Here is a 111,217-nt window from a genome sequence, read left to right as displayed (position 1 = left end):
TCCCTGTGGGAGCGAGCCTGCTCGCGAAAGCATTCTGTCAGGCGCCGCTGGCAACCGAAGCCTGCGCCGTGCGCAACTCATGCCGATTGCCACGGAACAACACCAGCGTGGCAACAAGGCCCAATACCGCCGCGCCGCTGAGCCAGATGCCCGGTGCTGCCTTGTTGTCCAGCACATGAATCAGGTAGGTGCACGCCGCCGGAGTGAACCCGCCGAACGTCGCCGTCGCCAGGCTGTAGGCCAGTGAAAACCCGGTCGTGCGCACTTCCACCGGCATGATCTCGGTCAGCGCCACCACCATCGCGCCGTTGTAGGAGCCATAGAGGAACGACAGCCACAGTTCGACAATCAGCAAATGGCTGAAGCTCGGATTCGCCACCAGCCACGACAGCGCCGGATACGCAGTCAGGATCGCCAGAATCGTTGCCGCCAGCAGTAAGGGTTTTCGCCCGATCTTGTCGGACACTGCGCCCATCACCGGCAGCCAGAAGAAGTTCGACAAACCAATGCACACGGTCACCAGCAAGGCATCGAGGTCCGACAGGTGCAGTTCGGCTTTGCCGAACGTCGGGGTGTAGGCGGTGATCAGGTAGAACGACACCGTGGTCATCACCACCAGTGCCATGCCGGCGATGACGATGCCGAAGTTCTGGCCGATCGAACGGACGATTTCGCCGAGGGTAGGGCGGTGGGTGCGCGCCTGGAATTCCGGGGTTTCCTCCAGCGAGCGACGGATGAAGAAAATCACCGGCACGATCATGCAGCCAATCAGAAACGGTACGCGCCAGCCCCATTCGCCCATTTGCTCCGGACTCAGCCAGTGATTCAGAGCAACGCCGAGCAGGCCGGCGAACACCACCGCAGCTTGTTGGCTGGCGGACTGCCAACTGACGAAAAAGCCTTTACGCCCCGGCGTGGAGATTTCCGCCAGATACACCGACACACCGCCCAGTTCCACGCCCGCCGAGAAGCCTTGCAACAGACGGCCGAACAACACCAGCAGCGGCGCGGCGACACCGAGCGTCGCGTAGCCGGGCACGCAGGCAATCAGCACTGTACCGGCGGCCATCATCGCCAGAGTGATGATCAGCCCTTTGCGCCGTCCGTGACGGTCGATATAGGCGCCGAGAAAAATCGCCCCGAGCGGGCGCATCAGGAAGCCCGCACCGAAGGTTGCCAGCGACAGCATCAGCGAAGCGAACGCGCTGTCGGTGGGGAAGAAGGTTTTGGCGATGGCCGTGGCATAGAAGCCGTAGACCATGAAGTCGAACATTTCGAGGAAGTTGCCGCTGACAACGCGAAAGATCGCTTTGCCTTTGCCCGTGGTCGAGGACATGGGAGGTACTCACTGTTCAATTTTGTATAAAGGCGTTGCTGCCATGGGGAAGCGAGCGGGCGCTTGTAGTTCATAATGGCCGCCGTGGTTTTGCGGGGAGATGAAGAATTGTTAACTGGACGCTGGTTGGGGCTTGTGGTCTTGGCGGGGGCAATCGGCGGCTGCGGCAACGGCGATTCCCTGGAACAGGTCGGCGGCTCGACCATGGGCAGCACCTGGTCGGTCAAGTACGTGCGCCACGCCGGGGTTGCCGATCCTGCACAGGTGCGCGGCGAAGTGGAGACCATCCTCGGTGAAGTCGATCAACAGATGTCGACTTACCGAAGTGACTCAGCCATCGAGCGTTTCAACTCGTTGCCTGCCGACAGTTGCCAATCGATGCCGGCAGCGGTGCTTGAGTTGATCCGCGTCGGTGAACAGCTTTCGACGCAAAGCGAAGGTTCCTACGATCTGACCGTGGAACCACTGATGAATCTCTGGGGATTCGGTCCGCAAGGACGCGAAGAGATCATCCCCGATGAGATTGCCCTGGCCGAGGTCATGCAGCGGGTCGGCCATCAGCATCTGCGTATCGACGGCAACCGTTTGTGCAAGGACGCCGCTGTCGAAGTCGACTTCAACAGCATCGCCGCCGGTTATGCCGTGGATGCCATCGCCGCCAGATTGCAGGGCATGGGCATCGCCAATTACCTGGTCGAAGCCACGGGCGAACTCAAAGCCAAGGGCAGCAAGCCAGATGGCTCAGCGTGGCGCATCGCCGTCGAAGAGCCCCGGGATGACCAGCAAGTGGCCGAGCGGATTATCGATGTCGATGGTTACGGCGTATCCACCTCCGGCGACTACCGCAACTATTTTCTGCAGGACGGCCGGCGTTATTCCCACACTATCGATGCACGCAGTGGGCGACCGGTCCTACATGAGCTGGCGTCAGTCACGGTGATTCATCCTTCAGCGTTGATGGCCGATGGACTATCGACGCTGTTGCTGATTCTCGGGCCGGAAAGGGCGCAGGACTATGCCCAAAAGCATGACATTGCTGCATTCTTTGTCCTGCGTGCCGATACAGGTTTCGTCACCCGCAGCAGTCAGGCATTTGCGCAGCTTGTCGACGAAAAAAACTGACTGAAGACAAGACGAAAGCTGGCGTTGTAGTGCAGGCAAAAGTAGCCTACGACGCGACCAAGGGTTAATGTGCGCGGCGTTGACGCTTCTATAGACTGTGTCCGGGTTCTTCACTGGCCCCCAATTGTTCCTTCGCGCCGCCGTTCGGCGTGATTTAGCCGCCGGTGCTGCTGGCATCGCGGCCTGTTCTGAGGAGTACGCATGGCTGTCTACAACTACGACGTGGTGGTACTGGGTTCCGGCCCGGCGGGAGAAGGCGCGGCAATGAACGCCGCCAAAGCGGGGCGCAAGGTCGCGATGGTCGACAGCCGTCGCCAGGTCGGCGGCAACTGCACCCACCTCGGCACCATCCCGTCCAAGGCACTGCGTCACTCGGTGCGGCAGATCATGCAGTTCAACACCAACCCGATGTTCCGCGCGATCGGCGAGCCACGCTGGTTCTCCTTCCCGGACGTGTTGAAAAGCGCCGAGAAAGTCATTTCCAAGCAAGTCGCTTCGCGCACCGGCTACTACGCCCGTAACCGCGTTGACGTGTTCTTCGGCACCGGCAGCTTTGCCGACGAGCAAACCATCGAAGTGGTCTGCGGCAACGGCGTGGTCGAAAAACTGGTCGCCAAGCACATCATCATCGCCACCGGTTCGCGTCCGTATCGCCCGGCGGACATCGATTTCCACCACCCGCGTATCTACGATAGCGACACCATCCTCAGCCTCGGCCACACCCCGCGCAAACTTATCGTTTACGGCGCTGGTGTGATCGGTTGCGAATACGCGTCGATCTTCAGTGGTCTGGGTGTGCTGGTCGAACTGGTCGACAACCGGGGCCAGTTGCTGAGCTTCCTCGACTCGGAAATTTCCCAGGCGCTGAGCTACCACTTCAGCAACAACAACATCACCGTGCGCCACAACGAAGAGTACGACCGCGTCGAAGGCGTGGACAACGGTGTGATCCTGCACCTCAAGTCCGGCAAGAAGATCAAGGCCGACGCCTTGCTCTGGTGCAACGGCCGTACCGGCAATACCGACACGCTGGGTCTGGAAAACATCGGGGTCAAGGTCAACAGCCGTGGCCAGATCGAAGTCGACCAGAACTACCGCACCTGCGTGGAGAACATCTACGGCGCCGGTGACGTGATCGGCTGGCCAAGCCTTGCGAGTGCCGCCCACGACCAGGGTCGTTCGGCCGCTGGCAGCATCGTCGACAATGGCAGCTGGCGCTTCGTCAATGACGTGCCGACCGGCATCTACACCATTCCGGAGATCAGCTCGATCGGCAAGAACGAGCAGGAGCTGACCCAGGCCAAAGTGCCCTACGAAGTCGGCAAGGCCTTCTTCAAGAGCATGGCGCGGGCGCAGATTGCCGGCGAGCCGCAAGGCATGCTGAAAATCCTCTTCCACCGCGAGACGCTGGAAGTGCTCGGTGTGCACTGCTTCGGTTATCAGGCGTCGGAGATCGTTCACATCGGTCAGGCGATCATGAACCAGCCGGGCGAGCTGAACACCCTGAAGTATTTCGTCAACACTACGTTCAACTACCCGACCATGGCCGAAGCCTATCGGGTAGCAGCGTACGACGGCCTCAACCGGCTTTTTTGACGGGCTCCGGCCGGTGGCCTGAGCCGGCCGGGGAGACCGATTTCAGCAATTCTCAAGGGTGGCAGTGGCCAAACCGGGAAAGTCTGTAATCAGGCTGTCAACGCCGAAGTCGGCGAGTCTGCGCATCAGTGCAGGCTCGTTGACGGTCCACACCGACACATGCAGGCCCTGACGCTGCGCCTTCTGCAGGCGTTCCGGCGTACACAGCGTCCAGTTCAAGGCGAGAATCTCGCAGCCGTAGCTGGCGGCGACCTTCAACGGATCGAGCCAGGCGTATTCGGCCACCAGGCCGCGCGACACGTCCGGTACCAGATCCAGCGCTGCCTTCAAGACTTCCCGCGAACTCGAGGTGATCGTCACCTTGTCGAGCAGTCCGTGGCGCTGAGCCATTTCCCGAATCGCCAGCACGGTAGTCGCCGCGCGGGTGCGCGAAGCGCTTTTGACTTCCAGCTGCCAGTGCTCGAAATCACACTTCTCGAACAACTCTTCCAGCGTCGGAATCGGGCACGGCTTGATCCAGCCCGGGCCACCCTTGCGCGCGTCATAGGTCACCAGTTCGGCAGCGGTGTGCTCGACGACTTTGCCGCGGCGTTCGGTGGTGCGCTTGAGCGTCGGGTCATGGATGACCATCAGCTCGCCGTCCTTGGACAGGTGCAGATCCAGTTCGCAGCGGCGCACGCCGTGCTTGAGGCATTCCTGAAAGCTGCTCAGGGTGTTTTCCGGTGCTTCGCCCTTGGCGCCGCGGTGGCCGTAGATGAGGGTCACGGTGCTTCCTTAAGTTAAATGCCAGATTCGTTCTGTTCGCGGGCCAGACGGCGTTCCTGAGCCTGCTTTTGCAAGATGTAGCGCGCAAGCAGCTGGCGCTGCGCATCGGTCGGGCGTTCGAACTCGGTGCCGACGTCATAGCCATCGCCCTTGGGATCGCAATGCGTGACCCGGGCGCGCAGCAGCAGGCCCAGCGCCTGCGGCATCAGCACCAGTTTCACCGACAGATGCGCGCCGGTGGCGATCGGGGTCGGGTACTGAAAGTCGATCCCGCCTTCGGAGATGATCACCGGCTGCGGCTCGCCGATGTGGCCGAGCGCGGTCAGGGCGATCACCTGGCTGAGCAGGTCGATGCGTTTGTTCTGCGATTTGAGAAATGCAGCGATGGCGCGGTCACGCTCGCTGATCTGCCGCAGCAGGTGCTGCGACTCGAATTCGCTCAGGTGCAATTCGCTGAGCAGGTTGAACAGTGGGGAAGCATCCTGCAACACTTCCTGGCCTGCGGCTTCGGGAGCGGACAGGGGCCGAATTTCCAGTGCGATCGTGTCCTCGATACGGTAGTATTCGCGGCGATCTTCTTCATCTAATGTCGACATGGCGAACCCATGGTAGCGGCGGTGGTCTGGGGGTAAAGCTGGTTTTCGCCCCCCGCCACAAGGACGTTCCTTTTCCCTCCGAACAAGCCCCGACATGTTCAGACCTCTCTTCGTATTTATCGGCACGCGTTATACCCGTGCAAAGCGTCGCAATCATTTTGTGTCATTCATTTCCCTGACTTCGATGATCGGGCTCGCCCTTGGCGTGGTCGTGATGATCGTCGTGCTGTCGGTGATGAACGGCTTCGACCATGAGATGCGCACCCGCGTGCTGGGCATGGTGCCCCACGCTACTCTCGAGACCGGCGAGCCGATCAATGACTGGCAGAGCCTGGCCGACAAGGTCAAGCAGAACCGGCAGGTCACGGCAGTAGCGCCGTTCACCCAGATGCAGGGCCTGCTGACCAATAACGGTCAGGTCTCCAAAGTGTTGCTCAATGCCATTGATCCTGCGCTCGAGCGCAATGTGTCGATCATCGACAACTTCATGAAGCAGGGCAAACTCGACGACCTGACACCGGGCAGCTTCGGCATCGTCATCGGCGACAAGGCCGCGACCAAGCTCGGCGTCGGCATCGGCGACAAGGTTACTTTTGTCGCGCCGGAGGTCAGCGTGACCCCGGCCGGGATGTTCCCGCGCATGAAGCGCTTCACCGTGGTCGGGATTTTCCATGTCGGCGCCGGTGAGCTCGATGGCTACCTCGGCGTGACCAATCTGCAGGATCTGGCGAAAATGCACCGCTGGAAAGCCGATCAGGTGCAGGGCCTGCGTCTGAAGTTCGACGACCTGTTCCAGGCCCCGCGCGAGGCGTGGAACATCGCCCAGCAGCTCGGCGAGGACCGTTACTACGCCCGCGACTGGACCCGCACCCACGGCAACCTGTATCAGGCGATCCGCATGGAAAAAGCCATGATCGGTCTGCTGTTGCTGCTGATTGTCGCCGTCGCCGCGTTCAACATCATTTCCACGCTGGTGATGGTGGTGAACGACAAGAAGGGCGACATCGCCATTCTGCGCACCCTCGGCGCCACACCGGGCACGATCATGCGCACGTTCATGGTTCAGGGCACGGTAATCGGCGTGGTCGGCACGGCCATCGGCGCGGTGGTCGGGATTCTCGCGGCGCTGAATGTCAGTGCGGCGATTTCGGCGCTTGAAGGGCTGATCGGCCACAAGTTCCTTAATGCTGACGTGTATTTCATTGATTATCTTCCTTCGCAGGTACAGAGCCAGGACGTCGTCATGGTCTGCGCCGCTGCGTTGGTCCTGAGTTTCCTCGCCACCCTGTATCCCGCCTGGCGTGCCGCGCGCACCCAGCCGGCGGAGGCGTTACGTTATGAGTGAGTCGGGCATGAGTGAACAAGCAATTCTGAGCTGCCGTAACCTGGGCAAATCCTACGAGGAAGGCCCTGAGTCGGTACAAGTGCTGGCCGGCCTGCAACTGGAGTTGCACCCGGGCGAGCGCGTGGCGATCGTGGGTAAATCCGGTTCCGGCAAAAGTACCTTGCTCAACCTGCTCGGCGGTCTCGATACGCCGAGCAAGGGCAGCGTCTGGCTCGATGGCGAAGAGCTGTCGGCATTGAGCGAGAAGAAGCGCGGCCTGCTGCGCAACCGCGCGCTCGGCTTCGTTTATCAGTTTCACCACTTGCTGCCGGAATTCACCGCGCTGGAAAACGTCTGCATGCCGCTGTTGATCGGCAAGACCGCCATCCCGGAGGCGCGCCAGCGTGCCACGGCGTTGCTGGAGCGGGTCGGTCTGGGCCATCGCCTCGAGCACAAGCCGGCGGAACTGTCCGGCGGCGAACGTCAGCGCGTGGCCATCGCTCGTGCTCTGGTCAACAACCCGGGGCTGGTGATGCTCGATGAGCCAACCGGCAACCTCGACCTGCACACCGCCGAAGGCATTCAGGATCTGATGCTCGAGCTGAGCACGTCGATGCGCACGGCGTTCCTGGTGGTGACGCACGACCTGAACCTGGCTCGCCAGATGGATCGCGTTCTGCAGCTGCAGGAAGGCTGCCTCACCCCCATCTGACTGGCTGAAACCCGGCGCTCGTAACGGCGCCGGGTCTTTTATTTCTACACGGTGCCCCAGCGAATGTTCAGACCGTTATCGATCTTTATCGGCACGCGCTATACCCGCGCCAAGCGCCGCAATCGCTTTGTTTCATTCATTTCGATGACCTCGATGATCGGCCTCGCCCTCGGCGTGCTGGCGATGATCGTGGTGCTGTCGGTGATGAACGGTTTTCAGCGCGAAATGAGCTCGCGCATCCTCGGCATGGTGCCCCACGCGACCATCGTCGGCGTCAAGCCGATCGACGACTGGCAACCGGTGGCCGCCGCCGCGATGAAAAATCCCGAAGTGACCGCCGCCGTGCCGTTCACCGAAATGGAAGGCATGCTTTCGTACAAGGGTTCGATGCAGCCGATCCAGATCAGCGGCGTCGACCCGGCCCAGGAAGGCAAGGTGTCGATCGTTGCTCAGCACATCGTCCAAGGGCGTCTTGATGCTCTGAAACCGGGCGAATTTGGCGTGGTGATCGGTGAAATCACCGCGCGGCGTTTCCGCCTGAACGTCGGTGACAAGATCACCCTGATCGTTCCGGAAGTCAGCACCGCGCCGGGAGGCATTACTCCGCGCATGCAGCGCCTGAATGTGGTTGGCGTGTTCAAGGTCGGTGCCGAGCTGGACGGTTCGATGGGCCTGATCCATGTCGCCGATGCGGCGACCATGCAGCATTGGCAGCCGAATCAGGTGCAGAGCGTGCGCCTTGCAGTCAAGGATCTGTACGCCGCGCCGAAGGTGTCTGCGGACATTGCCGGTGGCCTTGGCGCCGACTTCAAGGCTGACGACTGGACCCACACCCAGGGCAGCCTGTTCAGCGCGATGAAAATGGAAAAAACCATGATCGGCCTGCTGTTGCTGATGATCGTCGCGGTGGCAGCGTTCAACATCATCGCGACGCTGATCATGGTGGTGAACGACAAGGGCGCCGACATCGCGATCCTGCGCACCATCGGCGCCACACCGCGGCAGATCATGGCGATCTTCATGGTGCAGGGCACGGTGATCGGCATTGTCGGCACCATCATCGGTGGCGTGCTGGGCGTTATCGCCGCGCTCAATGTCAGCGAACTGGTCGGCTGGGTCGAGCGCGTGACCGGGCAGCACATCTTCAGTTCGGACGTGTATTTCGTCAGCAACCTGCCTTCGGAACTGCAGGGCGGCGACGTGCTGTTGATCTGCTCGGCGGGCTTCGTTCTGAGCTTTCTGGCGACGGTGTATCCGGCGTGGCGGGCGGCGAAGATCGAACCGGCGCATGCGCTGAGATATTCGTAACCTTTAGACCGCTTTCGCGAGCAGGCTCACTCCTACAATTGGAATGCGTTCCCTCTGTAGGAGTGAGCCTGCTCGCGATAGGGCCGGTACTGCTGGCCTCATTCTTCCGTTGGCAATTCGATCACAAACCGCGTCCAGCCCGCTTCAGATTCGCAATGAATCGTCCCGCCATGCGCACGGACGATCGACTGGGTAATTGCCAGCCCCAACCCCGCATGCTCACTGCTGCCTTCCTGCCGCGCCGGATCCGCTCTATAGAACCGGTCAAACAGACGTGGCAACACCTGCGCTGAAATCCCCTCACCACTGTTCTCGACGCAAACGCGTACAGCCTGCGGCTGCTCGACAATGCTCAGCCGAACATCACCTTCAGCCGGGGTAAAGCGCAGCGCGTTATCCAGCAGATTCGACAAGGCCCGGCGCAACATGCCGCGATCACCCTCGATACGCGCCGCCCCCTCACGACTCAGGTTAACGCGAGCGTCTTCGGCCAATGGCGCAAAAAACTCCAGCAACATGTCAGCCTCGTCCGCCAGTTCCAGCGGTTCGCGCTTGGGCATCAGCAGGCCGTGATCGGCCTTCGCGAGGTAGAGCATGTCGTTGACCAGTTGCGCCATCCATTGCAGCTCTTCGAGGTTGCTGTGCAGCGCTTCGCGGTAATCCTCCAGTGCCCGCGGACGGGTGAGGGTGACCTGGGTGTGGGTGAGCAGGTTCGACAGTGGCGTGCGCAGTTCATGGGCGATGTCGGCGGAGAACGCCGAGAGGCGCTGAAACGAGTCGTCGAGGCGTGCGAGCATGGCGTTGAAGCTGTGGGCCATTTCCGCAAGCTCTGGCGGCATTTTCTCTTCAGGCAGTCGGGCATTCAGCGATTGCGCAGAAATCCCACGGGCCACCGCGCTTATCCGCCGCAACGGGCGCAGTCCGCTGCGCGCGGCCCAGGCACCGAGCAACGCCGTGGCTAGCGCTGAGAGGCCGACGGTCAGCCAGATCAGATGCTGCATGCGCGCAAGGAAATGCTGGTGATGGGTGATGTCCAGCAGCAGCGTCAGTTGCGGCGAATCCGTTGAGTCCGGGTAGAGCGGGGCGCGGAGTACACGGTAGTCGGTGCCGTCATGGCTGATGGTCGACAGGCCAGTTTGCAGCGGCAGATTCTTGGGGATCTGCACCGAGCTGTCGTACCAGTGCTGACCGTCGCCGCTGGTGATGCGCAACGACAGATCGGCCTGGCGGCTCAACTCATCGGCCAGCCGCGCTTCGCGCTGGGCAGGCTGGAGATCCTGCAAGGCGCGGCGCAGGCCGATCAGCTTAGCCTCCAGTTGTTGCTGATCGAGCTCGATGAAGTGCGCCTCGCTGGCGCGGTCGAACAGTACCCCGGCGAACAGCGAGACCACCGCGGTGCAGGCGGCAAACAACAGGGCGAGGCGCGTGCTCAGGGATAAGTGACGCATCACAGCGCACGCTCTTCGAGCACGTAACCCATGCCGCGCACGGTGTGGATCAGTTTGTTGGGGAAGTCGTCGTCGATCTTCAGGCGCAAGCGGCGGATCGCCACTTCGATGACGTTGGTGTCGCTGTCAAAATTCATGTCCCAGACCTGTGAAGCGATCAGCGACTTCGGCAGGACCTCACCCTGGCGGCGCAGGAGCATTTCCAGCAGGGCGAATTCCTTGGCGGTCAGGTCGATGCGTTGGCCGCTGCGTTCGACCCGGCGGCGGATCAGATCCAGGCGCAGATCGGCCAGTTGCAGGCTGGTTTCCTGGGCGATCGCGCTGCCGCGCCGCAACAGGCTGCGCACCCGGGCGAGCAGTTCGGAGAAGGCGAATGGCTTGACCAGATAATCGTCAGCACCCAGTTCGAGGCCGTGAACCCTGTCGTCCACGGCGTCCTTGGCCGTCAGAAAAAGTACCGGCGTGTCGAGGCCGGCGCTGCGCACCGCTTGCAGAATCTGCCAGCCATTGCGTCCGGGCAGCATCACATCGAGGATCAGCAGCGCGTACTCGCCGCTCAAGGCCAATTGCTGGCCGCTGATGCCGTCTGCCACCAGCTCGGTATTGAACCCGGCCTCGGTCAGGCCTTGGCGCAGGTATTGCCCGGTTTTGGCTTGGTCTTCAACGATCAACAGTTTCATGGGCGACTCGGACGGGATGGTATTTAGAAGGGCGAGGGCGTTATACCGTGAGATCCGGCGATAAGCGCCAAGCTGACAAAGTTGTAATCTGTCTGTCAGGTCGGTGCCAGCCCAGGGTGGTTAGAGTTTCCCACAGGCTGAACCTTCTCTTGCTGGAGCGTGACCATGTTTTTTCGCACACCTCTTACAGTAGCGGCTTGTCTGCTGGCATTGACTTCGTCAGCCTGGGCGACACCGGCGCACACCTACGCTTTCGGCCAGCCGGCAGCGGTCAGCCAGGCCACGCGCAGTATCGAAATCGTCATGGGCGACATGAACTTCGATCCGAAAACCATACAGGTCAAGGCGGGTGAGACGGTTCGCTTTGTGCTGGTGAATAAAGGCCAGTTGCTGCACGAATTCAACTTGGGTGACGCGGCGATGCATGCCAGTCACCAGCAGGAAATGTTACAGATGCAGCAGAGCGGCATGCTCACGCCGACGGGGATAAAAGAAATGTCCCACGACATGGCGGGCATGGATCACGCGGCGATGGGCCACGGAATGAAACACGACGACCCCAACAGTGTATTGGTCGAACCGGGTAAATCCGCGGAGTTGACCTGGACCTTCAGCAAGGCCACGGCGCTTGAGTTCGCCTGCAATATTCCGGGGCATTACCAGGCGGGCATGGTCGGCAACCTGACAGTCAGTCAGTAAGCACTCAAAGGCGCGGGCAAAGGCTGGTAGAATCCGCTGATTCTTCAGTCAGGTTTCCGCCATGCATCCCGCAGCCGAACATTCGCCGCTGGGCAAATCCAGCGAATACATCGCCACCTACACGCCGTCCCTGCTGTTCCCGATTCCGCGCACCGCGAAATGGGCAGAGCTGGGCCTGAGCGCCGAAACCCTGCCGTATAGAGGCGTAGATTTCTGGAACTGCTTCGAGCTGTCGTGGCTGCTGCCGTCGGGCAAACCGGTGGTGGCGATCGCTGAATTCAGCATCCCGGCGGACTCGCCGAACATCATCGAATCGAAGTCGTTCAAGCTGTACCTCAACTCGCTGAACCAGACGCCGTTCGCCGACGTCGCCACGCTGGAGGCGACGCTGGTCAAGGATCTGTCCGCCGCCGCCGGCAAACCGGTGGGCGTGCGGGTTCGCAGTTTGAAGGACGTTGAGGCTGAAGGCGTCGTGGCACTGCCGGGCGTGTGCATCGACGATCTGGATATCCGTGTCAGCAACTACGAACATCCGCGCCCGGAATTGCTGCGTTGCGACGATTCGCGAATCGTTGAAGAGAGCGTGCACAGCCATCTGCTCAAATCCAACTGCCCGGTGACCAGCCAGCCGGACTGGGGCAGCGTGGTGGTGGAATATCGCGGCGCGGCGCTGGATCACGCCAGCCTGCTGGAATACATCGTCAGCTTCCGCCAGCACTCGGATTTCCATGAACAGTGTGTGGAGCGGATTTTTCTTGATCTGCAGCGGTTGCTGAAGCCGCAGAAGCTCACTGTATTCGCGCGATATGTTCGGCGCGGCGGGTTGGATATCAACCCGTATCGCAGCACTGAAGAGGTGCAACTGCCGAACCATCGTCTGGTGCGTCAGTAACTGCAGGAGTGAGCCTGCTCGCGATAGCTGACTGACATTCAACGTTGATCTCGAATGGTCCACCGCTATCGCGAGCAGGCTCACTCCTACAGGAGATTGCGTTTCAAATTGTGGAAATGAAAAAGCCCTGCCATCGCTGGCAGGGCTTTTTTGTGCGGCGTGGCGTCAGATGCCCATGCTGCCCAGCGCGTTGACGATGTTGCGCAGGGTGCCGGCGATAGCTGGATGTTCAAGCTCGAAGCGATCCACTGCCAGGTTCACACCATCGGCAATGCTCGCGTCCTGGGTGGCAGTTTCCAGCTGGATTTCCGATTCGATCTGCACCATTAACGCACGCAGATCTTCACGCTCGACTTCCGACAGCGGTGGATTCTGTTCCAGCTGCTCGCGCAGGGTATCGAGCTGTTTTTGCAGTTCTTGGGCGGGCATGGTGGTTTCCTTTTATCAATAGGCACTGGCATTGACCGCAGCCGCGCGCCAAAGGTCTATGGCTGACCTTTAGATTAATCCACCCTCGGTGAACCTGCATGACGTTCGTCAGGGCTTTTCGCCTTTGGCGCGGCGCGAGCAGATGTCGGCAAGACAGGCATCCAGTTCGCCGAGATGATCGATCACTGAGTGCACGCCAAGGCTGAACAACTGCACGGTCGCCTTGCCGCGCAACTGTTCGCGTTCCGCTTGCGAGAGCGCCTGCCATTCGCTCGGGCTCAGGCCGCACAACGAGCCGCAGGACGCCAGGCCAATTGTCCACAGTCCGGCATTCAGGCCGGCCTGCAAAAGGCGCGGCTCACCGCTGACCAGCAGGCAGCCATCGAGGCGGTCGATGTTCAGATCCATCAATGCTTGCCAACACGCATTGGGTGCCGGCCATGGATTCATTGTTGCTGAATGTTGCGTCGGCTTGATCCAGGTTGGCAGCGAAGCGGCCAGTGAATGAGCGAGGGCGGGGGGCAATTCGTCGAGCCAGGCACAGGGTATCCGCTGACGCTGCAAGCTTCTCAGGCTTTCGAGCGCGCCCGGGGTGGCTTCGGCGTGTTCCGGCCCGGGGGTGAGCTGTTGCGCGGCGCGGGAACCGAAATCCACCAGGCAACCGCTCAGGCCGAACAGTACGGCAGTCAGACTGGGCGCGGCGACGGGCAAGGTTTCGGCGTGAGTCATGGCAACGTCCCTGAAATAACGCTCAAGGCTATGGCGCGCGGGTGACAGTTGCATGACAGCCCTGTGAAAGACGACGTAGGAAACTTCCTGCATATCCTTGCCTGCCAGACTGCCCAAATCGCCGTTTACGCTTATACTAGCGGCCTTAATGCCTGGGCCCCGAGGTCCGCGCCAGTATCAAATCCAAGGAGTTTTTCTATGCGCTGGAGCCCTTCGCTCGCTCAGCTAAGTGTATGTGCCAGCCTGTTGCTGGCGCCGTTCGCCACTCAGGCGGCCACGGAAGAAGACCCTTGGGAAAGCGTCAACCGGCCGATATTCCGGTTCAACGACTTCGTTGACACCTACGCGCTGAAGCCATTGGCGCAGGGTTATGAGTTCGTCACCCCGCAGTTCGTTGAAGACGGCATCCACAACATGTTCCGCAACGTCGGTGACGTCACCAACCTGGCGAACAATATTCTCCAGGCCAAACCGGCTGCAGCGGGCGTTGATACCGCCCGACTGATTTTCAACACCACCTTCGGTCTGCTCGGCTTCTTCGACGTCGGCACCCAGATGGGCCTGAACCGCAGCGACGAAGACTTCGGTCAGACCCTCGGTTACTGGGGCGTGGGCAGCGGCCCGTACGTGATGCTGCCGCTGATGGGCCCGAGCACCCTGCGTGACGCACCGTCGAAATACGTCGACAGCTACACCGGGATGTACCGCTACATCGATCATGTGCCGACGCGTAACTCGATCTTCGGCCTCAACATCGTCGACACCCGTGCCAGCCTGCTGTCGAGTGAGAAGCTGATCAGCGGCGACAAGTACACCTTCATCCGCAACGCTTACCTGCAGAACCGCGAGTTCAAGGTGAAGGACGGACAAGTCGAAGACGATTTCTGATTCGACCGATGCCTAAAAGGCGACCCTCGGGTCGCCTTTTTTGTCTGCGCCAGAGCATCGCCATCGACTGCCGCTACCTTCCATCGGGTTACGGTTGGAGCGGTTCTTATAACTCCCGGTGATTTGACAAACAAAGTCGTCAAGCGACAATCGGCGCATGCTTGAAACGCTCTGCGGATGGGAGTACCGTCTGCGCCTTAGAAGGGCACCTCTGTTTAAAACCGCGCGCCAGGCGAATGCTTGAAAGCGCTGCAGCAGAGAGGCTAGAAAGCGAATCCAGTAGTCTGCGCAGGGCCGTTGCCCCGCTCACTACGCCAACCTAATTCTGGCGCCGTTTGCCCACATGCCAAAAACCAGTGCCACGCTGCTGATAATCGATGATGACGAGGTAGTGCGCGCGAGCCTCGCGGCCTATCTGGAAGACAGTGGTTTCAGCGTCCTGCAGGCCGGCAACGGTCAACAGGGTCTTCAGGTATTCGAGCAAGACGAGCCCGATCTGGTGATCTGCGATCTGCGCATGCCGCAGATGGGCGGTCTCGAACTGATTCGTCAGGTCACCGAGCGCTCGCCGCAAACGCCGGTGATCGTGGTCTCGGGTGCCGGGGTGATGAACGACGCGGTCGAGGCCCTGCGCCTCGGCGCGGCAGATTACCTGATCAAGCCTCTCGAAGATCTGGCTGTGCTCGAGCACTCTGTGCGCCGGGCCCTGGATCGTGCGCGGCTGCTACTGGAAAACCAGCGTTACCGCGAGAAGCTGGAAAAGGCCAACCGCGAGCTCGAAGCCAGCCTGAACCTGCTCCAGGAAGACCAGAATGCCGGTCGCCAGGTGCAGATGAACATGCTGCCGGACAGCCCGTGGAGCATCGACGAATTCAACTTTGCCCACCAGATCATCCCGTCGTTGTACCTGTCGGGTGATTTTGTCGACTATTTCCGCGTCGACGAGCGTCGGGTCGCGTTCTACCTGGCGGATGTTTCCGGGCATGGCGCGTCATCAGCCTTCGTCACTGTGCTGTTGAAGTTCATGACCACGCGTCTGCTCTTCGAATCGAAACGCAGCGGTACCTTGCCGGAGTTCAAGCCTTCGGAAGTGCTCGGTCATATCAACCGGGGGCTGATCAGTTGTAAGCTGGGTAAACACGTCACAATGGTCGGTGGAGTCATCGACGAGGAGACCGGTTTGTTGACCTATAGCATCGGCGGCCATCTGCCGTTGCCTGTGTTGTACACGCCTGACAGTGTTCGTTATCTCGAAGGTCGTGGTCTGCCGGTGGGGCTGTTCAATGAAGCCACCTACGAAGACCACGTGCTTGAGCTGCCGCCGACGTTCAGCCTGACGCTGATGTCTGATGGCATTCTGGACCTTTTGCCGGAAGCAACGCTCAAAGAAAAAGAGGCTGCTTTGCCCGAACGGGTGAAGTCAGCGGGCGGCAGCCTGGATGGTCTGCGGCAAGTGTTTGGTTTGGCCACGCTAGGGGAGATGCCGGATGATATCGCCCTGTTGGTGTTGAGCAGGAATCTTCAATGAGTACCGGTAGAATCCAGTTCGCCGAGCAGGACGGCACCTTCGTCCTGAAGTTCGTCGGTGAAGTTCGCCTGACCCTGTGTTCGGCGTTGGATGCGACTATTGAGAAAATCTTCACCGCGCTGAACTTCAACGCGATCGTGATCGATTTGACCGAAACCCGCAGCATCGACAGCACCACCCTCGGCCTGCTGGCCAAACTGTCGATCCTGTCGCGGCAGAAGGTCGGTCTGTTGCCGACGGTTGTCACCACCCACGAAGACATCACCCGGCTATTGCAGTCGATGGGCTTCGAGCAGGTGTTCAACATCGTCAACCACCCGGTGCCGTGCCCGGAGTGCCTGGACGACCTGCCGGATCAGGATCAGTCGGAAGAGGTGGTGCGCATCAAAGTGCTGGAAGCGCACAAGATTCTCATGGGCCTGAACGATTCCAATCGTGAGGCGTTTCATGATCTGGTGAATGCCCTCGAAAGACACTGATGGCCTGTGGCGAGGGAGCAAGCTCCCTCGCCACAGGTGACGGGCTGACAGCGAATTGCGTGTACACAAAAAAGGGCGAACCCTCTCAGGTTCGCCCTTTTTGCATTCTACAAACTCAAATCACAGCTTGGCCTGCAGCAACGCTTCCAGCTTCTCCTGGTCGCGTGCGAACTGACGGATGCCTTCAGCCAGTTTCTCGGTGGCCATCGCGTCTTCGTTGGACAACCAGCGGAATTGCGCTTCGTTGAGGCTCAGACGCGCTTCCCCGGCGTTGCCCGGTGCCAGTTTGCGTTCCAGCTTGCCGGTGTCGGCGGCGAGTTTTTCCAGCAGTTCCGGGCTGATGGTCAGGCGATCGCAGCCGGCCAGTTGCTCGATCTGGTTGATGTTGCGGAAGCTCGCGCCCATGACCACGGTCTTGTAATCATTGGCCTTGTAGTAGTTGTAGATGCGCGTCACCGACTGCACGCCCGGATCATCGGCACCGGTGTAGTCGTTACCGTTGGCCTTCTTGTACCAGTCGTAGATGCGGCCCACGAACGGCGAAATCAGGAAGACACCGGCGTCGGCGCACGCGGCGGCCTGGGCGAAGGAGAACAGCAGGGTCAGGTTGGTCTGGATGCCTTCTTTCTCGAGGATCTCGGCGGCGCGGATACCTTCCCAGGTCGAGGCGATCTTGATCAGCACGCGGTCGCGGCCGACGCCAGCCTTGTCGTACAGCTCGATCAGGCGGTGTGCACGCTTGAGGATCGCGTCCTGGTCGAAGGACAGGCGTGCATCCACTTCAGTGGAAATGCGGCCCGGAACCACGTTGAGGATTTCCTTGCCCACTGCGACGCCGAAACGGTCGCTGGCCAGGCCGACATCGCCCTTGCAGTCGCGGACGCAATCGTTCAGCAGTTCGGCGTAACCGTGAATCGCCGAGGCCTTGAGCAGCAGGGAAGGGTTGGTGGTGGCGTCGACCGGTTTGACCCGGGCGATCGCTTCGAAGTCGCCGGTGTCGGCAACCACGGTGGTGAACTGTTTGAGTTGTTCCAGCTTGGAAGTCATGGGCGTGCTCTATCCTATGGGTCTGAAGACATTACCCGAGCGCTGACGGGCACTCAAGGGTGCATTCGTGGATCGATGGCCCCTGCGGCAACAACCTGAAAACGATTGTTTGAAAGGCGGGGCGCGGTGTCGATGAATACGATGCCAAAACAGCCCACAGGTTCAAAGCAACCGACCTGTGAACAGACCGGTTGCCCAAGCCCTACTCAGCGTTCAACAAACCTTCCACGGACAAGCGTGCCGGTTTTGGCTGACCGTCGGAAGTGAGAAAGCCGAAGTTCTTCTCGCGATCATTGCTGCCTGAATCACTGTTGCGCCATTCATAGATAGATGTCAGCGGGATATTCAGACGTTTAACGTCAGCGATAAACGCGTTGATCCTGGTCGCCTGCCCCTCAGGCCCGCCGTTGGAGGCGAGGGCGGAAACTCCCCACTCACTGATGACCCCCGGCAGATTGAAGTTCTGCTGGATAAACGTCTGCGCGTTGCTGATCTGCGTAGCGGTCATTCCGTAAGGGTGATAGGACACCGCGTTGAGGCATTTGGGGTAATCGCTGACGATGCTTTTCAGCGCCACCGTTGAGGCAGAACCGGCGCTTGGCGGCCGGGCGAAGCCGAAACCGACGCGCGGTGTCGTCTGCGGCTGGCCTTCGAAGGCCTTGCACATACCTGCCATGAACGGCACGAACGTGGTGTCGAAATTGCGGGTTGGCCAGTAGGTTTCCAGATCCGGCTCGTTCCATATTTCGATCGCGACCAATTGCGAACTCCAGGATTTTTCCAGCCCGGTCACGGCGGTGGCAAACGTAGCACCGGCTGCGTTCAGTTCAGCGGGCGAAGTCGCGGGCAAAGCCTTGATTGCGCGCACGGTCAGCAACACCGGCAGCCCGGCGGAAGCAGCGGCGGCGAAGGCGTCGCTGACCTGTTTCTGATAAGCCTTGGCGGTGAGGCTGTCGCTCCACACGCCGAAGCGCACAAAGCTGAAACCTGCTGCTTTGATCTGCGCGGCATCGGCAGCGGTAAAACTCTGGATCTTCACCTGAACGCCGATGGTTTTCGCTGGAAGGTTGGGGAACAGCTCACTGGCATGAACCTGACTCGTGGCACCGATTGCCATCAGGACGAGGGCGGCGAGTTTATTGCGCTGTGCTGATTTCATGTCTGCTCTCCTGAAGAGAATGACAACTACGAATATTTATCCCGTTACTCAATTTCCGATAACGATGATGGCACTAAGTGCGTGAATGTTATTTTTTGTCAGGAAAACAGCAACTGAAAATCACAGTTATTTTTAGTCCGCTAATTGTGGTTGGGGCGGCTTAAAACGCTGTGGTACTTAATGTTCCTGTACTAACAGGGCGAAGCTATTTCTGAGTGCAGGAAAGTCGTGGGGGTTCATTAACTTTCACGGCATGTTGGCTGTTTGATATTACACAGGAAAGCAAGACTTGTTCAAAAAGATCCTCGTTGTCTGCGTGGGCAATATATGCCGAAGTCCGACGGCTGAACTGCTGCTGCGCAACGCGCTGGGCCCGTCCGCCATCACGGTGTCCTCCGCCGGCCTGTCCGCCCGCGTGGGCGAGGGCGTCGAAGCCTCGGCGCGGCAGGTTCTCGAAGAACACGGGCACTGCGCCGAGGCTTTCAAGGCGCGGCAACTGACTTCGGACATCGTCAATGACTCGGATCTGATCCTGGTCATGGAAAAGGCCCACGTCAATCAAGTGCTGAAGATTGCCTCGCACGCCAGAGGCAAAGTGTTTCTGCTCGGCAAATGGCAGAGCGAGCGCGAAATACATGACCCGTATCGTCAAGGCAAAGCCGCTTTTATTCATGCCCACGCATTGATTGAAGATGCTGTTAGTTCATGGGCAAAGCGTCTCGGGCATTGATGAATATTCTTCAGAACAGTGAATGGTAAGAACAGACTTATGCAGTTACCGTCCGTAATCGGCTCCCGCGACAATGATCAAGACAGTATTGATCTGCTCGGCATCTTTGGCAGCCTGATCGACCAGAAGTGGCTGATCGGCGCGCTGACCGGTGCCTTCATGGTCACTGGCGTCGCCTATGCGGTGCTGGCGACGCCGGTGTATCTGGCGAACGCGCTGGTGCAGGTCGAACCGAAAAAGAACGACATGCTCGGTTTCTCCGACCTCAACAGCATGCTCGGTGGGCAATCGCCATCGGTGACCGAAATCGGCATCATCAAATCCCGCGCGGTGATCGGCAAAACCGTTGATGACCTGCGCCTGGATATCGACGTCACTCCCAACACGTTTCCGTTGATCGGCGGCTTTCTTTCGCGGCGCTATCGCGGCGAAAGCGAGACCAGCGTCGCGCCGCCGCGCTTCGGTCTGAGCAGTTATGCCTGGGGCGGTGAGCGTCTGGAGTTCACACGACTGGAATTGCCGAAAGACCTGCTCGGCAAGAAACTCACCCTGATCGCCGGCGAGCAACAGCGCTTCCAGTTGTTCGATGAGAACGACAATCTGCTCGCCGAAGGTGTGGCCGGTGAAGCGTTTGCCAACGACGGTGTAGAAGGGCAGATCGCGCAACTGGCGGCCAACCCCGGTACGCGTTTTCAAGTGGTGCGCAATCCACGGATCGTGACCATTCAGGGCTATCAGGACGCACTGGATATTTCCGAGCAAGGCAAGGAGTCGGGGATCATTCGTCTGGCGCTGGCCAGCTCCGACGCTGGCGAAGCGGTGAAGATTCTCAACAAGATCGCCTCGCTCTACGTCGAGCAAAACGTGCGCCGCACCTCGGCGGAGGCCGCGCAAAGCCTGGCGTTCCTGCAGAGTCAGTTGCCGCAGGTCAAACGCGATCTGGCCAAGGCCAGCGACGCCTTGAATGCCTATCAGACCCATGGCAAGACCGTGAATATCTCGCTGGAAACCCAGTCGGTGCTGGGCCAGTCGGTGGCGCTGGAAACGCGCATTTCCGAACTGAAAATGCAGCAGGCCGAGCTCGATCGCAAGTTCACCAAACAGCACCCGGCCTACCGCGCTTTGATGACGCAGATCGGCGAGCTGACCCAGCAGCAGAAATCCCTCGAAGGCAAGGTTCAGGACCTGCCCGCCACCCAGCAGGAATTGCTCAACCTGACCCGCGACGTTGAAGTGGCCTCGCAGATCTACACGCAGTTGCTGAACAAATCCCAGGAACTGGACATCGTCCGCGCCGGGGCCGTTGGCAATGTGCGTTTGATCGACACCGCTGACGTCGACCTGACCAGCCCGATCAAACCGAAGAAACCGCTGATCGTGCTGATCGCGACGTTGCTCGGTGCGTTCGTCGGCGTGGCCCTGGTGTTGCTGCGCAAATCCCTCAGTCGAGGCCTCGAAGGCCCGGAGGGCATCGAGCAGTTGGGCCTGCCGGTTTATGCGTCGATTCCCTACAGTGCCTTGCAGGAGGAAGAGGACAGTAAAAAGGGCCGCGCCCGCGATGGCGTTGATAAACCGGCCTACTTGCTGGCGCTGCGCAATCCGACCGATCTGTCGATCGAATCGATCCGCAGCCTGCGCACGTGCCTGCACTTTGCCGGGCTCGACTCGACCAACAACCGGATCATGATTTCCGGGCCGAGCCCGCAGGTCGGCAAGACTTTTGTCTCGTCCAACCTCGCGGCGGTCATGGCCCTGAGCGGCCAGCGCGTGGTGCTGATCGACGCCGACATGCGCAAAGGGCATCTGCACAAAACCCTCAACACACCGATCAGCAACGGTCTGTCCGACCTGCTGGTCAAGCGCTGCACCCTCGAGCAAGCGATCAACACTGTCGAGATCGACAACCTGCATTTCATCAGCCGGGGACAGGTGCCGCCCAATCCTTCCGAGTTGCTGATGCACGCCAACTTCCGTGAGCTGCTGGCGCAACTCAGCGAGCGCTATGACCTGGTGATCATCGACACGCCGCCCCTGCTGGCGGTGACCGATGCCGCCATCGTCGGTCGTGAGGCCGGCATCAGCCTGATCGTCACCCGCTTCGGCGTGAACCCGGCCAAAGAGATCGAACTGACCATTCGCCGCTTCGCCCAGAACGGCATCGAGTTGAAAGGCGCGGTGTTCAACGGCGTCGAGAAGCGTGCAGCCAGCTATTACGGCGGCACTGGCTATTACAACTACGAATACGCGTCCGACAAATCCTGATGGTTGCCGATTGTTCTTTCCTGTTTGAAGTGGGTGAGCTGTGAAAAAAATACTGCACGTGGCAGAGACGATCAAAGGTGGCGTGGCGACGGTGATCCGCACGATCTCGGCATCGCCCGAAGACGACGCGGCGAATTATCAACTGGTCTATCTGGTCCCCGAGGATCAGGCCAAAGAACTGCACGGCATCGCGCCCCGGCAGGTGCGCACCTTTCCGCGCAGTGGCCGCAACGTGACTTCGCTGCTGCGTTTCGCCTGGCGCTTGAGCCAGGTGCTGCTCAAGGAAAAACCCGACATCGTGCACCTGCACAGCACTTTTTCCGGGGTGATTGGCCGTTGTGTCTGCGTGCTGTTGCGGCCGTGGCGCAAGCCGAAAATCGTCTACTGCCCGCACGCGTTTTCGTTTCTGATGGAAAGCTCGCCGACCAAGCAGAAGATCTACGCGTGGATCGAACGGGTGCTGCAGAAAGTCACCGACGTGATCATCTGCGTCAGCCAGTACGAACTCGACAAAGCTGCGCGCTTCGGCATCGAGCGCAAGCGCATGAAGCTGATCTACAACGGCATTCACCACAAGGACGAGGCGCCGAAGCGTGCTGGCGCCGAGCCGATTCATCTGCTGTTTGTCGGACGCCTGGACTATCAGAAAGGCTTCGACGTGCTGCTCAAGGCCTACGCCAAGGTCAATCGCAACGACCTGAAACTCACCGTGGTCGGCAGTGCGGTCAACGAGGATTCGGTGGAGTGCCCGCCGATGGATTCCGTCGAGTACCTGCCCTGGGTGACCCCGAGCGAAGTGCAGGCGCTGTATCAGAAGGCCGATGCGCTGATCGTGCCGAGTCGCTGGGAAGGCTTCGCCATGGTGCCGCTGGAAGGCATGGCCATGGGGCTGCCGGTGATTGCCAGCAACTGCACCTCGCTGCCGGAACTGGTCACCAATGAAGTGTCCGGCTACGTCTTTCCGTCCGGCGACCACCAGGCGCTGGCCGACGTGTTGACGATCATCCAGAAACCGCGCCTGCTCGACCTCGGCAACGAAGGCCGGAGCATTGTCCGCGAACGCTTCAGCGCCGCATTGATGATCCGCCAGACCTACGACCTGTATCACGCTCCCACTTATTAAGTAGAACTCAAGCTTATGAACGTAACGATTTTGCATGGCTACAGTGCGTCCAACTCCGGTGACGGTCTGCTTGTCGATCTGGCCATTGCTCTGGTGCAGCGTAACTTCGGTGACGACACCGCGATCAATGTCGTGGCGTCCGATCCCGAGTCGTTCAGCTACCTGCCGCACCCGCGTTTCGATGCGCCGGTGATGGCGGCCAAAGGCCTGGGCCGGGTCAAGCAAGCGGTGTTTCTCAATCAGTCCTACGCCGGGCTCGCCGAGCTGCTGAAGAAGACCGATCTGATCGTCGGTGTCGGCGGTGGTTACATGCGTTCGAAGAGCGCGTTCGAGCACATCAAGCTGAAGCTCGGCCACGCCAAGCAACTGGAAACGGCGATCCTCAGCAAGGTGCCGTCGGTGTACCTGCCGCAGAGCATTGGCCCGTTCCATGGCGAGAGCAACAAGATTGTTGAGCATTACGCCAGCGCCGATGCGGTGTTCGTGCGCGACAACCGCTCCTCGGCGATTTTCGACGCTTGCGAAAACGTCTATCGCGCGCCGGACCTAGCGGTGCAATCGCTGGCAGGCAAGATTCTTCAGCAACCGAAATTCACCCGCTGCGCCGCCTCGCCGACGACAGTGTGCGTGGTGCTGCGCAAGCCGCCGGAGTGGAGCAAAGAAAAGAAGGTCGCCTACGTGGCCAACCTGAAACTGCTGCTGCAGCGTCTGAAGAACAAAAGCAAAGTGGTCTGCGCCGTGCAAAGCGCGGTGCGTGGCAACGATGACGGCGCGTTCTACCGCGAGCTGGGCATCAACGAAGACCTGCTCTCGCTGAAGGCAACCATCGCCAAATATCAACCGGACCTGGTGATCTCGGTGCGTCTGCACGGCGCCATCGAATCGCTGCTCTCCGGCGTGCCGGCGTACCACATCAGCTACGAGCGCAAAGGCTTTGGCGCCTATCAGGACATGGGCGTCGAGGACTGGGTGATCAATGGCGGCGACATCGACGTCGATACCATCATCAACACCGTTTACGCACCGAATGCGCTGGCGGATTTCGGCAAGCGTCTGACCGACACCTGCCGCGAGATCGAGGCGAAAACCGTGGCCATGGACGAGATCATCAAGGGTGTCGTTCGATGATATTTCGGCTGTTGCTTCGCGGCGGAGCCTTGGGCGCGAAGTTCTTGCTGGTGTTGGCCATCACCCATTACCTCGGGTACGAGGCGCTGGGTTTTTACGGCGTGGTGGTCGCGGCGTCGCTGATCGCTTCGAAGTTCTACAGCGTCGGCTTCAGTTCCGAGATCAATCGGCTGATCAGCGTCGGCGGCAGTTCGCGGCGGGTGGTCGATAAAGTCCTGCTGCTGTACCTGGCAGTGGGGCTGTTGTTGTCGGTGCTGACCGTGCTGATCTATTCGCTGTTTCAGTCGGTCGAAGCAACCGCCACGTTGGTCCTTTGCGTGACCCTGGTGCTGCTCACCGAGCACCTGTCGTTCGAAATCAATTCCTTTGTGTTCTCCGCACAGAAAGCCACCGTCGGTGCCTTGCTGTTCTTCATCAAGACCGGCCTTTGGGCCATGTTGGCGGTCGGCGGCATGATGCTTGGCTGGGTCGCGGGCATCGCCAGCGTCTTGTGGCTGTGGGTCGCCGCCAACGTGCTGGTGATCATCGCCGGATACCTGATCGTGGTGAACGTGCACAAGGGTCGCGAGGCAGCGGTGCTGGACACCGCGACGGTGTGGAAGGCCGGGTTGCCGTTCTATCTCGGCACCGGTCTGATCGCCCTGAGTCAGTACGCCGAACGCTTTCTGATCATCGATCTGGAACCCTACGCCAGCCTCGGAAAATATGTCTACGCGTGGTCGGCGGCCAACACGTTGCAGGCGTTGTCGTATGCGGTGGTGGCGGTGGTCGGCATCCCGGTGCTGGCCAAGCGTTTTCAGGCGGATCAGCAGGCGTTCACGGTCAGGCAACTGTTCGTGAATAAATGGGTCATGCGCTCGCTGGTGGTCTCCGCGGTTGTGGCCGTGGCGATCTATGTGTTTTTCAACCTGGTGCTCGATTACGTCGCCAGCAGCGTGCCGCGTCCGGATAACGCTCTCCTCGCGGTGCTGATTTTTTCCTTCGCCTTGCGTGCAATCGGCGACATCGTCTGGGGCGGTTTGATTGCCTCGAAGAACAGTCGGGTGTCGCTGGCCAGCGCGGCCCTCTGTCTGCTGATTTCGGTGCCGGTCAGTTATGTGCTGATCAAGCATTACTCAATTTATGGCGCGGCGTGGGGCAACGTCTTTGCCATCGTCGTGCAGCTTGGCGTGATCGCGTTATTGACCCGCGTCACCGGCGCGAAAAAGGCTGCGCTGTCATGGGCCTGAAACTGCCGCGCATCGAATTTCGCGGGCGCAAATTCGATTCGTCGATTTCCTTCCTGATTCTGTTCACCGGGCTGTTCCTGTCAGTGGCGATGCCGCTGCTGGTGCCACGCGACCCGGGGCCGGATGCGATGACCTTGTGGTCGTCCTATGCGCGCGCGGACAACTGCAATTTCTGGAACCCGTTCTCGCCGGATCGTTCGTCCTACGAGTGTTCGGCGTTCCTGCTACGGCCCACCGGGATCAACCTGACCAATGCCTGGGCCTACGGCATGTTCTGCAATTTCTTCCTCACTGCAATTCCGGTGGTGGTGTTTCGACGCATGCCGCTGACCATCTTCGGCACCCTGTGTCTGTGGGGCATCGTGCGTTCGTTCTTCCTCGAGAACCTGACCAAGGAAATCATCGTCTCGGTGGCGGTGTTGAGCATTCTGCTCAGCGCATTGACGCGCAAGTATCGCGGCGGGTTTTTTCTCTCGGCGGTGATTTATGGCGTGCTGATCCGGCCGTACTGGATTCTGTTTTCGCTGTCGTGGGTCGGCGTCTGTGTGATGAAAAAGTACGTGTCGCGCTTCACCTTCTTTCTGATGCTGTTCCTGTTTTATCTGGCGGTGGCCATGGCCATTCAGCTGGCGCTGGGCTTTCCCGTGTCGTCGATTCGCGCGAGCAACAACGAACTGCGCACGGCAGGCGAGGAGGGTTCGAAGTCGCTGATCGTCTCGTGGCTCAGCGGCAGCGACTTCGTCTCCCAGGCGCTGGACTCGATGATCATTTTCTTCCGCCTGTCGTTCCCTGTGGAGCTGATTCTGCTGTCCGGGCCGGGGCAGGTGATCTTCGTCGCGCTGATGATCATGACCGCGCTGCTGCTGTTCAAAGTCATCACGTCGACCGACTACAAGGGCGCGCCGATCCAGACCAAACCCAAGGAGCTGATCGCGATTCCGCTGGCATTTCTGTTGGTGCAAGGCTTGTTCGAGCCGGACTTCGGCTCCTTCGCCCGCCACTTCTCGATGGTCGTGCCGGTGTTGTTCGTCGGCCTGGGCTTGATGCTGCGCGCGAACAAGCCGGCGCAGGTTGAATCACGCATTCTCACTTAAGGCAGGTGCTCTATGTCGAGCAAGAAAAAATCCCTGGAGATCGAAACTTTGCGCGGCCTGGCGTGCCTGCTGCTGGTGCTCTATCACGTCATCGGCCCGCTGGGCGGCGGCTTGAAGATCGACATCGGCTCGCCGTTCCGGGTCATCGCCGACTCGATGGTGTACGTGCGCATGCCGTTGTTCACCTTTATCTCCGGCTACATCTATGCGATCTACAAGATTCGCGGCAATGACTTTTCCGCGTTCTTTACCGGCAAGGTGCGTCGGTTGATCGTGCCGCTGCTGTGCGTCGGCGTGCCGTTCTCGGTGCTGCAAGCGGTGGGGCCGGGGGTGAACAAGGACGTCGGCGTGATCGATGCGCTGTTGTCGTTCTGGGTGCCGATCAACCACTTCTGGTTCCTGCAGGCGGTGTTCATCATTTTCATCTTCGTCGGCTTGCTGGAATGGCGCGGCCTGCTGCGTTCAGCGACGCGGTTGTATGGGTTGTTTGTGTTTGCCGCGGTGTTGTTCCTGCTGCCGCCGTTGCCGCTGGATGCGTTCGGCATCAACGGTGCGATATACCTGCTACCGTTTTTCGTCGCGGGGATGATTGGCCAGGAAAATGTCGATGTTTTAAAGCAGCGTTTCAAGGTGCTCGGGCCGCTGCTGTTTGTGCTGATTTCGCTGACGTTGCTGTATGTCGCGGCGATCGATCGTGAGCTGATTGTCGATCGTCGCAGTGTGATCGGTCTGACGGTGGGGTGTGTGTCTTGCATCGCCTTGCTGTCCAGTGACATGCGCTCGAAAGCGCTGACCTGGCTGGGCGGATATTCCTATGCGATTTTCCTGTTTCATGTGCTGTTCGCGGCGACCTCGCGGTTTGTGCTGGGACGCATGGGCGTGAAAGATGAAAGCTTGCTGGTGCTCGGTGGTTTGAGCAGCGGTTTGCTCGGGCCGGTGTTGTTGGCGATGGTGTTCAGTCGCTTCAACTTCACTTCGGTGTTGTTCCTTGGCGAGCGCGCGGCGAGTAAGAAACCGTTGGCGCCCGTCACCCCCGTGGTACACACGCAATCATCCCTGTAGGAGCTGACGAGTGAAACGAGGCTGCGATCTTTTGATCTTTTGCCGTGGCTTGCGAAGATCAAAAGATCGCAGCCTCGTTGCACTCGTCAGCTCCTACAGTGGATCCGTGCAAGTCACACATCCTTGTGGGAGCGAGCCTGCTCGCGAAAGGGCCATCCCGGACAAAGGAAATATTGAATGATGCCAGTAGACGCCCCTCAACCAGTCGCCACCTCGGCCATCACTGTAGAGGATGCCCGCCAGCGTTTTACGCAATGGCGCGAGGGCAAGGCCGGCAAGGTGTTGTCCGTTTCGGTGATCGGCGACAGCTACACCGCCGGGCAGGATTTTTACCTGAACAAACTGGTGCAGCGAGTGGCCGCCGAGGTGGGTTTCGCCGGCCCCGGTTACGTCGGGTTCAATCACGGCGCGGCGCTGGGCGGCACGCATTTCAAATACACCCGCAGCAGCGACAAATACTTCGGTGGCGACTGGACGGTTTCCGATCTGGGCCAGGCCAGCCCGGACAGTCGCACGATCAGCGGCAAACCTGGCGCCTGGTTGCAGGTGGATGCCAACCCTTCGCCGCGCATCGATACCGCGGTGACTCAGGCGAAACTGTTGTATCTGGGTAACGGCGGATCCGACGAACTGCGCTATCGCTGGTCGCCCACGCAAGACTGGCAACCGTTGCAGCTCGCAGGCTCGGGCGTTCAGGAGGTCGCGCTACCCGGCGCTCCATCAGCCGCAGACTGGTCATTCAAACTGGAAGTGGTGAAAGGCGCGCCGACGCTGTTCGGCCTGTGGCTGGGCAACGAGCAGAAGGGTGTGCGGGTGTCGAAACTGGCGGCGTCAGGTGCGGCATCGGCCGACTTCTATCACGCCGATCCGCAGTGGCAGACGCAATGGAAAGCCGTGGTGTCGAAGATTCCGGCCGACGTTTACCTGATCATGCTCGGCGGCAACGATCAGGGCTTTGGTGTCAAGCCTGCGCAGTATCTGCAGAACGTTCAGGGTCTGGTGGGTATGCTGCGCGAGATTCAGCCGGCGGCGAGTATCAACCTGATCATGCGCCAGGACACCACGCGTTCCAGCGATTACCCGATGTCGGCCTATGCGCAGGTGCTCGAGCCTTGGGCGCGTGAACAGCATCTCGGATTCGCCAACCTGCAATGCGCATTCGGCCCCGACGTCAAACGCTACGCCAGCGCGATGATCGGCCCGGACAGGATTCATCCATTGCCGGCCACGGGCGGGAAGGTGATTGCCGATTATTTTTATGGCTGGCTCATGGGCGCCAACGACCGTTGCGACAAAACCCCGTTGTAGGAGCTGACGAGTGAAACGAGGCTGCGATCTCTTGATCTTGGTGTTCATTGCGTCCGAAAAGATCGCAGCCTCGTTTCACTCGTCAGCTCCTACGGGTTTCTCAGGCCGACGCGAAGTTGTCGACTTGTTCGAGTAATTCCGCGAGCTTCTGCGGCATCAACCGTGCATCACAACGGGTTTCGACGTTGATGATGATCGCCGGGTCGTTGCAGCAGATGCGTACACGAAAGCGCCAGTCGCTGAAAATCACTTTCAGGCCATCGCGGTCGTCCATCTCCAGCGCTTGTCCACCGTACAGCGCCTTCAGGTGCGCGAGTAGCGGGTAGGGATCGTGCATCGGCCGGCGAATATCGCCGGACGCAGGAAACACGCCGATCCGCTCCACCAGCAGAATCGTGCCCAGCCAGGTTTCGTTGGCGCTGGGCAGCGGTTGATGGCGCGACAACCAGCTCATCACCCCGAGGTTGCCCACCTCACGTTCAATCTCTGTCGAATGTTGTGCAATGTTCATGGTTGCCTGCCTGTGGGGAAGTGGAAAGCCGTCTCAGCGGCCCTTGAGGTACACGTTGTCGTAGCAGAAGTTGGTCGCCTGCAGATAACCCTCGGCGTCGCCGCAATCGAAGCGCAGGCCTTTGAATTTGTACGCCAGCACGCAGCCGTTCTGCGCCTGTTTCATCAAGGCGTCGGTGATCTGGATTTCGCCGCCCTTGCCCGGTTCGGTGTCGGCGATCAGGTCGAAGATATCCGGCGTAAGGATGTAGCGACCAATGATCGCCAGGTTCGACGGCGCATCCTGCGGCGCCGGTTTTTCCACCATGTTGTTGACCCGGTAGATGCCGTCGGAAATCAGCTCGCCGGCGATCACCCCGTACTTGTGAGTCTGATCGGCCGGGACTTCCTGGATGGCGACGATCGAGCAGCGGAATTTCTTGTACAGCTGGATCATCTGCGACAGCACGCCGTCGCCTTCGAGGTTCAGGCACAGGTCGTCGGCCAGTACCACGGCAAACGGCTCGTCGCCGATCAACGGACGGCCGCTGAGAATCGCGTGACCCAGACCTTTCATTTCCACCTGACGGGTGTAAGAGAAGGTGCAGGTGTCGATCAGCTCACGGGTGCCGGCCAGGAATTTCTCTTTCTCCGTGCCGCGAATCTGGTGCTCGAGTTCGTAGCTGATGTCGAAGTGGTCTTCCAGCGCGCGTTTGCCCCGGCCGGTGACGATGGCCATGTGTTGCAGACCGGCGTCCCGTGCTTCTTCAACGGCGTATTCGATCAACGGCTTGTTGACGATCGGCAGCATCTCTTTCGGCATGGCTTTGGTTGCCGGCAAGAAACGTGTGCCATAGCCGGCAGCGGGGAACAAACATTTACGAATCATAAAAGTATCCTGGACAGTCATGGAACACAGGCGACGGTTGCGCACCAGAGAGTGGCGGCAAGTTTCAATGATTATTGAAGGCTTACTTTAATACCCGAGTCAGGCTGTGGGTGGCAATTAGTTGCGCCGTTAAAAGGCGTTAATGTTATGAGATGTCGACTACTGTGTTTTAAGTTATTTTTAGTCGGTATCCGTTGATAGTGATAAGTGCACGGGGAGTGCTAATAAGTACCCGCAGATAGTTTGACCGGCGAAAATATTTATTGCCATTGGTTGAACTAAATTTGTTTGAGGTTGTTGTCGCCTTGTTTGTGTGAATTGCCCCGCATATCCACCAGGCAAGGCTTGACACGCTACCGGGTATTTATTCAATGACGGATCGCGCTATGAAGATTCTGGTAACGGGTGGCGCCGGCTATATCGGCTCGCATACCACACTTGCATTGCTTGAAGCAGGTTATGAAGTTGTCGTTCTGGATAATCTTTGTAACAGCAGCGATGCGGCACTCCACGCCGTTGAAGCCATTTGCGGCAAAAGCCCGTGGATGATTCGCGGCGATGTTTGCGATCGCCCATTGCTGGATCGTATTTTCCGCGAACATCAGATCGACGCCGTGCTGCATTTCGCCGGGCTGAAAGCCGTGGGCGAGAGCGTGCGCAAGCCGCTCGAATACTACGAAACCAACGTCGGCGGCAGCATCACCCTGTGTCAGGCGATGGCGGCGGCGGGGGTGTTCAGACTGGTGTTCAGTTCCTCGGCGACGGTGTACGGCGAGCCTGAGGAGATGCCGATCCGCGAGGATTTTCCAACGGGCAATCCGACCAATCCCTACGGCCAGTCCAAGCTGATCGTCGAGAACGTGCTGCGCGACCTGAGCCTCGCCGAGCCACGCTGGAGCATCGCACTGCTGCGCTACTTCAATCCGATCGGCGCCCATGCCAGCGGGCATATGGGCGAAGACCCGAACGGCATTCCGAACAATCTGGTGCCTTATATCAGCCAGGTCGCGGTCGGCAGCCTGCGTGAGTTGTCGATCTTCGGTAACGATTACCCGACAGCCGATGGCACCGGCGTGCGCGATTACATCCATGTCGTCGATCTGGCGGACGGCCACTTGAAGGCGTTGCAGTCGATCAGTGAACGCACCGGCATCCACACCTGGAACCTCGGCACCGGCGATGGCTACAGCGTGCTGCAAGTGCTGCATGCCTTCGAACAGGCCTGCGGGCGGCCGGTGCCGTACCGGATGATGCCGCGTCGGGCTGGTGACATTGCCGAAAGTTTCGCCGACGCTTCGAAAGCCGCAAAAGAACTCGGCTGGAAGGCCACGCGCAACTTGCAGGACATGGTCGCCGACACTTGGCGCTGGCAATCGAATCACCCCAACGGTTATTCGCGATGATGGCCTTTTAGTTCGATGTTAGTTTCAGTCAGGTTGTTAGATAACGTCGGGAAATTACACTGGCAATGCCTTTTGCAAGTCCGTAGATATAAACCTGCCGTTCGACTTTTATCAGTTGGGTAAGACTGTGAAAGAACAACGGATCGTGTTCGCGCTCTTTGCGGACTCGAACGCTACCAGCTCTGACACAGACCGGTTTTTTAACAGGTCGAATGTTAGAAAGGAGTTGTTATGAAAAAAGTGATGGCAGTTGCCCTGTTGACGATGTTGAGCAACTGGGCTGCCGCAGCTGAAGCGCCGTTGACAGCGGTAACCAATGTAGGTGGCAGTGTGGCGGCTTCGCAAGCGCCCGCCGCCAGTACTGCAATGGTTGCCAGTGCTGTAGCGGCGTCCAACAGCGGTGGCAGTGCCAATGGCGGTACCACCGGTACGACAGGTACCACCGGTACAACCGGCACGCATAACTAACAGGAACATTTGTTAGTGCAGTACAGAGTCGCCCGACGCAAGTCGGGTGACTTTGTTTTTTGGATTCGCCCTTGAATAGCGTAGTGCCATTATGACTCGTAGTGTTTATCTTTTAATGTTGGCAAGTCTCGCTTTGCAAGGTTGCATGTTTTCCCCCGGTCAGTACCTGAGCACCAGCGATATCACCCGCCAGGGCGCCAGCGAAAGCAGTCGGGTCGAGCTGATTCCGATCACCCCGAAGCTGATCGCCATGAACCGCGCCACGCAAAAGCGTGAGTCGCTGCCGGCGGAGCTGCTGGTAACGCCGGCGGAATATCGCATCGGCAACAATGATGTTCTGTACATCACCGTCTGGGATCACCCGGAGCTGACCGCCCCCTCCGGCGCGCAACAACAGATCGATGCCAACGGCCGCCTGGTGCGCTCCGACGGCACGCTGTATTACCCGTTCATCAAGGAAGTCCAGGCCGCTGGCCGGACCATCCAGCAACTGCGCGCGGACATCGAACAACGCTTGTCGGCATTCATCGCCGAGCCCCAGGTCGATGTAGCGGTGTTGCGCTTCGCCAGCCAGAAAGTCGTGGTCACCGGTGCCGTAACGAAGGCCGGCCCGCAGGCGATTTCGACCAACCCGCTGAGCGTGGTCGAGGCCCTCGGTTCCGCCGGCATCGACACCAACAACGCCGACTTGTCGGGCCTGTTGCTGACGCGCAACGGGCGGGTCTATCCGCTCAATCTCGACTCGCTCAATCAGCAGGATTCCGAACTGCAGAACGTCTACCTCAAGGGCGGCGATCAGCTGTCCCTGCCGTACAACGACAACAAGCGCATCTACGTCATGGGCGAGGTCAACCAGCCACGCGCGCTGAGCTTCAAGACTGCGACGATGAACCTTTCCGACGTGCTCGGTTCGGTCGGCGGCCTGAGTCAGACCAGCTCCAACGGCAACGCGGTCTACGTCATTCGCGGGGTAGAAAATCTCGACGTCGAGCCAGCGAAGATCTATCAGCTCGAAGCCGAATCCCCGACCGCCATGGCGCTGGCTTCGCACTTCCAGGTGCGGCCGCAGGATGTCGTCTACGTCGGCCCGGCCAACGTCACTCGCTGGAACCGTTTCATCAGCCAGTTGGTGCCGTCGGCGTCGATTGTCGGCACTGGGGCTTCGGCAGCGAAGAACTGGAGCGAATACAGCAACAACAGCAAATAAGGCCGCCCGACTGTGAACCTATTGAAAGTGGGCGTCTGCCTGATGGCGGCGTCGTTGCTGTGCGGCTGTAACCCGCTGATGAGCGCGTCGCTGAACAACCTCAAGGCCGCCGTCGTCGGCCCCGATGAAGTTGACGTTTCGGCGGCCGAAGTTGCCGGGGTCAACTATCCGCAACTGAAACTGACCACGCCCTCCGGCTCCGGCGTGCTGGCGCTGGTGCGCGAGCGTGAAGACCTGCAGTTCTGGGTCGCCTCCGGCAAGCAGGTATTGCTGCTGCGCGATGGCCTTGCGGTGCGCAGCATTGGCCTGGGACTGGAGGGCGATCTGGATGGCACGCGGCTGGCCGATGACTCGCCGTTCAAGCAAGGCCTGCACCACGTCGCGGATGGTTACACCACGTGGCGCTGGATCGATCTGTACAAGGGCCAGGAAGTCGGCGTGGTGGTCAACAGCCGCTTCTCGCGCCGTTCCACCGAGACCCTGGAGATTCTCGACAAGGCTTACTCGGTACTGCGCGTCGATGAGCAGATTGACGCGCCAGCCATCGGCCTCAGTGCGACCAACCGTTACTGGGTCGACCCACGTGACGGTTTCATTCTGCAGAGCGAGCAACAGCTGACCTCGCAACTGCGCGTCAAGCTGGTGCAGCTGACCCCTGATCGCAGGCACCTGCCGTGAAGCGGTTCAGCCTTATCGCGGTGGGCTTTCTGCTGATCGCCGGGGCGAGTCAGGCCGCTGTCACGGTGTCCGGCGACGTCGCCAATCCCGGGCCGATAGAGTTGCCGCCGGGCGGGCGCTTGCTCGATGTGATCGGCGAAGCCGTGCCCAATGCCGAAGGCTATTGGCTGGCGGGCGGCTTGTTGCGTCAGTCGCTGCTCGAGGAACAGACACGGCTCAAGGTCGGCGTGCTGTTCGACCTCGATGTGCTGCAGCGCATGGCCACGTTGTTCGACCGGCCAGGCCGCGCAGCACTGGCGCAGCGCATTGCCGAAGAAGTCCGGCAGATGCCGGTGACCGGGCGGCAGATCGCTGACCTCGACCCGGTGGCCGTGGAAGTCGGCTTCGCGCGCAACATTCGGCTGGATGACGGCGATCGGCTGATCTACCCGAAACGGGTCGATGAAGTGCAGGTATTGGGCGCAGTCGCCGAGCCGTGCCACCTGCCGTATCAGCCGTTGCAGGAGGCTCGCGAATACCTGGAAGGTTGCTCGATTCTCGACGACGCCGAGGCCGATTACCTGTGGCTGATCCAGCCCAACGGCGTGTCGCGGCGTGTCGGTATCGCGCACTGGAATCGCGAGTCCGGACAGTTTCCGGTGGCCGGCAGCAGGATTCTGGTGCCGATAAAAAATGATGATCTGGATCCGCCTCTTCCTGAACTGAATCAGCAGTTGGCCGAATTCATTGCCACGCAGCTGGCCGAGGTGGTTCGTTGAAGTTACGTTTTGCAGCTGTGTTGTTATTGCCCTGCGGTCTGGCCCACGCCGAGCCGCGCATCACCCAGAATGACTTCGGTGGCACCGGCCTGTTGCAGACGCCGACGGCGCGCATGGCCCCGGCCGGCGAGCTGAGCGTCAACGCCAATCGCACCGACCCTTACAGCCGCTACAGCGTGTCGTTGCAGCCGCTGGACTGGCTCGAAGGTTCGTTTCGCTACACCGCGATCACCAACCGGCCGTACGGCTCGGAGGCCCTCAGCGGCAGTCAAAGCTACAAGGACAAGGCGGTCGACGCCAAAGTGCGCCTGTGGCAGGAAAGCCACTGGGCGCCGGAAGTGGCGCTGGGCTTTCGAGATATCGGTGGTACCGGTTTGTTCTCCAGCGAATTCTTCGTCGCCAACAAGCGTTTCGACAATTTCGATTTCAGTGCGGGCATCGCCTGGGGCTACATCGGTAATCGCGGCGACTTCGACAACCCGTTGGGCTACGTCAGCAATCGCTTCGATACCCGCCCGGCCCTTGAAGGCACCGGTGACGTCAACTCCGGCTCGTACTTTCGTGGCAAACCGTCGCTGTTCGGTGGCGTGAGCTACCAGACGCCTTGGGATCGTCTCAGCCTGAAACTGGAGTTCGAAGGCAACGATTACAAGAACGAGCCGAAGGACAACGAAATCAAACAGGACTCGCCGATCAACCTCGGCGCGGTGTTCAAGGTCACCGATTCAATCGATCTGAGCGCTGCGTGGGAACGGGGCAATACGGCAATGTTCGGCGTGACCTTTCACACCAATTTCGTCAGCCGCAAGGCCCCGGCCAAGACCTACGACCCGACGCCCGAATCGTTGCCGGCGAAGGCCCCGACGACCTCGATGGAGCAGGTCAACTGGGCCGATGTGTCGCGGCGTCTGCAGCAGAATGCCGGGTACAAGGTAGAGCGCATCAGCCAGCGCGATTCCGAGCTGATCGTGTATGGCGAGCAGCAGCGATATTTTCACTCGTCCAAGGCTGTCGGCCGCGCGAGCCGGATTCTCGACAACAGCGTCAACGACGACATCGACTGGTTCACCGTGGTCAACAAGCGCTACGACTTGCCGCTGGAAGAAACCAGCCTGCCGCGCCAGACCTTTCGCGAGGTGATCAACAACGAGGAGCCGTTGCAGTCGCTGCACCGCACCACCGAAATCAACCCGGCGATGCCGCGCAACGAGAAAACCCTCTACACCGAAGCGCCGCAGCATTTCAGCTATGGCGTGGGTCTGGGCTTCAAGCAGAACGTCGGCGGCCCGGACGGTTTGCTCTATCAATTCAGTGCCGACGCGGACGCGGAATATCGCTTCAACCGCAACACCTGGTGGAGCGGTTTGCTCAGTGCCAATCTGGTCAACAACTTCGACAAATTCGTCTACGACGCGCCGAGCGGATTGCCGCGCGTGCGCACGGATTTGCGCCAGTACCTGACCACCTCCAACACCACCATGCCGTTGTTCCAGCTCAGCCATGCCGAGCAGTTGGACAAGGATCTCTACGGCATGGTTTATGGCGGTTATCTGGAATCAATGTTTGCCGGCGTCGGTGCCGAAGTGCTGTTCCGCCCGACAGGCGAGCGCTGGTCGGTAGGAGCGGATTTGAACTGGGTGCGCCAGCGCGATTTCGATCAAGGCTTCGCGTTGCGCGATTACTCCGTGGTGACCGGGCATATCACTGGCTATACCGATCTGCCTTTCGACACGCTGGCCGCGGTCAGTGTCGGTCGTTATCTGGCCGGGGACTGGGGCACGACCGTGGACATCTCCCGCGAGTTCTTCAACGGCGTGCGCGTCGGTGCCTGGGCGACCATTACCACGGCCAGCAGCGCCGAATACGGCGAAGGTAGTTTCGACAAGGGCCTGTACCTGTCGATCCCGTTCGACGAAATGATGAGCATGTCGACCATGCGCCGCGCCAACCTGGTCTGGGCGCCGCTGACCCGAGATGGCGGCGCCCGACTGAGCCGCAGCTATCAACTGCACTCAATGACGGATAGCCGGGAAGGGGACATGTTCTATCGCAACTTCGAGAAGATTACCGAGTAAGCGCCGACCTCCCAAGCCCCACACAAAACCCTTGTAGGAGTGAGCCTGCTCGCGATAGCGTCATGTCAGCCGACATCATCATTGACTGACACAGCGCCATCGCGAGCGGGCTCACTCCTGCATTTGATCGTCATCCAACTACAGAGCCCGGCCATAACCCAACCCCCACAGGGGCGCACCTGTGTTCGATACCGGTGTGCCAAATCCCGCCCACAAAAAAGGGGACTTTCGTCCCCTTGCGATCTGAAGCTCTGAACCTCAGTAAATGTCTTTCGATAACAACGTAAACGGCGTTTTTACCAGGATCTTCAGGTCCAGCCACAACGACCAGCTGTTGATGTACTGCAGGTCGATCTCGACACGCTTCTGCATCTTGTCGATGGTGTCGGTCTCACCCCGGCAGCCACTGATCTGTGCAAGCCCGGTGATCCCAGGTTTGATTCGGTGACGCGCCATGTAGGCGAGGATCTTGCCCGAATAATAGTTATTGTGCGCAACAGCATGTGGACGCGGACCCACCAGAGCCATATGCCCCTGCAAGACGTTGAACAGTTGCGGCAACTCATCCAGCGACGTGCGGCGGATAAAGCGACCCACAGCGGTGATACGCGAGTCATTACGACTGGCCTGTTTCACTTCGCGATCATCGTGGACACGCATCGAGCGAAATTTCCAGACCTTGATCACCTTGCCGTTCCAGCCATGACGATCCTGCTTGAAAAACACCGGGCCGGGCGAGTTGAGTTTAACCGCCAGCGCGATGATCAACAGCAGCGGACTGAGGGCAATGATCGCCAGGAACGCCACGGTCTTCTCAACCAGACTTTTGCTCAGGGCAGCGGTCGGGCGGCTGGTCAGGGGGCTTTCGTTCAGGTAGATCGCCGGCAGGCCGTCCACGACTTTCACCGAGTGGTTGAGCAGGGTCAGGCTGTTGAGGTCCGGCACCCACACCACATCGACGTTGGCCCCGAGCAGATCGACATACATCGCCTCGATTTTGGCGGCTTCGCACAGCGGCAGGGTGATGTACAAGCGGCGGATGTCGTGAGCCTCAATCAGTTCGAGCAACTCATCCTGAGCGCCGACGACGCGTGGTGCGTCTGCGGCGAGGACTGGTTTGTCGCCGTTGCTGACCAGACCGATCAGCGGCAGGTTTTCCAGTTGGCTGAGTTTCTTCGCCAGGCCGAGCGCCAGTTCGCCAGTGCCGACGATCAGCGTCCGGTGCTCGCTTTTACGCGAACGCTGGTAGTACTTGGAAAACGCATGCAGCGGCGCGTAGAGGAAGGCCTGACCGAGGAAGCCGTACACCGCCCAGCTCAGGATCACCTGACGGGAAAACAGCTCATCGGCCTGACAGACAAACGCGATGCACGCCAGCGCGGCCATGGTCATCGACCAACCCATGAACAGACGGCCGAGGCCAGTCAGGTAGTTGTCGCGTTTGCGATAAACGCCGCTGAATGTGTAAGCCGGCACCGAGGCCAGGACGGCGAGGGTAGCGCACATTCGGTAGTAGAACGCGACGGTGCCGGTGTGCTGTTCAGCGAGGATGAACAACAGCGTCACAACGAAAGCCTGTGCCAGCGCCCATTGGCCCCAAAAGGTCAGTCCCTTGAGGCCCGTGCTTCGATTAATACTGAGAGAAAGATCCATACGATATCCCCAAAAGACGTCCATTCAGGTTTCAACAGTTGAAAGCCGAGTTGTTATGCAGACTTATTGTTTTTGTTTTAGCGAGTGTCTTGAGGTAACAACATCGAGAGCCGAACTGTCGTCAGCCAATAGACTAAGTTATTGTTGGGAATGGTGTCTGACGAGTTCTAACAAGATGGCACAATGCCAACTTTCTAATATTTAAATACCAGTCTGTTAGAAAAGGTCGTAGAGAGGGGGATGAAAAGGCGGGGATGTATTTGTTACTGTTGGCGGGGTGGAGGCAGGGAAGCTTTTATTGAATCAGGGAGGAAAAACCAAACAGAGTGCTCTTCTTGTTGTTGTAGTCGCACTTTATATCTGTTTGTCTTGGTTAGAATGTCGCCTGTGATTACGCGACGACTTCCTGGATCAAGCAATATCCGCGATTTCTTACGGCTCGAAACAATCGCTCGCCATTACTCGCGCTCTTGAATTTATCCTGCAAGCGGCTCAGGCACATCTCCAGACCACGGTATTGCTCCGGTTCCCGGCCAATACTGATGATCAAGTCATCGCGACTGACCACCCGTTCTTCATGGGTCAGCATTTTCCGGACCAGGGCGGTTTCCAGGCCAGTCAGGCTGATTGCGATGTTGTCCTTGAGCAGTACGCCTTGATCATCGTCGAGATGCCAGGTGTCGCTGCAGGCCTCAGGACTCTCGCTGACATTCGAGATATGTGCTCGTTCTGCACTAACTGCCGGAAAGCTCTGGAACGGATTGTCTGTTTGCGCGGCTCGCCATTCATTTTCAAGGGTGGCCAGTATGCGTTGAGTATCATGCTCGATACTGCGCGCGACGTTCTTTCGGCTAAGGCTTGGGTAACTGAACTCCATGACCATCGGGGCGGAAGAGGGCGAAGCAACACCTTCAACAAACATTTGCGCCTGCGACGTGCCAAACGAATTGAAACGCTCACTGGACAAGATGCTTTCCAGTTCACGCTGCGACGTTGTGCTGTGCGTCACAACTACAAAATATTTTCTGGGGAGGGTTGTACTCGTTTCCATGTCTCTCTCCTAAATACACACCAAAATTGGCTAAAAGATAAATCGGCAGGCGAGCAATGACTTCCTCGGAAGTAATCGTAGGCAGGGTTCGGGCCGAAAATGGCCGTCGATAAATTCCACTCGATCTGCTGCTATGTTATGGAGTTTTATTGTTATGTGGCGTGTTGCCGCGCTCATTCAAGTGCTTGAGTTTTAATAAATATGAAGCAGAACTGAAACGATATGGCTGCATCAGACGATCCTTCGTACGTATGCAAAAGGGAAGACTGCCCGAGACTCAGGCAGTCGATATCAGGCCCCGCATCAGGCGATAGCCGTAGCCGCGGATGCTCTGAATCGCGTTTGTACCATACATGTCCTTGATTTTTCCACGCAAGCGGCTGATTGATTTCTCCAGTGCCCGAGGATCGTAGAAATTGGCGTTGAGGCCCATGATGCTGGCGATTTCATCATGGCTCAGAATGTGATTGGCGGTCTGCGCAAAGGCCTCGAGGATCTTCATCTCGGCGAAAGAAATATCGAGTTTGCGCCGACTGTCCAGCAGGCAGATCCGCGTCGGATCAAGCGTCAGAGTGATATCCCGCTGCCAGTCTTCGCTGTTGAAGAACTCCGTGAGCAAGTCGTCGCTGTCATCGCTCAGTGTGTTGAGCTTGATACAGGCATCGGCGCCGGCGAGATAATACTTGATCTTGTTGACCGCCCCGCGGCCGGTGATGACTGCGCAAATAAGCGGTTTCAAGTTCGCATCGCGCAGATTCTGTATCAGCGCCAAATTGTCTTCGAGGGCCTGTGGGCTATCGATGATGAGGAAGATGGCGCGATAGGAATCGATGTAACGCTGCTGTTTATATGAACTAGTGAAAGCACCTGTTTCCAGGATCATATCGGGCTGCACGTGCTTTGCGATCAGCGTCGTAAAATGATCGGCCACACCCAAGGTACGACCCAGAGCAAGAACACCGGATTCATCATTTGTCGGGCGCGGACTTCTAGTCGCCAAGTTCCCTGAGAGCATCATGCGTTGACTCGAATTAGGTGCTGACATCGGGATGTTAAAGCACCGGTTCTCATCTGTGACTGACAATTGGTAACATTTACGCGGATTTTAGACGTGTCTCCCGAGTTTTCTAACAATAAGTAAGCTTTTCAAGCTTTTAGTTGATTTTTCGGGGGTTGTGAACTAATGCGTGGGTGATGGCTATATGCAATGGTGCCACTATTTTGAGCTTATAGCGATGGCTTTGTCTATGTCCTTTTGCCATGGGTTGGCCATGTCCTGATTGTGTGAAGTTGATCACATTTCATATCTGAACTGAAATGATTGTTGTAATAGATGTAAATTTTTCCAGTTAAGTTCGTCGACCGACGATTACTAACATGACTTGAGTGTGGCAATCCGTTAGACCTATTCTTCAAGACCAAAAGATCGCAGCCTTCGGCAGCTCCTACGCTTGAAATGCGTTCCCCTACAGGAGCTGCCGAAGCCTGCGATCTTTTGATATTCATAAAAGCCAATTGTGTAACTTCAGATACTCAACCCCTGAGTGTTATTGACCGGTCGCTCGTCTTGAGTGCTCTGACGGAGGATTAATGGATTTCTGGACCCTTTTCCAAGTGTTGATATTGGGCGCGGTAGAAGGCTTGACCGAGTTCTTGCCGATCTCGAGTACCGGTCACCAGATTATTGTCGCCGACCTGCTCGAATTCGGCGGCGAACGCGCGATGGCGTTCAACATCATTATTCAACTGGGGGCTATTCTTGCGGTGGTGTGGGAATTCCGTCCGAAGATCTTCGAAATCGTCAAAGGCCTGCCCACCGAGCGCAATGCACAGCGTTTTACCCTTAATTTGCTGATCGCGTTTCTCCCCGCCGTTATCCTCGGCGTGTTATTCGCCGACGCGATCCATGAATATCTCTTCAACCCGATCACCGTTGCGGTTGCCCTGGTTGTCGGCGGTATCGTCATGTTATGGGCGGAACAGCGCAGCCATGTGGTCAGCGTCGAACATGTCGACGACATGCGCTGGTCTCACGCGCTAAAAGTCGGTTTCGTACAATGCCTGGCGATGATTCCCGGCACCTCGCGCTCCGGTTCGACCATCATCGGCGGTCTGCTCTTCGGCCTCTCACGCAAAGCCGCGACCGAGTTCTCGTTCTTCCTCGCCATGCCGACCATGGTCGGCGCCGCGGTGTACTCCGGCTATAAATACCGCGACCTGTTTCAGCCCAACGACCTGCCAGTCTTCGCCCTCGGCTTCGTCACCGCATTCATCTTTGCGATGATCGCCGTGCGTGGTTTGCTGAAGTTTATTGCCAACCACAGCTATGCGGCGTTCGCGTGGTATCGGATCGGTTTTGGATTGTTGATTCTGGCGACTTGGGTGTTTGGCTGGGTGAACTGGACGGCGGCTGCGGCAGTTTGATCACTGAGTGCTGATCAGCGCTGCTACTGCAAGGTCGTCCAACATTGATTGCGACGACTCTTGGCGAAAGCGATGCAAGGCCGATGTGAAATATGCGGCTTGCAGCATGCCGTCGCTGGCGAAGAAGTATCGCGCTGCTTCGATTTCAGCGGCCGAGTAAATACGTTTTTTTAGGCCGGATACGTCCGAGGTTCCATCGACCGACACCATCGTCGCGGTGAACACCAGAAAGCCGGACATTTGCGTCGACTCAAAAGGGCTACCGCTCCCTTCACCACACCCTCGCGCAAAATTGCAGTCGGCAAAGATGCTGGAGGAAACCGTCGAGCATAAAGCGAGGAGTATGAAGCGATTGAATAGAGCACGTTTAGACGCGGGCATAACCAAAAGACATCCTGTCAGTCCATCAAAACACCGGGCAACGCTCATGCATTGCCCGCACATTCAAAACATCAATCAACGCCCTTCAAGCAACTGCGCCGCCTGATCGAGCAACGCCAACGGATCCTTGGCCTTGTGAATATCCACCGACAATAACTGACGAAACTTGCGTGCCCCGGGGAAACCAGTGCCCAAACCCAGCACATGCCGCGTGATGTGATGCATCGCACCACCGGCCAGCAGATGTTCGGCAATATAAGGCCGCAACTGCGCCAACGCTTCAGCCCGGCTGATCACCGGCGCGTTACTGCCGAACAACTGCTGATCGACCTCTGCCAGCAAATACGGATTGTGATAAGCCTCACGCCCCAACATCACACCGTCGAAAGTCTGCAGATGCTCATGGCAGGCCTCCATGGTCTTGATCCCGCCGTTCAGCACAATCTCCAGCTCCGGAAAATCCGCCTTCAACTGCGCCGCGACGTCATAACGCAACGGCGGAATGTCGCGATTCTCCTTCGGCGACAACCCTTCGAGAATCGCAATCCGCGCATGCACGGTAAAACTCGTGCACCCGGCATCGCGCACCGTACCGACGAAATCGCACAGCTCGGCATAACTGTCGCGTCCGTTGATGCCGATGCGGTGCTTTACCGTCACCGGAATCGATACCGCATCGCGCATCGCCTTCACACAATCCGCCACAAGCTGCGGATGCCCCATCAGGCACGCGCCGATCATGTTGTTCTGCACACGATCGCTCGGGCAGCCAACGTTCAGGTTCACTTCGTCGTAGCCGTGCTCTTGCGCCATACGCGCGCAGGCCGCGAGATCAAGCGGAACGCTACCGCCCAACTGCAACGCGAGCGGGTGCTCGGCTTCGTGGTGACGGAGGAAACGTTCGTGATCGCCGTTGAGCAACGCGCCAGTGGTGACCATTTCGGTGTAGAGCAGGGCGTGCTTGGACAGCAGGCGCAGGAAGTACCGGCAATGGCGGTCCGTCCAATCCATCATGGGTGCCACACTGAAGCGCCGAGACGGCTCAGGCGTTGGTTTTACTGGGCTAAAGCTCTGATTCTGGACCATTTTACTCAACGTGTTTTCGGAGTGCTCTTGGGCGTTTTCAAGGGTTTTCAGGATCTCGTTGGTACGATGTACCAATTCGAAACCGATGCGTACCACTTTCGATATGGCAGCTATCAGGGCAAGAAAACTGGCGGATGGGTCTGTGAGCTACACCGCTCAGATCCGCCTCAAGCGTGATGGGGTGCAAGTCTACCAAGAGAGCCAGACCTTGGTGCGGAATTCAGTATAGCGAAGTGAGTTAATACGCGACTGGAGCGCTCAAGCTCGACGGTTTCAAAATGCGTCAATGGCCCACTCGGTATTTCGCCGGACTGCGGTCTTGGCTTCATGACTTAATTGGCTTGACAAAAGCCGACGAAATTCTGCGAAGGTGGACGCCCTTCTTACAGCGCTAAAACCGCGCGAAGATCTAAACTTGGTGTCCGATTCGCGAACGGTTAAGTAATTGAGGTGTTGTGAATTGGGGTGAATGTGATGAGTCTTCTTGTGTAGAAGTTTAGCTAACGGGCAGTGTATAGCATTCATACATATTAAAGTTCGATTATAGCTTCAGCTAGTCTAAGAGAAAACCTTGCACTGCCCATCGGATGGCTATTAACAAAGCTTTTAACTTTCCGAGACATAAGCTGACTCCCTGGCGAGGCATAATCGAGGCTATGCGTATCTTAATTGCATAAGCTGAACCGAATTATCTTGATGCACTGTCTAGCGTCGATTTCTCAATGGGTTAAATATAAATTGACATTCTGTTGCGCATAAAAAAGCTCGCTGAGAGCGAGCTTTCACTGAGCTGTATATTGTTCAAGCCAGTACGTCAATATAGCCGTCTAACTCTATTGTCGGTGGAGATAAAAGCGGTCGTATCATCGCAGTGTGGTGCTTGAATGTGAAAGGCTTAAATGTTGCTGCGTAATCATTTAACAGTCCACTTAAACGCTCTGCTATTAACTTAATCCTTTCTACGAATTGCTCATGATCTAAGCATTTTGCGCGCATTTGCAACGGGTCGCATACAAGCCATAAGTTTAGCTTCTCTAGATGGTAGTCTATGTCAACAAAGATATGTTGAAAGTCTGGTGAGAGAAACCTATGGAAAATAGTGTCAAATTTTTCTTGAATGTCTGACTTTTTTATGTTTTTGAATCTTGAGGATTTGAGTTCGACGATGTAAAAGTGGTACTTCCCATTGGTGCCTTTAACTATTGCTATACCGTCTACCGATTTTGGCGGCGCTGTAAAAAAGGGTGTGCAATAATAATCGTCTGGTTTAAGTATTACAATATTGTCGGTGTCAAGGTCTCCATTTGCCAAAAGTAAGCTACTTCCTATCTCAACCTCCATGCCTTGCTCAGCTAGAGTGTATCGGATAAGTTGTTGTGTGCAGGTGTCAGCATATATGTTCGAGATCAATTGCAGTCATCCTTGTCTTCAGAATGGCCACCCATAAGCAGTTCCATTCGCTCATTAATCAGAATTTCTGAGGCATCACCGAAGTTCTCGTCGTTTATACCGAACTCGTCAACCGATTGTGGTATTCCTGTACTACCTTTATCGCTCATTACGAATAGATCGCACTGTACATCTTTGCTAGGTAAGATGCCTTCGATTACTAGATTGCTAGCTTTGTTAAATACATAGTTGCTGTGCGAGGTCATGATCATGGATACGCCTAGCTGAGCTAATTCCGCATAGAACCTGGTCATTTTAATCTGGTTTTCGGGATGTAAATGCGCTTCCGGTTCTTCGACGATGAGTATCTTTTTAAACTCGATTGGTGTTGTTTTGTTGCGTCTTCTAATACGATTTCTGATTGAAGGCTCATCAGTGTTCCATGCTATTACATGCCGGATGTACGCAACAATTGGCGCGGTTTCAGACACCATTGAGGATGTCGAGGAGATGTCGAGTCTTAGCGATGTTCCATTGGGAATATAAAATAGTTTCTTTTCTTCAAAGTCGAATTCGATACGACCGTTGAGAACGTCAGTTTCGATATTTGCAGCAAGTTCTTCGAAATGCTGCACGTTCCTGTCTATCGCTACGATATTCGTGAGGCGAATAAAATAGTCGCTTAGCTGACCTGAAATCCCAGGTAGCTCAATTTTTGATGTAAGGAATGAACGACTTTTAGAAAGCTCAGCGATGATTTGCCCAAAGGCAGACAACGCTTGATATAATCCTGATCGTGATGCAGGCAAATAGTCGATGTCTAGAATGTTTTCTACCGCGTCAATAAGGGACTGTATAACCCTGCGGACACAGACAGACCTAAATTTATTAATTATAGCGTCCGCATCTTCATCGGTAGATACGTAAATTATAAGGTCTTTTCCAATTATCGTTGTGTTTCGGTTTTGTTTTGAATATCTCAGTATAACGCCGTGACTGAAGGTAATGTTGGTTACTTTAAACTCGTCAATATTTCCTTCAAGTGAAAAGCTGACGTTGTCTAGATCTACTGTGACCTTTGCAATATTGGATTCAGAGAAGCTATTGGATATAGAGTTGTGCTCGGAATAAGAGCTTTTAACTTTCTTTGAAAAGTCCTCGCCGACACTTTGCTGTAAGAACTCTTTTGCGAGATGGCGATAAAAATTTGATCCGTTGAGGGACCTAGATTTTTTATCTTTGATCAAATTTTTGAAATCTACAACTTCCTGTTTCGGGGGTTCTTCCTCGTCATCGGCAAATTCGTATAAGAATATTCTTCTGTTGAGGGGGGCCAGGGAGCCGAATTCCAGTAAGCTTTTAACTATGAAGTAGTAAATAGTTAATACATAGGATTTTCCTACGTTGTTATTACCTACAATGAGGTGAAACTTTTTTTGTGTGTCGAAGGTGAATTCTTTAACTGGTCCGAAATTTTCAATTTTTATTTTCATGTCAGTGCCGGGTTTTGATTTGCGTGATCGGGCAGGCATCAAGCGTCGGCTGAGTGTGCTCTTTCATTTTTTTGTATCCTGAAAAAATTAATATGTCCATATATTATATTTCCTGTCAGTAATGTCGCTCAAAATGGAAGGATAAATTGTTGCCAGCATAAATAATCTTGAGGCGCATCCTTCCCAAATCGGTGAGGTAAAAGGTCGTGCAGCGTGTAGCAGTAAATTAAATTTTTGCGCGTAATCTGCTGGTACGTTGGTGTGATCATAGCCATATACGATTGCTTTCTCTAGCTTCCATCGAAAGTAAGGGTAAAACTCTACGAGCAATCCACTGGAATGAGACAACTAATCCAGTGGTAGGGCCCCTCACGCGTGCTAGGCACTGTCTGACATCTTCGTTGAGGACTCGAATCCATGGTGGTCATGCGTGGGGTCCATTCGTGGGCGCCGGGTTCTAGTGCGACCGGTCTACCAACCCGCGTATGGCCGCCACCCTTCGTTTGGTAGCGAGGGTGATGGCTCCTTTTGGTAATCGCGCTAGAGGATTCACCCATGTTCAAACCCACACCCAATCCGCCGGACACCGATCCCGCATCCCCGTACAAATCCCCAGACTCAAAAAAACTCCACGACGCCGCCGAGCGTGCGCTGGATTACTACCTGCCTCCCGCCAGTCACATCAAAGCCTCCACCAACCAGCCCGAACGCATGTTCCTCGCCAACCCTGCGTACGACAGCGAATCCCTGTTGGCCAATGCCAGCGAATCGCTGGGTTCGGCCAGCATCATGCTCAACGACTTCGCCGCGTTACTGGAAAACTCGCAGCGCAAGACGTTATTGGGCATCGCCCAGGTAGTGATGCTGGGAGAGATCGCAGTGAATCAGGCGTTGGACAAAGTCGAAGTGAAGGCTTGAAGCGAACCTCGCGGTGACGGAGCGCTTATCCGTCACCGCGAGGCTATATGGTTAGCTGAACAGTCGCCGTCACCGCTGCACGACGATTAACCGTTATTGAGACGGCACCGCAATCCACTCACTCAACGTCTGCTGATACTTGCCAGTGACCTTGCTCAAATGCAGCCACTGATCGACATACAGTTTCCAGCTGATGTCATCACGCGGCAGCAAGTACGCCTTCTCACCGTATTGCATGTACTGATGCGGATTCACCGCGCACAAACCGGGTTTGAGTTTCTGCTGATACAGCGCTTCCGACGCGTCGGTGATCATCACGTCGGCTTTGTTGTCGAGCAGTTGCTGGAAGATCGTCACGTTGTCGTGCAGTGCCAGTTGCGCTTTGGGCAGGAAGGCGTGGACGAAGCCTTCGTTGGTGCCGCCGGCCGGTTCGACCAGGCGGACGTTGGGCTGGTTGATCTGTTCGATGGTCTGGTATTTGGACTGGTCGGCGCAGCGCACCAGCGGGATCTTGCCGTCGGTGTCGAGGGTGTTGCTGAAGTAGGCTTTTTTCTGCCGTTCGAGGGTGACCGAGATGCCGCCCATGCCGATGTCGCATTTGCCCGCCTGCATGTCGGGCATCAGGGTTTTCCAGGTGGTTTGCACCCATTGCACTTTGACGCCGAGGCTGTCCGCCAGGGAGCGGGCCATGCTGATGTCGATGCCTTCGAAGTCGCCGTCGCTGCGCTTGAACGTGTAGGGCTTGTAGTCGCCGGTGGTGCAGACGCGCAACTGGCCTTGTTGCTGGATGCTGTCGAGGTGGGTTGACGGTTCGGTTGCCTGAGCGGTGAAAGGCAACGCGAGCAATGCACCGAGCAGGAATGTGGTTTTTGTCGTTGGCATCTGTCGGACTTTTCTCTGGAGTGGGCGGGAAGAACGTGTTCGAAGTTAACCACGTTCTCACCGTTGATCCAGTCCGACGTTACCCGTCAGTGGTGATCCGTTAGAGGCCCAGCCCTTGCTGCACTACTTGCAGCAGATTGTTTTCCGTCAACGCAATCGCATCCAGCTCCTGGCCGGTCTCGATAGTCTGCAACCACCAGTGACTTTCGCCATGCTCGTCAACCGTGCGCAGCAACGACTGATCGCGCCCTGGCACCTTGATTTCGACACGCCCGCAACCATCCTCGGTAAACCGCGCAATCGGATCGAACGTCAGGCTGTGATGGTTGGCCTCGATCACCAGTTGGTCGATGGCGTAGTCACGGGCTTCGCCATCCGGCGAAGTTTCGCAAACGTGCGTAGGATTGCGGCGAATCTTCAGTCCTACTTCGGTGACTGGCTGCAGCCAGCCCTCGATGCGGTGGTACAAGTCGTACACCTGAGCAGGCCAGCAATCGATTTCCAGCGCCGCATCAGCCTGGGTATGCCGGGTCTGCTTGAGTCTGGCGGCGAGTTCGTCTGCTTTACTCATGTCGGTTCCCTTGTTGGATGTCTGCCTGTTCAGCGTAGACCTTTGCACGGCGCAGGGCCTTGCCTTGCGTCATGCGCTTGCAATACAAACGTGTCGAAATCAGCGCTGGCCAAGCGTGGCCATCAACGAAAACCACGGACGCAGGCGTCCCAAGGAATGGGTTAATGAAAAAGCTGTTTACAATTCTGGCGCTGATTGCGCTGACGGCCGGTAGCATCGGCATAAGCTCGGCGCGTCAGCCGTCATCGAACAAAGCGCAGGCGGAGTCGGTGGCAGGTGTGTTCGACTACTACCTGCTGGCGCTGTCCTGGTCGCCGACCTTTTGTCTGACGCACAAGGACGACGCGCAATGCACCGGCAAGGGTTATGGGTTTGTCCTGCACGGCTTGTGGCCGCAATATGCCAAGGGTGGCTGGCCAGAATCCTGCCCGCCGCTGACGACGCTGTCGGCGGCAGAAACCGGCAAAGGCCTGACGATGTACCCCACGAAAAAACTCCTCGATCACGAATGGTCCAAGCACGGCACCTGCAGCGGTCTTGGTGCGATGGGCTATCTGGACAAGTCCGATCAGGCCTTGGGCGCGGTGAGGATTCCGCAGGCGTTGCAGCCGTTCGGCTCGACGTCGTACTACTTCGAAGCGCAGGAGATTGTCGATCTGTTTCGCAAGGCCAATCCGGGTATTCCCGAGGATGGAATTGCGGTGGTTTGCAGCGGCCCGCAGCTGTCGGAAGTGCGGGTGTGCATGGGCAAGGATTTGCAATTCGGCGCGTGTGGCAAAGGGGTGAAGACTCAGTGCCGCGCGGGGGATATTCGGGTTCCGCCGGCACGCTGAGCATCCGTAACGGTCCAGGAAAAGAGGCGCTCGCATGAGCGCCTTTTTTTTGGCCTGAAGATTTGTAGCTCCTGGCAAATTCGCGCATGCTGCGCGCCTCAAAGGATCTGCACGACACATTGCAAGGAGCTGTTCATGAGCGGAAAACCCGCTGCCCGCGTCACCGACCCCACCGCCTGTCCATTGCCAGGACACGGCACCAACCCGATCGTCAGCGGCTCGCCGAACGTGAATTTCGACGGTCTGGCGGCTGCACGCATGACCGACAAGTCCGCATGCGGCAGCGCGATCAGTGGCGCTGTATCCGGCACCGTGTTCATCAATGGCCTGAACGCGGCGACGCTGGACAGCACCGGTGGCCACGGTAATGTCGTCATCGGCGGTTCAGGCACGGTGATCATTGGCGACACCGTAGTCTTGGCGCCTTTCAGTGGTCTGCTGCCGATGCCGGTGCACTTCACCGACAAGTTGAAACTGGTCAACCATGTGACCGGTGAACCGATGCCCGATCACCCCTACATGATCCAGCGCGCCGACGGGCGCATGGAGCACGGCGTGTCTGATGCCGCCGGATTTACCCATGAGGTCAGTTCGCACCTGCCTGAAACCATCAAGCTGTTTCTGGAGGAGTGAGGCAATGACGGCTGAGACGGTAACGTGCGCGAAGGGCAACACTTACAAGCTGCATAAGGAACATGTGCTGACCGACAAGAAGGATGTCAGTGCCAAGCCTGTGCCGGTGGAAAGTACCAAGGCGATTGTGCTTTTTATTGGTGGGGCTGGGGATAAGGAGAGTTATTACTTTTCTGGGCCTTATGGAAACATTTTGGCCGCCCGGGCTGCATTTGATAAACGCAATGAGTCGCTGAGCGCCAAAGGTAGATATCGCTCAGAGTGGCTGGGTTATAACGAAGTCAGAGGGAAGCAAGACATCCAGCGATATGTTCTTAGCCTGATTCCGTACAAGAGTTGCCCTATATACATCGTCGGACATAGCCTGGGTGGATGGAACGGTGCGCATCTGACGAAACTCATGTCGGATTGGGGATACAGAATGCAGATGCTGATTACTTTGGATCCGGTTGGCGAAGGTGCTCTTGTCTGGATCGGCTCAGACATATATCGCCAGCGACCTGACCCAGTCGCTGTCGAATGGATCAACATCAAAGCGACACCTACCAATAGAAATTCATCAGATGGTGTAGCTGACTTTGGTGAGAAGTGGATTGTTTCTTGTGGGCCTTCTTTGAACGTAAACGTCGATACCAGTCATGCAAATGCGCTAGAGCTGTTTGACGCGCCTATTTCCGGTGGCAATTCGGCGAGCGATTTGTTGTTGGCTTCGATCATGAAGGAGTTTTCTTGATGTCCAGATTGATCATCTGTGTATTGCTCATTGTTTGCTCCGGATGTGCTAAAGACCATTCAAAGCCTTCAGCGAACTTGAGTTTCGTGTCCGTGAAACGAGAGAGGACGCTTTTATATGACATCCGATACCAATCGGATGTGGATGTCCTGAACCTGTTTGATAAAGGACAGGGAAAAGGGATGATTGCAGGTTTTCTGACGTGTGCGTTGGGGGACGATCATGATTTCTCCATTGAGAAAGCGATGCAGTTTTCCGCGGTAGGTTTGATTGAGTCTGATGGGGAACCGCTAAACGGAGGGAAATTTTCTTATCTCACCAGCGCGTTTCTCGTTGAAACCTCCAGCAGCCGTAGTTCAGAACGTCACCTGTCTACAACGGAGCTAAACAACCTTCTCTCCAACAAAAGCCAGATTCCCTGCAAACTATTTGTCACTGCCTTTGGCTACAAAACCTACTTTTCAAACACCATGAACATCCCCACCGCCGACCTGCTCCGCGAAATCAACAAACCCGAATAAGGATCCCCGGGGGGGTCAGGCAAATCCCCCCGCATTCACCCCCAACTCCCCACGCAAAAACTCCACCAACCCCCGCTGCAACCCGCTCAAAACCCCTTCACGACTAACCAGCGCCAGTTCCGTCGGCGCCAGCTCCGGCAAATCCGCACACACCTCATGCTCCGGCAAAACCGCCGAAACCGGGAGCACCGAAACCCCCAGCCCGGACGCCACCGCCGCTTGAATCCCGGTCAGGCTATGACTGCCGAACGCCACCCGCCACGGTCGTTGCGCCACGTCGAGCAGGCGGATCGCCCGTTGTCGATACAGGCAGCCTTGTGGAAACAGCGCCAGCGGCAGCACGCCCCAGGAGGTATCGACCTCGGCACCTTTGACCCACACCAGTCGCTCCGGCCAGGTCGCCCATGCCGGGCCGCTGTCGGGTTCGCGTTTGATCAGGGCGATGTCGATGTCGCCGGCATCGAGGCGTTGGCGCAGGTCGAGGCTCATGCCACTGATGGTTTCCAGGCGCGCTTGCGGCTGGCTGCGGGTGAAGCCGGCGAGGATCAGCGCCATGCGCCGCGCATCGAAGTCTTCCGGCATGCCGATGCGCAGCACTTCCAGGTCGACATCGCTGGCCAGTGCTTGGCTGGCTTCGGCGGACAGCGCCAGCAATCGACGCGCGTAGTGGATCAGCAATTCGCCGTGCTCGGTGACGGCAACGTTCAATCCGCTGCGGTCACGCAACAGCAGCGGGTGGCCGACCAGATCTTCGAGTTTGCGCACCTGCTGGCTGACCGTTGATTGCGTGCGGTGCACACGCTCGGCGGCGCGGGTGAAGCTGCCTTCGTCGACCACACAGACGAAGGTTTTCAGCAGTTCCAGATCCAGCATGGCAACGATCCTGATAGTGGTTTTGCGAATGACGATCGCGTGTTTATTTAATTTCACACTATCACCGTGCGCTCATAAGCTGAAGTCCTGACTCTGGAGGAATCGACCGATGACCTTGAACAACACGCCACGCCCGCAATGGCTGACCTTCGATTGCTACGGCACGCTGATTCAGTGGGACGAAGGACTGAAAGCCGTTGTCGAAAAAATCCTCGGCGTGAAGGGCGAGCACGCAATCGATGCCGATAAGCTGATTGAAGTCTACGACCGTCACGAGCACCGCCTCGAACAAACCCCGCCGCATCGTTCCTTCCGCGAATTGAGTACCCTCGGTCTGCAACTGGCTCTGGAAGAACTTGGCTTGCCGAGCTTGCCGGAAGACAGTCAACGCTTGGCGGCCGCCATCCCGAACATGCCGCCCTTTGCCGAAGTGCTCGACACCCTCGCGCAACTCAAGGCGATGGGTTTCAAGCTGTGCATTGTGTCCAACACCGACGACGACATCATCGCTGGCAACGTCGCGCAACTCGGTGGTCATATCGACCGGGTGATCACCGCGCAACAGGCCGGTGCCTACAAACCGGCGCCGCGGCTGTTCGACTACGCTCATCAGCAATTGGGCGTGACAAGGGGTGAAGTGGTGCACATCTGCGCCAGCCCCATGCTTGATCACACAGCGGCGCGGGACATGGGTTTTCGTTGCGTGTGGATCGATCGCGGCACGGGCCGCCAGCTGTTGCCGGACTATCGCCCCGACGCGATTCTGCCGAGCCTCGATCAAGTGCTGCCGCTGTTTAAATCTCTCGGCTGGACCTAAGGAGAACTGCCATGGCTCACACCTTGAGCGGCCCTGGCAAAGCCAGACCAACCGCAACGCTGAATCTGCAAACCGAGGCGATCATTACCGCCCGCAACGAACTCGCCGCGTGCTTTCAACTGGCGGCTGTGCATGGCCTGGAGGAGGGCATCTGCAATCACTTTTCGGCGATGCTGCCGGGGCATGATGATCTGTTTCTGGTCAATCCCTATGGCTACGCTTTCTCGGAAGTGACCGCGCAGAATCTGCTGGTCTGCGATTTCGCCGGCAACGTGGTCGCTGGCGAGGGCGAGCCCGAAGCCACGGCGTTCTACATCCACGCGCGCCTGCACAAACAGTTGCCACGGGTAAAAGTTGCGTTCCACACGCACATGCCGCACGCCACGGCGTTGTGCCTGCTGCAAGGCCCGCCGCTGCTGTGGCTGGGGCAGACCGCGCTGAAGTTCTACGGACGCACGGCGGTGGACGAGGATTACCACGGCCTCGCGCTGGACGCATCCGAAGGCGACCGCATCGCCAGCGTCATGGGCGACGCCGATATTCTTTTTCTGAAAAACCACGGTGTGATCGTTGCCGCGCCGACTATCGCCGAAGCCTGGGATGATCTGTATTACCTGGAACGCGCCGCGCAGGTTCAACTGCTGGCCATGGCCACCCAGCGCGAATTGAAACCGGTGCCGCATGCCATAGCGCAGCGCGCCAGCGAGCAAATGCGTGAAGGCGATGCGCAAAGTGCTCGCGCGCACCTGAGCAGCGCGATGCGGCGGCTGGCCCTGCACAACTGATTAACCGGAAAGAAGCAATCGCAAATAAATCGACGAAAAGCGATCATCCAAACTCGCGAGGCGCCGATAACTGGGCGGGAGGCGGGCGTTTGCTCCGTTCATCCCGGTGGGCTACGCTCACGAACACAAGGGTTTCGGGCTCGCGCCCCTGTCGTACCTGCCCAGGACATGCTTTTGCCAATCCCCATTCACGATCCGCATCAAGCCCCCGGCACGCTCAAGCGCCTGCCGCTACGCAAAGCGGCGGTGCTGTTCATCGTTGCGGTGAGCCTGTGCCTGTGCGGCTTGTTGTATCTGCAACTGGAGCAGTCGCGGCGGCAGGATCTGGCGGTGGCGAAGATGGCTTCGGGCAACCTGACCCGGGCCATGGCCCAGCAGGCTGAAGACACCGTGCGGGCAGCGGATCTGGTGATGACCAGCCTGGTCGACTGGATTCAGGATGACGGTTACGGAGCGGTGCAGCGTCCTCGATTACAAAGGATCTTCGCCCGCCGCGCGCAGCAGCTGGATCAGTTGCACGGCATCTTTCTGTTTGATCGCGAGGGGCAGTGGGTCATCACTTCGTTCGCCAATCTGCCCCGTGGCAAGGGCGTGGCCGATCGCGAATATTTCAAGTTCCATCAGCAGAATGCCTCGACCGTGGCGCACATCGGCCCGGCGATTCGCAGCCGTGAAAATGGCGAGTGGATCATCCCTATTTCCAGACGCGTCAACGACCAGGTCGGCAATTTTCAGGGCGTGCTGATGGCCGGCATCCGCATGTCGTACTTCGATCAGTTCTTCAAAAGCTTCAGCCTTGATGACAGCGGCATCATGTTCATGGCGTTGACCGACGGCACCTTGCTGGCGCGACGGCCTTTCGATGAGTCGCTGATCAATACCTCGGTGGCCCACGGCGAGATCTATCAAACCCTGTTGCCTAACGCTAACGCGGGCACGGCGATGCTCAATTCAGTGGTCGATGGCGTGACCCGCTTGTATGGCTATCGACAGCTCGCCTCGTATCCCCTGGTGGTCTCCGCCGCGACTTCGCAAGACACCATTCTGCAGGGCTGGCACGACCGCGCTTTCCAGTCCAGCGTGATTGTCGCGCTGGTGATTCTCGGGGTTGGCCTGTTCGGCTGGGTGTTCATCCATCAGGTGCGCGATGGTGAGCGCATAGAGAAAAACCTGCGCAAGGCGCAACTGGCGCTGGAGCAGATCGCCACCCACGACAGCCTCACCGGACTGGCTAATCGACGCTTGTTCGAGCGTTCGCTGGACATCGAATTTGCCCGTGGCGCGCGCCAGGTGAGTCCGGTCAGTCTGATCATGCTCGATATCGATTTCTTCAAGCGCTACAACGACGCTTACGGCCATGTCGCCGGCGATCAATGCCTCGCGCAAGTGGCGCAAGTGGTGAAGACCTGCTGCCAGCGCAAGTCGGATCTGGCGGTGCGTTACGGTGGTGAAGAGTTCGCGGTGCTGTTGCCGGACACCGATATCAATGGGGCACTGGCAATCGCCGGGCAGATACGCCGCAGCGTGATCGACAAGCACATTATTCACAGTGGCTCGCCGACCGGTCATCTCACCGTGAGCCTGGGCTGTTATTCATTTATTCCCCATGGCAATGACAGCCCGCAGGTGTTTATCCAGCGTGCAGATGCGGCGTTGTATCAGGCGAAAAATGCCGGGCGTAATCGGGCGGCGGTGTTCGCGCCGGAAGAAGGTTTTGCCGAGCTGATGCGTTCGGATCGCTGATTCTTTCAATTTACATAAACAGAAAGTGGGAGCGAGCCTGCTCGCGAAGAGGGCATGTCAGTCACCCTATTTGTTGACTGATACACCACTTTCGCGAGCAGGCTCGCTCCCACAAGGGTCCTGATGTATTCAGGACTATCTGGGATGACTCTTGTTCGTTCAGCCGCCCGTGCCACCGCCCGCGCCACCTGTGCCGCCGCCGGCCGAACCGGTGCCGCCACCCGCGCCGGAACCGGAGCCGCTGGCGCCGCCATTGGTGCCCGTGCCGGTGCCCATGCTCGAACCAGTGCCCGTGCCGGTGCCGTTATTGGTGCCGGAGCCGGTGCTGCCCGATGGCGAGCCCGGGGTGTTGTCTGGCGGCATGGTCGAGCTGGTGGGGCCGCCTGACTTGGTGCCCGTCGCGTCGGTGCTGTCATTGGCGGCGAAGCTGGCGGCAGATGCCGTGGCGAGCAGGCCGGCCAACAACAACGAAGTGAATTTGCGCGTCATCATGGTACGTCTCCTGATAAAGGGGATTACCTGATATTGGTCTCGCGCGCCCAAGCCTTGGTGCCGGTCGAGTGACGAGCGGTCAGTTGCCGCGCCGAGTGGCCTACCGTTCTTCTGCAATATTGGCTATTTGCCGAACCACCCCCGGGGACTAACGTAGCCACACATTCAATCGCTACCCCGGAGCCCACCATGCAACCTCGTGCCGATTTCTACACCGCTTCCCCCGATGCCCTGAAAGCGATGATGGCGCTGGAAAATGCCGTCTCGAAACTGCCGCTGGAAAAGAGCCTGATCGAACTGGTCAAGCTGCGCGCTTCGCAGATCAACGGCTGCGCCTTCTGCATCGACATGCACACCGCCGACGCCATCAAGGATGGCGAAACCCCGCGTCGCCTGTTCGCCGTGACGGCATGGCGCGAAGCGCCGTTCTTCAGCGAGCGCGAACGTGCCGCGCTGCTGTGGACCGAATCCCTGACCCAACTGAGCCTGACCCACGCACCCGACGAAGACTATGACGTGGTGGCTGCGCAATTCTCGCCGAAGGAACTGGTTGACCTGACCGTGGCAATCAACACCATCAACGGCTGGAATCGCCTGGCGGTGGGCTTCCGCAAACTGCCGCAGGCTTAAGTTCAACGCACATCCCCTGTAGGAGTGAGCCTGCTCGCGATAGCAGTATGTCAGTCACCATGTTTGCTACCTGACACACCGCTATCGCGAGCAGGCTCACTCCTACAAGGGAATCTTCAATGTGCTTGTGAAGTCGGCGCCGCCGGTGGTTGCACCTTGCGCATCAAGGGCACCATCGCCGTGGCGATGATGAAGCAGACCATGATCATCAGAAACGTATCGCCATAGGTCTGCGTCTGCGCCTCGCGATACGTCACCAGCCACAACTGGCGCAGGCTGGCAGTGACGCCGACATCGCCGCTCTGGCCGAGATGGGCGAAGTTGCCGCCGACCTGCGACAGCCACTGATTCATCGCCTCATTGCTGCTGTTCAAATGCTCGGCCAACCGGGTGAAATGCAGGTTGGTGCGGTCATTGAGAATCGTCGCGCAGGCCGCGATGCCAATCGCACCGCCGAGGTTGCGCATCAGGTTGAACAACCCTGACGCGTGCTTGAGTCGCGCCGGTGCCAGTCCGCCCAACGTCAACGTCACCGCGGGCGGCACCGCCAGTTGCTGGGCAATCCCGCGCAGCGCTTGCGGGAGCATCAATTCCCCGGCGCCCCAGTCGTGGGTGATCGGGCTGAACTCCCACATCGACAAGGCAAACAGGCCCAGGCCGAGCATCATGATCCAGCGCAGATCGATGCGATTGGCCAGAAAGGCATACAGCGGAATCGCCAGAATCTGGAACACCCCGGTGGAGAAAACCGCCATACCAATGTCCAGCGCGCTGTAGCCGCGCACGCGTCCGAGAAACAGCGGCGTCAGGTAGATCGTCGCGAACAGGCCGATGCCGGTGACGAAGGAAAAGAAGCAGCCGAGGGCGAAATTGCGGTCTTTCAAGGCGCGCAGATCGACGATCGGATTGGCTACATGCAGCGTACGGCCAATGAAGGCCAGCCCGGCCAGGCCGCTGATCCACGCGGTGGTGAGGATCGTCTGGTCGCTGAACCAGTTCCAGCGCGGGCCTTCTTCGAGGGTGTATTCCAGGCAACCGAGGAACAGCGCGAGAAAGACCATGCTCAGGTAGTCCGCACCCTTGAGCAGCGACAGTTCCGGCTGATCGATCCTGACCAGCATCGGCACCGCCACGGCGACGAAAATCCCCGGCACCAGATTGATATAGAACAGCCAGTGCCAAGAAGAAATGTCAGTAATCCAGCCACCGATCACCGGCCCCAGCGTCGGTGCCAGCGAAGCCACCGCGCCGATGGTCGCGGCGGCAATCACCCGTTGCTTGCCGGTGAAGAAAAAGAACGCGGTGGTGAACACCAGCGGAATCATCGAGCCGCCGAGAAAGCCTTGCAATGCGCGGAAGGCGATCATGCTCTGGATGTTCCAGGCCAGGCCGCAGAGCAGACTGGCGAGGGTAAAACCAACTGCCGAGGCGCAGAACAACCAGCGCGTGGAAAACACCCGCGACAACCAGCCCGACAACGGAATCACGATGATTTCGGCGATCAGGTAGCTGGTCTGCACCCACGCAGTTTCGTCGGTGCCGGCGGACAGGCCACCGCCGATATCGCGCAACGACGCCGAAACGATCTGGATATCCAGCAGGGCGATGAACATGCCGATGCACATGGTGGCGAAGGCAAACACCTTGGTCGCAGTGCTCATGTCTGCCGCGTTGAACGGTTGCGCAGGAGCGGCGAGGCGGGTGCTCATGGCGCGACAGCCACGGCGGGGGGGGCCGGCTCGGCGCGGGTGTCGACTTCAGCGGTCACCGACAGCCCCGGGCGCAGGTGACCGAGCACGCCATCGGCCGGATCAAGGACGATTCTGACCGGCACGCGCTGAACGATTTTAGTGAAGTTGCCGGTGGCGTTTTCCGGCGGCAACACGCTGAACAGTGAGCCGGTGGCCGGGGCGAGGCTGTCGAGATGGCCGTGGAATTCCTGGCCGGACAGCACGTCGGCGCGGATGCTCACGCGTTGCCCGGGTTTCATCCGCGCCAGTTGGTCCTCCTTGAAATTGGCATCCACCCACAGACCGCTGGCCGGCACCACCGACAGTTGTTGCGAACCGGCCTGGGCATAGGCGCCGACCCTGGCGCGGCGATTGCCGATCACCCCATCGACCGGCGCGCGCAGTTCGGTGTAACCGAGGTTCAACTCGGCCAGATCACGTTCAGCACGGGCCTGCTGCAGGGCGGCGCGGGCTTGTTGTTTTTGGGTTTCGATCACCACCAGTTGCCGTTGCGCGGCGAGCAGTTCGGCCTGCGCTCGGGCGCTCAGGGCTTGTGCGGTCTTGAACGTGGCGTCAGCGCGCTGCGCACTTTCCACCGACACTGCGTTGCTGCTCACCAGGCGTTTGTAGCGTGTGTTGTCATCCCGTGACCGCGCCGTTTCCGCGCTTGCTGCGTCGATACCGGCGCGGGCCTGACCGATCACCGCGTGCTGCAATTGCTCGGTTGCGTCGAGGTTGGCCAGCAGCGCTTGTTCCGCCGCCACAGCGCCTTCGGCCTTGGCCAGATTGGCGCGATAGTCCCGGGCATCGAGGCGGATCAACACATCGCCGGCCTTCACCGACTGGTTGTCGCCCACCAGCACCTCTTCGATGTAACCGGCCACTTTCGGCCCGATCACTGTGACGTTGCCACCGATGTAGGCATCGTCGGTCTCCTCCAGAAAGCGTCCGGCGCCCCACCAGTGCAAGGCGTACATGCCCGCCAGGATCAACACCAGCAAAACGCTGCCGGCGATCAACAGGCGTTTGAACAGGGGAGGCCGGGTCTTGACCGGAACAGAATCGGGGGAGGGCATGCTGGTCATGGCGTCAGTACCTGAGGAAACGGTTCGTTATTACGGCTGTAATATTACGCGAGTAATATTTCGTGGCAAATTATTTCTGCGGTCGATCGTCAGTTGCTTACTTGAGCCACTGGCCCGGTGTGCTGCCGGTCATTGATTTGAAAAAGGCGATGAACGCGCTGTCGCTGGCAAACCCCAACTGAAAAGCGCAGTAACTCAGGCTTCGCCCGGTGGCAAGCAGTTCGATCGCGCGCATCAAGCGCCACTGCTGACGCCATTGCTGATAACTCATGCCGGTCTCGCGCTGGAAGATCCGCCCGATCGTGCGGCTGCTGGCGCCGATCTGCTGGTCCAGCACATGCAGCGCGGGTGGCAGGCGTTCGGGCATCGCCAGCAGCGGTGCAATTCGTTTGTCCCAAGGCAATGGCAACAGCATCGGTTGCTGCGCCGCGTCATTGATTTCACTCAGGCACAGCCCGAGCAAGTGGGCGAATTTGCCTGTTCGCCAGTCAGTGTCGAACGCCGCCGTCGCCATGGGTTCGAGCACCGCGCGCAGCAAGGGGCTGACTTCAATGACGCAGACCTCATGCGCCAACTCATGGCATAAGTCATCGACCAGGTAGATCGAACGATAATCGACGCTCTGCTGCATCACCGCGCGATGGCTGACGCCAGCCGGAATCCATGCTGCCCGCGACGGCGGCAACAGGCACAACTGCTGCGCCAGGGTAATCCGGATGCAGCCCTGCCGGGTGTACAGCAATTGCCCGCGCCGATGCTGATGCATACCGGAGTCGTGTTCACCCAGGGTCGAGGCGAGGCCGATGACCGGGGCGGCAAAACTGTCTGCATCAAACGTCGAATGGGCATCGAGCCAGGCCATGGGGTTGTCCGATTTCAGCGATAAATTGGCGGGGTCTGGATAATACGCCAACGGTTGGTTCTTAAACTTCTCTGCTTTCGTAGAGGAGTCGTGAGGGATGAATAACCGAAGTTTTCTGGCGCTGGCGATCGGGTTGCTGATGTTCCCGCAAATCGCGCAAACACTGTACAGCCCGGCCTTGGCTGACATGGGGCAAGCGTTTGCTGTCGGTCCGCAAGCGGCCGCGCAATCCTTGTCGGTATTTTTTCTGGCATTTGCGTTCGGCGTAGTTGCGTGGGGCCGCGCGTGTGATCGCTTCGGACGGCGTCCGGTGATGCTGGCGGGACTGGCGCTTTATGCCGTAGCCATGCTGGTCGGCCTGGGGGTCAGCAGTTTCAACGCTTTGCTGTTGATTCAAGGGCTGGCAGCGTTTGGCGCGGCGGTGGCTTCGGTGGTCACGCAAACCGTATTGCGTGATCGCTTCAAGGGTGCCGAACTGGCGCAGGTGTTCTCGCTGGTGGGCATCGCCCTGGCCGCAAGCCCGGCGATTGGATTGTTCAGCGGTGCCAGTCTGGTGCAGGTGTTCGGGTATCGCGGTGTGCTCGGCGCGTTGGTGCTGCTCGCGGCTTGTTTGTGGCTGTGGAGTTGGTACGGCCTGGCGGAGTCGCGGCCGGAACAGACGCCGGACATTTGTCTTTCCGAAACCCTCTGGCTCATGCTGCGCGACCTCGGGATCTGGCGCTCAGCGTTGTGGATCGCGTCATTCAACGTCGCGCTGTTCAGTTACTACAGCCTCGCGCCATTCATGTTCCAGCGCTTGGGCATGAGCGAGGAGTGGTTCGGCTACAGCGGCGTGTTGCTCGCGCTGGGTTCGGGTCTTGGCGCGTGGTTCAACAAGCGTCTGTTGCTGGCCGGTTACGCGGCGATGCAATTGATCCGGCTCGCAGCGGTGTGCGGACTGGCCGGTGGCATTGGCGTCTGGTTACTGCAGGACAGCGCCGCGTTCCTGCTGCCAATGCTGTTGATCGTGCTGGCATTCGGCATGGCCATTCCCAACGTTCTGGGCCTGGCGCTGGTGGATTACGCCGATCGGCTGGGTACTGCCGGGGCGTTGCTGGGGTTGATGTATTACTTGCTGATAGGCGCGGGACTAATGCTTGCCGGTTGGTTTCAGGCGTTGGGCGCAACGCTGATCGTGTGCAATGGTGTGGCGTTGTTGCTGAGCGCGTTTGCATGCAAAGGAATGAATTGCCGGGCTTAATAGGAAGCATTACTATTCACGCCCCTTTCCTCACCACGCCGTCCATCCCCCATGCGCTCCCGCAGATCCGGCTTTTTCGAGCATTACGAAGAGTTGATCGGCACCTGGACTCGGCGCCTGCGCAATCGCGCGCAGGCCGAGGATCTGGCGCACGATACCTTTGTGCGGGTGCTCGAGGCGGATTCGGCAGCGGTGCAGCAGCCTCGCGCGTATCTGCACCAGACCGCGCGCAATATCGCGGTCGATGGTTACCGGCGTGAGGACCGGCGGGGCGCCATGGAGTCGGAGGCGGTCGATGACAGTGCGTCATCAGCGGGCGACCCGGAGCACTACATGCACGCGATCCAGTTGGCCGATTCCATCGAACGCGCGCTCACCGAGCTGCCGCTCAACTGTCGCAAGATCTTTGTCTGGCAGAAGATCGAAGGCCTGACGCAGGCAGAAATTGCCGAGCGCCTCGGGCTGTCCAAGAACATGGTCGAAAAGTATATGATCCGCACCCTGCGCCATCTGCGCGAGCGGCTGGATGGGTTGCAGTCATGAGCGCTCGCACCTTTTCATTTTCGCCCGGACAGGACATTCCATGATGGAGATTCGTGATTGCGCCTGTGGGCAAACCGCGGTGAGGGATGAGGCGGCAGGCTGGTTCGTGCGCTTGCAGGAGCCGGATGTCAGCGTCGAACAACAGCAGCGCTTCGACGCCTGGCTGAACGAGCATCCGCAACACCGCGAAGAATTCCAACTGCTGCAAGGATTGTGGACGGCGGCTGATCTGCTGCCGATGTCGCGTCTGCAAGCGCTTGTTGAAACTGCGCCACCTCGCCGCGAACGACGTCCGTTGTTGCGTTATGCCGTGGCCGCGAGTGTCCTGGCCGTTGCGCTGGGACTTGGCCTGTTCAGTGGGCTGAATCATCCCGGCGGTTACCGCGCCGGGTTCGCCACGGCGCTGGGCGAGCGCAAACATGTGGCGCTGCCGGATGGCTCGGTGATTGATCTGAACAGTCGCAGTCGTTTGCAGGTGCGTTACGAGCAGGATCGACGGGTGATCGAGTTGAGCGCAGGCGAGGCGATGTTCAGCGTTGCACATGACCCCTCGCGGCCGTTTGTCGTCGAGGCCGGTAGCGGCAAGGTCACGGTCACCGGTACACGTTTCGATGTGCGCCGCGAGGCCACGCAAACCCGTGTGGCGGTGGAGCAGGGCACGGTGAAAGTGCAGGGAAGTCATGCGCGGGACAACGAGTTCATCAACCTGAGCGCAGGCCTCGGCACTTCGGTCGATGCTCAAGGCAAAGTCCTGCCGGCATACCCGGTCAACCCGGCGGAACTGACTGCATGGCGCCACGGCAAACTGGTGTTCAACAACGCCAGCCTCAGCGAAGTGGCGGCAGAAGTATCACGCTATCGCGACAAGCCGCTCACCGTCACTCAGCCGAACGTGGCCAGCCTGCGCCTGACCAGCGTGTTCAAATCCGACGACACCGAGGCCTTGCTCAAAGCCTTGCCGAGCATCCTGCCGGTGACCGTGCGCACCCTTGCCGATGGCAGTCAGGAAATAATTTCCCGATAGCATTCAGGTTTTTTCCCCGTTCAGCGTCTTCCTGTTCAACTGCAACTGGTTTGCATTAACAGCCGCACACTCTTGCGATCCACAGGACTCCGTACGACGTGAACATCACCACAACCCACAATAAAAAATCCCCTTGGTTGCCACTGGCGCTGGCGCTCGCGGTCAACACGGCGATGCCGTTGGCGTTTGCCGCCGAAGCCATTCATATCCGCGCGCAGCCGCTGGGCCAGGCCTTGAGCGAGCTGGGCCAGCAGACCTCGCTGCAGCTGTTTTTCAGCCCTGAGCTGGTGGCTGGCAAACAGGCGCCAGCGGTCGACGGCGACCTCTCGCCGAAGCAGGCGCTGCGCCAGTTGTTGCAGGGCAGCGGCCTCGATTACCAGATCAATGAAGGCTCGGTGACGCTCGCACCGGCCGCCACTTCTGCCAGCAGTGGTCCGCTGGAGCTCGGCGTGACCGACATCAAAGTGGTCGGCGACTGGCTCGGTGACGCCGATGCGGCGGTGGTGCAGAACCATCCCGGCGCACGTACGGTGATTCGCCGCGAAGCGATGGTCGAGCAGGGCGCGATGAACGTCAGCGACGTGCTCAAGCGCGTGCCCGGTGTGCAGGTACAGGATTCCAACGGCACCGGCGGCAGTGATATTTCCCTCAACGTTGGCGTGCGCGGTCTGACTTCGCGTCTGTCGCCACGCTCGACCGTGCTGATCGACGGCGTGCCGGCGGCGTTTGCCCCGTACGGCCAGCCGCAACTGTCGATGGCGCCAATCTCCTCGGGCAATCTCGACAGCATCGACGTGGTGCGGGGCGCCGGTTCCGTGCGTTACGGGCCGCAGAACGTCGGCGGCGTAATCAACTTCGTGACTCGTGCGATTCCGGAAAAAACCACCGGTGAAATCGGCACCACCCTCGAGACCACGCAGTACGGCGGCTGGAAACACATCGACACGGCGTTCCTCGGCGGCACCGCCGACAACGGCATGGGCGTCGCACTGTTGTACTCCGGCGTCAACGGCCACGGCTATCGCGAACGCAACAACGGCAATGACATCGACGACGTGCTGCTCAAGACGCATTGGGCGCCGACCGATCAGGATGATTTCAGTCTCAATTTTCACTACTACGACGCCAGCGCCGACATGCCCGGCGGCCTGACCCAGCGTCAGTACGACGACAAGCCGTACCAGTCGGTGCGTGACTACGATCAGTTCAGTGGCCGGCGCAAAGACGTGTCGTTCAAGTGGATTCGCCAGATCGATGAGCGCACTCAGGCGGAGATCCTCACCTATTACACCGACAGCTTTCGCGGCAGTACCATCGCCGCGCGCGATCAGCGCACCCTCAGCTCGTACCCGCGTTCCTATTACACCCTCGGCATCGAACCGCGCGTGTCGCGAGTGTTCGATGTCGGCCCGACCACCCAGGAAGTCAGCGTTGGTTATCGCTATCTGAAAGAAGCAATGCACGAAGAATCCAGCCGTCTGGCGCTGGTCAACAACCAGCCGGTGGTCACACCGACCTCCGACGGCCATGTGTTCCAGGATCGCACCGGTGGCACCGAGGCCAACTCGGTGTATGTCGACAACAAGATCGACGTCGGCAACTGGACCATCACGCCGGGCATCCGCTTCGAACACATCAGTACCGACTGGCATGACCGCGCCGTGCTCGACACGGCCGGCCGGCCGGTCCCGGAAAAAAACCGCAGCATCGAAAGCAACGAACCGCTGCCGGCGCTGAGCGTGATGTATCACCTGTCGGACGCCTGGAAGCTGTTCGCCAATTACGAGACCTCGTTCGGCAGCCTGCAGTATTTCCAGCTGGGCCAGGGCGGTTCGGGTGACAGCACCGCCAACGGTCTGGAGCCGGAAAAGGCCAAGACCTACGAGATCGGCACGCGCTACAACGATGATGTCTGGGGCGGCGAAGTGACGCTGTTCTACATCGACTTCGACGACGAGCTGCAATACATCAGCAACGACGTTGGCTGGACCAACCTCGGCGCCACCAAGCACCAGGGCATCGAAGCGTCCGTGCACTACGACATGGCGGCACTCGACCCGCGCCTCGATGGCCTGACCGCCAATGCCGGCTTCACCTACACCCGCGCCACCTATGAAGGCGAGATTCCCGGCTTCAAGGGCCGCGATCTGCCGTTCTATTCGCGGCAGGTGGCCACGGTCGGGTTGCGTTACGACATCAATCGCTGGACCTGGAACATCGACGGCTTCGCCCAATCGAAACAACGTTCGCCGGGCACCGGTGTGAATGCCGATGGCAGCTTCAACGGCAACTACATCACCGAAGGCACAGCGGACGGGCAGTATGGCGACATTCCGGGTTACGTGACCTGGAACGTGCGCGGCGGGTATGACTTCGGCCCGCAGGTGTCGAATCTCAAGCTCGGCGCCGGGGTGAAAAACGTCTTCGACAAGCAGTACTTCACCCGCTCCAGCGACAACAACTCGGGGATGTATGTCGGCGCGCCGCGCACGTTCTTCGTGCAGGCCAGCGTCGGTTTTTAAAACACAAGATCAAAAGATCGCAGCCTTCGGCAGCTCCTACAGGATGTTCGCCGATCCCCTGTAGGAGCTGCCGAAGGCTGCGATCTTTTGCTTTAGACCTTCAGGACTTTCCCACCGATCGCCACAGCGACCAGCAACACCGCCATCAGTCCAAAGGCAAAACTCAGGCTGCTGGCATGGGCGACAAAACCGATCACCGCCGGCCCGGCGAGAATCCCTGCGTAGCCGAGCGTGGTAATCGCCGGCACCGCGATGCTTTCCGGCATCACCGTCTGCTTGCCCACTGCCGTATACAGCACGGGAACGATGTTCGAGCAACCGGCGCCGACCAGCGCGTAACCGACCAGCGCCGCTTGCCAGCTCGGCGCGAAGGTGGCGAGAAACAACCCCGTCGCAGCCAACAGCCCGCCGAACAGGATGATCCGCGTGGCACCCAGCTTGCGCACGATGCGGTCACCCAGCAGACGTCCGACGGTCATGGTCAGGGCGAACGCTGCGTAACCCATTCCCGCGTACGCCGTGTCGATTCCGCGTTCCTGGGCGAGGAACACGGCGCTCCAGTCCAGCGCCGCGCCTTCGGTGAGGAACACGATGAAGCACATGCCGCCGATAAACAGCACGATGCCGTGGGGAATGGCGAAGGCCGGGCCGGAGCTTTCACTGCCGTAGGGCAACATGTGCGGCACGCACTTGAGCAAGGCGCCGATCAGCAAAACCACCACCACCAGCATCGCCGCCAGCGGCGTCAGGCCGAGGCCGAGCAATGCGCTGACGCCCGCCGCACCGACAATGCCGCCGAGGCTGAACAAGCCGTGGAAGCCCGACATCATGTGCTTGCCGCTGGCGCGCTCGACGATCACGGCTTGCAGGTTCACCGTCGAATCCACCGTGCCGAGGCCGGCACCGAACATGAACAGCGTGGCGATCAGCGCCGGGATCGACGATACCGTCGCCAGCAAAGGCAGCGCCGCGCAGATCAGCAACGTGCCGCCGGTGGCCACACGTCGGCAACCAAAACGCGTGGCAAGAATTCCCGCCAGCGGCATCGCCAGAATCGAACCGACGCCCAGGCACAACAGCAATAACCCCAGCGTGCCCTCATCCAGCCCGGCCCGCGCCTTGGCATACGGCACCAGCGGCGCCCACGCGGCGATGCCGAGGCCGGCGATGAAAAAAGCGACGCGCGTGGACATCTGTTCCAGGCGTCCGGGGACGAACGTGTCTTGGGGGTTGAGGCTGGTCATATCGATCCTTGGCAAAAAAACAACTGCATCCCGAGTGACATTCTGACGGCGTTGAGGTTCGATCTCAGGCCTTCGGGGCATAACGGTGAACATCCTACCCTGTAGGAGTGAGCCTGCTCGCGATAGCGGTGTGTCAATCGACAATTTTTTAACGGACACACCGCTATCGCGAGCAGGCTCACTCCTACAGGGGATTGCGGTTTACAGTTGGATTTTCGCCAGCACGGAATACGGGACCAAGGCATGACGAGCTTCTTCGACGCACGCGGCAATATCTACGCTGTGGTCTCACCCCAAGCCTTGCGCGAGGCCGGGATTGCTTTGCCGGCCAGCGCCGCCGAATGTGCCACGTCTCGGCAGCAATGGAGCAAAGCCGCCATCGCCCTGTGCTGCCATTGGCCCGACGGCCAGCGCCCGGCCAACAGCAAACCGCACCGCAGCGATGGTCTGCTGATCGGCCCGTTTCAGAGGTCTGCACCGTTCGATGTGCTGATTGTGAACACCGACGGTAGCCTCGCCGAACGCAGTGGCAACGGCCTGACGATTTTTTCTCAGGCGCTGACCGAGCAAGGCCTGATGCCGGCGCAGGGTGCAGTGTTGCGCGTTCATCATGACAAGGGCGAGGCGCTGGAAACCTCGGTGAAACCGGCCGAGGTCGAAGGCGTGTGCGGTTTCTGGCTTGATCTCGGTCAGCCCGGATTCGGCGCGCAAGCCGTGGGGGCGCAGTCAGTTGAGAGCGTTCACTTCAATCACCGTGACGTCAGTCATGTCCGGCCCCTGGCACAACTCGATCCCGACTGGACCCACAGCCAGTTCGTGCGCATCGGCAATCCGCACTGCGTAACGCTGCTCAGCGATGCGGCCGCGTTGCCGGGCAACCAACAGATGCGTGAATCGCCCCTGAACGAACGGCTGACCGCAATTGCCTATGCCATGCCCACCGGTGCCGGCAATCCCTGCCCGGCGGGCGTCAATCTGCAATGGGCTGCGCTGGCGTCACCGCAGCAAATCCTTGCCCGGGTGTTCGAGCGCGGCGAGGGGCCGACCGCGTCATCCGGCACCAGTGCCAGCGCAGTGGCGTGTGCGGCGTGGCGGGTGGGTTGGGTTGAGGCGGGGGAAGTGCAAGTGATCATGCCTGGCGGCACTGCACCGGTTTTGCTTGAGGTTTCAGAAGGGGAGTTGCTGCGCGTCAGATTGTTTGGCACGGCGCGGTTGATCGCTTGATTCGGCCACTAGCGATGCTCTTGTAGGAGTGAGCCTGCTCGCGATGGCGGTGTGTCAGCCACATTTCCATCGACTGAAAGAACGCTATCGCGAGCAGGCTCACTCCTACAGGGTTTGCGGCAAATGGAATATTTGCATTCGACTCAGCGCAATTCTCAGCTGAACTCCACCACCGGCATCTGCCGTTTCATCAACACCTTGCCGCCACGAATCGAATACAGCGGCAGACCCTGGCTGCGGATCACCTCGTAATCGCTGTCCGCCGACAGAATCAGCAGGTTCGCCGGGCGGCCCTGTTCCAGGCCGTAACGCTCGCCCAGGTGCATGGCTTTGGCGCTGTTGTCGGTGACCAGGTCCAGCGCGCTTTGCAGGTTGCGATAACCGAGCATGTGACAGATGTGCAGACCCGCTTCAAGCACGCGCAGGATGTTGCCGTTGCCCAGCGGGTACCACGGATCGACGATGGAATCCTGGCCGAAACACACGTTCATCCCGGCTTCGAGCAGTTCGTTGACGCGGGTGACGCCGCGGCGTTTCGGGAAATTGTTGAAACGTCCCTGCAGGTGGATGCTTTCGGTCGGGCAGGAAACAAAACTGATCCCGGAATGGCCGAGCAGGCGGAACAGTTTGGCGCAGTAGGCGTTGTCGTAAGAGCCCATCGCCGTGGTGTGGCTGGCGGTGACGCGGGCGCCCATGTCGCGGCTGCGCGCTTCTTCGGCGAGCACTTCAAGGAAGCGCGAATGCGGGTCGTCGGTCTCGTCGCAATGCACGTCGACCAGGCAGCCGGTGCGCTCGGCCAGGTCCATCAGAAATTTCACCGAACTGACGCCCTGATCGCGGGTGTATTCGAAATGCGGAATGCCCCCGACCACATCGGCACCCATGCGGATCGCTTCCTCCATCAGCTCGCGACCGTTGCGGAACGACTCGATGCCTTCCTGCGGGAACGCGACGATTTGCAGGTCGATCAGGTGGCGGCTTTCCTCGCGCACTTCGAGCATGGCTTTGAGCGCAGTGAGTTGCGGGTCAGTGACGTCGACGTGGGTGCGCACATGCTGGATGCCGTGGGCGGCCAGCGCCTGAATGGTCTTCTTGGCGCGGGTCTTGGTGTCTTCTTCGGTAATGGTGACTTTGCGCTCGCCCCAGCACTCGATGCCTTCGAACAGCGTGCCGCTCATGTTCCAGCGCGGCTCGCCGGCGGTAAGGGTGGCGTCGAGGTGAATGTGCGGCTCGACGAAGGGCGGCACCACCAGATTGCCGCCGGCATCGAGGTCATCCGGGCCGAGGGTCGGCGCTTCGGTCTGGCGGGCGATGCTGTGGATCAGGCCGTCTTCGAGGTGCAATTCGTGCAGGCCTTCCTGGTTGCGCAGGCGGGCGTTGATGATGTGCATCAGGCGAATCCTTTTTATAGGTCTTGTAGTGGTGCGCTGAGGCGACGGGCGCCGAGCACACCGGTGACGATGACATACGTTAGCGCGGCAGCGGCGATCCCTACCAGCGGCGCGACCCATGGCGAGCTGAACGCAGCGACGGTGCCCACCCCATAGGCCCCGAGCCCCGGCCAGTTGAACGCCGGCAACCGTGCGTCGGCCAGACGCGGATAGTGCCCGCGCCAGCGGTAGAAGAAGTCAGCCATGATCACCCCGCCAATCGGCGGAATCACCGTGCCGAGCAGGATCAGGTACGGCACCAGCATGTCGTACATGCCGAGGAGGGCGAGCAGGGTGCCAATCACCGCACCGCCGAGGGTTACGGTTTTGCGCCGCCCGGTACGCAGCAGGTTGCAGCCGGCCACGGCAAAGTTGTAGATGGTGTTGTCCTGCGTACTCCAGATGTTCAGCAAGAGCATGGCCATCGCGGCCATGGCGAAGCCCTGCAACAGCAGCACTTCAACCACGTCCGGCTGCTGATAGACGATCGCGCCGTATGCGCCGATCAGCACCATCAGGCCGTTGCCGATGAAAAAGCCGATCAGACTGGCGAGCACTGCCACCCGCGCCGAACGCGAAAATCGCGTCCAGTTGGTGGCTTGCGTAGCGCCGCTGACGAAAGTGCCGAACACCAGGGTGATCGCCGTCGACCAATCCAGCGAACCCGTCGGTATCACGCTGAGCAAACCTTCGAAGCCGCCGACCTTCACCGTCGCTACCCACATCGACAGCATCAGCAGCAACATCATCGCCGGCACCGCGATGTACGAGAGAATTTCCAGTCCGCGATAACCGATGTACGCCGTGGCGCAGAAGCCCAGACCGAACAACACCATCAGGCCGAGCACCGTGGCCTCATTCAGATCGAAGTATTTGCCGATCACCACCGCCGCCGTCGCCGTGCCCCAGGCGTACCAGCCGATCTGAGTGAAACCGAGGATCAGGTCGCTGAGCTTGCTGCCGACTTCGCCAAAACAGAACCGCCCCATCAGCACCGAATTGAGGCCGCTCTTGAAGGCGATGTAACCCAGGCCCGCGGCGTACAGACCGAGCAACAGGTTGCCGACAATGATCACCGCCATCATCTCGGCAAAACCGAACGCGACCCCCAGCTTGCCGCCGGCAAACATGGTCGCGGTGAAAAACGTGAAACCCAGTAACACCATCGCCGTAGAGGCCAGGCCTTTGCGCGCGTGCATCGGCACTTCACTGAGCGGGTAATCGTTGCCGGAGGCGTTCTGCGTCATGGGGCAGTCCTTGCTGGAAGGGGAAGACGCAGGAGGGTTGCAGCGGTCGTGCCAAACGCGGTCGGGCTGGGTATGTATAGACGACACGGCGAAGTCAGGCGCGAAAACGGTGCACCTGACCACACCGAAGCCCAATGTAGGAGCTGCCGAAGGCTGCGATCTTTTGATTTTGATTGTAAAAAACAAAGATCAAAAGATCGCAGCCTGCGGCAGCTCCTACAGAGGTGTCTGTGTGGCTTATTCCCCGCGATAAATGCAGCCGCTGGTGCACGTCTCATGAATTCGGATCGCGCTGAGTTCCGGCAGCAACGGCTTCATCTCGTTCCAGATGAATTTGGCCAGCACTTCGCTGGTCGGGTTTTCCAGACCTGGAATGTCGTTCAGGTAGTTGTGGTCGAGGCGTTCGTAAAGGGGCTTGAAGAACGCTTTGATCTCGGAGAAATCGCGAATCCAGCCAGTGTGCGGATCAAGGTCGCCGCTCAGGTGCAGCGCGACCTTGAACGAGTGACCGTGCAGGCGTCCGCACTTGTGGCCGTCGGGGACGTGGGGCAGGCGGTGGGCGGATTCGAAGGTAAACTCTTTGAAGATTTCCACGGTATTTTCGGCTCTGTTCAGATGGCGTTCGCCGCAGCGATTCGGGCAGGCGGCGAGTTTATCAGCTTGTCTTTGGCCGTGCTGACTAAAGGGTCAGCAAGCGGTCGGCGAGGCGACCGCTGGCCGTCAGTTCGAGGAATTCATCGCCCAGTCGGCGACTCTCGTCCATCGCCGCGTGCCAGTATTTCTGCCGGCTCGGCGCATCGCCCATGAAGCGTTTGAAGTCGTTACGATCGGGCAGCTTGCCGTAGGGCAGGCGCGCCAGATATTCCTTCGACGGCGCGACCAGCACTACGTCCTGCAAACGCTGCACCGAGGCGCGGCGCCACGGCAGGGTCTTGTCGAACCAGCCGGGGATCACCCGATCGGTGAAGTGCGGATAAAGCACGATGCCGTCGCCGCTGTAGGGAAGGTCGAGGTGATAGTCGAGCAGGCCGCCGTCGCGGAACGTACCTGCGCCGGCGCCGGGCAAGTCGCGCACGCCTTCCATGACCATCGGAATCGACCCCGAAGCGAGCAGGGCCTGACGCAGGTTGCCGGCATTGAGGGCAACGAAGCGCGAGGGGAAATCGGTCAAGGCATCGAGCGGCGGGGCGAGGCGCGGATCGTGGATGATCAGCCGTTCGAAGTGCCGCGACAGCCGGGCGCGCCCGCGCAGGTTGTCGGCGATCACCGAACCGAGTGCCAGACCGAGGCGCCCGCGATGGTCTTCGGCGAGGCGGCCCTGACTTTTCACCACCATGATGTTGAGGCGGTAATCGCGGTTTTCGAGGATGCTCGCGTCGCGGCCGTCGAGCAGGTCGTTGAGCATGCGCTGCGAGCTCTGACTGATCTCGGCCATGGTCACGCCTTTGTTGAAATTCTGCTCGGCGTACAGCTGACCGAGGCGGCGAATGCCTTCGGCGGCGTCCGGCAGGCAGGCACTGGCGAAGCGCCAGGAACCCACCGAGGCGCCGATCAGCGAACGCTCGCGCGGCGCACTCGGCAGCCACTCGCCGAACAACGCCAGATCGAGCCCCTGAATCCCCAGCGCCTTCGGCCCACCGGCCGCACCGGGCAGGGTGCCGACGTCAGCGGCGTGCAAGCCCTGCGCACGAATCCGCGCCATGGCCCGCGGGCCGGCCTTGAGGGTGAGGGCGGGGAACTTGATGTGGATGGCGGTCATACCGGTCTCGATCGTTAGCAAGCTGCGAATTATAAGCCGATGTTGCGAACCCTTGTAGGAGTGAGCCTGCTCGCGATAGCGGTGCATCAGTGGCAGATGTGTTGGCTGACACACCGCTATCGCGAGCAGGCTCACTCCTGCAGAGTCTTGTTCCAGGCGGTGGATTGGTAATGAAAAGGGCACAATGATGGCCATTCAGTTTCAGTTAAGTTGACCCCGCTAAGGTGCCCACCGTATGCAACATATAAGAATTCGGAGACACCATGAAAACCCTGACTGCCCTGACCACTGCCTCGCTCATCGGCCTCACTGCCAGCACCGCTCACGCGCGCGATCTCGGGCCTGACGAAGCGCTTCGTTTGCGCGACGCTGGTACTATCGTCTCCTTCGAGACGCTCAACGCCATCGCGCTGGAAAAACACCCCGGTTCGGAAATCACCGAAACCGAGCTGGAGGAAGAGTACGGCAAGTTCATTTACCAGATCGAACTGCGCGACCCGAAAGGTGTGAAGTGGGATCTGGAGTTGAACGCGGTAGATGGTGAAGTGCTCAGGGATCATCAGGATACGTAATGAAGCTGAATATTCGCGCCACCCGCCTGACGGCGCTGGCGCTGGTGTTGTTCTGCACCACTGCCATGGCCCGCGACCTTGATCAGGACGAGGCACTGGCCCTGCGTCGTGATGGCGTGATCCTGCCGCTGGAGCAAGTGCTGCAGCAGGCCATGGATCGCTACCCCGGTGCCAAACTGCTGGAAGTCGAGCTGGAAGAAAAACACGACGTGTACATTTACGAAGTCGAATTGCTGACGGTCGAAGGCGTGGCGCGCGAGCTGCACTTGAAGGCCGATACCGGCGAGTTAGTCAAAGACAAGGAAGATTGATCGATGCGTTTGCTTCTGGTGGAAGACCACGTACCGCTGGCCGACGAATTGCTCGCCGGCCTTCAGCGCCAGGGCTACGCGGTGGATTGGCTGGCCGATGGCCGTGACGCGGTGTATCAGGGTAGCAGCGAGCCCTATGACCTGATTATTCTCGACCTCGGCCTGCCCGGCGTACCGGGGCTGGACGTGCTTGCGCAGTGGCGCGCGGCCGGTCTGGCGATACCGGTGCTGATCCTCACCGCGCGCGATTCCTGGGCCGAGCGCATCGAAGGCCTGAAGGCCGGCGCGGATGATTACCTGACCAAACCGTTTCACCCGGAAGAGCTGTTCCTGCGTATTCAGTCGCTGTTGCGCCGCTCCAAGGGCCAGTCCAACCAGCCCACCCTGCAAGCCGCGGGCCTGCATCTGGACGAGGGCCGCCAGTGCGTGGTTCGCGACGGCGCCGACATCCAGCTGACCGCCGCCGAATTTCGCCTGCTGCGCTATTTCATGCTGCACCCCGAACAAATCCTCTCGAAAAGCCACCTCGCCGAACACCTCTATGACGGTGAGACCGAGCGCGATTCCAACGTCCTCGAAGTCCACGTCAATCACCTGCGGCGCAAGCTCGGCAAAAGCGTCATCGAAACCCGTCGCGGTCAGGGATACCTGTTCGGCGAGCAAGCTTCATGAGATCAATCCAGCGCCGGTTGAGCCTGGGTTTGATCAGCGTGATGGTGATCGTCGGTCTGGTGCTGGCGCAAACCAGCCTGTGGTTATTCGAAGTCGGCTTGCAGCGCTACCTCGAAGCCGGCCTGCGCAATGACAGCGAAAGCCTGCTGGTGGCGCTGGTGCGCGGCCCGCAAGGGTTGCAGCTGGATGAGCGGCATCTGTCGCCGGCCTATCAGCGGCCATTTTCCGGGCATTACTTTCGCATCGACTTCTCTGACAGTCACTGGCGCTCGCGCTCGTTATGGGATCAGGATCTGCCCTTGCTCGACCACCCGGGGCTGCACAGTAACCTGCAACTGGGCCCCGGCGGGCAACGCCTGCTGATATTGCGTTCGGACTATCGGCGCCTGGGCCAGTCGATCTCGATCAGCGTCGCCCAGGATTACACGCCGGTCAGCGACAGCTTCCAGCGCATGCGCCAGATCGGCCTCGGCCTGGGGCTGGCGGCGTTGTTGCTGATCCTGTTCCTGCAGCGCCTGACCGTGCGCCGCGCCCTCAAACCACTGGAGCGCGCGCGCGAGCAGATCGCTCAGTTGCAGCAGGGCCAGCGCTCGCAACTCGACGATCAGGTGCCGGTGGAACTGGAACCGCTGGTGGCGCAGATCAACCATTTGCTCGCCCACACCGAAGACAGCCTAAAGCGCTCGCGCAATGCCTTGGGCAACCTCGGCCACGCGTTGAAAACACCATTGGCGGTGCTGCTGAGCCTGGCCTCCAGCGACAAGCTCGACGACCATCCCGAGCTGCGCAGGATTCTCAAGGAACAACTGGAGCAGGTGCAGCAGCGCCTGAATCGTGAACTCAATCGGGCGCGGTTATCCGGTGATGCGCTGCCCGGCGCGTTGTTCGATTGCGATGCCGAGCTGCCGGGGTTGCTGGCGACGCTGAACATGATTCATGGCGAACACCTGGCCTTGAGTTACGTCGCACCGCCGGGCCTGCAACTGCCGTGGGATCGCGAGGACTTGCTGGAACTGCTCGGCAACCTGCTCGACAACGCCTGCAAATGGGCCGATGCCGAGGTGCGCTTGAGCGTCATCGAGCGCGCTGACGGCTTTGCCCTGAGCGTGGAAGATGACGGGCCGGGAATCCCCGAGGAACAACGCGCTCAGGTGTTCAGTCGTGGCACGCGGCTGGATGAGCAGACCCACGGGCATGGGCTGGGCCTTGGCATCGTGCGGGACATCGTCGATACCTGGGGCGGCTTGCTGGTGTTGGGCGAGAGCGAGTGGGGCGGGTTGAAGGTGGTGATCGAGCTGCCTCGGCGGTGAGCCTTTTAGAAGCCCCTCACCCTAACCCTCTCCCGGAGGGAGAGGGGACTGACCGAGGTGTTTATTCGAGGTACACCGACGTGAGATACCGAGCCGAACTCAGGTTTTGAAAGCATCACCGTGATCTGAGTACCGAGCCGAACTCAGGTTTGAATGGCGTGAAGATCGGCTCCCTTTCCCCCTCGCCCCCCTTGGGGGAGAGGGCTGGGGTGAGGGGGGAATCTGACTGACACCCCGCAATCTCAGATCAAACGCGAAACTGATCCATCAGCCGCTGCTGCTGGTTCGCCAGGCTATTGAGCGACTGGCTCACCCGCGCCGATTCATTCGCCTGTCCCGACAAGGATTCGGTCACATCGCGAATCGTCGCCACATTATTGTTGATCTCCTCGGCCACCGCGCTTTGCTCTTCGGCGGCGCTGGCGATCTGCAGGTTCATGTCGCTGATCACCGTCACCGCATCGCCGATCTGCCGCAGCGCCGTTACAGCCTGGCCCACCTGCTCGACACTGCCCTGGGCCTGACGATGGCTGTTGCCCATCGAGCCGACCACTTCCTGCGTACCGTTCTGCAATTGCTCGATGACCTGGCGGGTTTCCTCCACCGACTCCTGGGTGCGGCGCGCGAGGTTGCGCACTTCGTCGGCGACCACCGCGAAACCGCGTCCGGCTTCACCGGCGCGGGCCGCTTCGATGGCAGCGTTAAGCGCTAGAAGGTTGGTCTGCTCGGCGATTGCGCGAATGGTTTCCAGCACCGTGCCGATCTTCTCGCTGTTGGCAGCCAGGCCCTCGACCTGCACCATCGCTGCGCTCATGTCGGCGGCGAGGGTGTCGATGCTCGCGGTGGTGCGATCGATCACCGTCAGGCCTTGGCGGGTAGCGCGGTCGGCGTCCTTGGCGGCTTCGGCGGCCTGCGCGGCGCTGCGTGCGACGTCCTGCGCAGTGGCGCTCATTTCATGGGAGGCGGTGGCGACCTGATCGACCTGACGGTATTGCTGCTCCATGCCAGCGCTGGTCTGGGTAGCGATGGCCGAGGACTGGTCGGCGGTATTGCGCGCGTCCTGCACCGAGCGTTTCACCTCGGCGATGATCGGCTGCAGCTTGTCGAGGAAACGGTTGAACCAGCCGGCCAGTTGCCCGAGTTCGTCCTGCTTGTCATAGGCCAGGCGCCGGGTCAGATCGCCTTCGCCGCTGGCGATGTCTTCAAGCATGTGCGCGACGCCGAGGATCGGCTTGGTCACGCTGCGCGCCATCAACCACACCAGTAGCAAACCGATCAGCGCGGCGAGCAGGCCGAGGCTCAGTTCGATCAGCGTGCCCGAATTATTGCTCGCATCCAGTTGCTGCTTGAGCGCTTCGGCGCGGCTGACGAGGACTTTTTCCGGCACGTCCAACAACACGCCCCACGCCGGCCCGCCGGGAATCGGCTGGAACGGCGACAGCACTTTCAACTGGCCGTTGCTGTGCAGACTGCTCACGCCAGTGCTCGAGGCGAGCAGGCGCAGCAACTCGCTGCCGCTGGCCTGATCCACCGCATCCAGGCGCTGGCTGAGCTTGCCGGCATCCGGGCTGTAGCCGGCGAGCAGGCCGGCAGGGCTGACGATGCTTACCGCGGTCTGACCGTCATAAAGTTTGCGACTGGCATTCTGGCTGATCGCTTGCAGGCTGTTGAGGTTGATGTCGACCGACAACGACGCAATGACTTTGCCGTTGACCTGCAGCGGGAAGACGATGCTGGTCATCAGCACTTTCTGCCCGTCGATGACGTAGAAGTACGGCTCGATCACGCAGGGTTTGAGGGTGGTGCGCGGGCAGGTGAACCAGGCGTTGGCGGCTTGACCGCTGGGGCCGGTGCTGGTGTCGCTCATGTCGCTTTCCGGCAGCGCCATCGAGGTGACTTTGCCCGGGGTCGGCTGCGACCAGTACAGGGCGAAACGGCCCTTGTCGTTGCTGCCCAGCTCAGCCTGATCGGCGAACAGTTCATCCTTGCCGTCCAGCGCGTTGGCTTCAAACACCAGCGACAGGCCGAGCAGGTCGGGGTTGGCCTGCAGCGCGGACTTGACCTGACGGGTCATGTCCTCGCGCAGGTCGAAAGCATCGAGAAAACGCTTCTCGGCCTGTTCACGCAAGAACAGCACCTGCCGCGAGAAACCGTGGCCGTACTGATAGGCGTCCATGAACTGCTGGCGAATGCCGGCGGCCTGCACTTCACCTTGCGATTCGATCCGCGCCTGCGCCGATTCGGTGAGCATCTCCATGCTCGAGGCCTTGACCAGCGCCGAGCTGTGTTCCATGCGATACAGCGAAAGACCGACCAACTGGGTCACGATACCGGCCAGGCAGAGGCCGGCGAGCAGGGTGATTTTCCATTGGATGGAAAGTTGTCTGAGCGACATGGAAAACATCCTTATCCGATAAATATCTGAGACTTTGCACTGTAGCGGCTGCGTTTGCGCTTTCTTTATCCCTCCAGCGCAATATGACCAATTGCGCATGCGATCCATGTAGGAGCTGCCGAAGGCTGCGATCTTGCGTTTTTGCTCTGGAACAAGATCAAAAGATCGCAGCCTTCGGCAGCTCCTACAGGGCCGTGTGACTTTGACAAGGACTGTTCGCTGCGGCACAGTGCGCGCCCTCTAATAAGACCCTCTTTGCAAATCCGCCGGCCAATTCCGGGCGGACTCATCCTGTCTGGCGGTGTGTTTTCACCCGCAGTGTTTTTTGAGGTAGTGAAATGAATGCAGTCATAGCAGCCGTCGGCGTCATGCTGATCCTCAGCCTGTCGCGCGTGCATGTGGTGATCGCGCTGATCGTCGGGGCGCTGGTTGGTGGCCTGACCGGTGGTCTGGGCATCGAAGCGACGCTCAAGGCGTTCAACAGCGGCCTGGGTGGCGGCGCGACGGTGGCGTTGTCCTACGCCTTGCTCGGCGCTTTTGCCGTGGCGATCGCCAAATCCGGCCTGGCCCATGCGTTGGCCGACAAGGCCCTGGCCATGGTGGACCGGCAACACGCGACGGGCGGCGGTAACGTCAAATGGCTGTTGATCGGCCTGCTCTGGGTGGTCGCGATTGCTTCGCAGAACATCCTGCCGATCCACATCGCGTTCATTCCGCTGCTGGTGCCGCCGCTTCTCTATGTACTGACCAAGCTGCAACTCGATCGCCGTTTGATCGCCTGCGTCATGACGTTCGGCCTGATCACTCCGTACATGTTCCTGCCGGTGGGCTTCGGCAACATCTTCCTCAATGAAATCCTGCTGGCCAACGTCGCGCGCAGCGGCGTCGACATCAGCGGTATCAATGTCACCCATGCCATGGGTATTCCCGCGCTGGGCATGCTGGTCGGCCTCGGCATCGCGTTTATCAGCTATCGCAAGAAGCGCGTCTATGACCTGGCGAAGATCGAACAGGTCGAGCAGACCGCGGTGCAGTACAACCCGCTGAGCCTGATGATTGCCGGTGTAGCGATCGCCGCCGCGTTCGTCATTCAGCTGTTGTTGGACTCGATGATTATCGGTGCGCTGGCCGGGTTTCTGATCTTCTCGGCATCGGGCATCGTCAAGTGGCGCGAGACCGATGATCTGTTCACCGAAGGCATGAAGATGATGGCGATGATCGGCTTCATCATGATCGCCTCGTCCGGTTTCGGCGAAGTGATCAAGGCCACCGGCGAAGTGCAGACCCTGGTAGAAGCCTCGGCGGCGTGGATCGATCACAGCAAGGGCGTCGGTGCCCTGATGATGTTGCTGGTCGGGCTGCTGGTGACCATGGGCATCGGCTCGTCGTTTTCCACCGTGCCGATTCTCGCGGTGATTTTCGTGCCGCTGTGCGTGCAACTGGGCTTCAGTCCGATCGCCATCGTCTGCATCGTCGGCACTGCCGGTGCGTTGGGTGACGCCGGATCGCCGGCCTCGGACTCGACCCTCGGCCCGACCTCCGGCCTGAACATCGACGGCCAGCATCACCACATCTGGGACACCGTCGTACCGACTTTCCTGCACTACAATTTGCCGCTGTTGGCGTTTGGCTGGGTGGCGGCGATGGTTCTCTAAACGGCCCACCAACCCCCTTGTAGGAGTGAGCCTGCTCGCGATGGCGGTGTATCCGTCGCCTCATCCGCTGACTGATACACCGCTATCGCGAGCAGGCTCACTCCTACAGGGGATCGGGTTATTTCCCGGACTCAACTTTTGCCCCGGCGTGCCGTTAAAGCCTTTAACCACGCCAACAAAATCAAAAGAGTGAGTCCCCTGATGCGCCTGAGTCTCAAGGCTAAAGTCCTGTCCCTTGCCGTTCTGCCGGTGCTGCTCTTTGCGCTGGTCATCAGCGTGACCACGCTGTTCATCCTCCAGGAACAGGCGCGCAAGGAAGTCGAACAGACCCGCGAGCGGCTGCTCAGCGATGCCAAAGCCACCCTGCAAAGTTACGTCGCCGTGGCCATGACCACGATCAAACCCCTTTACGACGCCGCTGCGCCGGGCGACGACGCGGCGCGGGCGCAGGCGATCAAATTGCTCTCGGGCATCCGCTACGGCAAGGACGGTTACTTCTTCGGCTACGATTCCGAGACCGTGCGCCTGTTCAAGGCCAACGACCCCGACGGCGTGGGCAAAAGCTTCAAGGACAACCGCGATCCGAACGGCGTCTACGTCAACCTCGGCCTGGTCAAAGTGGCCAAGGACGGCACCCACTATCTGCAATACAGCTCGCCGTTACCAGGCAACGCCAAGGTGCTGGTGCCGAAACTCGGCTACACCGAATACCTGCCGAAGTGGGACATGGCGGTCGGCACCTCGGTCAACCTCGACGGCATCGAAGCGCAAGTTGCGCAGGTCGAAGCGCAAGTGCAGGAGCGTGTGCAAGGCGTGGTGCTGAGCATCGTCGGCGTTGCCGTGTTGGTGCTGCTGGTGATCGCGGCGGCGGGCATGCTGCTGGCCAACACCATTCTGCGCCCGCTGACGCAAATGAAAGCCAGCCTCGACGACATCGCGGCGGGCGAGGGCGACCTGACCCGGCGCCTGAACATCACCAGCCAGGACGAACTCGGCGAACTGGCCGGCTCGTTCAACCGTTTCGTCGACAAGATCCACGGTCTGGTGCGGCAGATCACCGAGATGACCACGCAACTCACCGGGCTGGTCACCCAGGTCTCGGAACAGGCGCAGCGTTCCGATCAGGCCATGGAGCGTCAGCGCCACGAAACCGATCAGGTCGCTACGGCGATCAACGAAATGTCCGCTGCCGCCCAGGAAGTCGCCAAGAGCGCGCAGAACGCCGCCGTCGCCGCCCAGCAGACTGACGAAGAAGGCCAGAGCGCCAAGCGCGTGGTCGCGGGCAGCATCAAACAGATTCATGCGCTGGTCGATGACATCCGCAACAGCGGCGTGTCGCTGGACAGCCTGCAGCAGGACGTCAGTTCAATTGTCGGCGTGCTCGGGGTGATCCGTTCGATTGCCGAGCAGACCAATCTGTTGGCCTTGAACGCAGCCATCGAAGCGGCCCGTGCTGGCGAGGCCGGGCGTGGTTTCGCCGTGGTCGCCGACGAAGTGCGCGCGCTGGCCAGCCGAACGCAGATCAGCACCCAGGAAATCCAGGGCATGATTGACCGCTTGCAAGCGGGCACGCAGCAGGCGGTCGAGGCGATGCGCCGCTCCAGCGAGGCCGGCGACGGCACTTCCCAGCAAGCTAATCAGGCCGGCGCGTCGCTGGATGCCATGGCCCAGTTGATCGCGACGATCAACTCGATGAACGCGCAGATCGCCAGCGCAGCGGAAGAGCAGACAGCGGTGGCCGAAGAGATCAACCGCAGCGTGCATCAGATTGCCGTGGCGGTGGACAGCGTCGCCGATGAAACGCAGTTGGGTGCGCAGACCTCGCGCAGTCTGGCGGAGCTCGGACAGCGGCTGGGCAAGCTGGTCGGTCAGTTCCGTATCTGATCGCCTGAAAAGCCCCTCACCCTAGCCCTCTCCCAGAGGGAGAGGGGACCGATTGGGGGATATTGCGGGATTACGCCGACCTGAAAGTCCTGCTTTGAATCCATAATCGACGCGGTTTTTCAGGTCGATGCAGGGGGGGGTACACCTCGGTTGGTCCCCTCTCCCTCCGGGAGAGGGCTAGGGTGAGGGGCTCTTGATCTTCAGGCTCTGTCCCAATAGGGAATCTCGCCAAAGCATTCAACAAAAAAATCAATCACTGTGCGCACCTTCACCGACAACCGTCGGCTCCCCGGCCACAGCACCGCGATCTGCTGCGGCTCCAGACTGTTCGACACCTGATACTCCCCGAGCACCGGCACCAGTGTGCCTTCGCGCACCGCTTCGCCAATCAGCCACGACGGAAACATCACCAGCCCCAGCCCTTGCCGAGCAGCCTGGGTGAGGGTGTCGGCGTGGTTGCCGGTGATCGGGCCTCTGACCGTGTACGGCGTCCAGTCCTCGCCCTCGCGGCGGAAAAACCAGCGCTGCTGACCGGCCGCGCCTTTGTAGGCCAGGCACTGATGCTGTGCGAGTTCGTCGGGATGCTGTGGGGTGCCGTGGCGCTGCAGATAGGCCGGGCTGGCGGCGACCTGAAAGCGGTGCGGAGCGAGGATCCGAGCCTGCATGCTCGAGTCGTGCAGCGCACCGATGCGAAACAGCAGATCGGCGCCTTCCTGCAACGGATCGACGTAATGGTCGGTTTGCTGGATGTCCAGTTGCAGCTTCGGATAGCGCGCGCAGAGCTCGCCCAGCCACGGCGTCAGGTGGCGTTGGCCGAACACCACTGGCGCGTTGATCCGCACCAGTCCGGTGGGTTCGCTTTGCTGCTCCTGCAACGCTTGCTCGGCTTCTTCCAATTGCACCAGCAGCAACCGCGCATGATGGCCGAGCGTGCGCCCGGCTTCGGTCGGGGTGACGGCACGGGTGTGGCGGTAGAGCAATTGCTGATTCAGCGCCTGCTCCATCAACTGGATCTGCCGCGAGATAGAGGAGGGCGCCACGCCTTCGCGGCGGGCCACTTCGGAAAAGCTGCCGTGGTCGAGGACCGCTACAAACAGCCGTAACGCCTTGAATCCGAGTTCATTAAGCCCGTGCATGCTGTATCTCGCTGTGCGTTTTGCGCAAAAGTGTTGTCCGGATGCTCCCATTTATCGCACAGCGGCGCCAGCCGATAATCCGCGCCATTGTTTATGAGCGTGGAAGGTTGTGTATGCAGACGTTGGATGAGGGGTTGGTCGCGGCACCGGTGAAGCGGTCGGTGTTACGTCTGTTGTTGCTGCCGCTGGTGATTCTCGCCGGCATGGGCTTGTCGGTGGAGGCGGGGTTGCTCGGGCCGCTGGGCGAGCAGGTCGGACATTTGTGGGCAACTTTGAGCATCTTCGGCGTGGGCTCGGCGATTCTGTTTTTGCTGCTGCTGTTCGCCGGCCCGCGAAAAGGTCCGGCGCTGACCGAACTGCCACGCTGGCAGTTGATCGGCGGATTTCTGGGGCCGATCTACGTGGTGGTGCTGACGCTGGCGACGCCGCACATCGGCATTGCCATGACGATGATTGCGATTTTGTCCGGGCAGGTCGGCAAGAGTGTGCTGATCGACCATTTCGGCTGGTTCGGCGCGACGCGCAAGAAGGTCAACGGCGAGCGCTGGCTGGCGTTGGGTTTGATTGTGGTGGCTTTGGTTCTGATTGCGCGGGGGTGAATGATGGGTCTGGTGATTTTGCTGGCGGTGGTGGTGTTGGCCGGTGCGGTATTGAGTGTTCAGGCGGCGATCAATGGTCGCTTGGGTGAGACGGTGGGTGTGCTGCGTAGCAGTCTGCTGACCTTTGCCGTGGGTGCGGTGGTGACCGGGTTGTTGATCCTGTTTTTCGAGCCGGCGCAGGCGGTGAGTCTGCTGGAGGTGCCGAAGTGGCAGTTGACCGGGGCGCTGTTTGGCGTGGTGTACATGATGGTGATGGTCGGCGCGGTGCCAGTGGTCGGGACGGCTGTGGCGACCGTGGCGGTGATTGTCGGGCAGTTGGGGATGGGGATGTTGATCGACAATTTTGGCTGGTTGGGGAATCCGGCGATCGGCTTGTCTTCGAGCCGGATGCTGGCGATGGTTTGTTTGGCGGTGGCTCTGGTGTTTATGTATCGGAGTTCGCGGCAGGCGCAGTGATTTTATTTGTTTGATTGTGTACATATCCGTTGCTGCGGGTGTTGCGACTGGCGGTTTCGCCCTTACGGCGAGTCCCTTTTGGCAAACGCCCCAAAAGGAACCAAAAGGTCTTCGCCCTTACGTTCGGCCCGCTCGCTGGGGCTCGGGGTTCCTTCGCTGCGGGACCGATCCTGGCGCAGCGGCTCCGGTTTGCTTCGCTGCACCTACACTCGCTGTGTACGACTGCGTCGTACGGTCGCTGCGCTCCCACGCCTGGATCGATCCCTCCGCTCAGCCTGCCGACGGGCTCTGAGATCAAGATCAAAAGCTACTCGAGCTTGCGCTCATTGTTTTGAGTGGTGAAGAGCGGGTGGTGCCTGCCTTGGTTTTTCTGGTGGGTTCGCCCCTCACCCCAGCCCTCTCCCGGGGGAGAGGGGGCCGATTTTTGGGCTTTTCAGATCTGCGTTCGACTCTGTATTCCACGTCGGCGGGTTTCTTGCAATCACCTCACCCTAGCCCTCTCCCTCCGGGAGAGGGCTAGGGTGAGGGGCTTTTGATGTCATGCGCAGGTCTGTGCTGCGCGAAGTCGTTCTTGTGGGAGCGAGCCTGCTCGCGAAAGCCATCTGCGCGGCGCCCAATCTCTCATCAATTGCCCAGCCTGCAAAATCACCTCCTACACTGTCTCTTACGGCTTACCACTCAAGCCCCAGACAACCACCACGCAAGGAGTCTGTCCCATGTCCGATAAAAAATGCGACTGCCCCGGCTGCAACTGCACCCTCAAAGAGGGCGAACATTCCTATGCTGTGCATGGTAAACACTATTGCTGCGAGGCCTGCGCTCATCACCACAAGCACGGTGAAGAATGTGCGATGAAGGGCTGCGGTTGCGCCCATCCGAAATAATCAGGGCAAAAAAAAGTGGAGCCTAATCAGGCTCCACTTCCATTTTCAGACTGTCGTCTTCTCGGCGCTCAAAGTGCCTCACCGCGCCTTGCAACGTTCGCCCCTTGACCTTGACCACCACGATCTTCGCTTGGTCCAGATCCTCCGGCACCGGTGCCTGGACGCACAAGGTGAAGCGGTAGGGGTCATCCGCCACCGTTTCCAGTGCCACCTCGCAATCCACCGTTTTGCTGATCTGGCCGAAGAAGGTGGTCAGGCCGTAATCCAGTCGGGCCGGGTGATAAGTGTCGGTCATCGTCGATTCCCTCTTGCGATTGCCAAGCCTGCGGTGAAGGCGATGGGGTCAGTTGGTCTGGCGCCAGGTGACGTTTTCCAGGCCGAATTTTTCTGCCATCGGTTTGCTGGTCTTTTGCACTTTCTCGCGGCCGAAGCGCGGGATGCGACCCACGCCCGCGTCGCAGCTTGCCCAGTGCCAGGCTTCGGCGTTGTCCATTTTGTCCGAGCGGATAATGAACGACTTGGGGGTGCCATGCAGTGTGTAGTCGATGACGTAAAGTTTTGCGTTGTTCATAAAGCCCGTATTCCTCCCTGTGGTATTAAACGGATCGCGCTGTGCCGAGAAAATTCAGTTGGATTGTCCGACGGTATCTATCGTTGGCGAGGGCGGGGCGTGCTGGTTACCATGGCGGCTTCGCCAACCCCCTGTGAACGCTCGCCATGGCCCTCGCCGCGCCCCCTGATCTGACCGACACCGATGTGCCCGTGCAACCGCTGGCGCGGACGTACCCGCGTGGTTTGTTCATCGAGCCGCACGAGCATGTCTGGGGGCAGTTGCTGTATGCGATGAGCGGGGTGATGTGGGTGGAAACCCCGCACGAAGCACTGGTGGTGCCGCCGCAGCGGGCGGTCTGGTTGCCGCCGGGGGTGCCCCACGGGATTCGCGTGGTGTCGGACTTGCAGATGCGCAATATCTACCTGCGCCCGGCGTTGGCGGCGACGCTGGATGCGACGGTGCAGGTGATCGAAGTCGGCGGTTTGCTGCGCGAGTTGATCGTCGGGCTGGTGGCGCAGGGCGATGATGGCGAGGCTGAGTATTACGAGGCGCTGGTCGGGCTGGCGTTGCTGGAGTTGCGGCGGGCAAGGCGTTCGCAACTGAAGATCCCACTGCCGGATGAGTCCGACCGGCGTCTGATGAACCTGTGTCAGGCAGTGATGGCCGCGCCGTCACTGGAGATCCCGTTTGAGCAGCACGCGGAAAACGCCGGGGCCAGCGTGCGCACTCTGGCGCGGTTGTTCAAGGACAGCCTCGGCATGGGCTTCGCCGTATGGCGGCGCCAAGTGCAACTGGCGACGGCGGTGGCGGCGTTGATTCAGGGCGTGGCGGTGAGCGTCATCGCTCGTGAACTGGGCTATTCACCGAGCAGCTTCAGCGACATGTTTCGCCGAGAGCTGGGCGTCGCGCCTTCGCAATTCTCCACTGGCTGAACACAACCCCCTGTAGGAGTGAGCCTGCTCGCGATAGCGGTCTTTCAGATGTTGATGAGTTGACTGACACTCCGCTATCGCGAGCAGGCTCACTCCTACAGGGCGTTGTGGTTACCTTTTGGTTTTGTCCGAAATTCAGAAGTCCTTGGCCGATACCGCTCCGTCCCTTTCCCTAGACTCTGCCCATCACTTATCGCGGCGGAGTTCCCCCCATGAGCTACCTCATTTCTCTGACCATTGGCCTGGGCGTCGGCCTGCTCTACGGCGCGCTCGATTTCCGTTCTCCCGCACCGCCGGCCATAGCGCTGGTCGGTCTGCTCGGCATGTTGGCCGGTGAGCAGTTGTGGCCGATGGGCCGGCAACTGGTCGCTGGCTGGTTGTCCTGAATTTCCCTTTTTTCACGGTGGATGTGCCCATGCAAGCGTTGCAATTCGATCAGACCGGCGACCTGTCTTCCCTGCGTTTCGTCGACGTGCCGACCCCGGTGCCCGGCGTCGATGAAGTGCTGGTGCAGATCAAGGCTGCGGGCCTCAATCCCAGCGATGTGAAAAACGTCCTCGGTCGTTTCCCTTACACCACTTTGCCGCGGGTACCGGGACGGGATTTTGCCGGGGTGGTGGTCGAGGGACCGCAAGCGTTGATCGGTCAGGAAGTCTGGGGCACCGGCCGCGAGCTGGGTTTCTTCGCCGACGGCGCCCATGCGCAATTCGTCAAACTGCCGGCCAATGGCGTGGCGCACAAACCGGCGCATCTGAGTTTCGCCCAGGCCGCCAGCCTCGGCGTGCCGTACACCACGGCGTGGGATGCGCTGGAACGCAGCTTGGTCAGCGCTGACACGCGCTTGCTGGTGATCGGCGGCGGGGCGGTGGCGACGGCGGCATTGGCCTTGGCGAAAGTGCGCGGCGCGCAATTGCTGGCCGCGGCGCGCCGGCCCGAGCAGGTGGCGGATTTGCAGAAGCAGGGCTATCAGACGATTCAACTGGACAAGCCTGACGAGCTGGGTGCGCAGGTCAACGCGGTGTACCGCGGCGGCGCCGATGTGATCTTCGATACCACCGGTTTCTGGCTGCCGGCCTCGGTCGCCGCACTGGCCACCTTCGGCCGCATCGCCATCATCGCCGCCCCGGTCGACGGCCACGTGCAACTGCCGGCGCTGGCGCTGTATCGCAAGGGCGGCTCGGTGGTCGGCATCAACTCGTTGCTGTACGGCGTCGAAGAATGCGCGGCGATGCTTGAGCAGTTCGGGCGGTTCTTCGACGAGGATCGCTTGCCGCTGCCGCAGGGCCTGGTGGAAGTGCCGCTGGCGGAAGGGTTGGCGCGTTATGCAGAGGTCAATCAGGGTGGCGGCGACAAGATCATTTTGCTGCCCTGACGCCCATTCCCACACACACGGAACCCATGTAGGAGTGAGCCTGCTCGCGATGGCGATATATCAGTGAAACATTCGCCGACTGACACACCGCTTTCGCGAGCAGGCTCGCTCCCACAATGGGTTCCAGGGTGAAAGTCTCCACCTGCACCGGCTCTGCTAGAATCCGCCCCATTCATTGCCAGAGACTCTCCCATGAGCGAGCCGATTCGTCTGACCCAATACAGCCATGGCGCCGGTTGTGGCTGCAAGATTTCCCCACAGGTGCTGGAAGTGATCCTCGCCGGCAGCGGCGCACAGAACCTCGATCCCAAGCTCTGGGTCGGCAACGCGTCGCGCGATGACGCGGCGGTGTATGAGATCGATGCCGAGCGCGGTGTGGTGTCGACCACCGATTTCTTCATGCCGATTGTCGATGACCCGTTCGACTTCGGCCGCATCGCCGCGACCAACGCGATCAGCGATATCTACGCGATGGGTGGCGATCCGTTGATGGCGATTGCGATTCTCGGCTGGCCGGTGAACGTGCTGGCGCCGGAAGTGGCGCGGGAAGTGATTCGTGGCGGTCGCTCGGTGTGTGACGCCGCAGGCATACCGTTGGCGGGGGGGCATTCGATCGATGCGCCGGAGCCGATTTTCGGTCTTGCCGTTACCGGTCTGGTGGAAAAGCGCCACATGAAACGCAACGACACCGCCACCGCCGGTTGCCTGTTGTATCTGACCAAACCGCTGGGCATCGGCATCCTCACTACCGCAGAAAAGAAGGGAAAATTGCGCGCCGCCGACGTCGGTGTCGCCCGTGACTGGATGTGTACCCTGAACAAGCCCGGCAGCCGTTTCGGCAAGCTCGCCGGCGTTACGGCGATGACCGATGTCACCGGTTTCGGCCTGCTCGGGCATCTGGTGGAAATGGCCGACGGCAGCCAGTTGACCGCGCGCATCGCCTACGACCGCGTGCCGCGTCTGGACAGCGTCGAGTACTACCTCGATCAGGGCTGCGTGCCGGGCGGTACGCTGCGCAATTTCGACAGCTATTCGAGCAAGGTCGGGCGCGTGCAGGAACTGCACAAGCGCGTGCTGTGCGATCCGCAAACCAGTGGCGGTCTGCTGATTGCGGTCACGCCCGAGGGCAATGAAGAGTTCCTCGGCGTTGCTGCCGAACTGGGGCTGAACCTTGAGCCGATCGGCGAACTGGTCGAGCGACAGACGAACGCAGTCGAGGTGATCTGATGCTCCGCGACTGCACTGACTACCGCGATATTTTCCTCAACGACCGGCCAATGATGGATGTCCGTGCGCCGGTTGAATTTTCCCACGGCGCGTTCCCGGGTGTGATCAATCAGCCGCTGATGAACGACCGTGAGCGCGAACAGGTCGGCACCTGTTACAAACAGCACGGGCAGCAAGCCGCGATTGCTCTGGGTGAGCGGCTGGTGTCGGCCGAGGTTCGGGAGGCACGCATCCAGGGCTGGGTCGAATTCGCCCGTAACCACCCCGACGGCTATCTCTATTGTTTCCGCGGTGGTCTGCGTTCACAGATCGTCCAGCAATGGATCAAGGACGAAGGTGGCATCGATTACCCGCGTGTGGGCGGTGGCTACAAGGCCATGCGCACGTTCCTCCTGGAAACGGTCGATCAGGCTGTGGCCGAATGCGATCTGGTTCTGCTCGGTGGCATGACCGGTACTGGCAAGACCGAAGTGCTGGTGCAGTTGAGCAATGGTCTGGATCTGGAAGGCCATGCCAATCACCGCGGTTCGAGTTTCGGCAAGCGCGCCACCGGGCAACCGGGCAACATCGATTTCGAGAATCGCCTGGCTGTCGATGTGCTGAAAAAGCGCGCCCGCGGGATCGGGCAATTTGTCCTGGAAGACGAGAGTCGGGTGGTCGGCAGCTGTGCCTTGCCGTTGCCGCTGTACCGGGGCATGCAAGCGGCACCGCTGGTCTGGCTTGAAGACAGCCTTGAGAATCGGGTCGAGCGAATCCTCCAGGATTACGTGATTGACCTGCACGCCGAGTTCGTCGCGTTGCATGGCGAGCAGGTGGGTTTCGCCCTATATGCCGAGCGATTGATTGCCAGCCTGAACAATATTCAGCGTCGCCTGGGTGGCGAGCGCTATCAACGACTGTACGGGCAGATGGAGGCGGCACTGGCCGAACAGGCCCGTAGCGGTTCGGTCGAGCTGTTTCGCGATTGGACAAGCGTGTTGCTGCGTGAGTACTACGACCCGATGTATGTGTTCCAGCGCGAGAAGAAGGGCGGGCGGATCGAGTTCGCCGGGGAGCGTCAGGCGGTGATCGAGTATTTGCGCGAGCGGGTGAGTCAGAGGATTTAGCGTCGGTTGTACCGGCCTCATCGCGAGCAGGCTCACTCCTACAGGTGGAACGCGTTCCAAATGTAGGAGTGAGCCTGCTCGCGATAGGGCCAGGTCAGGCGATAAAAAACTCAGGTCGGGCAGGTGTCCTTGCCATTATCCAGCCCCTGCTTGTAGCTATGGCTCTGCAGACTGGCCTTGCCGTTGTGCCACTTCAGGGTGAGCACGTACAGCGAGTCGAAGTCGTCTCCAGCCCAGTCATCGGTGATCTTCTGCCGCTCGCCCACCGCATTGCCGGCGACCTTGTTGATCAGCTCCGGCAGATAGCCGTGTGACCAGGCGGTGTAGATCGTCGAGTTGTGGTATTTCTCGTCCAGCAGTTCGCGGGCCAGATCGCTGGTGTCGTTGGCGGAGAACTCGATGTTCACCGGCAAGCCAAGCTTGATCGCGGCCGGGCTGATGGTCATCAGCGGGCGAATGTAGCTGTAGGAGTTGTCCAGCTCGCCTTCTTCAACGTTGCGTGTCGGGTTGGCGGCGAACACGTAGTCGGCCTTGCCGAATTTTTCCGGCAGCAGTGTCGACAGATCGATGGCGCGGTTCAGGCCCTGGCAGTTGAGCTGGCCTAAGCCGCCTTCGGGTTTTTCCGCATGACGCAGGAACACCAGGGTCTGCGTGCCGTCCGCCGGTTGCGCGCGGCTTTCACTGGATTCGAGGGAGAGAAAAAGCGCACTGACTGCCAGCAGGGAGGGCAGGGCCACGTACGCGCGATGTTTGAAACGTTTGGCGAAACTCATCAGGTTCGTCATCAATTCGAAGATTCTTCAGCAAAATCGGTTAAGGCTGACAAACCTTGGCACCGCGGGCTCCCAGCACCGGGTGTTTCCCTGTCGTGAACAGCTTCCTCTGCGAGAAAGGCATAGCTCAGAGTCCTGTAATGCCCGTTTGGTTCGATCCGGGCCAGTGCGCAGCACTCTAACGGCAACCTTTGCGGGCATGCAGGCAGGTTAGCGACAGGATGTTACGGTTCGTGTAGGCGCCAACCCGGGCCTACATTATGATCGGCTTTCAATTTGTGACTGGATGCTTCCAATGACCGATCTGTCTGCATTCCCGATTACTCAGAAATGGCCGGCGCAGTACCCGGACTGGATTCAGCTCTACTCCCTGCCGACCCCCAACGGCGTCAAAGTGTCGATCATGCTCGAAGAGATCGGCCTGCCGTACGAGCCGCACCGCGTCGGCTTCGACACCAACGACCAGACCTCGGCGGAGTTTCTCTCGCTGAACCCGAACAATAAGATCCCGGCGATCCTCGACCCGCATGGCCCGGAAGATCAGCCGCTGCCGCTGTTCGAATCCGGCGCGATCCTGATTTATCTGGCCGACAAGAGCGGCCAGTTGCTCGCTCAGGAAGGCGCGCTGCGCTACGAGACCATTCAATGGCTGATGTGGCAGATGGGCGGCATCGGCCCGATGTTCGGCCAGCTCGGTTTCTTCAACAAATTCGCTGGCAAGGATTACGAGGACAAGCGCCCGCGTGACCGCTATGTCGAGGAGAGCAAACGCCTGTTGAACGTGCTCAACACCCGCCTTGAAGGCCGCGACTGGATCATGGGCGAGCGCTACACCATCGCCGATATCGCCACGTTCCCGTGGGTGCGGAATCTGCTCGGCTTCTATGAGGCAGGGGATCTGGTCGGGATTCAGAATTTCCCCAACGTCACTCGGGTGCTGGAGCGGTTCCTCGCTCGCCCGGCAGTCATCCGCGGCCTGACCATTCCTTCCTGACTCACCGCGTTTCCTTTTGTAGGAGTGAGCCTGCTCGCGATAGCGGTGTATCAGTGGAGAAATTTATGTCTGACACACTGCTATCGCGAGCAGGCTCACTCCTACAGGGGATTTGTTGCGTTTTATCGATTATTGCAAGCCCGGTAACGCTCTCTTGGCCGATCCAGGTTTGTCCCGCACCCGCCGCAAGGCATAAGCTGCGCCCCCTACGACTTTCGTCTCATCCGCTGTTTTCAGGAAAGGCCCCATGTCCAGTCAGTTCCCCGAAGCACGTCCCCGCCGTCTGCGCCGCAATGCGAGCCTGCGCAGTCTGTTCCAGGAAACCGAATTCAGCCTCAACGATCTGGTGCTGCCGATATTCGTCGAGGAAGAGATCGACGACTTCGTGCCGATCACCAGCATGCCCGGCGTGCAGCGCATCCCCGAGCGCAAACTGGCCAGTGAAATCGAGCGCTATGCCCGTGCCGGGATCAAGTCGGTGATGACCTTTGGCGTGTCCCATCATCTCGACGCCAGCGGCAGCGACACCTGGCGCGAAGACGGCCTGGTCTCGCGCATGTCGCGCATCGCCAAGGATGCCGTGCCGGAAATGATCGTGATGTCCGACACCTGCTTCTGCGAGTACACCGACCACGGCCATTGCGGTGTGATGCACAATCACGAGGTCGACAACGACCAGACCCTGATCAATCTTGGCAAGCAAGCCGTGGCCGCCGCTCGCGCCGGGGCTGACGTAATCGCACCGTCGGCAGCAATGGATGGCCAGGTGCGCGCGATTCGCCAGGCGCTGGACGCGGCCGGTTTCACGCAGATTCCGATCATGGCCTACTCGACCAAATTCGCTTCTGCGCTGTACGGTCCGTTCCGCGAGGCCGGCGGCAGCGCGCTCAAGGGTGATCGCAAGAGCTATCAGATGAACCCGATGAATCGTCGCGAAGCCCTGCGCGAATCGCTGCTCGATGAGCAGGAAGGCGCGGATGCGCTGATGGTCAAACCGGCTGGCGCCTACCTCGACATCATCCGTGACATTCGTCAGGCTTCGAACCTGCCATTGGCGGCGTATCAGGTCAGCGGCGAGTACGCGATGATCAAGTTCGGTGCCCAGGCCGGGGCGATCGATGAAGATCGCGTGGTGCGCGAAAGCCTTGGCGCCATCAAGCGTGCGGGCGCGGATCTGATCTTCACTTACTTTGCGATGGATCTGGCGCTCGCCGGGATCTAAGCCCAGCACAAATCCAGACTGTAGGAGTGAGCCTGCTCGCGATAGCGGTGTGTCAGACATGATTTTTCTCGACTGACACAACGCTATCGCGAGCAGGCTCACTCCTACAGGGGGTTGTGGTGTGTCAGTTGAAGAACGGGCGGATGCCGTGATCGCGGAAGTAGCGCTCGATCACTTTTGGATCGGCACTGTTTTCGGCAATCGCCACATAGGTATCCGGGCGCAGCAGGTAAAAGCCGTTGCGGCCCAATCCGGCTGTTTCAAACGCCGGGCGCCAGTCGAAGACGTGCAGCGGCAAGTGATGTTCGGCGCACCAGGCGATCATCTCGTCGCTGGTGTCGCCGTAGACATGCACCTGCCAGCACGGTTGCCGGAGCGGCCCGAAATTATCTCCTTCGCCATCATGCGCCCACGGCAAGCGGTCGCCGCCGTGCACATGGCCGGCTTCGCCCTGACTCAGCGGCATGCCGCGATAGTTGAGGGTGACTTGCGAGACGGTGCGAAAGAGGAACTCGCGGCTTGCTTCGAACGCGGCCATTTTCGGAAGCAGAAACGGCGCCACACGCATGCGTAGCAGGTCGGCCATGCGCCCCTCGGCGGTGACGAAACTGAAGACCTTGTCGGTGGTGGAGACCAGTCGGCGAGCGAAGGCGATGCGCTCGGTTTCGTAGGTGTCGAGCAGTTTCGGTTCGGCACCACCGCTGAGTACGGCGGCGAGCTTCCAGGCCAGATTGATCGCATCGCCGATGCCGGTGTTCATGCCTTGGCCGCCGGCGGGGCTGTGTACGTGGGCGGCATCGCCGAGCATAAATGCCCGGCCATCACGGAAGTGTTCGGCCACCCGGTGATGCACGCGGTAGGTGGAGAACCAGTGCACGTCTTCGATATGCACTTTCAGATGCTCGATGGCGCGGCTGCTGACGTCGGAAAATTGCAGGGTTTCGGCACGCTCGGCGCGTTCGTCACGCACCGTGCCGATCAGTCGCGCGCGGCCTTCGCCGGCCAGTGGGAACACCGCGAGAAAGTCCGCTTCGTCCAGATCCAGATGCAGCTCGCCATTGAGCGCCGGGCCGCTGGCCGTGACATCGGCGACGTAGAAAATCTGCTGATAGGTGCCGCCGGGGAAGTCGGTGTCGAGGGTTTTGCGCACTACCGAACGGGCGCCGTCGCAACCGGCCAGATAACAGGCCTGACAGACTTCCTGCTGGCCATCGGGCAGGCGCAGATGCGCGGTGATGGTGTCGCCGGTGTCCTCGAAGCTCTCCAGCGCGGTATTGCGCTCGACGCTGACGCCGTAATCTTCAAGGCGCTCGAGCAGCAGCCGTTCGTGCTCGTCCTGCGGGAAAATTTCGACGAAGGCGTAGGGAGTGAGGCCTTCGCCGATGCGCTTGAGTGGCAACTGGGCGACCGGTTTGCCGTTGACCCAGAAGTTCGCCGCCGCGACCTGATGGCCACGACGCACGATGGTGTCGGCCAAGTCGAGTTGGCGATACAGCTCGAGGGTTCTCGCTTGCACGGCCAAAGCGCGGGAAGTAGTGCCGGGCGCTGTAGTCTTGTCGATGATGCGCACGCGCACGCCGAGTCTGCTCAACCACAGCGCCAGGACCAGACCGGTCGGGCCGGCGCCGATGATCAGCACGTCGCTGCGGTTCATGGGGCTGTCCTCCTGTGGCTGTGCAGCAAGTATGGATCAGCGGGAGAGGGTGGCCAGTGTGGTCGGCCGGACGGGACAGGGCGGCTGTTTTGTGCATACCCGGGAATGGGCTGCACGGCTGCAACCCCTCACCCCAGCCCTCTCCCGAGGGAGAGGGAGCCGATCGGGGGCTTTTCAAGTCCTGAGTTCGACTGGATATTTCAGGTCGGCGTAGTTCGAGAGAACATCTCGGTCAGTCCCCTCTCCCTCTGGGAGAGGGTTAGGGTGAGGGGCTTTTGATCTTTTTAGTGCTTAGAAATCAATCGTCCCGGACAGCTTCGCCACCCGCGGTTCACCCTGGGTCAGGTACCCGCCCTGAGCCGATTCCCAGTACTTCTTGTTCGCCACGTTCTCAACGCCGAAACGCAGCGTCACGTCTTTCTCCGACACCTTGAACGCATAGCGCGCACCTGCGTCGAAGCGGTTCCACGTTGGCAGGCTGAGGTTGTTCGCCGCGTCGGCGTATTGCCCGCCGGTGCGCAGCATTCGCGCATTCAGCGCGACGCCTTGCAGACCCGGCACGTCCCAATCCACGCCAGCGTTGAACTGGAAGGTCGGCACGCCGATGGCGTGGTTGCCGTCGTTGGCACCGTTGAGGGTGTTTTTCAGTTCGGTGTCCATCAGGGTCAGGCCGCTGATCAGGCGCAGGCCATCGATCGGCTCGCCGAACACGTTCATTTCCACGCCTTTGTTGATCTGTTCGCCTTCACGGACGTAGGTGCAAGTGGTCGGACCGTTGATTTCGCAGTAGCCATCGCTTGGCTGTTCGATGCGGTAAACACCCAGACTTGCGCCGTAGGTGCCCATGTCGACTTTCACGCCCACCTCGGTCTGCTTGGAGCGTTTCGGTGCGTAGACTTCGTTGCCGTTGGTCACGCGGAAACCGCCGGAGCTGGTCGGCGAGGTCGGACCCTGCGCCAGGCCCTCGATGTGGTTGGCGTAGATCGACACATGCTCCCACGGCTTGAACACGATGCCGTACACCGGCGTGGTGATCGATTCGTCGTAGCTCGACGAGCGCGGGCCGCTGCCGTAGCTGGCGTAGCTGTAACCCTGCACCACCAGTTGCTGGCGACGCAGGCCTGCGGTGACCAGCAGGCGATCGTCGAAGAAACCGAGGGTGTCGGAGATCGCCACGCTGCGGTTGAAGGTCTTGCCGACGATGCCCGGATCGTTGAGATCGCCGCCAGCGAAGTTGCCGACCGGTGCCGGCGGCGTGATCGGGTGATAGATGTTGTTCGAGTAGCGCGTCAGGTCGAAGTCATAGGCACTGCGCTGCTCAGCCCAGATCCCGGTCAGGCCGAAATTCAGCTTGTGGCTGACCGGGCCGGTGTTGAATTTGCCGTTGAGGCCGGCCATGACGCTGGTGTTGTCCTCGTCATGGGGCACGAACGAGCCGGTGGTGAACGATGCGCCGTTGTTGCCGACCAGCGTGGTCGAGTTGTAGCGGCCGACTTCACGGGTGTGCTTGGCGCCACCGGCGGCGTAGGCGGTCCAGTTGTCGTTGAGGTCGTACTCGGCGCGGAGCATGCCGAAAGTGTCTTCGATATCGGTGTAGCCCCACTTCGGCGCGTAGTTGGTATCGGCCGATGGCGCGTCCGGCAGGTGCGTGGCGGTACCGAGGTTGACCGAGCTGCGGCCACCGTTGACGCGTTCTTTCTGATAGGCAAAGTCGCCGGAAAGCCGCAGCGCATCGCCGCGATAATCCAGACCGATGGCGAACAGTTTCGAGCGCTGGTTCTCGTGATCGATGCCGGTGTCGCCTTCGCGCTGCGACAGGTTGACCCGCGCGCCGAAGCGATTGTCTTCACCGAAGCGCTGGCCGATATCGAAGTGATGACCGATGCGGCCTTCGCTGTTGATGTCGGTGGTGTAACGGCGCAGCGGCACATCGCCGGCGCGTTTTGGTTGCAGGTTGACGCCGCCGCCGATGCCGGAACCGGTCGGGGTCACGCCGTTGATGAAGGCGTTCGGGCCTTTGAACACTTCCACGCGTTCCAGTGCATCGGTGGAAATGATCTGCCGGGGCAAGACGCCGTACAGGCCGTTATAGGAAATATCATCGCCATTGAGTGGCAGGCCGCGAATCATGAAGACCTGCGCCTGGTTGGAGAAGCCCGAGGCCTGGCGCACCGAGGAATCGTTGAGCAGCACATCGGCAACGTTTTCCGCCTGCTGGTCCTGGATCAGTTGCTCGGTGTAGGACGCCGCGCTGAATGGCACGTCCATCATGTCCTGATTGCCCAGCACGCCCAATTGGCCGCCGCGTGCAACCTGACCGCCAGCGTAGACCGGGGGCAGGGCGTTGGGGGTTGGGGCCTGGGCGTTGATGTTGACGTCGTCGAGCACGAGCTCTTTGCTGTTGTCTTCAGCGGCGTGGGCGGTAACGGTCAGGGAACATAGCAGGGCAAGCAAAGTCGGGCGGAACGGAGCGCCGAGTCGAGCTGAAGCGGGCATGTCGGATACCTGGAGGCGAGCGGCCAATGAATAAAATAAGGGCGGCGCGGAACTCCTTGCGCTAATGCGACTCCAGGCGCAAATGATAGGGTTTCGCAGTAACGTTTTGCAATCAGTTTGTCATCAGCCCCGTAAGAGCTGCACATTGTGGCGAGGGAGCTTGCTCCCGCTCGGCGGCGCAGCCGTCGCAATCCTGGACTCCCGGTTGTTTCTGGTTGACGCGGATGGCAGGATTCGGGGCCGCTCCGCAGCCCAGCGGGAGCAAGCTCCCTCGCCAGAGGATTTGTGGGCTTGCAGGGGGAACGCGGCACACCGGACTGGAAGGAGCAACGATGCACCCCTCAAGATTACTCGCCACACTCAGCGCCTTGCTGCTGCTCGCCGGTTGCGCCAGCCAGCGCAGCAACGAACCGGCACCGCGCCCGCCGGCCGAAGTGAAAGCGGAAATCGTCCGCTTGCTGCCGGCGAAAACCGCTGATCGCCAAGGCTGGGCCACGGACATCTACGCCGCGTTCGCCGCGCAGGGCATCAATACCACCACGCAAAATCTCTGTTCGGTACTGGCCGTGGCGGAACAGGAATCCACTTTCCAGGCCGATCCGACGGTGCCCGGTCTGGGCAAGATTGCCCGCGACGAGATCGATCGCCGCGCCGCCAAGGTGCACATCCCCAGCTTGTTGGTCAGCGGCGCTCTGCAAGTGCGCTCGCCCAACGGCAAGACCTACAGCGAACGCCTGAATGCAGCGCGCAGTGAAAAGGAACTGAGCGCGATTTTCGATGACTTCATCGGCATGGTTCCGATGGGGCGCACCCTGTTCGGCGGCTTCAACCCGGTGCACACCGGCGGGCCAATGCAGGTCAGCATCGAATTCGCTGAAGAGCACGCCAAGGATTACCCGTATCCGGTGGACGGCTCGATTCGCCGTGAAGTGTTCAGCCGGCGCGGCGGCATGTACTTCGGCATCGCCCATTTGCTCGGCTATCCGGTGAATTACCGCGAGCCGCTGTATCGTTTCGCCGATTTCAACGCCGGCTGGTACGCCAGCCGCAATGCTGCGTTTCAGAACGCGGTCAGTCGCGCGTCCGGCATTCCGCTGACCCTGGACGGCGACCTGATCCGCTACGATTCGATCATGCCCGGCAGCACTGAACTGGCGGTGCGCACCCTCGGCAAGTCGCTGGGCATGCGCAACCCGACGATTCGCGATCAACTGGAGAAGGGCAAAACCCTGGAATTCGAAGAGACCAAACTCTATCAGCGCGTGTTCGAACTGGCGGAGCGAGCCGAAGGCAAGGCATTACCGCGTGCGCTATTGCCGGGGATCGTGCTGCAGAGCCCGAAGATCACCCGCAAACTCACCACAGCGTGGTTCGCCAAACGCGTGGACGAGCGCTACAAACGCTGCATGGCCAAGGCCGGATAAAACACGCAGACATAAAAAAACCGGCTGCGGGAGCCGGGTTTCTCTGCGGTGTTGCGCTTGCAGTCATGCATCAGGCAACACGGCGTTCGATCAGACGATCAGCACCACCTTCGGCAACACGGCGTTCGATCAGACGATCCGAGCCACCTTCGGCAACACGGCGTTCGATCAGACGATCAGCACCACCTTCGGCAACACGGCGTTCGATCAGACGATCCGAGCCTCCTTCAGCAACACGACGTTCGATCAGGCGATCAGCGCCACCTTCAGCAACGCGACGTTCGATCAGACGATCCGAACCACCTTCGGCAACGCGGCGTTCGATCAGACGATCCGAACCGCCTTCGGCCAGACGGCTTTCGATCAGTTTGTCCGAGCCGCCTTCGGCGATCATGGTGTGCGCCGGGGTGGCGGCAAAAGCGTTAACTGCGAAAACCGAGAAAGCGATGCTGAGAAGAGTCTGGCGTTTCATGATGGTGTGCTCCGGGGTGTTGTTGGTTGGTATGGAGCCGATGTTACGCCCGGAATTTTTTATGAGAACTTCATTGCCGTGATGGTGAACATCGACGTCGATGATGATTGATGTAGGAGCTGCCGAAGGCTGCGATCTTTTGATCTTGATTCTAAGAAAAATCAAAAGATCGCAGCCTTCGGCAGCTCCTACAGGGCACACTACAAGACTTTGACCGCACGCCCGATCGCCTGAATCGGCCCCGTCGGTTTGCCGATCGGCGAGCCGCTCGCGCCTTCCAGCGTCAGCTCGAACAGTTGGTTGGGCTGCAGCGGCGGCAATTTGTCCAGCGGCACCGACAAAGCCTGCCCCGGTTTGACCAGACCCAGGGAAACCGGCCCCGACCAGCCGTCAGCCTTGGTCCAGAACTCCAGCGCCTTGTCCGCCGGCACCTCGACCACGCCCAGCGGAATCAACTGGATCTCCCGGGAATCGCTCGCCTGAATCACCCAACCCGGCGCCTTGTCCTGCGGCGCCACCAGCACCACCAGATAACTCGGTTTCGGCGCAGTCTGGGTCAGCAGGATCGTGCCGAGAATCAATGTCGCCGCCAGACCGGCGGCGCTCAGACCGCGCCACAGCGGCAGCAGGTTCCACCACGAAGTCAGCGGTTTGCTCACCGTCAGCCGTTCGAGACTGCGTTCGATGCGAGGCCACAGCTGCGCCGAGGGTTGCTGTGGCTCGGCCAGATCGGTCAGCTCCAGCAGCCGCCGTTCCCAGGCATCCACGGCTGCCCGCAATTCGGGCTCGTCGGGCAAACGCCGTTGCACCTCGATGCGCTGCTCGAACGACAGCGTGCCAAGCACGTATTCGCCGGCCAGTTCATCCCGGTCCTGCGCTGATTCGCCGGTCATCCCATGCACTCCCGCAAAGCATTGAGGCTGCGCTTGATCCACGCTTTGACCGTGCCCAGCGGCGTGTCGAGGCGTGCGGAAATCTGCGCATGGCTGTAACCGTCGACGTAGGCGTGGAGGATACAGCTGCGCCGCTGCGGTTCCAGTTGCTCGAGGCAGCGATGGATGCGCGCCGAGTGAACATCGGCCAACTCATCAGGCGCCGTTGCCTCATGTTCTTCGCTGAAGGGCGTTTCCCGACTTTGCCTGCGCAGCTGATTCAAGGCCAGATGCCGGGTCACGCTGAACATCCAGCCTCGCGCCGAACCGCGCGCCGGGTCGAACCCGGCGGCGCCATTCCAGATCTTGATGAACGCCTCATGCACGATGTCCTCTGCCAGCGCCGTATCGCGCACCAGCCGCTTGGCCACACCGAGCAGGCGCGGGCCTTCCTGCACATACAAATCGCGCAAGGCCGCCCGCTCGCCCCGGGCACAGGCAGCGAGGCGGGCTTCGTAATCGAAAACGGATTCGGCTAAAGGCATGGCGTGCAATCTAGCTCACATTCTCCAGAATCACACAGTCCCACTTGTAGGAGTGAGCCTGCTCGCGATAGCGCTGTGTCAGCCGGCAGATCGTTCACTGACATACCGCTATCGCGAGCAGGCTCACTCCTACAGGGATTTGTGCTGGGATCGAGATATCAGTTCGCCGCCCAGAAAATATAATCCGCCTGGTACTTCACCATTTCCTGCTTGCCCTTGTTCGCCATGGTGCACTCACTGCCCGGCGCTACGCCGCCCTTGAGCGCAACACGCTGGATGTAGCTGACCCCGGTCATCGCGCCTTTGCCCTCGGCCGGATTGGCCTTGACCAGTTGATAGGGCAGGTTGCCCGGGCTCGACGGTGCCACGGCCAGTTGCGTGCCGGTGACTTTCGATCCGTCTTTCGCTTGCCAGGTCGCCGGTGGGCCGAAGTAGGTGCCGACCTGTTTGCCGCTGCGATCATTGAGCACCGCTTTCGGCCCGACAAAAGTCCACTCGGTCTGCCCGGCCATATTGGGCTTGTCGCGGCATTCGTAGGTGATCTCGCCAACCCCGGTGGTTTCCAGGGCAATCCTGTGCCCGTCCGGCACTTTGATCGCGTCGGGATAACTGCTCTGGGCAAACGTGCTGGCGGTGAAAGCGAGCAAACCGGTGAAGCCAATCAGCTGGGTGATGTTCATCCGATGATTCTCCGAAAAGGGTAGGGCGCTGACAGCACCAGAGTGGGCTGTTACAAGGACTACCCGTGGCGGAGGGGATTGGATGCCGTGCCGGAAAAATAAATTTTAAACACCACCGATCAAACCTGTGGGAGCGAGCCTGCTCGCGAAAGCGTCGGGTCAGCCAGCACTTATGTGACTGATGCACCGCATTCGCGAGCAGGCTCGCTCCCACAAGGCTCTCTGTAAGGCTTGAGGCCCGAGGCTTTCAGTAACTCTTGGGTGTACGGATGTTGCGGCGCGGCGAAGATCTCCCGCGACGATCCTTGTTCCACGACCCTGCCATCCTTGATCACCATCAAGTCATGCGCCAGCGCATGCACCACCGCCAGATCATGGCTGATGAACAGATAAGTCAGCCCGTGCCTGATCTGCAACTGGCGCAACAACTCCACCACTTGCTTCTGTACCGTGCGATCCAGCGCCGAGGTCGGTTCGTCGAGCAGGATCAGCGCCGGTTCCAGCACCAGTGCGCGGGCGATGGAGATGCGCTGGCGCTGGCCGCCGGAAAACTCGTGTGGGTAACGATGGCGGCTCTGCGGATCGAGGCCGACTTCCTCAAGCACGCGAATCACCGCTGCCTCGCGCTCGGCCTCGCTGCCGATGCCATGGGTCAGCAGGCCTTCGGCAATGATCTGCTGCACCGACATGCGCGGGCTGAGGCTGCCGAACGGGTCTTGGAACACCATCTGAATCTGCCGGCGCAACGGGCGCATCAGACGCTGATTGAGCAGGCTCAGTTGCTTGTTACCGAACCGGATATTGCCCTCTGATTCGACCAGTCGCAGGATTGCCTGCCCCAGCGTCGACTTGCCCGAACCCGACTCGCCGACAATCCCCAGGGTCTTGCCGCGTTGCAGAGTGAAACTGACCCCGTCCACCGCTTTGATGTAATCCTGCTGGCGGCTGAAGAATTTTTTCGGCAGGGGAAACCACACCTTCAAATCATCGACTTCCAGCAGGTTGTGCTCGTACTCACTGGGCACCGGCGCGCCGCTCGGCTCAGCTTCGATCAACAAACGACTGTAGGGGTGCTGCGGCGCACGAAACAGCGTTTCGCAATCGGCCTGTTCAACGATCTCGCCTTGACGCATCACGCACACCCGCTGAGCGATGCGCCGTACCAGATTGAGGTCGTGACTGATCAGCAACAACGACATGCCCAGGCGCTGCTGCAGTTCGATCAGCAGTTCGAGAATTTTCTGTTGTACGGTCACGTCCAGCGCCGTGGTCGGCTCATCGGCAATCAGCAGTTCCGGCTCGTTGGCCAGCGCCATGGCGATCATCACCCGTTGCCGCTGACCGCCGGAGAGCTGATGCGGATAGGCTTTCAGACGTTGTAACGGTTGGCGAATACCAACCAGTTCCAGCAGTTCGAGCGTCCGTACACGAGCGGCGCGGCCCTTGAGGCCCTTGTGGATTTCCAATACTTCGCTGATCTGTTTTTCCACCGTGTGCAACGGGTTCAGCGAGGTCATTGGCTCCTGGAAAATCATCGCAATGCGATTGCCGCGCAGACCGCGCATCTGCTGTTCGCTGGCGTGCAGCAAATCGACGCCGTTATAGCGAATCGCGCCGCTGCTGCTAACGCTCTTGCCCGGTAGCAGGCGCAGGATCGAATGCGCCGTCACCGACTTGCCCGAGCCGGACTCGCCGACCAGCGCCAGACACTCGCCACGGCGAATATCTAGGTTCACACCGTGCACCACCTCCTGGCCGGCGAAGGCCACGCGCAGGTCACGAATTTCGATCAGGTTATCGTTCATCTCAGCTCCTGGGATCAAACGCATCACGGCAGGCCTCACCAATAAAAACCAGCAGCGACAAAATCAGCGCCAAGGCAAAAAACGCTGTCAGCCCCAGCCAGGGGGCTTGCAGATTGCGCTTGGCCTGGCCGATCAACTCGCCCAGCGACGCGGTGCCGGCGGGCATGCCGAAGCCGAGAAAGTCCAGCGCGGTCAGGGTGGCGATGGCGCCGGTGAGAATGAACGGCAGGTAGGTGAGGGTGGAGGTCATCGCGTTCGGCAAAATGTGTCGGCGCATCAGTTCGCTGTCGGTCAGGCCCAGCGCCCGCGCGGCTTTCACGTACTCCAGATTGCGCCCACGGAGGAACTCGGCGCGCACCACATCGACCAGTGCCAGCCAGGAAAACAGCGCCATGATTCCCAGCAACCACCAGAAACTCGGCGAGACGAAGCCGGACAGAATGATCAGCAGGTACAGCACCGGCAACCCCGACCAGATTTCCAGGACGCGCTGCCCGAGCAAATCGACCCAGCCGCCGTAGTAGCCCTGCAAAGCCCCGGCGACAATGCCGATCAACGCGCTGATGGCGGTGAGGATCAGCGCGAACAGAATCGAGATCCGCGTGCCGAAAATCACCCGCGCCAGAACGTCGCGAGCCTGATCATCGGTGCCCAGCCAATTGCTCGAAGACGGCGGACTGGGCGCCGGTTCGGTGAGGTCGTAGTTGACCGTGTCGTAGCTGAACGGGATCGGCGGAAACAGCATCCAGCCGCCCTGATCCTCAATCAGCTTGTGAACATAGCTGCTGGCGTAATCCGGTTGAAACGGCAGCTCGCCGCCGAAATCGGTTTCCAGGTAATCGCTGAGGATCGGAAAGTAAAAGGCGTGGTGATAGCGGATCACCAGCGGCTTGTCGTTGGCGATCAGCTCGCCACCGAAGCAGATCAGGCACAGGCCGATAAACAGCCACAGTGACCAGCGCCCACGGCGGTTGGCCTTGAATTGCGCGATGCGGCGCTGGCTCAGAGGCGACAGTGTGAACATCAGGCAGTCCTCGCCGAGAAATCGATGCGCGGGTCGAGCAGGGTGTAGCAGAGGTCGCCGATCAGCTTGATCAACAGGCCGAACAGGGTGAACAGGAACAACGCACCGAACACCACCGGGTAATCCCGCGACACCGCCGCCTCGTAGCTCATGCGCCCGAGGCCATCGAGGTTGAAGATGGTTTCGATCAGCAAGGAACCGGCGAAAAACACCTCGATCAGCGCCGACGGCACACCGGCCACCACCAACAACATGGCGTTGCGGAACACATGGCCGTAGAGCACGCGGCGTTCGGTCAGGCCCTTGGCCCGTGCGGTGATCACGTACGGGCGACTGATCTCGTTGAGAAAGCTGTTCTTGGTCAGGATCGTCAGCGTGGCGAAACCGCCGATCACCAGCGCTGTAACCGGCAGCACCAGGTGCCAGAGATAATCGCCGACCTTGCCCAATGTGCCGAGGCTGTCGAAGTTATCCGAGACCAGCCCCTGCACCGGAAACCAATTGACGTAGCTGCCGCCGGCGAACACCACGATCAACAGAATGGCGAAGAGAAACGCCGGCATCGCATAACCGACGATGATTGCGGTGCTGCTCCAGACATCGAAGGCGCTGCCGTTTCTGATTGCCTTGCGAATGCCCAGCGGAATCGAAATCAGGTAGGTGATCAACGTTGCCCACAGGCCCAGCGACAACGACACCGGCAGTTTCTGCACGATCAGGTCGGTGACCTTGGCGCCGCGAAAGAAGCTGTTGCCCAGATCCAGTTGCGCGTAGTTTTTCAGCAGCAGCCATAGACGTTCGTGCAGCGGTTTGTCGAAGCCGTAATGGTGTTTGATTTCTTCGATCAGCGCCGGATCCAGACCTCGGCTGCTGCGCCCGGCACCCCCGACCGCCGCCACTTCGCCGCCACCGCCCATGCTGTGTCCGCCGAAGCCTTGCAGGCGGGCGATGGCTTGTTCCACCGGCCCGCCGGGTGCGGCCTGCACGATAAGAAAATTCACCACCAGAATGCACAGCAGCGTAGGGATGATCAGCAGCAAACGGCGACTCAGATAACGCAGCATGTCATTGGCCTCCCGCAAGCTGAGCGCTCATTTGCTGAGTCGTCAGTGGCTTGGCCGAGACTTCCCACCAGGTGTTGAGACCTTCGTCATACGAGGGTTGCACGGCCGGCATGCCGAAGCGGTTCTGATACACCGTCGGCGTGCCTTTGGAGTAGTAGTTGGGAATCATGTAGTAACCCCATTGCAGGACCCGGTCGAGGGCGCGGGCGTAATGCACCATGGCTTCGCGGCTGTTGGCCTGGACCAGCCCGTCAATCAGTTGATCGACCGCCGGATCGGCCAGCACCATTGCGTTAGAGCTGCCGACTTGCGTGGCACTTTGCGAGGCATAGAGGCTGTACAACTCGCGGCCCGGGGAGACGATCGGGTCGCCGCTGCGCGGGAAAGCGCAGACGATCATGTCGTAGTCGCGGGCGTTGAGGCGGTTGATGTATTGCGCTGAATCGATGCGGCGCAAATTGAGCGTGATGCCGATCTGCGCGAGGGTGCGCTTGAACGGCAGCAGCATGCGATCGAAGCCGCCCTGACCGTCGAGAAAGGTGAACTCCAGCGGCTCCCCGGCAGCGTTGACCAGATGATTGTTTTTCGCCGTCCAACCGGCTTCGGCGAGCAGCTTCAGCGCTTGCAGTTGCTTGTCGCGGATGTAGCCGCTGCCATCGGTTTTCGGTGCTTCATAGACGGTGGTGAAAACCTCGTCGGGCACCCTGCCGCGCAGCGGTTCGAGAATCTTCAATTCCTCGGCGTCGGGCAGGGCGCTGGCGGCCATTTCGCTCTTGGGCCAGAAGCTGTTCTGACGCACGTAAAAGCCGCGCATCATCTGTTTGTTGGTCCACTCGAAATCCCATAGCAGGCTGATCGCCTCGCGTACGCGGCGGTCCTGAAACATCGGATTCTGCAGATTGAACACAAAACCTTGCGCGGCCGTGGGTTTCTGCGGCGCCAGAATGGCTTTCTGCAAGCGCCCGTCGCGCAGGGCCGGGCTGTCGTAGCCAACCACGTAACCCGAGGAGGAGAACTCGCGGTTGTAGTCGAACGCACCGGCCTGCAGCAGCTGGCGAGCGACGTCGGTGTCGCCGTAGAAATTCACCGTCAGGCTGTCGAAGTTGTACATGCCGCGACTCACCGGCAGGTCCTTGCCCCACCAGTCCGGATCGCGCTGGAAACTGATGCTGCGCCCGGCGTCGACCTTGCTCACCCGATACGGGCCGCTGCCCAGCGGTGGCTCGAAACCGCCGCCATTGGCGAAGTCACGGGTTTTCCACCAATGCTCGGGCAGCACGCGCAGCGTCGCCAGATCCAGCGCCAGGGTGCGATTGAGGTTGTTCTTGAAGGTGAAACGCACCTGTTGCGGGCCTTCGATAAGCACGTCCTGCACGTCGGCGTATTGCTGCCGATAGCTCAGGCTGCCCTTGGTCATCAGCAGGTTGAATGTGTAGCGCACGTCTTCGGCGGTGATCGGCGTGCCGTCGGCAAAACGTGCCTTGGGGTTGAGGGTGAAACGCACCCACAAACCTTCGGGATCGCGCTCGATCTGCTGCGCGACCAAGGCGTAAACCGTGTAGGGCTCGTCCAGCGAACGGAACGCCAGCGGCGCGTACACCCAATCATTGACCTGCACCACCGAAATGCCCTGATCGGCATACGGCGTGATGTAGTTGTACTGACCGATCTCCATCGACGCACGGCTGAGCGACCCGCCCTTGGGTGCGTCGGGGTTGACGAAATCGAAATGCTTGAAGCCGGCCGGATACTTCGGCGCCTCGCCGTACACCGTCAGCGCATGACTGCCGCCAGCCAGCGCCAAGGGGCCGGCACAGAGCAGCGCGCTGACCAGAAGCAGGCCAGTCATGTTGCGCAAAATACTCATGCAATCACTCCTCAATTCCTGAATGCACACAGATCAAACTGTGGGAGGGGGCTTGCTCCCGAAGGCGGTGGATCAGTGCAGGGTGTGTTGACTGACACACCGCCTTCGGGAGCAAGCCCCCTCCCACAGGGAGACATCTGGTGTTACCGGTCAGAAGTGATACGTCATGCGCGCAAACAATGTTCGGCCCAGCGGGTCGGTGTAGCGCGGGTCATAGCCGCTCTGGAAGTTGTAGGCCTGGTTGGAGAACGGCGGGTTGCGGTCGAAGACGTTCTTCATCCCGGCATCGACATCCAGAACCTTGTTGAAGGTGTAACCGGCCGATAGATCCCACACCGAATACGATGCCACCCGCGCGTGCGTCTCGCGGTCGTAATCGTTGTAGCCGGTGGTGAAGCGGTTGGTCAGCGCTGCCCGCGCCGCGCCGAGGCTCCAGCTGCCGGTGAGGTTGTGTTTCCAGCGCGCGATCACGCCGTCACCCTGAAAGTCGCCGACCTTGTCGGTGAACGGACCTTTGATGGTGCTCTGGAAATCGTACTCATCGACATAGGTGCCTTGCAGGCCGAGGCCGAATTGACCGTACGGCGTGTTCGGGAAGCGATAGTCGAGCGACACGTCGACACCGTTGGTTTCGACGATGCCGAGGTTGGCGTTGCCGGTAACGATGTAATTGAGCGTGCCGTCGGCGTTGCGCACGAAGCGGTCCGGGTAGGAACCGGCCTGATCAAACACGGTGGATTCCGGGAACGGCTGGATCTGGTTGGAGATGTGAATCCACCAGAAATCCAGACCCACCGACAGATTGCTGATCGGCTGATAGACGAAGCCCAAGGTGACGTTGCGTGCCTTCTCCGGGGCCAGATCTTCGTTGCCGCCAATCTGGTTGAGGAACTGCTGACCGCAATCGCGGCCGCCGTTGCCGCCTGGTTGCACTACGCCGCCGGTACACAGCACCGGATCGTTGTAGTAACCCTGAGTGAACGTGATGCTGCGCGGCGAATACAGCTCGTACAGCGATGGCGCGCGGAAACCTTCGCTGTAGGCACCACGCACCACCAGCTCTTTGATCGGCTGATAACGGAACGAATATTTCGGGTTGGTGGTGCTGCCGAAGTCGCTGTATTTGTCGTGGCGCACAGCGGCGGACAATTCAAGGCTATCGAGTACCGGCACGTTGAGTTCGGCATAGGCGGCCTTGACGCTGCGGTCGCCCTCGACGCTGCCGGCCGGGTCGATACCGAGGCTCTGAATGTCGCCGGCGAACGACTCGAAGTCCTGATGGAATTTCTCCTTGCGGTACTCGCCACCCAGCGCCAGACCGGACGGGCCGGCACCGAACCAGTCGCCGATTTCACGGCTGATGCGCCCGTCGAATCCGGCCACGCGGCCAACGGCAGTGGAATAGGCGCCGTGGTACGCCGCATTGTCGATGTACTGCTGGCCGGCCGCCGACTGCGGGCCGAACGGGTTGAGCAGACCGCTGGCCAGGCCGTCGATCATCGCCTGATCGCTGACATAGCCACTGGTGACGCTGGAGACGATTTTGTTCTGGTTGTACGAGGCGCCGACGTTGTAATCCCAACCACCGACCAGGCCGTCGAAGCTCAGCAGGAAGCGCTGGCTGGTGTTCTGGTCTTTCGATTCGCGTGGGCCAGCGGCGGTCTCACGCCAGTTGACGTCGACCGGTTGCGTCGGGTCGAGGGCGAAATCGGTGGGCGCCGGGGTGATGCCGTTACCGGGATAGTAGGGCGACGAAGAGTCAAGGCTCAGACCGGTCAGTGGCGCCGGGCCGACAGCGACAGCGTTGTTGTTGCGCGACCAGAAGTATTCGAGGTTGGCGTTGTGATCATCGCCGAGCTTGGCGGTGGTCTTGCCGAAGAATGAGGTCTTCTCGGTTTGCGGCACCAGATCGATATATTCGCGGGTGCTGAAACGGCACAAGCCGTCGCGGGCGATCAGGTTGGGGCCGTTGCAATTGCTGTTGGCCAACGGGTTGGTGGCGTTGCCGTTCTGGCTGTAGTTGCCCGGGAACGCGGTGCCGGAGGTCTGATCGAGACCGCGACCGGGCGCATAGTCGGTGGCGAAGGAGCGGTCGTTGGCGTCGAGGTTCTGCTGCTTGTTGTAGTTGAACACGCCGAGGACGTTGAAGCGGTCTTCTTCCAGATCGCCGTAGCCCCAACTGGCGCTCATGTCCTTGGTCGCACCGCCACCGCTGTGGGTCGGCGTTTCACCGCCGAGGGTCAACGCGCCGTCGGTGAGGGATTTCCTGGTGATGAAGTTGATCACACCGCCGATGGCGTCGGTGCCGTACAGGGCCGAGGCGCCGTCACGCAGCACTTCTACGCGTTCGATGGCGGCAAACGGGATCATGTTCAGATCCACCGCGCCGCCGGCCGAGTTGGTCCCCGACAGGGCGTTGTTGGCCAGGCGCCGACCGTTGAGCAGCACCAGCGTCTTGTTCGCCCCGATGCCGCGCATGTCGGCGAAGGACGCCCCGCCGGTGGCCGCGCCGACCGAACCGGCGCTGTTGTTGATCGACTGACTGCCGGTGATGCGCTGGACCAGTTCGGCAGTGGTGGTCACGCCCTGTTTGCGCAGCTCGTCAGCCTTGAGGATGGTGATCGGCACCGCCGTTTCCGCATCGACCCGGCGAATCGCCGAACCCGTCACTTCGACCCGTTGCAGTTGCGTGGTCGGCGCCGCCACGACAGCGGCTGCTGGCGTGGAGCTGTTGTCGTCCTCGGCCGCTTGCACGGTCCCGGCACCCATCCCCATGGCCACCAGATACAGCGGAACAAAACGGTGGCGAGACATCGTTGCCACCAAAGGTTTGAGCGTGAAGCGTGGAGTGTTCATCAGCATGGTTGTTTCCGATTTTCAGACGTTATCGAATTGGCCTTGTGAGCCGCTCATTGCTCCGCTTCCGGTGATACCGCGCGCGGAAAACCACTTTCTTCAAGCAAGCCGATCCCCTCCGAAGACGCGTGGCGTTTTTTCGGTCGGCCGGGTGCGACGGGATTCTTTTTCAGCGGTGCCGACGGATGCTCTCAACGGCCGCCGACACCGCACTCAGTGGGTGGTCATCACCGAAATCTTGTTGATGCCCGAGCGTTCGATCGATGCCATGGCCTTGGCCACCTGGCCGTAGTTGACGGCGGCATCGGCCTGTAACTGCACGCGCACCTCGGCGTCCTTGGCCTTGACTTCCTTGAGGCTGGCCTCGAGGGATTCCGGAGCCAGTTCGGTCTTGGCCAGATAGAACTTGCCGTCCTGATCGACGCTGACCACCACCGGGTCTTTCTTTTCGGCAGGGGCGACGGCATCGGTTTTCGGCAGGTTGACCTTGATCGCGTTGGTCATCAGCGGCGCGGTGACAATGAACACCACCAGCAGCACGAGCATCACGTCGACCAGCGGCGTGACGTTCATTTCGCTGAGCACTTCATCGCTGTCTTGAGTGGAAAACGACATCAGCTGGCCTCCCGCACGGCGTTGGTGTTTTTGCTGGCGATGGCCTGGCGGCTGATGGAAAAGGCACTGCGCGAGGCGAGGGCGTCGAAGTCGTGGGCGAAGTCGTCCATGTCCGCCGCGGCGAGTTTCAGCCGACGCAGGAAGAAGTTGTAAATCAGCACCGCGGGCACTGCGACGGCGATACCCACGCCGGTGGCGATCAGCGCGGGGCCGATCGGACCGGCCACCGCTTCAAGGCTGGCCGAGCCGGTTTCGCCAATGCTTTGCAGGGCTTCCATGATTCCCCACACGGTGCCGAACAGGCCAATGAACGGCGCGGTGCTGCCGATACTGGCGAGGATCGCCTGGCCGTTTTCCAGCGAGCGGCGCTCCTTCTGGATCTGCTGGCGCAGGTTGCGCTCCAGACGATCGGAACGGTTGATGGTGTGCGCCAATTGCTGAGTGGTGCGCGGCGAATCTTCCACCAGCAGGGCTTCGAAACCGCTGCTGGCGATGCGCGCCAGCGAGCCCGGGTACTGGCTGGCGTGTTCGGCGGCGGGGGGCAGGTCCGGCGCGCTCCAGAAGGCTTTGGTGAACTGTTTGTTCTGCGCTTTCTGGCGCAGGTACTGGGCCGACTTGACCAGCAGGATCGCCCAACTGACCACGGAAAACAGCACCAGACCCCAGAGCACACCGGGGACAATCATCGAAGACAGTGAATCGTTCATGGCTACACCTCGCTTGCGTTAATCAGTAATGAGTCGGTTGCGCCGTCACTGCGGCAATTTGAAATCGATGGTCTGGGTGGCGAAGCCGTCGATCGGCGTGTCACCACGCTTGGCCGGAATGAACTTCCAGTTCTTCACCGCCGCGACGGCCGCCTCATCCAGTTGCGGTTTGCCGCTGGACTTGGTCACCGTCACGCTGCCGGCACGGCCGTTAGCCAGCACCTGAATGCGCAGCACCACGCTGCCTTCCCAATTGCGTCGCAGCGCCAGCGACGGATATTCCGGCGGCGGATTGCCAAGACTGGCCAGGCCGGAAATCGCCGCCGATTCCTTGACCGGAGCGGGCGCAGCAGGTGGTGCCGGTGGTGCGCTCGGTGTGGTCGGCGCCGCAGGTGCGGACGGTTGCGCCGGGGCGGGCGGCGCTTTCGGCGGCTCGACTTTCTTCACTGGTTTTGGCTTCTCGACCGGTTTCGGTTTCTCGATCGGCTTGGGCTTCTCCAGCGGTTTTGGCGGCGGCTTGACCGCGTCCTCGTCCTCCACCGGCTGCTCGGGTTCCGGCGGCGGTGGAGGCGGGGGCGGCGGCGGGGGGTTCGGGGGTGGTGGGGGCCGGGGGGGGGGGGGGGGG

Annotated in this window: 105 protein-coding genes and 3 pseudogenes; 58 read left to right on the top strand and 50 right to left on the bottom strand. The window is 59.9% G+C overall.

The genetic code is table 11. The features are described 5' to 3' along the window. Positions 1-37: 37 nt before the first annotated feature. Positions 38-1,336 carry an MFS transporter gene (locus AEQ63_RS00560; RefSeq protein WP_042609043.1) on the bottom strand — a complete coding sequence of 433 codons (1,299 nt, stop codon included), beginning with the start codon at positions 1,334-1,336 and terminating at the stop codon, positions 38-40. Between the two features lie 75 nt (positions 1,337-1,411). Between AEQ63_RS00560 and AEQ63_RS00555 the strand changes: the two genes are divergently transcribed. Both AEQ63_RS00555 and sthA read left to right on the top strand, forming a co-directional pair. Continuing rightward, positions 1,412-2,458: an FAD:protein FMN transferase gene (locus AEQ63_RS00555; RefSeq protein ID WP_082367674.1), complete on the top strand. Its 1,047-nt coding sequence runs from the start codon at positions 1,412-1,414 to the stop codon at positions 2,456-2,458. 201 nt (positions 2,459-2,659) lie between these two features. Continuing rightward, entirely contained in the window at positions 2,660-4,054 is a 1,395-nt protein-coding gene (gene sthA / locus AEQ63_RS00550) for a Si-specific NAD(P)(+) transhydrogenase (protein ID WP_016775479.1), read from the top strand. A 42-nt stretch (positions 4,055-4,096) separates the two neighbouring features. On the opposite strand, the gene AEQ63_RS00545 is transcribed toward sthA, so the two are convergent. Continuing rightward, positions 4,097-4,819 carry a glycerophosphodiester phosphodiesterase gene (locus tag AEQ63_RS00545; RefSeq protein WP_007910500.1) on the bottom strand — a complete coding sequence of 241 codons (723 nt, stop codon included), beginning with the start codon at positions 4,817-4,819 and terminating at the stop codon, positions 4,097-4,099. A gap of 14 nt (positions 4,820-4,833) precedes the next feature. Beyond that, positions 4,834-5,415: a PilZ domain-containing protein gene (locus AEQ63_RS00540; RefSeq protein WP_042609045.1), complete on the bottom strand. Its 582-nt coding sequence runs from the start codon at positions 5,413-5,415 to the stop codon at positions 4,834-4,836. Positions 5,416-5,509: 94 nt separating this feature from the next. On the opposite strand from AEQ63_RS00540, the gene AEQ63_RS00535 reads away from it, so the two are divergent. The 3 genes from AEQ63_RS00535 (at position 5,510) to AEQ63_RS00525 (ending at position 8,759) form a co-directional block, all read left to right on the top strand. After that, on the top strand, positions 5,510-6,760 hold the full coding sequence (locus AEQ63_RS00535) for a lipoprotein-releasing ABC transporter permease subunit (protein ID WP_024013629.1): 1,251 nt from the start codon (positions 5,510-5,512) through the stop codon (positions 6,758-6,760). Next, positions 6,753-7,451 (top strand): lipoprotein-releasing ABC transporter ATP-binding protein LolD, encoded by a 699-nt coding sequence (gene lolD / locus AEQ63_RS00530; RefSeq protein WP_064361430.1) that lies wholly within the window; start codon positions 6,753-6,755, stop codon positions 7,449-7,451. The genes AEQ63_RS00535 and lolD overlap by 8 nt, the downstream gene beginning before the upstream one ends. A gap of 63 nt (positions 7,452-7,514) precedes the next feature. Further along, positions 7,515-8,759 (top strand): lipoprotein-releasing ABC transporter permease subunit, encoded by a 1,245-nt coding sequence (locus AEQ63_RS00525; RefSeq protein WP_064361429.1) that lies wholly within the window; start codon positions 7,515-7,517, stop codon positions 8,757-8,759. A gap of 98 nt (positions 8,760-8,857) precedes the next feature. Here AEQ63_RS00525 and AEQ63_RS00520 read toward each other — a convergent pair whose 3' ends face one another. Both AEQ63_RS00520 and AEQ63_RS00515 read right to left on the bottom strand, forming a co-directional pair. After that, the gene (locus AEQ63_RS00520; protein WP_064361428.1) at positions 8,858-10,207 is read right to left on the bottom strand and encodes a heavy metal sensor histidine kinase; all 1,350 of its coding nucleotides are present in this window, start codon (positions 10,205-10,207) and stop codon (positions 8,858-8,860) included. Continuing rightward, positions 10,207-10,887 (bottom strand): heavy metal response regulator transcription factor, encoded by a 681-nt coding sequence (locus AEQ63_RS00515; protein WP_064361427.1) that lies wholly within the window; start codon positions 10,885-10,887, stop codon positions 10,207-10,209. Before AEQ63_RS00515 ends, AEQ63_RS00520 begins: the two co-directional genes overlap by 1 nt. A gap of 165 nt (positions 10,888-11,052) precedes the next feature. Between AEQ63_RS00515 and copI the strand changes: the two genes are divergently transcribed. Then, positions 11,053-11,586: a copper-resistant cuproprotein CopI gene (copI, locus tag AEQ63_RS00510; protein ID WP_064361426.1), complete on the top strand. Its 534-nt coding sequence runs from the start codon at positions 11,053-11,055 to the stop codon at positions 11,584-11,586. Positions 11,587-11,647: 61 nt separating this feature from the next. Beyond that, complete coding sequence (gene queF / locus AEQ63_RS00505; RefSeq protein WP_064361425.1) at positions 11,648-12,478, top strand: NADPH-dependent 7-cyano-7-deazaguanine reductase QueF; 831 nt, start codon at positions 11,648-11,650, stop codon at positions 12,476-12,478. Positions 12,479-12,643: 165 nt separating this feature from the next. On the opposite strand, the gene AEQ63_RS00500 is transcribed toward queF, so the two are convergent. Together AEQ63_RS00500 and AEQ63_RS00495 are read right to left on the bottom strand one after the other, a co-directional pair. Continuing rightward, positions 12,644-12,907, bottom strand: a complete 264-nt coding sequence (locus tag AEQ63_RS00500) for a DUF4404 family protein (protein WP_064361424.1) — start codon at positions 12,905-12,907, stop codon at positions 12,644-12,646. A gap of 108 nt (positions 12,908-13,015) precedes the next feature. Then, positions 13,016-13,636 carry a hypothetical protein gene (locus AEQ63_RS00495; protein WP_064361423.1) on the bottom strand — a complete coding sequence of 207 codons (621 nt, stop codon included), beginning with the start codon at positions 13,634-13,636 and terminating at the stop codon, positions 13,016-13,018. A gap of 198 nt (positions 13,637-13,834) precedes the next feature. Between AEQ63_RS00495 and AEQ63_RS00490 the strand changes: the two genes are divergently transcribed. The 3 genes from AEQ63_RS00490 to rssC all read left to right on the top strand — a co-directional run bounded on the left by AEQ63_RS00490 (position 13,835) and on the right by rssC (position 16,531). Beyond that, complete coding sequence (locus AEQ63_RS00490) at positions 13,835-14,524, top strand: MlaA family lipoprotein (RefSeq protein WP_042609055.1); 690 nt, start codon at positions 13,835-13,837, stop codon at positions 14,522-14,524. A 343-nt stretch (positions 14,525-14,867) separates the two neighbouring features. Next, positions 14,868-16,052, top strand: coding sequence for a two-component system response regulator RssB (gene rssB, locus AEQ63_RS00485; protein WP_064361422.1), 1,185 nt, complete (start codon positions 14,868-14,870; stop codon positions 16,050-16,052). Continuing rightward, positions 16,049-16,531, top strand: a complete 483-nt coding sequence (gene rssC / locus AEQ63_RS00480) for an anti-sigma factor antagonist RssC (RefSeq protein WP_003226553.1) — start codon at positions 16,049-16,051, stop codon at positions 16,529-16,531. The genes rssB and rssC overlap by 4 nt, the downstream gene beginning before the upstream one ends. A 120-nt stretch (positions 16,532-16,651) precedes the next feature. On the opposite strand, the gene tal is transcribed toward rssC, so the two are convergent. Together tal and AEQ63_RS00470 are read right to left on the bottom strand one after the other, a co-directional pair. Then, positions 16,652-17,578, bottom strand: coding sequence for a transaldolase (gene tal / locus AEQ63_RS00475; protein WP_041477315.1), 927 nt, complete (start codon positions 17,576-17,578; stop codon positions 16,652-16,654). A gap of 202 nt (positions 17,579-17,780) precedes the next feature. Further along, complete coding sequence (locus AEQ63_RS00470) at positions 17,781-18,737, bottom strand: cellulase family glycosylhydrolase (RefSeq protein ID WP_064361421.1); 957 nt, start codon at positions 18,735-18,737, stop codon at positions 17,781-17,783. A 289-nt stretch (positions 18,738-19,026) separates the two neighbouring features. Between AEQ63_RS00470 and AEQ63_RS00465 the strand changes: the two genes are divergently transcribed. The 8 genes from AEQ63_RS00465 to AEQ63_RS00430 all read left to right on the top strand — a co-directional run bounded on the left by AEQ63_RS00465 (position 19,027) and on the right by AEQ63_RS00430 (position 28,673). After that, positions 19,027-19,467 (top strand): low molecular weight protein-tyrosine-phosphatase, encoded by a 441-nt coding sequence (locus AEQ63_RS00465; RefSeq protein WP_016775466.1) that lies wholly within the window; start codon positions 19,027-19,029, stop codon positions 19,465-19,467. Between the two features lie 39 nt (positions 19,468-19,506). Then, complete coding sequence (locus AEQ63_RS00460; protein ID WP_064361420.1) at positions 19,507-21,729, top strand: polysaccharide biosynthesis tyrosine autokinase; 2,223 nt, start codon at positions 19,507-19,509, stop codon at positions 21,727-21,729. Positions 21,730-21,769: 40 nt separating this feature from the next. Next, positions 21,770-22,852 (top strand): glycosyltransferase, encoded by a 1,083-nt coding sequence (locus AEQ63_RS00455; RefSeq protein ID WP_064361419.1) that lies wholly within the window; start codon positions 21,770-21,772, stop codon positions 22,850-22,852. 15 nt (positions 22,853-22,867) lie between these two features. Beyond that, positions 22,868-23,980, top strand: coding sequence for a polysaccharide pyruvyl transferase family protein (locus AEQ63_RS00450; RefSeq protein WP_064361418.1), 1,113 nt, complete (start codon positions 22,868-22,870; stop codon positions 23,978-23,980). Next, a complete protein-coding gene (locus tag AEQ63_RS00445) occupies positions 23,977-25,209 on the top strand; it encodes a phosphoribosylaminoimidazole carboxylase (protein WP_064361417.1) in 1,233 nt (410 codons plus the stop codon). Before AEQ63_RS00450 ends, AEQ63_RS00445 begins: the two co-directional genes overlap by 4 nt. Continuing rightward, a complete protein-coding gene (locus AEQ63_RS00440; RefSeq protein WP_024013616.1) occupies positions 25,200-26,303 on the top strand; it encodes a hypothetical protein in 1,104 nt (367 codons plus the stop codon). The genes AEQ63_RS00445 and AEQ63_RS00440 overlap by 10 nt, the downstream gene beginning before the upstream one ends. A gap of 12 nt (positions 26,304-26,315) precedes the next feature. Further along, positions 26,316-27,365, top strand: coding sequence for an acyltransferase family protein (locus tag AEQ63_RS00435; protein ID WP_064361416.1), 1,050 nt, complete (start codon positions 26,316-26,318; stop codon positions 27,363-27,365). Positions 27,366-27,542: 177 nt separating this feature from the next. Then, a complete protein-coding gene (locus AEQ63_RS00430) occupies positions 27,543-28,673 on the top strand; it encodes an SGNH/GDSL hydrolase family protein (RefSeq protein WP_064361415.1) in 1,131 nt (376 codons plus the stop codon). 100 nt (positions 28,674-28,773) lie between these two features. On the opposite strand, the gene AEQ63_RS00425 is transcribed toward AEQ63_RS00430, so the two are convergent. Beyond that, positions 28,774-29,184 (bottom strand): mannose-1-phosphate guanylyltransferase, encoded by a 411-nt coding sequence (locus AEQ63_RS00425; protein ID WP_064361414.1) that lies wholly within the window; start codon positions 29,182-29,184, stop codon positions 28,774-28,776. A 33-nt stretch (positions 29,185-29,217) separates the two neighbouring features. Next, positions 29,218-30,051, bottom strand: a complete 834-nt coding sequence (galU, locus tag AEQ63_RS00420) for a UTP--glucose-1-phosphate uridylyltransferase GalU (RefSeq protein WP_042609065.1) — start codon at positions 30,049-30,051, stop codon at positions 29,218-29,220. Positions 30,052-30,437: 386 nt separating this feature from the next. Between galU and galE the strand changes: the two genes are divergently transcribed. The 6 genes from galE to AEQ63_RS00390 all read left to right on the top strand — a co-directional run bounded on the left by galE (position 30,438) and on the right by AEQ63_RS00390 (position 36,640). After that, positions 30,438-31,454 carry a UDP-glucose 4-epimerase GalE gene (gene galE, locus AEQ63_RS00415; RefSeq protein ID WP_064361413.1) on the top strand — a complete coding sequence of 339 codons (1,017 nt, stop codon included), beginning with the start codon at positions 30,438-30,440 and terminating at the stop codon, positions 31,452-31,454. 231 nt (positions 31,455-31,685) lie between these two features. After that, a complete protein-coding gene (locus AEQ63_RS00410) occupies positions 31,686-31,922 on the top strand; it encodes a hypothetical protein (RefSeq protein ID WP_016775457.1) in 237 nt (78 codons plus the stop codon). Between the two features lie 145 nt (positions 31,923-32,067). After that, the gene (locus AEQ63_RS00405) at positions 32,068-33,129 is read left to right on the top strand and encodes a polysaccharide biosynthesis/export family protein (protein WP_064361412.1); all 1,062 of its coding nucleotides are present in this window, start codon (positions 32,068-32,070) and stop codon (positions 33,127-33,129) included. 12 nt (positions 33,130-33,141) lie between these two features. Beyond that, complete coding sequence (locus AEQ63_RS00400) at positions 33,142-33,807, top strand: YjbF family lipoprotein (protein ID WP_064361411.1); 666 nt, start codon at positions 33,142-33,144, stop codon at positions 33,805-33,807. Further along, positions 33,804-34,565 carry a capsule biosynthesis GfcC family protein gene (locus AEQ63_RS00395; RefSeq protein ID WP_064361410.1) on the top strand — a complete coding sequence of 254 codons (762 nt, stop codon included), beginning with the start codon at positions 33,804-33,806 and terminating at the stop codon, positions 34,563-34,565. The genes AEQ63_RS00400 and AEQ63_RS00395 overlap by 4 nt, the downstream gene beginning before the upstream one ends. Then, on the top strand, positions 34,562-36,640 hold the full coding sequence (locus AEQ63_RS00390; protein WP_064361409.1) for a YjbH domain-containing protein: 2,079 nt from the start codon (positions 34,562-34,564) through the stop codon (positions 36,638-36,640). Before AEQ63_RS00395 ends, AEQ63_RS00390 begins: the two co-directional genes overlap by 4 nt. Before the next feature lie 258 nt (positions 36,641-36,898). Here AEQ63_RS00390 and AEQ63_RS00385 read toward each other — a convergent pair whose 3' ends face one another. From AEQ63_RS00385 to AEQ63_RS00375, 3 genes are all read right to left on the bottom strand, one after another. Continuing rightward, entirely contained in the window at positions 36,899-38,293 is a 1,395-nt protein-coding gene (locus AEQ63_RS00385) for an undecaprenyl-phosphate glucose phosphotransferase (RefSeq protein WP_042609071.1), read from the bottom strand. A 391-nt stretch (positions 38,294-38,684) separates the two neighbouring features. Beyond that, complete coding sequence (locus AEQ63_RS00380) at positions 38,685-39,344, bottom strand: winged helix-turn-helix domain-containing protein (RefSeq protein WP_042609072.1); 660 nt, start codon at positions 39,342-39,344, stop codon at positions 38,685-38,687. Between the two features lie 277 nt (positions 39,345-39,621). After that, positions 39,622-40,362: a winged helix-turn-helix domain-containing protein gene (locus AEQ63_RS00375; RefSeq protein WP_042609073.1), complete on the bottom strand. Its 741-nt coding sequence runs from the start codon at positions 40,360-40,362 to the stop codon at positions 39,622-39,624. 572 nt (positions 40,363-40,934) lie between these two features. Between AEQ63_RS00375 and AEQ63_RS00370 the strand changes: the two genes are divergently transcribed. Next, positions 40,935-41,768 (top strand): undecaprenyl-diphosphate phosphatase, encoded by an 834-nt coding sequence (locus AEQ63_RS00370; RefSeq protein ID WP_064361408.1) that lies wholly within the window; start codon positions 40,935-40,937, stop codon positions 41,766-41,768. On the opposite strand, the gene AEQ63_RS28855 is transcribed toward AEQ63_RS00370, so the two are convergent. Both AEQ63_RS28855 and dusA read right to left on the bottom strand, forming a co-directional pair. Next, the gene (locus tag AEQ63_RS28855; protein ID WP_236705225.1) at positions 41,769-42,008 is read right to left on the bottom strand and encodes a DUF2388 domain-containing protein; all 240 of its coding nucleotides are present in this window, start codon (positions 42,006-42,008) and stop codon (positions 41,769-41,771) included. A gap of 216 nt (positions 42,009-42,224) precedes the next feature. Next, positions 42,225-43,235, bottom strand: a complete 1,011-nt coding sequence (gene dusA / locus AEQ63_RS00360; protein WP_082367675.1) for a tRNA dihydrouridine(20/20a) synthase DusA — start codon at positions 43,233-43,235, stop codon at positions 42,225-42,227. A gap of 103 nt (positions 43,236-43,338) precedes the next feature. Between dusA and AEQ63_RS28850 the strand changes: the two are divergent. Then, a pseudogene (locus AEQ63_RS28850) lies at positions 43,339-43,452 on the top strand (site-specific integrase); the annotation flags it as partial. A 584-nt stretch (positions 43,453-44,036) separates the two neighbouring features. Here the strand turns inward: AEQ63_RS28850 and AEQ63_RS00350 are convergent. Both AEQ63_RS00350 and AEQ63_RS00345 read right to left on the bottom strand, forming a co-directional pair. Further along, complete coding sequence (locus AEQ63_RS00350) at positions 44,037-44,576, bottom strand: hypothetical protein (protein ID WP_152972311.1); 540 nt, start codon at positions 44,574-44,576, stop codon at positions 44,037-44,039. A 65-nt stretch (positions 44,577-44,641) separates the two neighbouring features. Then, positions 44,642-46,117: an AAA family ATPase gene (locus AEQ63_RS00345; protein ID WP_064361404.1), complete on the bottom strand. Its 1,476-nt coding sequence runs from the start codon at positions 46,115-46,117 to the stop codon at positions 44,642-44,644. 555 nt (positions 46,118-46,672) lie between these two features. On the opposite strand from AEQ63_RS00345, the gene AEQ63_RS00340 reads away from it, so the two are divergent. Continuing rightward, the gene (locus tag AEQ63_RS00340; protein ID WP_064361403.1) at positions 46,673-47,035 is read left to right on the top strand and encodes a DUF6124 family protein; all 363 of its coding nucleotides are present in this window, start codon (positions 46,673-46,675) and stop codon (positions 47,033-47,035) included. A gap of 93 nt (positions 47,036-47,128) precedes the next feature. Here AEQ63_RS00340 and AEQ63_RS00335 read toward each other — a convergent pair whose 3' ends face one another. Together AEQ63_RS00335 and AEQ63_RS00330 are read right to left on the bottom strand one after the other, a co-directional pair. Beyond that, positions 47,129-47,917 (bottom strand): transporter substrate-binding domain-containing protein, encoded by a 789-nt coding sequence (locus AEQ63_RS00335; RefSeq protein ID WP_064361402.1) that lies wholly within the window; start codon positions 47,915-47,917, stop codon positions 47,129-47,131. Positions 47,918-48,017: 100 nt separating this feature from the next. Next, on the bottom strand, positions 48,018-48,488 hold the full coding sequence (locus AEQ63_RS00330; RefSeq protein ID WP_042609078.1) for a hypothetical protein: 471 nt from the start codon (positions 48,486-48,488) through the stop codon (positions 48,018-48,020). Between the two features lie 164 nt (positions 48,489-48,652). Between AEQ63_RS00330 and AEQ63_RS00325 the strand changes: the two genes are divergently transcribed. From AEQ63_RS00325 to AEQ63_RS00310, 4 genes are all read left to right on the top strand, one after another. Then, positions 48,653-49,321 carry a ribonuclease T2 family protein gene (locus AEQ63_RS00325; protein ID WP_042609079.1) on the top strand — a complete coding sequence of 223 codons (669 nt, stop codon included), beginning with the start codon at positions 48,653-48,655 and terminating at the stop codon, positions 49,319-49,321. 135 nt (positions 49,322-49,456) lie between these two features. Beyond that, positions 49,457-49,954 (top strand): PAAR domain-containing protein, encoded by a 498-nt coding sequence (locus AEQ63_RS00320; protein WP_064361401.1) that lies wholly within the window; start codon positions 49,457-49,459, stop codon positions 49,952-49,954. 4 nt (positions 49,955-49,958) lie between these two features. Beyond that, positions 49,959-50,687 (top strand): alpha/beta hydrolase, encoded by a 729-nt coding sequence (locus AEQ63_RS00315; RefSeq protein ID WP_042609081.1) that lies wholly within the window; start codon positions 49,959-49,961, stop codon positions 50,685-50,687. Beyond that, positions 50,687-51,208 (top strand): hypothetical protein, encoded by a 522-nt coding sequence (locus tag AEQ63_RS00310; protein WP_042609082.1) that lies wholly within the window; start codon positions 50,687-50,689, stop codon positions 51,206-51,208. The genes AEQ63_RS00315 and AEQ63_RS00310 overlap by 1 nt, the downstream gene beginning before the upstream one ends. 15 nt (positions 51,209-51,223) lie before the next feature. On the opposite strand, the gene AEQ63_RS00305 is transcribed toward AEQ63_RS00310, so the two are convergent. Then, positions 51,224-52,081: a LysR substrate-binding domain-containing protein gene (locus AEQ63_RS00305; protein ID WP_064361400.1), complete on the bottom strand. Its 858-nt coding sequence runs from the start codon at positions 52,079-52,081 to the stop codon at positions 51,224-51,226. Positions 52,082-52,190: 109 nt separating this feature from the next. Here AEQ63_RS00305 and AEQ63_RS00300 point away from each other — a divergent pair, with 109 nt between their 5' ends. The 3 genes from AEQ63_RS00300 (at position 52,191) to AEQ63_RS00290 (ending at position 55,426) form a co-directional block, all read left to right on the top strand. Further along, positions 52,191-52,898 (top strand): haloacid dehalogenase type II, encoded by a 708-nt coding sequence (locus AEQ63_RS00300; RefSeq protein WP_064361399.1) that lies wholly within the window; start codon positions 52,191-52,193, stop codon positions 52,896-52,898. An 11-nt stretch (positions 52,899-52,909) separates the two neighbouring features. Next, positions 52,910-53,683, top strand: a complete 774-nt coding sequence (locus tag AEQ63_RS00295) for an aldolase (RefSeq protein WP_064361398.1) — start codon at positions 52,910-52,912, stop codon at positions 53,681-53,683. 174 nt (positions 53,684-53,857) lie between these two features. Then, on the top strand, positions 53,858-55,426 hold the full coding sequence (locus AEQ63_RS00290) for a sensor domain-containing diguanylate cyclase (protein WP_064361432.1): 1,569 nt from the start codon (positions 53,858-53,860) through the stop codon (positions 55,424-55,426). A gap of 159 nt (positions 55,427-55,585) precedes the next feature. Here the strand turns inward: AEQ63_RS00290 and AEQ63_RS00285 are convergent, their stop codons facing one another. Then, positions 55,586-55,918, bottom strand: a complete 333-nt coding sequence (locus AEQ63_RS00285; RefSeq protein WP_042609086.1) for a hypothetical protein — start codon at positions 55,916-55,918, stop codon at positions 55,586-55,588. Positions 55,919-56,107: 189 nt separating this feature from the next. On the opposite strand from AEQ63_RS00285, the gene AEQ63_RS00280 reads away from it, so the two are divergent. Further along, positions 56,108-56,548: a carboxymuconolactone decarboxylase family protein gene (locus AEQ63_RS00280; RefSeq protein WP_042609087.1), complete on the top strand. Its 441-nt coding sequence runs from the start codon at positions 56,108-56,110 to the stop codon at positions 56,546-56,548. Between the two features lie 116 nt (positions 56,549-56,664). On the opposite strand, the gene AEQ63_RS00275 is transcribed toward AEQ63_RS00280, so the two are convergent. The 3 genes from AEQ63_RS00275 to AEQ63_RS00265 form a co-directional block, all read right to left on the bottom strand. After that, positions 56,665-58,257: a DHA2 family efflux MFS transporter permease subunit gene (locus AEQ63_RS00275; RefSeq protein WP_064361397.1), complete on the bottom strand. Its 1,593-nt coding sequence runs from the start codon at positions 58,255-58,257 to the stop codon at positions 56,665-56,667. Continuing rightward, the gene (locus AEQ63_RS00270; protein ID WP_064361396.1) at positions 58,254-59,363 is read right to left on the bottom strand and encodes an HlyD family secretion protein; all 1,110 of its coding nucleotides are present in this window, start codon (positions 59,361-59,363) and stop codon (positions 58,254-58,256) included. Before AEQ63_RS00270 ends, AEQ63_RS00275 begins: the two co-directional genes overlap by 4 nt. Positions 59,364-59,460: 97 nt before the next feature. After that, complete coding sequence (locus AEQ63_RS00265) at positions 59,461-60,225, bottom strand: AraC family transcriptional regulator (protein WP_064361395.1); 765 nt, start codon at positions 60,223-60,225, stop codon at positions 59,461-59,463. A 97-nt stretch (positions 60,226-60,322) separates the two neighbouring features. On the opposite strand from AEQ63_RS00265, the gene AEQ63_RS00260 reads away from it, so the two are divergent. The 4 genes from AEQ63_RS00260 (at position 60,323) to AEQ63_RS00245 (ending at position 65,554) form a co-directional block, all read left to right on the top strand. Next, entirely contained in the window at positions 60,323-61,465 is a 1,143-nt protein-coding gene (locus tag AEQ63_RS00260) for an MFS transporter (protein ID WP_064361394.1), read from the top strand. Positions 61,466-61,516: 51 nt separating this feature from the next. Continuing rightward, the gene (locus tag AEQ63_RS00255; RefSeq protein ID WP_042609092.1) at positions 61,517-62,008 is read left to right on the top strand and encodes a sigma-70 family RNA polymerase sigma factor; all 492 of its coding nucleotides are present in this window, start codon (positions 61,517-61,519) and stop codon (positions 62,006-62,008) included. A 40-nt stretch (positions 62,009-62,048) separates the two neighbouring features. Then, on the top strand, positions 62,049-63,032 hold the full coding sequence (locus AEQ63_RS00250) for a FecR family protein (RefSeq protein WP_064361393.1): 984 nt from the start codon (positions 62,049-62,051) through the stop codon (positions 63,030-63,032). A gap of 98 nt (positions 63,033-63,130) precedes the next feature. Beyond that, positions 63,131-65,554, top strand: coding sequence for a TonB-dependent siderophore receptor (locus AEQ63_RS00245; RefSeq protein ID WP_064361392.1), 2,424 nt, complete (start codon positions 63,131-63,133; stop codon positions 65,552-65,554). Between the two features lie 92 nt (positions 65,555-65,646). Here the strand turns inward: AEQ63_RS00245 and AEQ63_RS00240 are convergent, their stop codons facing one another. After that, the gene (locus AEQ63_RS00240; protein ID WP_064361391.1) at positions 65,647-66,798 is read right to left on the bottom strand and encodes an MFS transporter; all 1,152 of its coding nucleotides are present in this window, start codon (positions 66,796-66,798) and stop codon (positions 65,647-65,649) included. A gap of 243 nt (positions 66,799-67,041) precedes the next feature. Here AEQ63_RS00240 and AEQ63_RS00235 point away from each other — a divergent pair, with 243 nt between their 5' ends. Then, positions 67,042-68,022 (top strand): diaminopimelate epimerase, encoded by a 981-nt coding sequence (locus tag AEQ63_RS00235; protein WP_064361390.1) that lies wholly within the window; start codon positions 67,042-67,044, stop codon positions 68,020-68,022. Positions 68,023-68,177: 155 nt separating this feature from the next. On the opposite strand, the gene codA is transcribed toward AEQ63_RS00235, so the two are convergent. The 4 genes from codA to AEQ63_RS00215 form a co-directional block, all read right to left on the bottom strand. After that, positions 68,178-69,413 carry a cytosine deaminase gene (gene codA, locus AEQ63_RS00230; RefSeq protein ID WP_064361389.1) on the bottom strand — a complete coding sequence of 412 codons (1,236 nt, stop codon included), beginning with the start codon at positions 69,411-69,413 and terminating at the stop codon, positions 68,178-68,180. Between the two features lie 14 nt (positions 69,414-69,427). Continuing rightward, positions 69,428-70,699, bottom strand: a complete 1,272-nt coding sequence (codB, locus tag AEQ63_RS00225) for a cytosine permease (protein ID WP_064361388.1) — start codon at positions 70,697-70,699, stop codon at positions 69,428-69,430. Between the two features lie 237 nt (positions 70,700-70,936). Then, positions 70,937-71,293, bottom strand: a complete 357-nt coding sequence (gene queD / locus AEQ63_RS00220; RefSeq protein WP_042609100.1) for a 6-carboxytetrahydropterin synthase QueD — start codon at positions 71,291-71,293, stop codon at positions 70,937-70,939. A gap of 85 nt (positions 71,294-71,378) precedes the next feature. Next, the gene (locus tag AEQ63_RS00215; RefSeq protein ID WP_042609101.1) at positions 71,379-72,458 is read right to left on the bottom strand and encodes a hypothetical protein; all 1,080 of its coding nucleotides are present in this window, start codon (positions 72,456-72,458) and stop codon (positions 71,379-71,381) included. Between the two features lie 263 nt (positions 72,459-72,721). On the opposite strand from AEQ63_RS00215, the gene AEQ63_RS00210 reads away from it, so the two are divergent. The 4 genes from AEQ63_RS00210 to AEQ63_RS00195 are packed head-to-tail and all read left to right on the top strand — an operon-like array spanning position 72,722 to position 75,323. Then, entirely contained in the window at positions 72,722-73,030 is a 309-nt protein-coding gene (locus tag AEQ63_RS00210) for a PepSY domain-containing protein (RefSeq protein WP_064361387.1), read from the top strand. After that, positions 73,030-73,341, top strand: coding sequence for a PepSY domain-containing protein (locus AEQ63_RS00205; RefSeq protein ID WP_042609103.1), 312 nt, complete (start codon positions 73,030-73,032; stop codon positions 73,339-73,341). The genes AEQ63_RS00210 and AEQ63_RS00205 overlap by 1 nt, the downstream gene beginning before the upstream one ends. A 3-nt stretch (positions 73,342-73,344) precedes the next feature. Further along, positions 73,345-74,013 carry a response regulator transcription factor gene (locus tag AEQ63_RS00200; RefSeq protein WP_064361386.1) on the top strand — a complete coding sequence of 223 codons (669 nt, stop codon included), beginning with the start codon at positions 73,345-73,347 and terminating at the stop codon, positions 74,011-74,013. Then, positions 74,010-75,323, top strand: coding sequence for a sensor histidine kinase (locus AEQ63_RS00195; RefSeq protein ID WP_042609105.1), 1,314 nt, complete (start codon positions 74,010-74,012; stop codon positions 75,321-75,323). The genes AEQ63_RS00200 and AEQ63_RS00195 overlap by 4 nt, the downstream gene beginning before the upstream one ends. A 247-nt stretch (positions 75,324-75,570) precedes the next feature. Here the strand turns inward: AEQ63_RS00195 and AEQ63_RS29205 are convergent, their stop codons facing one another. Both AEQ63_RS29205 and AEQ63_RS29200 read right to left on the bottom strand, forming a co-directional pair. Further along, entirely contained in the window at positions 75,571-76,326 is a 756-nt protein-coding gene (locus AEQ63_RS29205; RefSeq protein ID WP_371699990.1) for a methyl-accepting chemotaxis protein, read from the bottom strand. 102 nt (positions 76,327-76,428) lie between these two features. Further along, positions 76,429-76,575, bottom strand: a pseudogene (locus AEQ63_RS29200) (HAMP domain-containing protein); the annotation flags it as partial. Positions 76,576-78,056: 1,481 nt separating this feature from the next. Between AEQ63_RS29200 and AEQ63_RS00185 the strand changes: the two are divergent. The 3 genes and pseudogenes from AEQ63_RS00185 to AEQ63_RS29190 all read left to right on the top strand — a co-directional run bounded on the left by AEQ63_RS00185 (position 78,057) and on the right by AEQ63_RS29190 (position 81,257). After that, positions 78,057-79,373, top strand: coding sequence for a Na+/H+ antiporter family protein (locus AEQ63_RS00185; RefSeq protein WP_064361384.1), 1,317 nt, complete (start codon positions 78,057-78,059; stop codon positions 79,371-79,373). A gap of 201 nt (positions 79,374-79,574) precedes the next feature. Then, positions 79,575-80,399 (top strand): annotated as a pseudogene (locus AEQ63_RS29195) (cache domain-containing protein); the annotation flags it as partial. A gap of 36 nt (positions 80,400-80,435) precedes the next feature. Next, positions 80,436-81,257, top strand: a complete 822-nt coding sequence (locus AEQ63_RS29190) for a methyl-accepting chemotaxis protein (protein ID WP_370695145.1) — start codon at positions 80,436-80,438, stop codon at positions 81,255-81,257. 200 nt (positions 81,258-81,457) lie between these two features. On the opposite strand, the gene AEQ63_RS00175 is transcribed toward AEQ63_RS29190, so the two are convergent. Continuing rightward, entirely contained in the window at positions 81,458-82,393 is a 936-nt protein-coding gene (locus AEQ63_RS00175; protein WP_064361383.1) for a LysR family transcriptional regulator, read from the bottom strand. A 113-nt stretch (positions 82,394-82,506) separates the two neighbouring features. Here AEQ63_RS00175 and AEQ63_RS00170 point away from each other — a divergent pair, with 113 nt between their 5' ends. From AEQ63_RS00170 to AEQ63_RS26990, 3 genes are all read left to right on the top strand, one after another. Further along, positions 82,507-82,992, top strand: coding sequence for a DMT family transporter (locus AEQ63_RS00170; protein ID WP_064361382.1), 486 nt, complete (start codon positions 82,507-82,509; stop codon positions 82,990-82,992). 3 nt (positions 82,993-82,995) lie between these two features. Further along, positions 82,996-83,448 (top strand): DMT family transporter, encoded by a 453-nt coding sequence (locus tag AEQ63_RS00165; RefSeq protein WP_039763438.1) that lies wholly within the window; start codon positions 82,996-82,998, stop codon positions 83,446-83,448. 716 nt (positions 83,449-84,164) lie between these two features. After that, positions 84,165-84,332: a metallothionein gene (locus tag AEQ63_RS26990; RefSeq protein ID WP_080902506.1), complete on the top strand. Its 168-nt coding sequence runs from the start codon at positions 84,165-84,167 to the stop codon at positions 84,330-84,332. A 22-nt stretch (positions 84,333-84,354) separates the two neighbouring features. On the opposite strand, the gene AEQ63_RS00155 is transcribed toward AEQ63_RS26990, so the two are convergent. Beyond that, positions 84,355-84,627: a hypothetical protein gene (locus AEQ63_RS00155; RefSeq protein ID WP_064361380.1), complete on the bottom strand. Its 273-nt coding sequence runs from the start codon at positions 84,625-84,627 to the stop codon at positions 84,355-84,357. 48 nt (positions 84,628-84,675) lie between these two features. Then, complete coding sequence (locus tag AEQ63_RS00150) at positions 84,676-84,903, bottom strand: DUF6555 family protein (RefSeq protein ID WP_016775403.1); 228 nt, start codon at positions 84,901-84,903, stop codon at positions 84,676-84,678. Positions 84,904-85,049: 146 nt separating this feature from the next. Between AEQ63_RS00150 and AEQ63_RS00145 the strand changes: the two genes are divergently transcribed. The 5 genes from AEQ63_RS00145 (at position 85,050) to mnmH (ending at position 89,522) form a co-directional block, all read left to right on the top strand. After that, a complete protein-coding gene (locus AEQ63_RS00145; protein WP_064361379.1) occupies positions 85,050-85,817 on the top strand; it encodes an AraC family transcriptional regulator in 768 nt (255 codons plus the stop codon). 212 nt (positions 85,818-86,029) lie between these two features. After that, the gene (locus AEQ63_RS26985; RefSeq protein WP_082367667.1) at positions 86,030-86,203 is read left to right on the top strand and encodes a DUF1427 family protein; all 174 of its coding nucleotides are present in this window, start codon (positions 86,030-86,032) and stop codon (positions 86,201-86,203) included. A 29-nt stretch (positions 86,204-86,232) separates the two neighbouring features. Further along, positions 86,233-87,189: a quinone oxidoreductase family protein gene (locus tag AEQ63_RS00140; RefSeq protein WP_064361378.1), complete on the top strand. Its 957-nt coding sequence runs from the start codon at positions 86,233-86,235 to the stop codon at positions 87,187-87,189. A gap of 192 nt (positions 87,190-87,381) precedes the next feature. Beyond that, a complete protein-coding gene (gene selD / locus AEQ63_RS00135; protein WP_042609115.1) occupies positions 87,382-88,416 on the top strand; it encodes a selenide, water dikinase SelD in 1,035 nt (344 codons plus the stop codon). Further along, positions 88,416-89,522 (top strand): tRNA 2-selenouridine(34) synthase MnmH, encoded by a 1,107-nt coding sequence (gene mnmH, locus AEQ63_RS00130; protein WP_064361377.1) that lies wholly within the window; start codon positions 88,416-88,418, stop codon positions 89,520-89,522. Before selD ends, mnmH begins: the two co-directional genes overlap by 1 nt. A gap of 110 nt (positions 89,523-89,632) precedes the next feature. Here the strand turns inward: mnmH and AEQ63_RS00125 are convergent, their stop codons facing one another. After that, a complete protein-coding gene (locus AEQ63_RS00125; RefSeq protein ID WP_039763430.1) occupies positions 89,633-90,307 on the bottom strand; it encodes a hypothetical protein in 675 nt (224 codons plus the stop codon). 283 nt (positions 90,308-90,590) lie between these two features. On the opposite strand from AEQ63_RS00125, the gene AEQ63_RS00120 reads away from it, so the two are divergent. Continuing rightward, positions 90,591-91,289 carry a glutathione binding-like protein gene (locus AEQ63_RS00120; RefSeq protein ID WP_042609117.1) on the top strand — a complete coding sequence of 233 codons (699 nt, stop codon included), beginning with the start codon at positions 90,591-90,593 and terminating at the stop codon, positions 91,287-91,289. 247 nt (positions 91,290-91,536) lie between these two features. Next, positions 91,537-92,511 (top strand): porphobilinogen synthase, encoded by a 975-nt coding sequence (gene hemB, locus AEQ63_RS00115; RefSeq protein ID WP_064361376.1) that lies wholly within the window; start codon positions 91,537-91,539, stop codon positions 92,509-92,511. 124 nt (positions 92,512-92,635) lie between these two features. Here hemB and AEQ63_RS00110 read toward each other — a convergent pair whose 3' ends face one another. Together AEQ63_RS00110 and AEQ63_RS00105 are read right to left on the bottom strand one after the other, a co-directional pair. After that, positions 92,636-94,165, bottom strand: a complete 1,530-nt coding sequence (locus AEQ63_RS00110) for an FAD-dependent oxidoreductase (protein WP_064361375.1) — start codon at positions 94,163-94,165, stop codon at positions 92,636-92,638. A 291-nt stretch (positions 94,166-94,456) separates the two neighbouring features. Next, positions 94,457-96,661 (bottom strand): TonB-dependent receptor, encoded by a 2,205-nt coding sequence (locus tag AEQ63_RS00105; RefSeq protein ID WP_064361374.1) that lies wholly within the window; start codon positions 96,659-96,661, stop codon positions 94,457-94,459. A gap of 332 nt (positions 96,662-96,993) precedes the next feature. Here AEQ63_RS00105 and AEQ63_RS00100 point away from each other — a divergent pair, with 332 nt between their 5' ends. Beyond that, positions 96,994-98,085: a DUF1615 domain-containing protein gene (locus tag AEQ63_RS00100; protein ID WP_064361373.1), complete on the top strand. Its 1,092-nt coding sequence runs from the start codon at positions 96,994-96,996 to the stop codon at positions 98,083-98,085. Positions 98,086-98,155: 70 nt separating this feature from the next. On the opposite strand, the gene AEQ63_RS00095 is transcribed toward AEQ63_RS00100, so the two are convergent. From AEQ63_RS00095 to AEQ63_RS00040, 12 genes are all read right to left on the bottom strand, one after another. Then, complete coding sequence (locus tag AEQ63_RS00095; RefSeq protein ID WP_064361372.1) at positions 98,156-98,557, bottom strand: hypothetical protein; 402 nt, start codon at positions 98,555-98,557, stop codon at positions 98,156-98,158. 200 nt (positions 98,558-98,757) lie between these two features. After that, on the bottom strand, positions 98,758-99,450 hold the full coding sequence (locus AEQ63_RS00090; protein WP_042609124.1) for an anti-sigma factor: 693 nt from the start codon (positions 99,448-99,450) through the stop codon (positions 98,758-98,760). Beyond that, complete coding sequence (locus tag AEQ63_RS00085; protein ID WP_064361371.1) at positions 99,447-99,974, bottom strand: sigma-70 family RNA polymerase sigma factor; 528 nt, start codon at positions 99,972-99,974, stop codon at positions 99,447-99,449. Before AEQ63_RS00085 ends, AEQ63_RS00090 begins: the two co-directional genes overlap by 4 nt. A 158-nt stretch (positions 99,975-100,132) precedes the next feature. Further along, positions 100,133-100,654 (bottom strand): DUF3455 domain-containing protein, encoded by a 522-nt coding sequence (locus AEQ63_RS00080; RefSeq protein ID WP_042609126.1) that lies wholly within the window; start codon positions 100,652-100,654, stop codon positions 100,133-100,135. Between the two features lie 170 nt (positions 100,655-100,824). Beyond that, on the bottom strand, positions 100,825-102,459 hold the full coding sequence (locus AEQ63_RS00075; protein ID WP_064361370.1) for an ABC transporter ATP-binding protein: 1,635 nt from the start codon (positions 102,457-102,459) through the stop codon (positions 100,825-100,827). A 1-nt stretch (position 102,460) separates the two neighbouring features. Beyond that, positions 102,461-103,483 carry an ABC transporter permease gene (locus tag AEQ63_RS00070; protein ID WP_042609128.1) on the bottom strand — a complete coding sequence of 341 codons (1,023 nt, stop codon included), beginning with the start codon at positions 103,481-103,483 and terminating at the stop codon, positions 102,461-102,463. Next, complete coding sequence (locus AEQ63_RS00065; protein WP_064361369.1) at positions 103,483-104,547, bottom strand: microcin C ABC transporter permease YejB; 1,065 nt, start codon at positions 104,545-104,547, stop codon at positions 103,483-103,485. The genes AEQ63_RS00070 and AEQ63_RS00065 overlap by 1 nt, the downstream gene beginning before the upstream one ends. Position 104,548: 1 nt before the next feature. After that, complete coding sequence (locus AEQ63_RS00060; protein ID WP_042609130.1) at positions 104,549-106,414, bottom strand: extracellular solute-binding protein; 1,866 nt, start codon at positions 106,412-106,414, stop codon at positions 104,549-104,551. 150 nt (positions 106,415-106,564) lie between these two features. Further along, positions 106,565-109,276 carry a TonB-dependent receptor gene (locus AEQ63_RS00055; RefSeq protein WP_042609131.1) on the bottom strand — a complete coding sequence of 904 codons (2,712 nt, stop codon included), beginning with the start codon at positions 109,274-109,276 and terminating at the stop codon, positions 106,565-106,567. A gap of 207 nt (positions 109,277-109,483) precedes the next feature. After that, positions 109,484-109,885 carry an ExbD/TolR family protein gene (locus AEQ63_RS00050; RefSeq protein WP_042609132.1) on the bottom strand — a complete coding sequence of 134 codons (402 nt, stop codon included), beginning with the start codon at positions 109,883-109,885 and terminating at the stop codon, positions 109,484-109,486. Further along, a complete protein-coding gene (locus AEQ63_RS00045; RefSeq protein WP_064361368.1) occupies positions 109,885-110,592 on the bottom strand; it encodes a MotA/TolQ/ExbB proton channel family protein in 708 nt (235 codons plus the stop codon). Before AEQ63_RS00045 ends, AEQ63_RS00050 begins: the two co-directional genes overlap by 1 nt. A 45-nt stretch (positions 110,593-110,637) precedes the next feature. Next, positions 110,638-111,217, bottom strand: a 580-nt coding sequence (locus AEQ63_RS00040) for an energy transducer TonB (protein WP_064361431.1), incomplete at its 5' end; no start/stop codon positions are given.

It is taken from the genome of Pseudomonas sp. RIT-PI-o, from assembly GCF_001297215.1.
Taxonomy (GTDB): Bacteria; Pseudomonadota; Gammaproteobacteria; order Pseudomonadales; family Pseudomonadaceae; genus Aquipseudomonas; species Aquipseudomonas moraviensis_A.
Note: the sequence above shows the minus strand (reverse complement) of the source record. Positions and strands in the feature narration are given on the sequence as shown.

Coding starts and splice junctions, on each gene's coding strand:
- AEQ63_RS00540 (WP_042609045.1), bottom strand. CDS start 5,415: ATGTCGACATTAGATGAAGAAGATCGCCGCGAATACTACCGTATCGAG.
- AEQ63_RS00165 (WP_039763438.1), top strand. CDS start 82,996: ATGGGTCTGGTGATTTTGCTGGCGGTGGTGGTGTTGGCCGGTGCGGTA.
- AEQ63_RS00140 (WP_064361378.1), top strand. CDS start 86,233: ATGCAAGCGTTGCAATTCGATCAGACCGGCGACCTGTCTTCCCTGCGT.
- AEQ63_RS00080 (WP_042609126.1), bottom strand. CDS start 100,654: ATGAACATCACCCAGCTGATTGGCTTCACCGGTTTGCTCGCTTTCACC.
- AEQ63_RS00045 (WP_064361368.1), bottom strand. CDS start 110,592: ATGAACGATTCACTGTCTTCGATGATTGTCCCCGGTGTGCTCTGGGGT.
- AEQ63_RS00535 (WP_024013629.1), top strand. CDS start 5,510: ATGTTCAGACCTCTCTTCGTATTTATCGGCACGCGTTATACCCGTGCA.
- rssC (WP_003226553.1), top strand. CDS start 16,049: ATGAGTACCGGTAGAATCCAGTTCGCCGAGCAGGACGGCACCTTCGTC.
- hemB (WP_064361376.1), top strand. CDS start 91,537: ATGTCCAGTCAGTTCCCCGAAGCACGTCCCCGCCGTCTGCGCCGCAAT.
- AEQ63_RS00050 (WP_042609132.1), bottom strand. CDS start 109,885: ATGTCGTTTTCCACTCAAGACAGCGATGAAGTGCTCAGCGAAATGAAC.
- AEQ63_RS00215 (WP_042609101.1), bottom strand. CDS start 72,458: ATGACCGCCATCCACATCAAGTTCCCCGCCCTCACCCTCAAGGCCGGC.
- AEQ63_RS00315 (WP_042609081.1), top strand. CDS start 49,959: ATGACGGCTGAGACGGTAACGTGCGCGAAGGGCAACACTTACAAGCTG.
- AEQ63_RS00155 (WP_064361380.1), bottom strand. CDS start 84,627: ATGACCGACACTTATCACCCGGCCCGACTGGATTACGGCCTGACCACC.
- AEQ63_RS00450 (WP_064361418.1), top strand. CDS start 22,868: ATGAACGTAACGATTTTGCATGGCTACAGTGCGTCCAACTCCGGTGAC.
- AEQ63_RS00410 (WP_016775457.1), top strand. CDS start 31,686: ATGAAAAAAGTGATGGCAGTTGCCCTGTTGACGATGTTGAGCAACTGG.
- AEQ63_RS00495 (WP_064361423.1), bottom strand. CDS start 13,636: ATGACTCACGCCGAAACCTTGCCCGTCGCCGCGCCCAGTCTGACTGCC.
- AEQ63_RS00445 (WP_064361417.1), top strand. CDS start 23,977: ATGATATTTCGGCTGTTGCTTCGCGGCGGAGCCTTGGGCGCGAAGTTC.
- AEQ63_RS00460 (WP_064361420.1), top strand. CDS start 19,507: ATGCAGTTACCGTCCGTAATCGGCTCCCGCGACAATGATCAAGACAGT.
- AEQ63_RS00435 (WP_064361416.1), top strand. CDS start 26,316: ATGTCGAGCAAGAAAAAATCCCTGGAGATCGAAACTTTGCGCGGCCTG.
- AEQ63_RS00275 (WP_064361397.1), bottom strand. CDS start 58,257: ATGAGCACCCGCCTCGCCGCTCCTGCGCAACCGTTCAACGCGGCAGAC.
- AEQ63_RS00060 (WP_042609130.1), bottom strand. CDS start 106,414: ATGAGTATTTTGCGCAACATGACTGGCCTGCTTCTGGTCAGCGCGCTG.
- AEQ63_RS00335 (WP_064361402.1), bottom strand. CDS start 47,917: ATGCCAACGACAAAAACCACATTCCTGCTCGGTGCATTGCTCGCGTTG.
- AEQ63_RS00525 (WP_064361429.1), top strand. CDS start 7,515: ATGTTCAGACCGTTATCGATCTTTATCGGCACGCGCTATACCCGCGCC.
- AEQ63_RS00055 (WP_042609131.1), bottom strand. CDS start 109,276: ATGCTGATGAACACTCCACGCTTCACGCTCAAACCTTTGGTGGCAACG.
- AEQ63_RS00270 (WP_064361396.1), bottom strand. CDS start 59,363: ATGACCAGCATGCCCTCCCCCGATTCTGTTCCGGTCAAGACCCGGCCT.
- tal (WP_041477315.1), bottom strand. CDS start 17,578: ATGACTTCCAAGCTGGAACAACTCAAACAGTTCACCACCGTGGTTGCC.
- AEQ63_RS00120 (WP_042609117.1), top strand. CDS start 90,591: ATGACCGATCTGTCTGCATTCCCGATTACTCAGAAATGGCCGGCGCAG.
- AEQ63_RS00260 (WP_064361394.1), top strand. CDS start 60,323: ATGAATAACCGAAGTTTTCTGGCGCTGGCGATCGGGTTGCTGATGTTC.
- AEQ63_RS00295 (WP_064361398.1), top strand. CDS start 52,910: ATGGCTCACACCTTGAGCGGCCCTGGCAAAGCCAGACCAACCGCAACG.
- AEQ63_RS00170 (WP_064361382.1), top strand. CDS start 82,507: ATGCAGACGTTGGATGAGGGGTTGGTCGCGGCACCGGTGAAGCGGTCG.
- AEQ63_RS29190 (WP_370695145.1), top strand. CDS start 80,436: ATGACCACGCAACTCACCGGGCTGGTCACCCAGGTCTCGGAACAGGCG.
- AEQ63_RS00325 (WP_042609079.1), top strand. CDS start 48,653: ATGAAAAAGCTGTTTACAATTCTGGCGCTGATTGCGCTGACGGCCGGT.
- dusA (WP_082367675.1), bottom strand. CDS start 43,235: ATGGTCCAGAATCAGAGCTTTAGCCCAGTAAAACCAACGCCTGAGCCG.
- AEQ63_RS00250 (WP_064361393.1), top strand. CDS start 62,049: ATGATGGAGATTCGTGATTGCGCCTGTGGGCAAACCGCGGTGAGGGAT.
- AEQ63_RS00500 (WP_064361424.1), bottom strand. CDS start 12,907: ATGCCCGCCCAAGAACTGCAAAAACAGCTCGATACCCTGCGCGAGCAG.
- copI (WP_064361426.1), top strand. CDS start 11,053: ATGTTTTTTCGCACACCTCTTACAGTAGCGGCTTGTCTGCTGGCATTG.
- AEQ63_RS00440 (WP_024013616.1), top strand. CDS start 25,200: ATGGGCCTGAAACTGCCGCGCATCGAATTTCGCGGGCGCAAATTCGAT.
- AEQ63_RS00265 (WP_064361395.1), bottom strand. CDS start 60,225: ATGGCCTGGCTCGATGCCCATTCGACGTTTGATGCAGACAGTTTTGCC.
- AEQ63_RS00385 (WP_042609071.1), bottom strand. CDS start 38,293: ATGGATCTTTCTCTCAGTATTAATCGAAGCACGGGCCTCAAGGGACTG.
- AEQ63_RS26985 (WP_082367667.1), top strand. CDS start 86,030: ATGAGCTACCTCATTTCTCTGACCATTGGCCTGGGCGTCGGCCTGCTC.
- AEQ63_RS00470 (WP_064361421.1), bottom strand. CDS start 18,737: ATGAAATCAGCACAGCGCAATAAACTCGCCGCCCTCGTCCTGATGGCA.
- AEQ63_RS00065 (WP_064361369.1), bottom strand. CDS start 104,547: ATGCTGCGTTATCTGAGTCGCCGTTTGCTGCTGATCATCCCTACGCTG.
- AEQ63_RS00100 (WP_064361373.1), top strand. CDS start 96,994: ATGCACCCCTCAAGATTACTCGCCACACTCAGCGCCTTGCTGCTGCTC.
- AEQ63_RS00195 (WP_042609105.1), top strand. CDS start 74,010: ATGAGATCAATCCAGCGCCGGTTGAGCCTGGGTTTGATCAGCGTGATG.
- AEQ63_RS00555 (WP_082367674.1), top strand. CDS start 1,412: ATGGCCGCCGTGGTTTTGCGGGGAGATGAAGAATTGTTAACTGGACGC.
- AEQ63_RS00150 (WP_016775403.1), bottom strand. CDS start 84,903: ATGAACAACGCAAAACTTTACGTCATCGACTACACACTGCATGGCACC.
- galU (WP_042609065.1), bottom strand. CDS start 30,051: ATGATTCGTAAATGTTTGTTCCCCGCTGCCGGCTATGGCACACGTTTC.
- AEQ63_RS00345 (WP_064361404.1), bottom strand. CDS start 46,117: ATGAAAATAAAAATTGAAAATTTCGGACCAGTTAAAGAATTCACCTTC.
- AEQ63_RS00490 (WP_042609055.1), top strand. CDS start 13,835: ATGCGCTGGAGCCCTTCGCTCGCTCAGCTAAGTGTATGTGCCAGCCTG.
- AEQ63_RS00285 (WP_042609086.1), bottom strand. CDS start 55,918: ATGATGACGCGCAAATTCACTTCGTTGTTGTTGGCCGGCCTGCTCGCC.
- AEQ63_RS00310 (WP_042609082.1), top strand. CDS start 50,687: ATGTCCAGATTGATCATCTGTGTATTGCTCATTGTTTGCTCCGGATGT.
- sthA (WP_016775479.1), top strand. CDS start 2,660: ATGGCTGTCTACAACTACGACGTGGTGGTACTGGGTTCCGGCCCGGCG.
- AEQ63_RS00145 (WP_064361379.1), top strand. CDS start 85,050: ATGGCCCTCGCCGCGCCCCCTGATCTGACCGACACCGATGTGCCCGTG.
- AEQ63_RS00090 (WP_042609124.1), bottom strand. CDS start 99,450: ATGACCGGCGAATCAGCGCAGGACCGGGATGAACTGGCCGGCGAATAC.
- AEQ63_RS00280 (WP_042609087.1), top strand. CDS start 56,108: ATGCAACCTCGTGCCGATTTCTACACCGCTTCCCCCGATGCCCTGAAA.
- AEQ63_RS00520 (WP_064361428.1), bottom strand. CDS start 10,207: ATGCGTCACTTATCCCTGAGCACGCGCCTCGCCCTGTTGTTTGCCGCC.
- lolD (WP_064361430.1), top strand. CDS start 6,753: ATGAGTGAGTCGGGCATGAGTGAACAAGCAATTCTGAGCTGCCGTAAC.
- AEQ63_RS00330 (WP_042609078.1), bottom strand. CDS start 48,488: ATGAGTAAAGCAGACGAACTCGCCGCCAGACTCAAGCAGACCCGGCAT.
- AEQ63_RS00110 (WP_064361375.1), bottom strand. CDS start 94,165: ATGAACCGCAGCGACGTGCTGATCATCGGCGCCGGCCCGACCGGTCTG.
- AEQ63_RS00075 (WP_064361370.1), bottom strand. CDS start 102,459: ATGAACGATAACCTGATCGAAATTCGTGACCTGCGCGTGGCCTTCGCC.
- AEQ63_RS00560 (WP_042609043.1), bottom strand. CDS start 1,336: ATGTCCTCGACCACGGGCAAAGGCAAAGCGATCTTTCGCGTTGTCAGC.
- AEQ63_RS00300 (WP_064361399.1), top strand. CDS start 52,191: ATGACCTTGAACAACACGCCACGCCCGCAATGGCTGACCTTCGATTGC.
- galE (WP_064361413.1), top strand. CDS start 30,438: ATGAAGATTCTGGTAACGGGTGGCGCCGGCTATATCGGCTCGCATACC.
- AEQ63_RS00425 (WP_064361414.1), bottom strand. CDS start 29,184: ATGAACATTGCACAACATTCGACAGAGATTGAACGTGAGGTGGGCAAC.
- AEQ63_RS00320 (WP_064361401.1), top strand. CDS start 49,457: ATGAGCGGAAAACCCGCTGCCCGCGTCACCGACCCCACCGCCTGTCCA.
- AEQ63_RS28855 (WP_236705225.1), bottom strand. CDS start 42,008: ATGTCCGGCTTTCTGGTGTTCACCGCGACGATGGTGTCGGTCGATGGA.
- AEQ63_RS00235 (WP_064361390.1), top strand. CDS start 67,042: ATGACGAGCTTCTTCGACGCACGCGGCAATATCTACGCTGTGGTCTCA.
- AEQ63_RS00095 (WP_064361372.1), bottom strand. CDS start 98,557: ATGAAACGCCAGACTCTTCTCAGCATCGCTTTCTCGGTTTTCGCAGTT.
- mnmH (WP_064361377.1), top strand. CDS start 88,416: ATGCTCCGCGACTGCACTGACTACCGCGATATTTTCCTCAACGACCGG.
- AEQ63_RS00305 (WP_064361400.1), bottom strand. CDS start 52,081: ATGCTGGATCTGGAACTGCTGAAAACCTTCGTCTGTGTGGTCGACGAA.
- AEQ63_RS00430 (WP_064361415.1), top strand. CDS start 27,543: ATGATGCCAGTAGACGCCCCTCAACCAGTCGCCACCTCGGCCATCACT.
- AEQ63_RS00255 (WP_042609092.1), top strand. CDS start 61,517: ATGCGCTCCCGCAGATCCGGCTTTTTCGAGCATTACGAAGAGTTGATC.
- codB (WP_064361388.1), bottom strand. CDS start 70,699: ATGACGCAGAACGCCTCCGGCAACGATTACCCGCTCAGTGAAGTGCCG.
- AEQ63_RS00085 (WP_064361371.1), bottom strand. CDS start 99,974: ATGCCTTTAGCCGAATCCGTTTTCGATTACGAAGCCCGCCTCGCTGCC.
- queF (WP_064361425.1), top strand. CDS start 11,648: ATGCATCCCGCAGCCGAACATTCGCCGCTGGGCAAATCCAGCGAATAC.
- AEQ63_RS26990 (WP_080902506.1), top strand. CDS start 84,165: ATGTCCGATAAAAAATGCGACTGCCCCGGCTGCAACTGCACCCTCAAA.
- AEQ63_RS00200 (WP_064361386.1), top strand. CDS start 73,345: ATGCGTTTGCTTCTGGTGGAAGACCACGTACCGCTGGCCGACGAATTG.
- AEQ63_RS00210 (WP_064361387.1), top strand. CDS start 72,722: ATGAAAACCCTGACTGCCCTGACCACTGCCTCGCTCATCGGCCTCACT.
- AEQ63_RS00240 (WP_064361391.1), bottom strand. CDS start 66,798: ATGACCAGCCTCAACCCCCAAGACACGTTCGTCCCCGGACGCCTGGAA.
- AEQ63_RS00175 (WP_064361383.1), bottom strand. CDS start 82,393: ATGCACGGGCTTAATGAACTCGGATTCAAGGCGTTACGGCTGTTTGTA.
- AEQ63_RS29205 (WP_371699990.1), bottom strand. CDS start 76,326: ATGGAGCAGCAATACCGTCAGGTCGATCAGGTCGCCACCGCCTCCCAT.
- codA (WP_064361389.1), bottom strand. CDS start 69,413: ATGCACATCATCAACGCCCGCCTGCGCAACCAGGAAGGCCTGCACGAA.
- AEQ63_RS00105 (WP_064361374.1), bottom strand. CDS start 96,661: ATGCCCGCTTCAGCTCGACTCGGCGCTCCGTTCCGCCCGACTTTGCTT.
- AEQ63_RS00185 (WP_064361384.1), top strand. CDS start 78,057: ATGAATGCAGTCATAGCAGCCGTCGGCGTCATGCTGATCCTCAGCCTG.
- AEQ63_RS00380 (WP_042609072.1), bottom strand. CDS start 39,344: ATGGAAACGAGTACAACCCTCCCCAGAAAATATTTTGTAGTTGTGACG.
- AEQ63_RS00375 (WP_042609073.1), bottom strand. CDS start 40,362: ATGATGCTCTCAGGGAACTTGGCGACTAGAAGTCCGCGCCCGACAAAT.
- AEQ63_RS00340 (WP_064361403.1), top strand. CDS start 46,673: ATGTTCAAACCCACACCCAATCCGCCGGACACCGATCCCGCATCCCCG.
- AEQ63_RS00070 (WP_042609128.1), bottom strand. CDS start 103,483: ATGTTCACACTGTCGCCTCTGAGCCAGCGCCGCATCGCGCAATTCAAG.
- AEQ63_RS00350 (WP_152972311.1), bottom strand. CDS start 44,576: ATGGAGGTTGAGATAGGAAGTAGCTTACTTTTGGCAAATGGAGACCTT.
- AEQ63_RS00515 (WP_064361427.1), bottom strand. CDS start 10,887: ATGAAACTGTTGATCGTTGAAGACCAAGCCAAAACCGGGCAATACCTG.
- AEQ63_RS00405 (WP_064361412.1), top strand. CDS start 32,068: ATGTTTTCCCCCGGTCAGTACCTGAGCACCAGCGATATCACCCGCCAG.
- AEQ63_RS00370 (WP_064361408.1), top strand. CDS start 40,935: ATGGATTTCTGGACCCTTTTCCAAGTGTTGATATTGGGCGCGGTAGAA.
- AEQ63_RS00205 (WP_042609103.1), top strand. CDS start 73,030: ATGAAGCTGAATATTCGCGCCACCCGCCTGACGGCGCTGGCGCTGGTG.
- selD (WP_042609115.1), top strand. CDS start 87,382: ATGAGCGAGCCGATTCGTCTGACCCAATACAGCCATGGCGCCGGTTGT.
- rssB (WP_064361422.1), top strand. CDS start 14,868: ATGCCAAAAACCAGTGCCACGCTGCTGATAATCGATGATGACGAGGTA.
- AEQ63_RS00125 (WP_039763430.1), bottom strand. CDS start 90,307: ATGACGAACCTGATGAGTTTCGCCAAACGTTTCAAACATCGCGCGTAC.